This is a genomic window from Georgenia sunbinii (assembly GCF_036421875.1).
In the GTDB taxonomy this organism is placed as follows: domain Bacteria; phylum Actinomycetota; class Actinomycetes; order Actinomycetales; family Actinomycetaceae; genus Georgenia_B; species Georgenia_B sunbinii.
Window position 1 is genome coordinate 168,079 of the sequence record NZ_JAZGOL010000001.1, and the last position, 115,343, is coordinate 283,421.

A 115,343-nucleotide genomic window follows, 5' to 3' on the forward strand; every position below is an offset into this window, starting at 1 on the left:
CGAAGGAGCGGTCGGAGCACATCATGCTCGTGGACCTGTCGCGCAACGACCTCACCAAGGTGTGCGTGCCGCAGACCGTCGAGGTCGTCGAGCTCATGGAGATCAAGCGCTTCAGCCACATCATGCACATCTCCTCGACGGTCACCGGGCAGCTGCGTGAGGGGGTCGGGCCGCTCGACTGCCTCGTCGCGACGTTCCCCGCCGGCACGCTCTCCGGCGCGCCCAAGCCGCGCGCTATCGAGCTCATCGACGACCTCGAGCCGGCCCGCCGGGGCATCTACGGCGGCACCATCGGCTACTTCGACTTCGCCGGCAACCTCGACATGGCGATCGCGATCCGCACCGCCTACATCCGTGACGGCGTCGCCAGCGTCCAGGCCGGCGGCGGGATCGTCGCCGACTCGGTGCCGGCCCTGGAGTACGAGGAATCCAGGAACAAAGCAGCGGCCGCGGTCCGCGCGATCCAGCTCGCCTCGACGCTGCGACCGCTGCCGGTGACGCCGTGACCCGCGGGCGCGCCGTCCTCGCGCTGCTCGTCCTCGGCGTCGTCGGCTTCGGGCTGGCGGCGCTGCCCTGGCTCGAGCTCACCGTGCCCACCGTCATCGCCCGGCAAGAGGTGGGCGTCAGCGGCAGCACCGCGGTGCCGGTCATCGGGGCCGCCAGCCTCGCGGTGCTCGCCGCTGCCCTCGCGGTCGCCATCGGCGGCACCTGGGTGCGGCGCATCGCCGGGGTGGCGCTGGTCGTCCTCGGCCTGCTCGTCGCGGCGACGACGGTCCGGCTGCTCATCGACCCCGAGCCGGTCGCCCGGGCAGCGGCCAGCGCGGTCAGCGGGGTGGCGCAGATCGAGGGTGACATCACCGTGACGCCGTGGCCCTACCTCACCGTGGTCCTCGGCGTCATCGTCGCAGCGGGCGGTGTGCTCGTGCTCGCCGCTCGCTCGTGGGCGTCCCCGGTGCGCCGCTACGAGCGGGGCTCGGCGGCCGGTACCCCGGCCCCGGCCGGGACGGCCGCTGCGCCGACGCCGGCCGCCGAGCCGCGGGTCCAGGCGATGGACGACTGGGACGCGCTCGGTCGTGGCGAGGACCCCACGGCGCCCGACCAGGGCTAGGCTTGCACCAGAACCCATCGCCGAAAGGATCGACGACCCATGGCCCAGCCCGGCCCCGAGCGTGACTACGAGCTGCCGCACGCTGCCCCCTTCCACAACGAGGGCAAGACCTTCGCCGGCTGGCTGCTCTTCTGGGTGGTCTGCATCGGCGCCGCTGTCACCGCCGCCGGATTCATCGTGTGGCAGCTGTGGCTCGTCATCGTCGGTGCGGTGATCGCGGTCGGTGGTGTCGCCGTCAGCAAGATCCTCAGCGCGATGGGCATGGGGCAGCCGGGCGGCGGCAACCACGCGCGGCAGTCCGGCGAGCCCGACTGGTACGCCTGAGAGACCCGCTCCCGCCTGCCGGACGGCGGTCCTCGACGTGAGAGATCGCACCTACCATGGTGGTAGTTCCGCTGAAGGGGAGACGCAGTGACCGTTCTGGAAGAGATCATCGCCGGGGTCCGGGAAGACCTCGCCGTCCGTGAGGCCGCGGTCCCGCTGGACGCCGTGAAGGAGAAGGCGCAGCGGGTGCCCGGGGCGCTCGACGCCGTCGCTTCGCTGCGCGGCGGACCGGACGCGGTGACGATCATCGCCGAGGTCAAGCGCTCCAGCCCGTCCAAGGGCGCCCTCGCCGCGATCGCCGACCCGGCGGGCCTGGCGGCCGAGTACGAGGCCGGCGGGGCGAGCGCGATCAGCGTGCTCACCGAGCAGCGCCGGTTCGGCGGCTCGCTGGCCGACTTCGACGATGTCCGCGCCAAGGTCGACATCCCGCTGCTGCGCAAGGACTTCATCGTCACGCCCTACCAGGTGTGGGAGTCCCGCGCGCACGGCGCGGACCTCGTGCTCCTCATCGTCGCCGCGCTCGAGCAGACGGTGCTCACCTCGCTCGTCGAGCGCGTCCACTCCCTCGGCATGACGGCCCTGGTGGAGGCGCACGACCGCGAGGAGGCCAAGCGCGCGGTCGACGCCGGCGCCCAGGTCGTGGGCATCAACGCCCGCAACCTGCACGACCTCTCGGTGGACCGCTCGACCTTCGCCAAGGTGGTCGACGTCGTCCCGAGCTCGCTGGTCAAGGTCGCCGAGTCCGGTGTCCGCGGCCCGCACGACGTCCTCGACTACGCCCGCGCGGGCGCCGACGTCGTGCTCGTCGGCGAGGCGCTGGTGACCCAGGGCGCGCCGCGCCAGGCGCTGGCCGACATGGTCGCCGCCGGCAGTCACCCGGCGCTGCGGGCGGTGCGCCCGTGAGTGACTCCCTCGCCGCGGCGGAAGGACCGTACTTCGGGCAGTTCGGCGGACGGTTCGTCGCCGAGGCGCTCGTCGCCGCGATCGACGAGCTCGACGAGGCCTGGCAGCAGCTGCGCGTCGACCCGGCGTTCCAGGCCGAGCTCGGTGAGCTGCACCGCACCTACACCGGCCGGCCGAGCATCATCACCGAGGCGCCGCGGTTCGCCGCGCACGCCGGCGGGGCCCGGGTCATCCTCAAGCGCGAGGACCTCAACCACACCGGCTCCCACAAGATCAACAACGTGCTCGGGCAGGCGCTGCTCACCCGCACGCTGGGCAAGAAGCGGGTCATCGCCGAGACCGGGGCAGGCCAGCACGGGGTGGCGACAGCGACCGCCGCGGCGCTGCTCGGGCTCGAGTGCACCGTGTACATGGGCGCCGAGGACGTGCGGCGCCAGGCGCTGAACGTCGCCCGGATGGAGCTGCTCGGTGCGGAGGTCGTCTCCGTCACGGCCGGCTCGCAGACCCTCAAGGACGCCATCAACGAGGCGTTCCGCGACTGGGTGACCAACGTCGAGACCACGAACTACCTCTTCGGCACCGCCGCCGGCCCCCACCCGTTCCCCGGGCTGGTCCGCGACCTGCAGAAGATCATCGGCGAGGAGGCCCGCGCGCAGGTCCTCGAGCTCACCGGTGCGCTGCCCGACGTCGTCGCCGCCTGCGTCGGTGGCGGCTCGAACGCCATCGGCATCTTCAACGCGTTCCTCGACGACGACGGCGTGCGGCTGATCGGCTTCGAGGCCGCCGGTGACGGCGTCGATACCGACCGGCACGCCGCGGCAATCACCGCCGGGTCGCTCGGCGTGCTCCACGGCACGCGGACCATGCTGCTGCAGGACGAGGACGGCCAGACCGTCGAGTCCCACTCGATCTCCGCGGGGCTGGACTACCCGGCCGTCGGGCCGGAGCACGCCTGGCTCGGCAGCATCGGCCGCGCCGAGTACCTGCCGATCACCGACACCGAGGCGATGGACGCGTTCCGCCTCCTCAGCCGTACCGAGGGCATCATCCCGGCGATCGAGAGCGCGCACGCGCTGGCCGGCGCGATCAAGGTGGGCACCGCCGCGGCCGAGGCCGGCGACCCGCCGCCGACGATCCTCGTCAGCCTCTCCGGTCGCGGGGACAAGGACGTGGCCACGGCCGCGGCCTGGTTCGGGCTGGCGTCGGTCGCCGGTGGCGTCCCGGACGCCGCAGCACCCGAGGACGAGACCAAGACCGGCGCGGTCGACGACGCCGGCTACGAGGCGACGGGCAGTGTCGAGCTGTGAGCGGAGCGAGTGACCAGGTGACGACAGGACTGCGCACCGGGGCGGCCATCGACGCCGCCCGGGCGGACGGAAGGTCGGCGCTCATCGCCTACCTGCCGGTGGGCTTCCCCACCGTGGTGGGGTCGGTCAAGGCCGCCCGCACGGTGATCGACGCCGGCGCGGACGTCGTCGAGCTCGGCCTGCCCTACTCGGACCCCGGCATGGACGGCGAGGTCATCCAGCGGGCCACCACCCAGGCGCTGGCCCAGGGCACCCGGATCACCGACGTCATGCACGCCGTCGAGCAGGCGGCCGGGCGGGGCGCGGCGATCGTCGTCATGACCTACTACAACCCGGTGCTGCGCTACGGCGTCGAGCGGTTCGCCCGTGACCTCGCCAACGCCGGCGGCGGCGGGCTCATCACGCCCGACCTCATTCCCGACGAGGCCGCGGAGTGGTCCGCCGCGGCCGACGCCCACGACCTGGACAAGATCTTCCTCGTGGCCCCGAGCTCGACCGACGCCCGGCTGGCGATGACCGCCGAGGCGTCGCGCGGCTTCGTCTATGCCGCCTCCACCATGGGGGTCACCGGGGTACGTGCCTCGGTCGACAACCACGCCCAGGAGCTCGTCGCCCGGACACGTGCCGCCGGCGCGGAGCGGGTGTGCGTGGGACTGGGCGTGTCGACCGCGGCCCAGGCCGCCGAGGTGGCGCAGTACGCCGACGGCGTCATCGTGGGCTCCGCGCTGGTGCGCACGCTCATGCAGGACGACGCGACCCAGGCCCTCACGGACCTACGCACCTTGACCACCGCCCTAGCGGACGGCGTCCGCCGCTAACCCGCCATTCCGCCGAGATCGGGTATCTCGGCGGAGGAGGCCGGCCAGACGTACGACCTCGGTAGCAGATGCCCGGTCTCGCCGAGGGGTGGGGTGGCGGGGCGGCGCGACACGGGGCGTGCCGGTTTCAGGTTGGGGGCGGTTACGCTGGCGGGGTGCTGACCATCGCTGCGTCCCTGCCCAGCCCCGCCCAGGGCACGTGGTACCTCGGCCCGCTGCCGATCCGTGCCTACGCCATCGCGATCGGCATCGGGATCGTCGCCGCCTGGTGGATCCTCGACCGGCGCTACCGCAAGAAGGGCGGCCCCGAAGAGACCTCGATCGATGTCGCGCTGTGGATGGTGCTGTTCGGCATCGTCGGAGCACGGCTCTACCACGTCGTCTCCTCGCCCGCGGCGTACTTCGGGGAGAACGGCGACCCGGCCCGGATCATCGAGATCTGGAACGGCGGCCTGGGGATCTGGGGCGCCATCCCCGCCGGCGCGCTCGGGGCGTGGATCGCGCTGCGCCGCCGCGGCCTGCGGCTGGCACCGTTCGCCGACGCCCTCGCGCCCGGGCTGCTCGTCGCCCAGGCCATCGGGCGGTTCGGCAACTACTTCAACCAGGAGCTCTACGGCGCCCCGACGACGCTGCCGTGGGGCCTGGAGATCGACGCCGCGCACCGGGTGCCCGGCTACGCCGACGCCGAGCTGCTGTTCCACCCGACGTTCCTCTACGAGGCGCTGTGGGCCGGCGCGATGGTGCTCGTGCTGCTGTGGGCCGAGCGGCGCTTCGCGCTGCGTCACGGCCGGGTGATGTGGCTCTACGTCATGCTCTACACGGCCGGCCGGGTATGGATCGAGTACCTGCGCATCGACGACGCCGAAACCATCCTCGGCGTGCGGCTCAACGTGTGGACGTCGATCGTCGTCTTCCTGCTGGCGCTCTACTTCTTCATCAAGATCGGGCGCCGCACCCGCGGAGACGCCGAGTCGATCTGGCTGCCGGGCCAGGAGCCGGCGGCCGACGACGCGGCCCTGGCCGCGGGCGGCACCACGGTCGACGACGCGTCCCCCGCCGCGGGCGAGGATGCCCCTCGCGCTGCCGACGATGACGGAACCGACGACGACGAGGTCGACGACGACCGGGCGGCCGCCGGCAACGGGGAGCGCCCCGCCGACGGCTGAGCCGGCGACGTACCACCCCGGCCGGGCTGCGGCCGTCCGGCCGCTGCGACACACCGCGGCCCCGTGTGAGTCGCGCCACACCTGATCTCGCATCGCTGCGGCGAATCGGCAGCAGGCCGGGCGGGATCGCCCCGCCCGGCTCGCTTTGTCGACTCCCCGCAGTGCGGCGGGGAAATTTCTGCGGTCCTCGATGTTCACCGCGGGACCTGCGGTGTGTAAAGTTTCCCGCGCACCGAGCCAACGGCGTCTCAAGTTCAGATAAAGGATTGCGCCGGCTCGGCCCAGGCCCGTCGGCAGTGAGGACGGAAAATGGGACCGATCCACGGGTCACCGCCACAGTCCGGAGCGCCCCCGAGGGGTGGCCTCTACGACCCGGCCTTCGAGCACGACGCCTGCGGTGTCGCCCTCGTCGCCACCCTCCGCGGCACCCCGGGCCGCGACATCGTCGACGCGGGCCTGACCGCGCTGGCGAACCTCGATCACCGCGGTGCGGTCGGGGCCGAGGAGAACACCGGCGACGGCGCCGGCATGCTCCTCCAGGTCCCCGACCCGTTCCTCCGGGACGTCCTCCCGTTCGACCTGCCGCCCGCCGGCCGCTACGCCGTCGGCCTGGCCTTCCTGCCCGGCCCGCAGAGCGCGCCGCGCGACCTCACGCTCGCGGTCGAGGGCGTCGAGCGCCTCGCCGCCGAGGAGGGGCTGCGCGTCCTCGGCTGGCGCGACGTCCCCGTCGTCCCCGACGACATCGGCCCCTCCGCGCTGGCGACGCTGCCGACGATGCGTCACCTCGTCGTCACCGCCGTGGACGGCCGCCGCGGCGGCACCGACCTCGACCGGCTCGCCTACCGGCTGCGCAAGCGCGCCGAGCACGAGCACGGCGTCTACTTCGCGTCGCTGTCCTCCCGGACCCTGGTGTACAAGGGCATGCTGACGACGACGCAGCTGGCCGGCTTCTTCCCCGACCTCACCGACGAGCGGCTGACGAGCAGCATCGTCCTGGTGCACTCGCGCTTCTCCACCAACACCTTCCCGTCGTGGCCGCTGGCCCAGCCGCTGCGGCTGGTCGCCCACAACGGCGAGATCAACACGGTGCGCGGCAACCGCAACTGGATGGGCGCCCGCGAAGGTGTGGCACGCAGCGCGCTGCTCGGTGACCTCGAGCCGCTGCTGCCGATCTGTCCGCCCGGGGCGAGCGACTCGGCGTCGTTCGACGAGGCGCTCGAGCTGCTCCACCTCGCCGGCCGCAGCCTGCCGCACGCGGTCCTCATGATGGTCCCCGAGGCGTGGCAGCACCACGACACGATGGACCCCGCCCGCCGCGCGTTCTACGAGTACAACGCCACGATCATGGAGCCGTGGGACGGCCCGGCGGCGATGACCTTCACCGACGGGACCCTCGCCGGTGCGGTGCTCGACCGCAACGGGCTGCGCCCCGCGCGCTACTGGGTGACCGACGACGGCCTCGTCGTCCTCGCCTCGGAGTCCGGCGTGCTCGACCTCGACCCGGCGAGCGTCGTGCGCAAGGGCCGGCTGGAGCCCGGGCGGATGTTCCTCGTGGACACCGTCGCCGGGCGGATCGTCGGCGACGACGAGATCAAGGCCGAGCTCGCCGCCGCGCACCCGTACGCGCAGTGGCTGGCGGAGCACACGCTGCGGGTCGAGGACCTGCCGCCGCGCGAGCACGTCCTGCACTCCCGGTCCTCGGTGGTGCGCCGGCAGCAGGTGTTCGGCTACTCCGAGGAGGAGCTGCGCATCTTGCTCGCGCCGATGGCGGCGACCGGCGCCGAGGCCCTCGGCTCGATGGGCACCGACACCCCGGTCGCGGTGCTGTCCGAACGGCCACGGCTGCTGTTCGACTACTTCAGCCAGCAGTTCGCGCAGGTGACCAACCCGCCGCTGGACTCCATCCGCGAGGAGCTCGTCACCTCCCTCGGTAGTGCGATCGGCCCCGAGCCGAACCTGCTCGAGGACCTGCCCGAGCACGCCCGCAAGCTGCACCTCGACCTGCCCACCATCGACAACGACCAGCTCGCCGCCATCGCGCACGTCGGCACCGCCCGTGCCGGCCACGGGCTGAGCGCCGTCGTGGTCTCCGGCCTTTACCCGGTGGCCGGGGGCGGGGCCGGCCTCGAGGCGCGCCTCACCGAGATCTGCGCCGAGGTCGACGCCGCGATCGACGACGGCGCGAGCTTCATCGTGCTTTCCGACCGCCACGCGACCGCCGCGCTGGCCCCCATCCCGTCGCTGCTGCTCACCGGCGCGGTCCACCACCACACGCTGCGCCGACGTACCCGGACCCGGGTGAGCCTGCTCGTCGAGGCCGGCGATGTCCGCGAGGTCCACCACGTCGCGCTGCTCATCGGCTACGGCGCCGCGGCGGTCAACCCCTACCTCGCGATGGAGAGCGCCGAGGAGCTCGTGCACCGCGCGGCCGTCACCGGCGTGAGCCCGGAGCAGGCAGTGGCCAACGTCATCACCGCACTGGGCAAGGGCGTCCTCAAGGTGATGAGCAAGATGGGGATCTCCACGGTGCACTCCTACCGGGGTGCGCAGGTCTTCGAGTCCCTCGGTCTCTCCCGGGAGCTGGTCGACACCTACTTCACCGCCACCCCCGCTCCGCTCAGCGGCGTCGGTCTCGACGTCGTCGCCGCGGAGGTCGCGGCGCGTCACGCCACCGCCTACCCGCCGTCGGGCATCTCCCCGGCCCACCGTGAGCTGCGGATCGGCGGGGAGTACCAGTGGCGCCGCGAGGGCGAGCCCCACCTGTTCGACCCGGAGACGATCTTCCGGCTGCAGCACGCCACCCGCAGCCGCCGGATGGACATCTTCCGCGACTACACCCGCCGGGTCGACGAGCAGTCCACCCGGCTGATGACGCTGCGCGGGCTGTTCCGGCTGCGTGACCGCGAGCCGGTCCCGATCGACGAGGTCGAGCCGGTGAGCGAGATCGTCCGCCGGTTCTCCACCGGTGCGATGTCCTACGGCTCCATCTCGATGGAGGCCCACGAGACGCTCGCCGTCGCGATGAACATCCTCGGCGGCAAGTCCAACACCGGCGAGGGCGGGGAGGACGCCGACCGGCTGCACGACCCCCGGCGCCGCTCGGCGGTCAAGCAGGTCGCCTCCGGGCGCTTCGGCGTCACCGCGGACTACCTCACCAACGCCGACGACATCCAGATCAAGATCGCCCAGGGCGCCAAGCCGGGGGAGGGTGGGCAGCTACCCGGCACCAAGGTCTACCCGTGGATCGCCGGCACCCGGCACGCCACGCCCGGCGTCGGACTCATCTCGCCTCCGCCGCACCACGACATCTACTCCATCGAGGACCTCGCTCAGCTCGTCCACGACCTGAAGAACGCCAACCCCAGCGCGCGGATCCACGTGAAGCTGGTGAGCGAGGTCGGTATCGGGACGGTCGCCGCCGGGGTGGTCAAGGCCCACGCCGACGTGGTCCTCGTGTCGGGGCACGACGGCGGGACCGGGGCCAGCCCGTTGACCTCGCTCAAGCACGCCGGGGCGCCGTGGGAGCTCGGCCTGGCCGAGACCCAGCAGACCCTGGTGAGCGGCGGGCTGCGTGACCGGGTCGTGGTGCAGGCCGACGGGCAGCTGAAGACCGGCCGCGACGTCATCGTCGCGGCGCTGCTCGGTGCCGAGGAGTTCGGCTTCGCGACGGCGCCGCTCGTCGTCGAGGGCTGCGTCATGATGCGGGTCTGCCACCTGGACACCTGCCCGGTCGGCATCGCCACGCAGAACCCCGAGCTGCGCGCCCGGTACACCGGCAAGGCGGAGCACGTCGTCACCTTCTTCGAGTTCCTCGCTCAGGAGGTGCGCGAGCTGCTCGCCTCGCTCGGGCTGCGGTCCATCGACGAGGCCGTGGGGCGCGCCGACCTGCTCGACTCCCGCGAGGCGGTCGACCACTGGAAGACTGCCGGCCTCGACCTGCGGCCGGTGCTCGACGCGGTGGAGCCGCCGACCGGCACCTTCACCCGTCATATGCGGGCTCAGGACCACGGCCTCGCGAAGGGGCTGGACGTCACCCTCATCGAGCGGTGCCGCCCGGCGCTGGACGACGGCGAGCCGGTGAGCTTCGAGCTGCCGGTGCGCAACGTCCACCGCACGGTCGGGACCCGGCTCGGTCACGAGATCACCCGCCGCCACGGCGCGCGGGGCCTGCCGGACGGCACCATCGACATCACGCTGCACGGCTCGGCGGGCCAGTCCTTCGGCTCGGTGCTGCCCCCCGGGGTGACGCTGCGGCTGCTCGGCGACGCCAACGACTACGTCGGCAAGTCGCTCTGCGGCGGGCGCATCATCGTCACCCCGCCACCGGGCTCCGCGCTCGTCGCTGCCGAGAACACCATCGCCGGCAACGTCATCGGCTACGGCGCGACCTCGGGGGAGCTGTTCCTCTCCGGTCGCGTCGGCGAGCGCTTCGCGGTCCGCAACTCCGGGGCGACGGCGGTCGTCGAGGGGGTGGGGGACCACGGCTTGGAGTACATGACCGGCGGCACCGTGCTCATCCTCGGCGCCACCGGCCGCAACCTCGCCGCCGGCATGTCCGGCGGCACGGCCTACGTCCTCGACCTCGACACCCGGCAGCTCAACCGCCGGGCGGTGGCCGACGGCGAGCTCATCCTCGTGCCGCTCGACGCCGAGGACAGCAACATCGTCCTCGACCTGCTCCACCGGCATCACGCGCACACCGGCTCCGCCCGGGCTGCCGAGCTGCTGGCCAACCCCGATGCCGCCACCGAGCGGCTGACCAAGCTCCTGCCCCGCACCTACGCCGCGGTCTCGGCCGCGCTGGCGACCGCTGCCGCCGAGGGTCGTGACCCCGGCTCGGCCGAGGTGTGGACAACCATCCTGGAGGCCTCCCATGGCTGACCCGCGCGGATTTCTCACCTACCGGGAGCGCGAGCTGCCCGCCCGCCGTCCCGTCCCGGTGCGCATCCTCGACTTCGAGGAGGTGTACCAGCGCCGCCGGGAGGACGCGGCCGCCCTCACCCGGCAGGCCGCCCGGTGCATGGACTGCGGCGTGCCGTTCTGCCACGCCGGCTGCCCGCTCGGCAACCTCGTCCCGGAGTGGAACGACCTCACCCGGCGCGAGGACTGGGACGCCGCCAGCGAGCGGCTCCACGCGACGAACAACTTCCCGGAGTGGACCGGGCGGCTGTGCCCAGCGCCGTGCGAGAGCGCGTGCGTGCTGGCGATCAACCAGCCGGCAGTGACGATCAAGAACATCGAGCAGTCGATCGCCGACACCGCGTGGGACCTGGGCATCGTCACCCCGCAGGTGCCCGACCAGCACACCGGGCGCACCGTCGCCGTCATCGGCTCCGGGCCGGCCGGTCTCGCCGCCGCCCAGCAGCTCACCCGCGCCGGCCACACCGTCGCGGTGCTCGAGCGCGACGACCGCGTCGGCGGGCTGCTCACCTACGGCATCCCGGACTTCAAGATGGCCAAGCGTCAGGTCGACCGGCGGATCGCGCAGATGACCGAGGAAGGCACGGTGTTCCGCCCTGGCACCGACGTCGGCCGCGACGTCACCGGCGCGGACCTGCGAGAGCGGTACGACGCCGTCGTCCTCGCCCTCGGCGCCACCGTGCCCCGGGAGCTGCCCGTCCCGGGCCACGACCTCGGCGGCGTCCACTACGCGATGGACTACCTCGTGCAGTCCAACCGGGCGGTGGCGGGCGACGTCGTACCCGACCAGATCCTCGCCACCGACCTGGACGTCGTCATCATCGGCGGTGGCGACACCGGCTCGGACTGCTTCGGCACCGCCCGGCGGCACGGTGCACGGTCGGTCACCCAGATCGACATCAACCCGCTGCGCGGCGCCGAGCGCACCGCCGACGAGCCGTGGCCCGTCGACCCGCGGGTCTTCATGGTCTCTGCCTCGCACGAAGAGGGGGGCGAGCGGGTCTTCGGCAGCGCCACCCTCGAGCTGCTCAGCGACGGCTCCGCCGGGGAGGGGCAGGTGAGCCACCTGCGGCTGGTCGAGGTCGTCCGTCACGAGGACCGGTCGACGACGCCGATCGAGGGCACCGAGCGGATCATCCCGGCCCAGCTCGTCCTCATCGCGCTCGGGTTCTCCGGTGCGCCGGCCGGCGGGCTGCTCGACCAGCTCGGAGTGCCCGTCGACGAGCGCGGCCGGATCGCGCATGACGAGAGTTTTGCCACACCTGTCCCCGGCGTGTTCGTCGCCGGCGACGCTGGGCGAGGGCAGTCGCTCATCGTTTGGGCGATCGCGGAAGGCCGTTCCTGCGCGGCCACGGTGGATCGTTACCTCGGTGGTGCCGCGGATCTGCCGGCGCCGGTGCGAGCTAGCGACATGCCGTTCTCGGTCCCGCGCGTGCCGGTCGGGCGGTCGCAGCCCTCGACCAGCAGCACCACTCCTGCTGGGCGATAGGCTGACCTCATGCGCAGAGCGAAAATCGTATGCACCCTTGGGCCGGCGACAGAGACGGCCGACCAGATCCAGGCACTTGTCGATGCGGGGATGGATGTGGCGCGGATCAACCGCAGCCACGGCACCGCCGCCGAGCACGAGGTCGTCTACGGGCACGTGCGGGAGGCGGCCAAGGCCTCCGGCCGCGCCGTCTCCGTGCTCGTCGACCTCCAGGGCCCCAAGATCCGGCTCGGCCGGTTCGCCGCCGGGCCGGTCCACCTCACGGAGGGCCAGACCTTCACCATCACTACCGAGGACGTCGAGGGCACCGCGGAGCTCGCCTCGACCACGTATCAGGGACTGCCGGGGGACTGCCGCCCCGGTGACAGCATCCTCATCGACGACGGCAAGGTCGCGGTGCGGATCGTCGAGGTGACCGACACCCGGGTCGTCACCCGCGTCGAGGTTCCCGGCCCGGTCTCCAACCACAAGGGCCTCAACCTGCCCGGCGTGGCGGTCAGCGTCCCGGCGCTGTCGGAGAAGGACAAGGACGACCTGCGGTGGGCGATCCGCCTCGGCGCGGACGTCATCGCGCTGTCCTTCGTGCGCAACGCCGCCGACATCGACGACGTCCACGCGATCATGGACGAGGAAGGGCGCCGACTCCCCGTCATCGCCAAGATCGAGAAGCCGCAGGCGGTGGACAACCTCCTCGAGATCGTCCGCGCCTTCGACGGGATCATGGTCGCCCGCGGCGACCTCGGCGTCGAGCTGCCGCTGGAGGAGGTGCCGATCGTCCAGAAGCGCGCCGTCGAGCTCGCTCGTCGCAACGCCAAGCCGGTCATCGTCGCCACCCAGGTGCTCGAGTCGATGATCACCAGCCCGCGCCCGACGCGCGCGGAGGTCTCGGACTGCGCCAACGCCATCCTCGACGGGGCGGACGCCGTCATGCTCTCCGGGGAGACCTCGGTGGGCGAGTTCCCGATCGAGACGGTCCGGACCATGGCACGCATCGTCGAGACGACCGAGGAGCAGGGCAGCGACCGGATCGCCCCGCTCGGCACCACCCCTCACACCCGCGGCGGCGCCATCACCCGCGCCGCGGCGGACATCGGGGAGGTCCTCGACGTCAAGTACCTCGTGACCTTCACGCAGTCCGGCGACTCCGCCCGTCGGATGTCCCGGCTGCGTCCGGGCATCCCGCTGCTCGCCTTCACCCCGCTGGAGTCGACCCGCAACGAGCTCGCGCTCAGCTGGGGCGTGCAGACCTACCAGGTCGAGGAGGTCGCGCACACCGACGACATGGTTGCCCAGGTCGACCAGGTTCTCGGCGCCTCCGGGCTGGCCGACGAGGGCGACACCATTGTGCTCGTCGCCGGCATGCCGCCCGGCCAGGTCGGTTCGACCAACTCGATCCGGGTGCACCGGATGGGTGAGCTGCCCAGCGCCTGAGCTGTCGCGCCCAGCGCATGACCTGCACCAGCCCCGTCGGCCCCGGCCGGCGGGGCTGCTGCGGTTCCTGGAGCGGCCGCCACGGCCGGCGGACGCTGGCCGGGGCAGCCGGCCAGCAGGGAACGACGACACGCGCCCGCGGCGTCACCGGAGCGACGCGCGGGCGCGCAAGTGCCAGAGGCGGTGCGACGCTGCACCTCCCCGTCACGGCATCGTCACGCCGTCGTGACCCCGACGGCGATCAGCCGGTCGCCCCCGTGCGGCGACCCTGCCAACCCACCGCCGGGTTGATCAGAGGATCAGCGGCACCAGAACCACCACGGCACCACCTGGCACGGTGACGCGGTGGGCGCGGCCGTACCGGGCGCGGTGACGCCGGCGTCGGGGGTGCCGGGCAGCTGGTGCGAGGGCACCGCGGCGGCGGGGGCGGCGAACATGGCGCCGAGGGCGAGGGTCAGGGCGGCAACGCGAACCGATGTGCGCTTCATGTGAATGACCTTTGTCCGAAGTGTGGGTGGAGGAACCCCTATCGTCGCGACAACTTCCGTTCGGCGCCACTGGCCGAAGGGACCACCCGCATCCTCCGTTAGGAGGAGAGCCGTTGTGGCGTGGTCATCGCACCAGCCGGTTCTCGTAGGCGAAGACCACGATCTCGAGGCGTGAGGCGACATCCATCTTGCGCATGATTGACGAGACATGTGTCTTGACCGTCGTCTCCGCCACGTACAGCTGCTCGGCGATCGCGAGGTTGGACTTGCCCCGGCAGAGCAGCTCGAGCACCTCCTGCTCCCGCCCCGAGAGCCCCAGGTCTGCCGGGTCGGTGGCGACCCGGTCGCGGCGGACATAGTTGTCGATGAGGCGGTCGTTCGGGCCGGGGGAGACCACCTTGTTCCCCGCATGGGCACGGCGGATCGCGGTCACCAGCTCCTGCGGGCTGGTGTTCTTCAGCAGGAAGCCCGCGGCGCCGGCGTCGAGGGCGTCCAGCAGGAACTCGTCCTCGTCGAAGGTGGTCAGCAGCACGACCCGCAGCTCCGGGAACTCCTCGCGGAGCCGGCGGGTGGCCTCGATGCCGTCCATCACCGGCATCTGGACGTCCATGATCACCAGGTCAGGCCGGTGGTGGGCGACCGCCTCACGGCTGACGGAGCCGTCGTGAGCGGTCGCGACGACGTCGATGTCCTCAGCGGTGGCGATGTAGGTCTGCAGGGTGGCGAGCACCATCGGGTCGTCGTCGACGAGCAGCACGCGGATCGGTCCGCTGCCCAGCGGGGGTGTCGGAGCGGTGGGCGAGACCGGGTGGTCACTGCTGGAGGGCACGGTTCGGTTGTCCTTCGGTCGTCGAGGCGATGGTCGGGATGGCAACCTGCACCATCCAGCGCTGATCGTCACTATTGATGCTGAGAGTGCCACCGACGACAGCGACTCGCTCCCGGATCCCGATCAGTCCCAGACCCGAGCTCAGTGCGGTGTCCTTAACACGGTGACCGTCGTACTCGTTGATGAACAGCGCGAGGGTCGCCGTCGCCGTGCGTTCCACCATGAGCGCGCAGGACGTGCCGGGCTTGGCGTACTTGACCATGTTGACGGTGCACTCCTGGATGACCCGGATGAGCGCAAGCTGCACCGAGGACGGCATGGCGGCCTCGATACCGTCCTCGACGTGGACCTGGGGGGAGTGGCCGGCCCGGGCGAGGGCGTGCTCGGCGTTCCTCAGCGCCTGGCTCACGGTGGCGACCGACCGGTCCGTCGCCGCCTGCCGCTCGACGGCGTGCGGGTCCCCCAGGCGTGCGGTCCCGTCGCCCTCCTCGCGGAGGATGTTGAGCACACCGCGCATGCTCACCACCGACTGCCGCGCCATCGCCGCGGCATGGTCGATCTCGGCGAGCAGCTCGGGGTCCTCGATGCCTCGGAGCTTGGCGCGTTCCAGCGCCATGATCAGGGACGTGATGTCGTGGATGGAGGTGTCGTGGAGCTCGCGCGCCACGATCCGCCGCTGGTGGCGCAGCTGCGCCGCCGTCACGTGCCGGATCCGCTCGATGGACGCGAGCCCGTACCGCGCACCCTCGCCGACGATGCACGGGATGAGGAAGACCGCCGACCAGCTGAGGACGTCGGCCACCGGTTGCTCGCTCGCGTAGACGGCCGTGAACAGCCCGACGGAGGCGATGGCGTAGAGGTAGCCGCGGTACCGCGGCAGCGTCGCGATGAGATACGCGGTGATGACCATCGGTGCCACGAGCGTGGTCGACAGGTGGTGGAAGCCGGCGAAGTACTCGCCGACCAGAACCGGCAAGGACAGCAGCGCGACGGCCTGCGGCCACCTCGGCAGGCCGTACAGCAGCAGGACCATGGCGAGGCGGAACGCGGTCGACCACACCGGCAGGTCGGCGAGCGGGGTGATCCGGATCTCCCAGAGGAGCAGCAGGGTGGTGCCGACGAAGCCGGCCTGCCGGGCCCGCTTGCCCCAGGGGGTCGCCGAACCCAGCACCGCGCCGAGCCTCGCCGGGAGGCGGGCGGTGCCGTCACGGCCACCGGTCATGCTGCTCATGTCGGCCATATGGTCCCACAGTGCAGCGCTCTGCGACCGCGTCTCCGCCGTGGCAGATCAACGGAACTGCCGCGGCGAATCGCCCCGGACTGGTGGGTTACCTCACCGGGTCAACTACTTGGCGAGCGACGCCGCCGGCATCTGTCGAGCGGCGGCCGCGGACGTGAGCACCGCGGCAGGGATGCGGTCGCGAGCTCGCAATCCGCGCCAGGACCGCGTTTGGTGCGGTTGCGGCGTGGTCGTCGCGGTGCCCCGAGTGGGATTCGAACCCACACTGGATCGGGTTTGAGCCGATTGCCTCTGCCGGTTGGGCTATCGGGGCGTCGTGCGAGCGATCACGCACAACCAGTAGGCTAGCGCCGTGAGCGAGAACAACGAACTTGAGCCCGTAGAGGCTGCGACCGCAGACGACATCGTGCTGCCCACCCGTGACGAGGCCGTTCCGGCGGCCGATGGCGAAGCCCGCCGCGTCGTCGTCGCGGAGGACGAGACGCTCATCCGTCTCGACATCGTCGAGACGCTGCAGGAGGCCGGGTACGACGTCGTCGGCGAGGCTGCGGACGGCGAGGCAGCGGTTCGCCTCGTCGCCGAGCTCGAGCCCGACGTCGTCGTGATGGACGTGAAGATGCCCGTCATGGACGGCATCACCGCCGCCGAGAAGCTGATGGACGAGCGCAGCTGCGCCGTCGTCATGCTCACCGCGTTCTCGCAGACCGAGCTCGTGCAGCGGGCCCGGGACGCCGGCGCGATGGCGTACGTCGTCAAGCCGTTCACCCAGGCGGACCTCCTGCCGGCGCTGGAGATCGCGATCTCCCGCTTCCAGGAGATCAACTCCCTCGAGGCCGAGGTCGCCGACCTCACCGAGCGCTTCGAGACCCGCAAGCGCGTCGACCGCGCCAAGGGGCTGCTCCAGACGAAGATGGGGCTGACCGAGCCCGAGGCCTTCCGGTGGATCCAGAAGACCTCGATGGACCGCCGCCTCACCATGCGTGAGGTTGCCGACGCGGTCATCGACCAGGTCGGTAAGTAGTCAGCCCTCGCGGCTCACCAGCATGCAGGTGAGCCGCGAGGTGCACACCCGGCGACCGTCGTCGTCGGTGACGGCGATCTCGTAGGTCGCCAGCCGGCCGCCGCGATGAAGCGGAGTGGCCACCGCGGTGACGAAGCCTGCCCGCACCGCGCGGTGATGAGTGGCGCTCAGCTCCACCCCGACCGCGGCCCGCCCCGGACCGGCGTGCAGGGTCGCCGCCACCGAGCCGACCGTCTCGGCCAGCGCCGCGGAAGCACCGCCGTGCAGCAGACCGATGACCTGGGTGTTGCCCGCCACCGGCATCCGCGCCGTGACGTTCTCCGGGTCGGCCCGCAGGAACTCGATGCCGAGCCGTGCGGTGAGGGTCTCGGGCGCGGCCACGGACCGTTGCAGCTCGGCCAGCAGGTCGTCGTCGGTGCTCGTCATCTGCCCAGCGTGCCACGCCGTGCCGGCCCGACGGGATCGTCCGGGCTGCGGCCGCGACGCAGCCGTGATTGTGTCGAGGCCCGACGACGAGGAGCGTGAAGTGCCGAAGAACGTCTATGTGCTGGGCCTGACGGATCTGCAGCGCAAGGAGCTCGCCACCGTGCGAGCTGCGCAGGACTACTCGTTCCGCGGGCTGCTCGACTACGAGCGGCTCGTCGAGGACACCGACTACGACCTCGAGTCGCTGCTGGAGCAGGCTCGGGCGGAGCTCGCGCAGCACGGGGACAGCGTGGACGCCATCGTGTGCCACTGGGACTTCCCGAGCTCGGTGATCGGCCCGATCCTTGCGGCGGAGCACGGCATCCCGGCGCCATCGTTGCGCAGCGTGCTCGCCAGCGAGCACAAGTACTGGAGCCGCCTCAGCCAGCGCGCCTCGGTCCCGGAGGTGGTGCCGCGCTTCGTCTCCTTCGACCCGTTCGCGGACGACGTCGGGGCGCAGATCGACCTCGACTTCCCGTTCTGGGTGAAGCCGGTGAAGGCGCACTCCTCCAACCTCGGCTTCGCGATCCACGACGAGGCCGAGCTGGCTGCGGCCGTCGAGGAGATCCGCGCGCAGATCACCGACATCGGTGACGCCTTCAACCAGGCGCTGGCACGGGTCGAGCTGCCGGCCGAGCTGCACGACGCCGACGGCAACACCTGCCTCGCCGAGCAGATCGTCACCGGTATCCAGGCCGCCCCCGAAGGAACGGTTCACCGCGGGCAGTACCGCGTCCACGGGGTGTTCGACATGCTCAAGGACGACGCGCAGCAGAGCATCGCCCGGCTGGACTACCCCGCCGGCACGGTGCCGCACGAGGCGCAGCAGCAGATGATCGACGTCGCCGGCCGCTACCTCGCGCACATCGGGTACGACAACGGCGCCTTCAACGCCGAGTTCATGTGGGACGAGGCGGCGGACCAGCTCTGGCTCATCGAGATCAACACCCGGATCTCCCAGTCGCACAGCGAGCTGTTCATCCTCGTCGACGGCGGGTCGAACCACGAGGTCGCCATCGACCTCGCGCTCGGGCAGGCGCCGTCGATGCCTCAGCGGCAGGGCAGGTACGCGGTGGCAGCCAAGTGCGAGGTCTTCCACGACAGCGACGGCACCGTGCGACGAGTGCCGTCCGACGAGGAGATCGCCGCGTTGGTCGACCGGTTCCCGCAGACGAAGGTCTCGCTGCACGTCGAGCTGGGAGACGTGCTCTCCCAGGTGCCGCACCAGGACAGCTACCGCTACATCCTCGCCAGCATCTACCTCGGCGGGGACGACCACGCCGACCTGGGCCGGCGCCACGCGGCAGCGGCCGCCATGCTGAACTTCGAGATCGAGCCGATCGAAGGGGCCTGAACGTGAGGACCGTGACCGACTTCCCGCACGACGTCGAGATCATCGAGAACACCTTCATCCCGCTGCGCGACGGTCAGCAGGTCGCGGCCCGCATCTGGCTGCCGGTCGATGCGGCCACGACGCCGGTGCCCGCGGTGCTGGAGTACATCCCCTACCGCAAGCGGGACATGACGCGCGGGCGTGACGCGAACAACCATCCCTACATCGCCGGGCACGGCTACGCCTGCGTCCGGGTGGACCTGCGCGGCAGCGGCGACTCCGACGGCGTCATGACCGACGAGTACCGCCCGCAGGAGCACGAGGACGCCGAGGACGTCATCGGCTGGCTCGCCGAGCAGCCGTGGTGCGACGGGAACGTCGGTATGATGGGCATCTCCTGGGGCGGGTTCAACTCGCTCCAGCTCGCCGCTCGACGTCCCGCCGCGCTCAAGGCGATCATCAGCGCCTCGGCCACCGAGGACCTGTACGTCGACAACATGCACTACATGGGCGGTGCGCTGCTCGCGGACAACCTCTCCGAGGCGACCGTCATGCTCGCCTTCAACAGCCTGCCGCCGGACCCGGCGATCGTCGGCGACCGCTGGCGGGAGATGTGGCACGAGCGGCTGCGCGGCAGCGGCCTGTGGTTGGAGACGTGGCTGCGCCACCAGCGACGTGACGAGTACTGGAAGCCGGCCTCGGTGTGCGAGGACTACTCGGCGGTGACGGTGCCGGTGATGGCGGTCGGCGGCTGGGCGGACGGGTACACCAACGCCATCTTCCGCCTCATGGAGCACCTCGACGTGCCGCGCCGGGCGCTGATCGGGCCGTGGGGCCACAAGTACCCGCACCTGGGCGTGCCCGGCCCGGCGATCGGGTTCCTCCAGGAGGTGGTGCGCTGGTGGGACCACTGGCTCAAGGGCATCGACACCGGGCTGGACGGTGAGCCGATGGTGCGGGCATGGATGCAGGACAGCGTGCCGCCGAGCGCCTCCTACGAGGACCGCCCCGGCCGCTGGGTGGCCGAGGAGTCCTGGCCCTCGCCCCGGATCGAGGAGCGCTCCTTCACCCTCACCCGCCACGGTCTGCTCGCCCGTCCCCACGACGACGTCGAGCAGCACCTGCTCGAGCTGCAGTCGCCCCTCAGCGTGGGCATGTTCGCGGGCAAGTGGGCGTCCTACGCGGCCGTGCCCGACCTGCCCTACGACCAGCGTGAGGAGGACGGCGGCGCGCTGGTCTTCGAGAGTGAGCCGCTGGGCGAGCAGCTCGAGCTGTTCGGGCTGCCCGCGGTCTGCGTCGACGTGGCAGCCGACCAGCCGGTGGCCCAGCTGGCGGTGCGGCTGTCGGACGTCGCGGCCAACGGCGAGGCCACCCGCGTCACCTACGGCGTCCTCAACCTCACCCACCGCGACAGCTCCGCGCAGCCACAGCCGCTCAAGCCCGGGCACCGGTACAGCGTCGAGGTTCCGCTCAACGCGATGGCCCACTCCTTCCCGGCCGGGCACCGGCTGCGGCTGTCGGTCTCGACGTCGTACTGGCCCCTCATCTGGCCCGCGCCGCAGCCGGCGACGGTGACCATCCGCACCGGGATCAGCTCGTTGCGGCTGCCGGTGCGCCCACCGCGCGCCGAGGACACCGAGCTGCGCGCCTTCGGTGAGCCGGAGGTGGCGCCCGAGCTCGAGACGACGCCGCTGCAAACCGGCGAGCACCACTGGCGCGTCGTCCGAGACCTGGCCACCGATGTCTCGACGCTCGAGATCGCCAACGACCAGGGGAGCTTCCGCATCGACGAGACCGACACTGTTGTCCGCCGGGCGACGAACGAGTGGTACAGCTTCCGCTGGAACGACGTGAACTCGGTCCGCGGTGAGACCCGGACCGTGCGCCGCATCGAGCGCGGTGCGGACTGGCGGGTGGAGATCAACACCCGCACGGTGCTGACGTCCACGCCGTCCCACTTCCACGTCAACGCCCAGCTCGACGCCTACGAGCTCGACCCCGACCGCGGCGATCCGCGGGTGTACTCCGAGAGCTGGCAGCACGAGATCCCGCGGGACCTCGTCTAGGCAGGTCCACGCACGACCGTGGTAGAGGCCTCCTGGGACCCTGGGGCGCGGTGTCGGCGGGCCCGTCTAGGGTGAGACGGTGACCAGCAGCCAGCGCCCCCGCCTCCTGATCGTCGACGGCCACTCGATGGCCTACCGCGCCTTCTACGCCCTGCCGGTGGAGAACTTCTCGACGACGACCGGCCAGCCGACCAACGCGGTGTTCGGCTTCACCTCGATGCTCATCAACCTGCTGGCAGGGGAGTCGCCCACGCACGTGGCCGTGGCGTTCGACGCCGGGCGCACCACCTTCCGTACCGAGCAGTACCCGGAGTACAAGGCCACCCGGGACAAGACGCCCGAGCCGTTCAACGGCCAGGTGGCGCTCATCACCGAGGTGCTCACCGCGATGGGGATCCCGTCGATGACCAAGGAGAACTACGAGGCGGACGACATCCTCGCCACGCTCGCCGAGCAGGGGGCGGCCGACGGCATGGAGGTGCTGGTCTGCTCCGGCGACCGGGACTCCTTCCAGCTGGTCAACGAGCACGTCACCGTGCTCTACCCGGTCAAGGGCGTGTCGACGCTCGCCCGGATGACCCCGGAGACCATCACCGAGAAGTACGGGGTGTCGCCGCAGCGGTACTCCGACCTCGCCGCGCTCGTCGGCGAGTCCAGCGACAACCTGCCGGGCGTGCCGGGGGTGGGGCCGAAGACCGCCGCCAAGTGGATCGCGGCCTACGACGGCCTCGAGGGCGTCCTCGCCCGGGCGGCGGAGATCAAGGGCAAGGCCGGTGAGTCGCTGCGTGCCAACCTCGAGCAGGTCGCCCTCAACCGCCAGCTCAACCGGCTGCTCACCGACCTCGAGCTGCCGGTGACGCTCGACGACCTCCACCGGGGCCAGATCGACCGGGAAGAGGTCCACCGGGTGTTCGACGCGCTGGAGTTCAGCGTGCTGCGTGACCGGCTGTTCGCCTCGCTGCCCGCCGAGGCAGGGGAGGTCGAGGACGGCTTCGACCTCGACGTGACCGTCCTCGAGCCCGGCGGGCTCGCTGGCTGGTTGGAGCAACGCCGCGGCACGCTGCTGGCCGTTGACGTCACCGGCAGCTCCGCGCAGGGCACCGGGGACGCCTGGGCGATGGCCATCGCCGATGGCCGCGGCGCGGCGATGAGTATCGACCTCACCGATATCCGACCCGAGGACGATGAGGTGCTCGCCGCGTGGCTGGCCGACGAGGACGCCGCCAAGACGCTCCACGGGGCGAAGGACGATATCCACGCCCTCGGCGGCCGTGGCCTGGCCCTCGCCGGCGTCACGTTCGACACCTCGCTCGCCGCCTACCTGTGCCGCCCCGACCAGCGTCGCTACGACCTCGCCGACCTCTCGCTGCGCTACCTGCACCGCGAGCTGCGGCAGGACGAGGAGGCCGGTGGCCAGGGGCTGCTGATCTTCGAGGAGGCCGACGCCGCGAAGCAGGCCGGCGTGCGGGCTGCCGCCGTCCATGACCTCACTGACGCGCTGCAGGAGGACCTCACCGACCGGGGCGCCCAGCACCTGCTCACCGACATCGAGCTGCCGGTGCTCGCCGCGCTCGCGCGGATGGAGCGCGTCGGCATCACCGCGGACACCGACTACCTGCGCGACCTCGAGAAGCGGTTCGGCGCCGCCGTGGACGAGGCGGCCGCCAGCGCGTACGAGGTCATCGGGCACGAGGTCAACCTGTCCTCGCCCAAGCAGCTGCAGGAGGTGCTGTTCACCGAGCTGGAGATGCCCAAGACCAAGCGCACCAAGACCGGCTGGACCACCGACGCCGACGCGCTGGCCGACCTCCTCGTCAAGACCGACCACCCGTTCCTCGTGCACCTGCTCGCCCACCGGGACGCCATCCGGCTGCGGCAGACCGTCGAGGGGCTGCTGCGCTCCGTCTCCGACGACGGCCGGATCCACACCACCTTCCAGCAGACCATTGCCGCCACCGGGCGGCTGAGCTCCACCGACCCGAACCTGCAGAACATCCCGGTGCGCAGCGACGAGGGACAGCTCATCCGGCGCGGCTTCGTCGTCGGCGAGGGCTACGACATGCTCATGACGGTCGACTACTCGCAGATCGAGATGCGCATCATGGCGCACCTGTCGGGCGACGCGGGGCTGATCGAGGCCTTCCGCAGCGGGGAGGACCTCCACTCGTTCGTCGGCTCGCGAGTCTTCGAGGTCGCCACCGACGAGGTCACCCCGGCGATGCGGTCGAAGATCAAGGCGATGAGCTACGGGCTGGCCTACGGCCTGTCCGCGTTCGGGCTGTCGCGGCAGCTGAAGATCGACGTCGGCGAGGCCCGCGGCCTCATGGACGACTACTTCGAGCGGTTCGGCGGGGTGCGCGACTACCTCGCCGGCGTCGTCGACGAGGCCCGGCGCACCGGGTACACCGAGACCATCATGGGCCGGCGTCGCTACCTGCCCGACCTCACCAGCGACAACCGGCAGCGCCGCGACATGGCCGAGCGGATGGCGCTCAACGCCCCGATCCAGGGCAGCGCCGCGGACATCATCAAGGTCGCGATGATCAACGTGGAGCGGGCGCTGACCGCCGCCGGGCTGAGCTCGCGGATCCTGCTGCAGGTGCACGACGAGCTCGTGCTCGAGGTCACCGCGGCCGAGGAGGAGCAGGTCGAGGTGATCGTGCGCGAGCAGATGGCCGCCGCCGCGGAGCTGTCCGTCCCGCTCGACGTCTCGGTGGGCACCGGCCGGTCCTGGCACGACGCCGCCCACTGAGGCCCGGCGCCGCGCTCCGGTGGAGCTGCGGACAATCCCGCTGTCGGCAAGAAGTCTGCTGTGGGGGACAAGTCTGCTGTGGGTGACAAGTCTGCTGTGGGTGACAATCCCGCTGTCGGGGACAAGTCTGCTGTGGGGGACAAGTCTGCTGTGGGTGACAATCCCGCTGTGGGCGACAAGTCTGCTGTGGGTGACAATCCCGCTGTCGGCGGTGGGGTGGGGTGGTCAGGTGGGGAGGTGGGCGCGGATGATGGCGGTGCCGGGGAGGTAGCGGCCGCGGACCGGGCCCCAGCCGCCCCAGGTCTGCTCGTTGCCCTCGGACCACTCCGGCTCGACGACCTCGTCGATGACCAGCCCGGCGGCGGTCACCTCGCGCACGTGGTCGCCGAAGGTGCGGTGGTACTCCGCGTACACCGGGGTGCCGCCGTCGTCGCTCTCGACGTAGGGGCGGCGGTCGAAGTACGAGCGGGTGATGGTCATGCCGTGCTCCGTCGGGTCGTCCGGGAACGCCCACCGCACCGGATGGACGACGGCGAACACCCACCGGCCGCCGGGGCGCAGCACCCGGGCGACCTCGGCGTGCACCCGGTCGGCGTCCGGCACGAACGCGATCGCGCCGAACGACGTGAACGCCACGTCCACCGAGGCAGCCGGCAACGGCAGCGCGCGGGCGTCGGCCACCACCGCGGGCACCCGTGAGCCGGTCCGCCGGTCGAGCTCGGCCGACCGCGCCACCATGCCCTCGGCGATGTCCGTGGCGAGGACGCGCGCGCCACGGCGGCTGAGCCAGCGCGAGCACTGGCCCGCGCCCGCGCCGACCTCGAGCACCCGTAGCCCGGCGACGTCACCGAGCAGCCCGGCGTCGGCCTCCCGCAGGCCCTCGGGGCACCAGCGGAAGTCGGCGTCGCCGAGGAAGTCGCCGTGCTCCTCGATGTACTCGGCGGCGTTGTCGTGCCACCACTCGCGGTTGGCGCGCGCCGCCGCGGCGCCGTCGACGTCGGAGAACCCCACCTGTGCCATCCCCCCATCCTGCCCGGTGCGGCGCCATCCCGCGGACCCGGTCCGCAGGTCCCAGGGCGCCGGCGATAGGCTGGGCAGCGCGCGGCCTCACCGGCGGCGACACCCCACTTCGACGACACCCTGGAGACAGCTGTGCGGATCGGTCTGCTCACCGGCGGCGGGGACTGCCCCGGCCTCAACGCGGCCATCCGCGCCGTCGTCAAGCACGGCATCGGGGAGTACGGCGACACCATCACCGGCTTCCGCAACGGTTGGAAGGGCGTCGCCGAGGGCGACGTCATGGCGCTCACCCGCGACGACATCCGCGGCGTGCTCGACTCCGGCGGCACCCTGCTGGGCACCGCCCGCTTCCACCCGCACCGCAGCGAGCACGGACTCGACGCGGTGCGCGACACCCTCGAGGCGGAGCGGATCGACGCCCTCATCTGCATCGGCGGCGACGGCACCCTCCACGCCGCGAGCAAGGTTGCCGAGACCGGGGTCTCGATCATCGCCATCCCCAAGACCATCGACAACGACGTCGCGGGCACCGACCGCTCGATCGGCTACGACACCGCGGTCCACATCGCGACCGAGGCCATCGACCGGATCCACACCACCGCGGAGAGCCACAACCGGGTGATGGTCATCGAGCTCATGGGACGCGACGCAGGCTGGATCGCGGTCAACGCCGGCATCGCCGGCGGGGCGGAGATCGTCCTCACCCCGGAGGACCCGTTCGACATAGACAAGGTGGTCCGGTACCTCAAGCACCGTCACCGGTCCCACGCCAGCTTCTCGATCGTTGTCGTGGCCGAGGGCGCGATGCCGGTCGACGGCGGCTCGATGGCCTGGGAGCAGCAGGTCGGCCAGTACGGCGAGATCGTCGGCGGCGCGATCAGCGAGCGGGTGGCCCGCGAGATCGAGTCCCGCACCGGGTTCGACACCCGGGTGACGGTGCTCGGTCACGTCCAGCGCGGCGGCACCCCGCTGCCCTCGGACCGGATCCTCGGCTCCCGGTTCGGCGTGGCGGCCGTCGACGCCATCCACGCCGGGCAGACTGACGTCATGACAGCCCTCATCGGCGAGACGGTCAGGCTCGTCCCCCTCCGGGAGGTCGCCGGCAAGCCCAACCCGGTACCGGCGGACCTCATCCGGGTCGCCAACGCGCTGGCATAGCCGGCGGCACGTCCATGGCACGCCGACGCGGGTCCACCTCCCGGCAGACTGCTGCCGTGGCGCTCGCTCTCGCGATGCTCGTCGCGTCCTGCGCCGGCCCCGACGGGTCGGACGCTGCCCCGCCGTCGCACGCGGGCCAGTCCGGCGGGACGCCACCCGTGGCCGAGACGACGACGCCGACCGAGACGGTCGCCCAGCAGCGGGGCCCGGACGCCCGAGGCGTCATCGCGCCGCATCCGACCGCACCGCAGGTCGACTGGATGCTGGCGGCGACCGACCTCGACCTGGCGGTCGATCAGGTCACCTTCCACGACCCGCGCTACCCCCCGATGCTCGACGGCTGGCCGATGGTGGGCATGATCGCGGTGGGCGAGGTGTGGGTGGTCGGCGCCGCGGACGTCGCCAGCGACCGGCGCTGGCTCGTCGCGCTCGATCCCACCTCCGGGGAGCAGGTCGCCACCATGGGCGTCACCCGCGGCGACGGCCCGCCGTCGTCGTGCACCGGCGCGCTGGCCGGAGGTGCCGTCGCCTGCCTGTACGGCGACACCCTCGAGGTCCTCGACCCGGCCGCCGGCAGCGCCACCGGCCGGGTGGTGCTGGCCGCGCCTGCCCACAGCGTCCACGTCGTCGACGGCGACGTCCTCGTGCTCGGCGTCGCGGACGACGGCACCGCCGTCGAGCTCACCCGGGTCACCCCGGCGGGGGAGCAGGTGTGGTCGGTGGCCGCCCCGCTCGACGCCGAGGAGTCGCTGGCGATGACCGGCAACTACGTGCCCGTCGTGCAGGAGGCGCCGGGACTGGTGCTCGTGGGCGTCGGGGCCCTGCAGCTGGCCGTCGACGCGGCCACCGGTGCGATCGCCTGGCAGGGCATCGCCGACGTCCTCGCCGTCGGCCCGGACGGCGGTCTCGTCGCCAGCGCCGTGGGTGACCAGGCCTGGGGGACGCCGTCGCGGCTCGAGCGGCTCGACGCGACCGCCACCGTCAGCCTCGGCACCGACGAGCTCGGCTGGCGCCCCGCCGCCGCGAACTCCGGGCTCGTGCCCGGACCGATCGTCACCGACGACGGGGACGGCGTCGTCGGGGTACGGCCCGACGGCGGCCACGCCTGGCGCCTCGAGGCCGACCCCGACGAGCTGCGCTTGCCGATGGTGCGTGCCGACGGCGTCGTCGTGCTGCAGGACACCGCGGGCGTGATGACCGCGATCGAGCCGGAGAACGGCGACATCCGGTGGCGCAACGACGCCGGGTCCAGCGGCTGGACCACCCGGGGATGGGACGCGCTCTCCGACGGGGAACGGATGGTGGTCAGGTCCCCGGAGGGAATCATCGCCGTCGACCTCACCGACGGCTCGCTGGTGTGGGAGGTTCGTGTGCCGGGCGGCGACGGCCAGGTGTGGGAGCTGGTTGACCTCGGCCGCGGGGTGGTCGCGGCCGGCGAGCGGACCCTTCGCGCCTACCTCGGTACGGCTGGCTGAACCCGACGAAAGGCGTGTTGTCCTCGCCGGTCGGCAGCAGGTAGGATCACCTGCGGTGACGTATGCTCACGGCTCGTGACGGCTTCTCGGGAACGGCTTGTTCCCGCCGAGTGGACCCGGTCCGCGGTGCTGCGACATCATCCCTGACCTTACTACCCCTGTCCACATCGGAGTCCGTAACTCAATGACCATTACTACGCCCACCCCGTCGAGCCCCCCGCAGGTCGCGATCAACGACATCGGTTCGGCAGAGGATCTCCTCGCCGCGATCGACGCGACCATCAAGTACTTCAACGACGGGGACATCGTCGAGGGCACTGTCGTCAAGGTCGACCGGGACGAGGTCCTCCTCGACATCGGTTACAAGACCGAGGGCGTCATCCTGTCGCGGGAGCTGTCCATCAAGCACGACGTCGACCCGGACGAGGTCGTGTCCGTCGGCGACCATATCGAGGCCCTCGTTCTCCAGAAGGAGGACAAGGAAGGCCGTCTCCTGCTGTCGAAGAAGCGCGCGCAGTACGAGCGCGCCTGGGGCACCATCGAGAAGATCAAGGAAGAGGACGGCGTCGTCACCGGCACCGTCATCGAGGTCGTCAAGGGCGGCCTCATCCTCGACGTCGGCCTGCGCGGCTTCCTGCCCGCCTCGCTCGTGGAGATGCGCCGCGTGCGCGACCTGCAGCCCTACGTGGGCAAGGAGCTCGAGGCGAAGATCATCGAGCTCGACAAGAACCGCAACAACGTGGTGCTGTCGCGTCGCGCGTGGCTCGAGCAGACCCAGTCCGAGGTCCGCTCCACCTTCCTGCAGACGCTGCAGAAGGGCCAGGTGCGCCCCGGTGTCGTCTCCTCGATCGTCAACTTCGGTGCGTTCGTGGACCTCGGCGGCGTCGACGGTCTCGTCCACGTCTCGGAGCTGTCCTGGAAGCACATCGACCACCCGAACGAGATCGTCGAGGTCGGCCAGGAGGTCACCGTCGAGGTTCTCGACGTCGACATGGAGCGCGAGCGCGTGTCGCTGTCGCTCAAGGCGACGCAGGAGGACCCGTGGCAGGCCTTCGCCCGCACCCACGCCATCGGGCAGGTCGTGCCGGGTAAGGTCACCAAGCTGGTTCCGTTCGGTGCGTTCGTGCGCGTCGAGGACGGCATCGAGGGTCTCGTGCACATCTCCGAGCTGGCGGTGCGCCACGTCGAGGTGCCCGAGCAGGTCGCCAAGGTCGGTGACGAGGTCTTCGTCAAGGTCATCGACATCGACCTCGAGCGTCGTCGGATCTCGCTGTCCCTCAAGCAGGCCAACGAGGGCGTCGACCCCGCGAGCGACGACTTCGACCCGTCGCTGTACGGCATGGCCACCGAGTACGACGACCAGGGGAACTACAAGTACCCCGAGGGCTTCGACCCGGAGACCAACGAGTGGCTCGAGGGCTTCGAGACCCAGCGCGAGGCATGGGAGGCGCAGTACGCCAAGGCCCAGGCTCGCTGGGAGGCCCACAAGAAGCAGGTCGCGGCGGCTCAGGAGGCCGACCTCGACATCGGCAACGAGTCCGTCGGCGCGTCCGGCGGCGGCAGCAGCAGCGGCGGCGGTGGCGGTGGCGGTGGCGCGGCCACCTACACCTCGGCCCCGGTCGAGGTCGCAGGCACGCTGGCCTCGGACGAGGCGCTCGCCGCGCTTCGCGAGAAGCTGACGGGCAACTGACCCAGCAGCAGTAGGCAGACGACGGCCCGTCACCCGCACCACGCGGGTGGCGGGCCGTCGTGATGCACGGCACGTCAGCGGCGGCCGAGCGCGGGTTAGGCTCGATTGATGACTGCCTCTGCTTCCTATGTCCGGCGCGAGCGGGTTCGTCACCAGCTCGGAGTGCGCACGATGACTGTCACCGAGGTGCGTGACCTCGGGCCACAGATGCGCCGCATCTCCTTCACCGGTCCGATGGACGACTTCGTCAGCGAGGGCCCCGGGGACCACCTGAAGGCGTTCTTCCCGGACCCTGGCACCGGGGTCCTCAACGCCCCGCGCATCGTCGACGGCACCCTCGAGCGGCCGGCCGGGCCGGTCATCAGCCGCGACTACACCCCGCTCGTGCGAGAGGACGGCGTCCTCGAGCTCGACTTCGTCATCCACGGCGACGACGGTCCCGCGAGCCGGTGGGCCAGCAGCGCCGCCGCCGGCGACACGCTCGTGCTCGCCGGGCCTCGTGGCTCCCACCTCGTGCCCACCGAGGTCGACCGGTACGTCATCGGTGGTGACGAGACCGCGCTGCCCGCGATCTCCCGCTGGCTGCGGGCGCTGGCGCCCGACGTCCCGGTCACCGTGCTCATCGAGGTCAACGACGCCGCCGACGAGTCCTACCCGCTGGCCCTCGAAGGGGCCGGCCGCACCGTGCAGTGGTTGCACCGGGCGACCGCCGCTCCCGGCTCCACCACGCTGCTCGACGAGGCGGTCCGCGCGCTCGACGCGCAGGACGGCACGGTGTTCTGGTGGTTCGGCGGCGAGTCCGCCTCGCTCATCCCGGTGCGCCGCTACCTGCGCCGCGAGCTCGGCCTGGACAAGACCGCGGTGGACATCAGCGGCTACTGGAAGCGTGGCGCCGCCGAGCACGACCACCACGCGCCGGTCGACCCGGGGGACCCGGACGAGTGACCCGCATCCTCCTCACCGGCTTCGGGCCCTTCGGTCACCACCTGACCAACCCGTCGCAGGAGGCTGTCGAGCTGGTCGCCGAGCAGTGGTCGCCACCCGACGGCACCGCGCTCGTCACCGCGACGCTGCCGGTCTCGTTCGCCCGGGCGACGGCGCTGGTCGGTGAGCTCATCGTGACGCACCGGCCCGACGTCGTCGTCAGCGTCGGGCTCGCCGCTGGCCGCCATGCGATCAGCCTGGAGCGGGTCGGCGTCAACCTCGTCGACGCCCGCATCCCCGACGTCGACGGCGCGCAGCCGGTCGCTGTTCCCGTGGTGCCCGGCGGTCCGCCCGCGGTGCTCACCACGCTGCCGGTCAAGGCCGGCGTGGCGGCGCTGCGCGACGCCGGGCTGCCGGCCGAGCTGTCCCTGTCCGCGGGCAGCTACGTCTGCAACGCGGTGATGTACGCCGCCGGGGTGGCGGCGGCGGACGGGGGCGACGGCGTCCGCGCCGGCTTCGTCCACGTCCCGGCCGCCAACGACCTTCCGGTGGCGGACGTCGCACGGGGGCTGGGGATCGTGCTCGACACCATCCTGGCGACCACGACCGACCTCGCGGTGCCCGGCGGGCGGGAGGACTGGCGCCGGCCCCGCTAGGCTCGGCGGTGTGCTGAGCATCGGGCTGACCGGCGGGATCGGGTCGGGCAAGTCGACGGTCGCGCGCGAGCTCGAGAGGCTCGGTGCCGTCGTCGTCGACGCGGACGCCATCGCCCGCGAGGTCGTCGCACCGGGGACACCGGGGCTGGCCGCCGTCGTCGCGGCGTTCGGGGCGAAGGTGATAGACGCCGACGGCGCGCTCGACCGGCCCGCGCTGGGGGCCGTCGTCTTCGCCGACCCGGACGCCCGCAGCCGGCTCGAGGAGATCACCCACCCGCTCATCGCCGCGGAGGCGTCGCGCCGGCAGGCCGTGGTCCCGCCCGGCGGCGTCGTCGTGCACGACGTGCCGCTCATCGTCGAGAAGAACCTGGCCTCGCGCTACGACCTCGTCGTCGTCGTCGGGGCGGACGACGAGACGCGGGTCCGCCGGCTCGTCGACGACCGGGGGATGAGCGAGGACGACGCCCGCGCCCGGCTCGCGGCGCAGGCCAGCGACCGTGAGCGGCGGGAGGTCGCCGACGTCTGGCTCGATAACTCCGGCACCCGGGAGGAGCTGCTCGCGCGGGTGCACGCGCTGTGGCCGCAGCTGGAGAGCCGGGCGGGCGCCGACGGCCGCGACCGCGGCTGACGGCACGGCGCGCGGTGTCGTACCCACGACGTACCGTTGACCCATGCGTCCTGTCACCGACCTGCAGCGGACCGTCGCGCCGTTCGAGGTCATCTCGGAGTACACCCCCTCCGGCGACCAGCCCACCGCCATCGCCGACCTCGCCGAGCGCCTCAAGGCGGGGGAGAAGGACATCGTGCTGCTCGGGGCCACCGGCACCGGCAAGTCCGCCACGACGGCGTGGCTCGTCGAGCAGGTGCAGCGGCCCACGCTGGTGATGGCGCCGAACAAGACGCTCGCCGCGCAGCTTGCCACCGAGTTCCGTGAGCTGCTGCCGAACAACGCCGTCGAGTACTTCGTCTCGTACTACGACTACTACCAGCCCGAGGCGTACATCCCCAACACCGACACCTTCATCGAGAAGGACTCGTCCATCAACGACGAGGTCGAGCGGCTGCGGCACTCGGCGACCAACAACCTGCTGACCCGGCGCGACACCATCGTCGTCGCCTCGGTGTCGTGCATCTACGGCCTGGGCACGCCGCAGGAGTACGTCGACCGGATGGTGCAGCTCGCCGTCGGCGACCAGATCGACCGCGATGAGCTGCTGCGCCAGTTCGTGACGATGCAGTACACCCGCAACGACCTCGCCTTCACCCGCGGCACCTTCCGGGTGCGCGGCGACACCATCGAGATCATCCCGGTGTACGAGGAGCTGGCGATCCGGATCGAGATGTTCGGCGACGAGATCGAGGCGCTGCACACGCTGCACCCGCTCACCGGCGAAATCATCCGCACCGAGCCCGCCATCCACCTGTTCCCCGCCACGCACTACGTCGCCGGCCCGGACCGGATGAAGCGGGCGATCGGCACCATCGAGGCCGAGCTCGCCGAGCAGCTCGAGCGGTTCGAGGCGCAGGGCAAGCTGCTCGAGGCGCAGCGGCTACGGATGCGCACCACGTACGACGTCGAGATGATGCGGCAGATCGGCAGCTGCTCGGGGATTGAGAACTACTCGCGGCACATCGACGGCCGTGGTCCCGGCACCGCCCCGCACACGCTGCTCGACTACTTCCCCGAGGACTTCCTGCTCGTGATCGACGAGTCGCACGTGACCGTGCCGCAGATCGGCGCGATGTACGAGGGCGACATGTCCCGCAAGCGGACCCTCGTCGACCACGGCTTCCGGCTGCCCAGCGCGATGGACAACCGGCCGCTGCGGTGGGAGGAGTTCCTCGAGCGGATCGGGCAGACCGTCTACCTCTCGGCCACCCCGGGCCCGTACGAGCTGTCGCAGTCCGACGGCGTCGTCGAGCAGATCATCCGGCCCACCGGGCTGGTCGACCCGCAGGTGATCGTCAAGCCCACCGAGGGGCAGATCGACGACCTGCTCGGCGAGATCCGCGCGCGCACCGCACGCAACGAGCGGGTGCTGGTGACCACGCTGACCAAGAAGATGTCCGAGGACCTCACTGACTATCTCCTCGAGCGCGGCGTCAAGGTGCAGTACCTGCACTCCGAGGTCGACACGCTGCGGCGGGTGGAGCTGCTCCGGGAGCTGCGGATGGGCGTCGTCGACGTCCTCGTGGGGATCAACCTGCTGCGCGAGGGGCTCGACCTGCCCGAGGTGTCGCTGGTGGCGATCCTCGACGCCGACAAGCAAGGTTTCCTGCGCTCGGGCACCGCGCTCATCCAGACCATCGGGCGCGCCGCGCGGAACGTCGCAGGTGAGGTCCACATGTACGGCGACGTCATCACCGCCGCGATGGAGAAGGCGATCGACGAGACCAACCGGCGCCGCGACAAGCAGGTCGCCTACAACCTCGAGCACGACATCGACCCCACCCCGCTGCGCAAACGGATCGGCGACATCACCGACATGCTCGCCCGGGAGGACGTCGACACCGCCGAGCTGCTCGAGGGCGGCTACCGTGGCGCCGGCGGCGGCGCCAGCGCGCGTGACAAGCAGGTGACCGGCTCGGCGCTGCGCAGTCGGCTCGGCACCGCCGCCGCGACCGACCTCGCCGACCTCATCCAGCAGCTGAGCGACCAGATGCACGGTGCCGCCGAGGAGCTGCAGTTCGAGCTGGCGGGCCGGCTGCGCGACGAGATCTCCGACCTCAAGAAGGAGCTGCGCCAGATGAACGCGGCGCAGTAGGGGATCAAGGGGGCGGCGCGGGTGGCAAAGGCCACGGCACCAGAGGCTGGCGACGTGGGCGATATGTCGTAGGGTGATGCCCGCGGAGGGGAGTATTCCCCAACGGTGGTGTCGTCATCACAGCAGGTCAGTACCTGCTCGGTGCCACCGGCGCACAGCATCGCGAACCAGCGGGTGCTCGGCGCGGAAGAGACCTCCGGTACCAATTCCTACGTACCGGAGGCACAGTGGACGTCCACGCGCTCGGTTGGATCCTGCTCATCGGGATCATCGTCGTGATGATCACCGTCGACATCGTCGGCCACGTGCGCACCCCGCACGCGCCGAGCATGAGGGAAGCGGCCTGGTGGTCGATCGCCTACGTCGCGATGGCGCTGGTGTTCGGCGTCATCGTGTGGCTGGTGTGGGGCCCGACCTTCGGCGGTGAGTACTTCGCCGGGTACGTCACCGAGAAGTCGTTGTCGGTCGACAACCTGTTCGTGTTCGTCATCATCATCGCGGCGTTCCGGGTGCCCAGGAACTACCAGCAGGAGGTCCTGCTCGCCGGGATCATCATCGCGATCGTGCTCCGCGGCGTGTTCATCGCGCTGGGCGCGGCGGCGATCGAGAACTTCTCCTGGGTCTTCTACATCTTCGGCGCGTTCCTCGTCTACACCGCCATCTCCCAGGCCCGGCAGGGCTTGGAGACCGGCGAGCAGGACGAGGAGTACCACGAGAACGGCTTCGTCCGGCTGGTGCGCCGCTTCTTCCCGGTGACCGACGACTACGTCGGCGGCAAGCTCGTCGCGAAGCAGAGCGGCAAGTGGATGATCACGCCGATGCTGCTGGCGATCGTCGCCATCGGCAGCGCGGACATCATCTTCGCGGTCGACTCCATCCCGGCGATCTTCGGCCTCACCCAGGAGACGTACCTCGTCTTCGCGGCCAACGCGTTCTCGCTGCTCGGTCTGCGTCAGCTGTACTTCCTCATCGACGGCCTGCTGGAGAAGCTGGTCTACCTCCACTACGGGCTGGCCGCCATCCTCGGCTTCATCGGACTCAAGCTCGTCATCCACGCGCTGCACCAGAACGAGGTCGGCTTCATCAACGGCGGCGAGCCGGCGCTGCTGGGGATCCCCGAGCCGGGGATCGTCGCCTCGCTGGTGTGGATCATCGGGGTGCTCGTCATCACGATCGTGGCGAGCATCGCGAAGAACAAGAAGGACGCCCGCGAGGCCGACGAGAGCGCCGGCCGCGGCTGACCGGCGGCCGGGCTACCAGCCCCGGGCGCGCCACTCGGCCAGCTGACTGCGCTCGTCACCGAGCGTGGTCGGCTTGCCGTGCCCCGGCCACACCACGGTGTCGTCGGGGTAGCAGGCGAACAGCCGCTCCTCGACGTCGTCGATCAGCGAGGCGAAGGCCGCGGCGTCGGGGGTCTTGCCGACGCCGCCGGGGAACAGCGAGTCCCCGGTGAACAGGTGCACCCGTCCCGGCCGGGCGGAGTCCGGGGCCTCGGTGAGGGCCAGCGCCACCGAGCCGAGGGTGTGCCCGCGCAGGGCGATGACATCGAGCACCGTCGCGCCGTGGGCATCCACCGGCAGGCGGTCGCCGTGCACCAACCGCTCCGCGACGGGTACTGGCAGCGCCGCCGCATCCTCGGCGCCGGCCGCCGTCCGCGCACCGGTGGCAGCGACCACCTCCGCGAGGGCTCGGTGGTGGTCCCAGTGCTGGTGGGTGGTGACGACCGTGCGCAACGGCCCGGCACCGGCCTCGGCGACCAGGGCGAGCAGCCGGGGCGCGTCGTCGGCGGCATCGATGAGCAGCTGGTCGCCTGCGGCGGCGGTGAGGAAGTAGGCGTTGTTGTCCATCTCCGAGACGGCGACCCGGCGAAGGGTCACCGCACCGAGGTGCAGGGTCTGGTCGGCGGTCATCACGCTCTCCTCGACAAGTCAGGGACTGGTGGCAGGACCTCGGGGGCGGTGGCTGGTCGGTACACGGCCGCTCTGGGAGGGAGGGTCTGCAGCGGGGGCGTCACGCGACGGCGCCNCCACGAGGTCTACCTGCACCGTACCGGCCCGGGAGAGCAGCCTGTGACTGCGGACACGCTGAGTCGAACAGATGTACAGCGCCGGCGGTCGGCCGTATCATCTTGGGGTGAGTGATCAGCTTCTGGTACGCGGCGCGCGTGAGCACAACCTCCGCAACGTCGACCTCGATCTCCCGCGGGACTCCCTCATCGTGTTCACCGGCTTGTCCGGCTCGGGGAAGTCCTCGCTGGCGTTCGACACCATCTTCGCCGAGGGGCAGCGGCGCTACGTCGAGTCGTTGTCCTCCTACGCCCGGCAGTTCCTCGGCCAGATGGACAAGCCCGACGTCGACTTCATCGAGGGCCTGAGCCCCGCGGTCTCCATCGACCAGAAGTCGACCAGCCGCAACCCGCGGTCGACGGTCGGCACCATCACCGAGGTCTACGACTACCTGCGGCTGCTCTACGCCCGCGCCGGCACCCAGTACTGCCCGGTGTGCGGCGAGAAGGTCATCGCCCAGACGCCGCAGCAGATCGTCGATCAGCTGCGCGAGCTGCCCGAGGGTACCCGCTTCCAGCTGCTCGCCCCGGTCGTCCGTGGCCGCAAGGGCGAGTACTCCGAGATGTTCCGCGAGCTGCAGGCCACCGGGTTCTCCCGGGCGCGCGTCGACGGCCAGGTCGTCTCGCTGGCCGAGCCGCCGGAGCTGGAGAAGAAGCTCAAGCACACCATCGAGGTCGTCGTCGACCGCCTGGTCGCGCGCGACACGATGCGCCAGCGGCTCACCGACTCCGTCGAGACCGCGTTGCGGCTCGCCGACGGTCTGGTCATCGCCGAGTTCGTCGACCTTCCCGAGGACGCCCCCGACCGGGAGCGCCGGTTCTCCGAGCACCGCGCCTGCCCCAACGAGCACCCGCTGCACCTCGAGGAGATCGAGCCGCGCACGTTCTCCTTCAACGCCCCGTACGGCGCCTGCCCGGAGTGCTCGGGGATCGGCACCAAGCTCGAGGTCGACCCCGAGCTCGTCGTCCCCGACGACGAGCTGTCCCTCGCGGACGGCGCCGTCCAGCCGTGGGCGAAGGCCTCCTCGGAGTACTTCCTGCGACTGCTTCGCGCGCTCGGCGAGGACCTCGAGTTCTCGGTCGACGTGCCGTGGCGGGCGTTGCCCAAGCGTGCCCGGGAGGCCATCCTTCACGGCAAGGACCACGAGGTCCACGTGCGCTACCGCAACCGTTGGGGTCGCGAGCGGGCGTACTCCACCGGCTTCGAGGGTGCGATCACGTTCATCCAGCGCAAGCACGAGGAGACCGAGTCCGATCAGTCCCGGGAGCGGTACGAGGGCTACATGCGCGAGGTCGCCTGCTCGGTGTGCCACGGCGCCCGTCTCAAGCCCGAGGTGCTTGCGGTCAAGATCGGCGACCTCTCGATCGCCGAGCTGTGCGCGCTGCCGATCGACGAGGCCAAGCCGTTCCTCGACGCGCTCGTGCTCGGCACCCGGGAGACCGCAATCGCCGGCCAGGTACTCAAGGAGATCAACGCCCGGCTCGGCTTCCTCGTCGACGTCGGCCTCACCTACCTCACGCTGTCCCGCTCCGCCGGCAGCCTGTCCGGCGGCGAGGCGCAGCGGATCCGGCTGGCCACCCAGATCGGTTCCGGCCTGGTCGGCGTGCTGTACGTGCTGGACGAGCCGAGCATCGGCCTGCACCAGCGCGACAACCGCCGACTGATCGAGACCCTCACCCGGCTGCGGGACCTCGGCAACACGCTCATCGTCGTCGAGCACGACGAAGACACCATCCGGTCCGCGGACTGGATCGTCGACATCGGCCCGGGGGCGGGGGAGCTGGGCGGGGTGATCGTCCACTCCGGCGATCTCGAGGGACTGCTCGCCAACGCCGGCTCCGCGACCGGTGCCTACCTCGCCGGCACCCGGCAGATCCCGATGCCCGCCACTCGCCGCGTCATCGACAAGGACAAGATGGTGCGCGTCGTCGGCGCACGGGAGAACAACCTCGACGGCGTCTCGGTGGACTTCCCGCTCGGCTGCTTCGTAGCGGTCACCGGGGTGTCCGGCTCCGGCAAGTCCACGCTGGTCAACTCCATCCTCTACAACGTCATGGCGAACGAGCTCAACGGCGCCCGCCGGGTGCCCGGCCGCCACCGCCGGGTCACCGGGCTCGACCACCTCGACAAGGTCGTCCACGTCGACCAGAGCCCCATCGGGCGCACCCCGCGCTCCAACCCCGCCACCTACACCGGGGTGTGGGACCACGTCCGCAGCCTGTTCGCCGAGACGCAGGAGGCCAAGGTCCGCGGCTACACCGCGGGCCGGTTCTCCTTCAACGTCAAGGGCGGGCGCTGCGAGTCGTGCAAGGGCGACGGCACGCTGAAGATCGAGATGAACTTCCTGCCCGACGTCTACGTGCCGTGCGAGGTGTGCCACGGTGCGCGGTACAACCGCGAGACCCTCGAGGTCCACTTCAAGGGCAAGTCGGTCGCCGAGGTGCTCGACATGCCGATCGCCGAGGCCGCCGACTTCTTCGCCGCCACGCCACGGATCGCCCGCTACCTGCGCACGCTCGTCGACGTCGGCCTCGGCTACGTGCGCCTCGGGCAGTCCGCACCCACCCTCTCCGGTGGCGAGGCGCAGCGCGTCAAGCTCGCCTCGGAGCTGCAGCGCCGCTCCAGCGGGCGCTCCGCGTACGTCCTCGACGAGCCGACCACCGGCCTGCACTTCGAGGACATCCGCAAGCTCCTCAAGGTGCTCCAGGGACTGGTGAACAAGGGCAACACCGTGATCGTCATCGAGCACAACCTTGACGTGATCAAGAACGCCGACTGGATCATCGACATGGGCCCCGAGGGTGGTTCGGGCGGCGGCACGGTCGTGGCCGAGGGCACCCCGGAGCGGGTCGCGAAGGTCGCCGCGTCGCACACCGGGCGGTTCCTTGCCGAGGTGCTCGAGCGGCCCGAGGTGGCCGACGAGGTCCTCGAGCTCGAGCTCGACGCCGTCAGTAGCTGACGACGACGACGGCGGGCCGGCCCCGTCGTCGTCGTCCGCCCGGCGCGCGCGCGCCGGGCGGACGACGACGACGGGGCTGGCCCGTTGTCGTTGTCGTCAGCTACTGACGGCGTCGAGCTCGAGCTCGACGCCGTCAGTAGCTGACGACGACGACGGCGGGCCGGCCCCGTCGTCGTCGTCCGCCCGGCGCGAGCGCGCCGCGCCCCTTCGCCACGCCGAGGCCGCCCGGGGTGTGGCGCGGATCACTAGGGTGGGGTCATGGGACCGCTGAACACGTACACCGTGACCGTCGACTGGACCGGGGCCGACGCGACCGGCACCGCCAGCTACACCTCCTACTCGCGTGACCACGAGGTCCGTGTCGAGGGCAAGCCGGTGCTGCTGGCGACCTCCGACCGACGGGTCGCCGCCGATGTCTCGCGGTACCGGGCCGAGGAGCTGTTCATCGGCTCCGTCTCGCAGGCGCAGATGCTGTGGTTCCTGCGCAGCGCCGCCCGGGAGGGCATCGTCGTCGTCGGCTACACGGACGTCGCAACCGCCACCGAGCGCGTCGAGGCCGGTGGCGCCGGCCCGTTCTCCGACGTCGTGCTCCGCCCACGGGTGACCTACGCCCACCCCACCGGCGAAGAGACGGCCGCCCGGCTGCACCGTGACGCGGCCGCCGCCAACCACATCGCCCGCACCCTCAACTGCCAGGTGCGGGTCCAGCCGTTCGCGCCGGTGACCGCCGAGGCGGTCGACGTAGGCTGAGAGGCATGGCCGACCCCACCACCTACCGCCCCAGGCCGGGGGAGATCCCGACGTCCCCGGGGGTCTACCGGTTCCGCGACGCCCACGGCCGGGTCATCTACGTCGGCAAAGCGAAGAACCTGCGTTCCCGGCTGTCGAGCTACTTCCAGGACGTCGCCGGCTTGCACCCGCGCACCCGCCAGATGGTCACGACCGCGGCGTCGGTCGAGTGGACGGTGGTGGAGACCGAGGTCGCCTCGCTCGCGCTGGAGTACTCCTGGATCAAGGAGTACGACCCACGGTTCAACGTCAAGTATCGCGATGACAAGTCCTACCCGTACCTCGCCGTCACATTGTCGGAGGAGGTGCCGCGCGCGACGGTGATGCGTGGTGCCAAGCGCAAGGGCAACCGGTACTTCGGGCCCTACGGCCACGCCTGGGCGATCCGCGAGACGGTCGACCTCATGCTGCGGGTGTTCCCGGTGCGCACCTGCTCCGCGGGGGTCTACCGGCGGGCCGAGCGCTCGGGGCGGCCCTGCCTCCTGGGGTACATCGACAAGTGCTCCGCGCCGTGCGTCGGCCGGATCTCGGTCGAGGACCACCGTGACCTCGCGCAGGACTTCTGCACCTTCATGGCCGGCAACACCCGACCGTTCGTCAAGCGGCTGCAGGCCGAGATGCGGGCCGCTGCGGCGGAGCTGGACTTCGAGCGGGCGGCGCGGCTGCGCGACGACCTCGGCGCCCTCGAGCGGGTGGTGGAGAAGAACGAGGTGGTGCTCGCCGACGGCACCGACGCGGACGTGTTCGCGATGGCCGCCGACGAGCTCGAGGCCTCCGTGCAGGTCTTCCACGTCCGCGACGGCCGGGTCCGGGGCCAGCGCGGCTGGGTGGTGGAGAAGGTCGAGGACATCACCGACGCCGAGCTCGTCGAGCGGCTCCTCCAGCAGGTCTACGGTGACGTCGCGGTCACTGGCGAGGACGCGCCCGCCAGCAGCGACGGTGACCAGGTCCGGGCGAGCGCAGTGCCGCGGGAGGTGCTCGTCCCGGTGCTGCCGGCCGACCTGCCGCAGCTCGACGAGTGGCTGCGGCAGCTGCGGGGGAGCGCGGTCTCGATCCGGGTGCCGCAGCGCGGCGACAAGCGGGCGCTGGCCCAGACCGTGCACCGCAACGCGGAGCACGCGCTCATGCTCCACAAGTCCCGGCGGGCCGGCGACCTCACCACCCGGTCGCAGGCGCTGGCCGACCTCACCGAGTCGCTCGCCCTCGACGACGCGCCGCTGCGCATCGAGTGCTACGACATCTCCCACACGCAGGGCACCCACCAGGTGGGCTCGATGGTGGTCTTCGAGGACGGCCTGCCGCGCAAGAGCGAGTACCGCAAGTTCATCGTGCGGGGCGCCGACGGCAGCGGTGCCCGTGACGACACCGAGGCCATCGCGGAGGTGCTGCGCCGCCGGTTCAAGCACTACCGCGCCGCCCGCGAGCAGCAGCCGGGCGGGCAGCAGCCGGGCGGGCAGCCGGCCGCGTCCGGCGGGCAGGTCGCCGCACCCGGTGGACCGGCGGCCGCGCCGCAGCCGGCGGCCGGCGAGTACGACGACGACGGCGTGCCCATCGCCGCCGGGCCGGTCGACCCGGACACCGGCCGGCCGAACAGGTTCGCGTACCCGCCCAACCTCGTCGTCGTCGACGGCGGGCAGCCGCAGGTGGCGGCGGCGCAACGGGTGTTCGACGAGCTCGGCGTCGAGGACGTCGCGCTCATCGGCCTCGCCAAGCGGCTCGAGGAGATCTGGCTGCCGGACGACGAGTTCCCGCTGGTGCTGCCCCGCACCAGCCCCGGGCTCTACATGCTGCAGCGGCTGCGCGACGAGGCCCACCGGTTCGCGATCGCCGCGCACCGAGGCCGGCGCAGCAAGGCGATGACCCGCTCGGTGCTCGACGACATCCCGGGCCTCGGCCCCACCCGGGCGGCCTCGCTGCTCAAGCACTTCGGCTCGGTCGCCGCGATGCGGCAGGCCACGGTCGAGGACGTCGCCTCGGTCAAGGGGGTCGGACCGCGTACCGCGCAAGCCGTCGTCGATGCGCTGCGCGGGCCGACCGCCGCCACTGCCCCGGACGCAGCCACCGCGACCACCGCCCCGGACGCGGCCACCGCGCCGACGGCGGAGGACGCGACGGCGGCGCCACCGCCTGCGCCGGCACCTGGCATCCTGGGGACATGATGAGCGAAGGGACCGACATGGAGCCTGGCCAGGACGCCACACCCCCCGCAGACGGCGACGCCGCCCGCCACCCGGGCACGGTGCCCGAGGGGATCCCGCTGCTCGACCGGCAGACGCCGGCGCAGCCGGACGACCGGCCCGAGCTGCTCGTCATCACCGGGATGTCCGGCGCGGGGCGCTCCCGGGTGGCGACCACCCTGGAGGACATGGACTGGTTCGTCGTCGACAACCTGCCGCCGCGGATGCTCGACCCGCTCGCCCGGATGCTCACCGCCTCCGGAGGCGGGGTCAAGCGGCTGGCCGCCGTCGTCGACGTGCGCAGCGGGGAGTTCTTCGCCGAGCTGCTCACCGTGCTCGACGAGCTCCAGGCGCAGGGCGTCAACTACCGGATGATCTACCTCGAGGCCGACGACGCCGAGCTGGTGCGACGGTACGAGCAGGTGCGCCGCGCCCACCCGCTGCAGGGCGAGGGCCGGATCCTCGACGGGATCGCCGCGGAGCGCGAGCTGCTGCTCGACCTGCGCCAGCGCGCCGACACCATCATCGACACCACGAGCTTCAACATCTACGACCTCGCGCGCTTCATCCGGCAGCGGATGGGTGCCGAGGGCGGCCAGCCGGTGCAGCTGACGATCGTGTCCTTCGGCTTCAAGCACGGCCTGCCGCTGGACGCCGACCACGTCGTCGACGTCCGCTTCCTCTCCAACCCGTACTGGGTGACCGAGCTGCGTCACCTGTCGGGCCGCGACGAGGCCGTGAGCCGGTACGTGCTCGGGCAGCAGGGGGCGCAGGAGTTCGTCAACCGCTACGTCGAGCTGCTGCTGCCGGCGCTGGAGGGGTACGAGCGGGAGCTCAAGCACTACGTGACCATCGCCATCGGTTGCACGGGCGGCCGGCACCGCTCGGTCGCGGTCGCCGAGCAGATGTCGGAGCGGTTCCGTGACCAGGGGCGGCAGGTGCGCACCCTCCACCGTGACGTGGGTCGAGAATGAGCACCGCGCCGACGCCGTGGCCCAGCCAGCTCGACCGCGGGCTGCGAGTGGTCGCGCTCGGTGGGGGCCATGGCCTCTCGGCGACCCTCCAGGCGTTGCGCCACGTGTCGAGCGAGCTCACCGCCGTGGTCACGGTCGCCGACGACGGCGGGTCTTCCGGCCGGCTGCGCCACGAGCTCGGCCGGTTGCCCCCCGGAGACCTGCGGATGGCGCTCGCCGCGCTGTGCGGGGACTCGGAGTGGGGGTTGACCTGGCGCGACGTGCTGCAGCACCGGTTCACGTCGGAGGGACCGCTCCACGGGCACGCGCTGGGCAACCTGCTGATCGTCGCGCTGTGGGACATCCTCGGCGACGAGGTCGCCGGACTCGACTGGGTGGCCCGGCTGCTCGGCGCCCGGGGGCGGGTGCTGCCAATGGCGTCGGTGCCGCTCGATATCGAGGCACAGGTTCAGCTGCCCGCCTCCACGGGGTTGTACACGGTGCGCGGCCAGTCCCGGGTAGCGGTCACCAGCGGGACCATCACGTCGGTGCGGCTGATCCCGGAGGACCCGCCGGCATGTGAGGAGACCCTCACCGCAGTCCGTGAGGCCGACTGGGTGGTCCTCGGGCCCGGGTCTTGGTATACCTCGGTCATCCCGCACATGCTCGTCCCGGAGCTGGCGACCGCGCTCCAGGAGACCAGGGCCCGCCGTGCCCTGACGCTCAACCTGTCAGCGCAGGTCGGGGAGACGGACGGGATGACGGCGGCCGACCACCTGCGCACGCTGCGCGAGCACGCGCCTGACCTGCGCCTCGACGTCGTCATCGCCGATCCGGCCGCCGTCGACCAGATCGACGAGCTCATCGCGGTGGCGCGGACGCTGGGCGCGCGGGTACTGCTGCGCCAGGTCGGGCTCGGGGACGGCAGTGCCCGGCACGACCCGCTGCGCCTCGGGGCGGCGTACCGTGACGCCTTCGACGGTGTGCTCGCCGACGTCGACGAGCACACCGGCCCCGCGACCGGGTAGGTCTGGCGTCGTGAGAGGCTTCCAGCTGGCAGACGACCGGGTGTAACCGACCGAGAGGGCACGAGCAGAGTGAGTGCAAGGATGTCGGCGACCTCGCTGACCGCGTCCGTGAAGGACGAGCTGGCGCGGCTGGAGATCGACAAGGTGTCGGCCCGCAAGGCCGAGGTGGCGGCGACGCTACGGTTCGCCGGGGGGCTGCACATCATCTCCGGAAGGATCGTCATCGAGGCCGAGCTCGACCTCGGCATCGCGGCGCGCAGGCTCCGGCAGGCGATGAAGGAGCTGTTCGGGCACGGCAGCGAGGTGATCGTCGTCTCCGGCGGTGGCCTCAAGCGCGGCAACCGGTACGTCGTCCGCGTCGTGCACGACGGCGAGTCACTCGCCCGTCAGACCGGGCTGCTCGACAACCGCGGCCGCCCGGTGCGCGGCCTGCCGCCCGCCGTCGTCTCGGCCAGCGTGACCGAGTCGGTGGCGGCGTGGCGTGGCGCCTTCATCGCCCGCGGCTCGCTCACCGAGCCCGGCCGCTCCAGCGCGCTGGAGATCACCTGTCCCGGCCCGGAGGCCGCACTGGCGCTCGTCGGTGCCGCCCGCCGGATGCAGATCTCCGCCAAGGCCCGCGAGGTGCGCGGCATCGACCGCGTCGTCATCCGCGACGGCGACGACATCAGCGCGATCCTCACCCGGATGGGCGCCCACGACGCCGTGCTCGTCTGGGAGGAGCGCCGCACCCGGCGCGAGGTGCGCGGCACCGCCAACCGGCTGGCGAACTTCGACGACGCCAACCTGCGCCGCTCGGCACGGGCCGCCGTCGCCGCCGGTGCCCGGGTGGAGCGCGCCTTCGAGATCCTCGGGGAGGACATCCCCGAGCACCTCGTCGAGGCCGGCAAGCTGCGGCTGGCGAACAAGGAGGCCAGCCTCGAGGAGCTCGGTGCGCTCTCGGTCCCGCCGCTCACCAAGGACGCGGTCGCCGGGCGGATCCGACGCCTGCTGGCGATGGCCGACAAGCGCGCCCACGAGCTGGGGATCGGCGACACCGAGGCCGTCCTCACGCCGGACATGCTCGACCTCTGAACCGGTTATCGCGACCGGCGAACACGCCCGGGCCTGAGACGTGAGACACACTCGGAATGCCGGAATCTTGCGGTTTTAGAGACCGCGGTCACCGAACCCCTCAGGAACGTGCGTTGCCGTCGCCGCTGGCGGGGTTCGGGGGAGACCTACGTCCTCTCGCCGGCCGAACCGGCGGTGTAACCTTGGGGCCGTGGGAAGGCGGCTGGGAGCCGCCTGACCAGCGCGTACTGAGCGCTTCCACACCCGACAGACGATATGCGTGCGCCGAGCGGCGCACTACAGGAGGACATAGTGACCATCCGCGTCGGCATCAACGGTTTCGGCCGCATCGGCCGTAACTTCTTCCGCGCCGTGCTCAGCACGGGGGCGGACATCGAGATCGTCGGGGTCAACGACCTCACCGACAACAAGACCCTGGCCCACCTGCTCAAGTACGACTCCATCGCGGGCGTGCTCGACCAGGACGTGAGCTACGACGACGACTCCATCACGGTGGGGGGCAAGGTCGTCAAGGCCTTCGCCGAGAAGGACCCGGCCCAGCTGCCCTGGGGCGAGATCGGTGCCGACATCGTCATCGAGTCCACCGGCCGCTTCGTCAGCGGTGGCGCCGCCAAGGCGCACCTGGACGCCGGCGCCAAGAAGGTCATCATCTCCGCGCCCGGCAAGGACGTGGACGCCACCTTCGTCATGGGTGTCAACCACACCGACTACGACGCCGCGCAGCACAACATCTTCTCCAACGCGTCCTGCACCACGAACTGCCTGGCGCCCATCGCCAAGGTTCTCAACGACGCCTTCGGCATCGAGCGTGGCCTGATGACCACGATCCACGCCTACACCGCGGACCAGAACCTGCAGGACGGCCCGCACAGCGACCTGCGCCGCGCCCGCGCCGCCGCGCTGAACATGGTCCCCACCACCACCGGTGCCGCCAAGGCCGTCTCCCTCGTGCTGCCCGAGCTCAAGGGCAAGCTGGACGGTTACGCCATGCGCGTGCCGGTCCCGACCGGCTCGGCCACCGACCTCACCTTCACCGCCACCAAGCCGGTGACGGTCGAGGAGGTCAACGCCGCGGTCAAGGCTGCCGCCGAGCTGCCGCAGTGGAAGGGCATCCTCAAGTACACCGAGGACGAGATCGTCTCGCAGGACATCGTCGGCGACTCGCACACCTCGATCTTCGACGCCGGCCTCACCAAGGTGATCGGCGACCAGGTCAAGGTCCTCTCCTGGTACGACAACGAGTTCGGCTACGCCAGCTCGCTGGTCAAGCTCTCCGAGTACGTGGGCGAGCGTCTCTGAGCTAGCCCCGCTCCACTCGTGACGGACGTCCGCGCACCGATCGTTCGGGGCGCGGACGTCCTCATGTCTGCCACCTCCCGGTACCCGACCCCAAGGAGTACGTCATGTTGACCATCGACAGCCTGGGTGACCTGCGCGGCAAGCGCGTCCTGGTCCGCTCCGACTTCAACGTCCCGCTGGACGGCACCACCATCACCGACGACGGCCGCATCCAGGCCGCCCTGCCGACCCTCACCGCGCTGCTCGACGCCGGTGCCAAGGTCATCGTCACCGCCCACCTCGGTCGCCCCAAGGGCGCCCCGGACCCGGCGTTCTCGCTGGCGCCGGTCGCGACCCGCCTCGATGAGGTCCTCGGCCGCCCGGTGACCCTCGCCGCCGACACCGTCGGCGAGGACGCCAAGGCCAAGGCTGCCGCGCTCGCCGACGGTGAGGTGCTGCTGCTGGAGAACATCCGCTTCGACGCCCGCGAGACCTCCAAGGACGACGCCGAGCGCGGCGCCCTGGCCGACGAGCTCGCCGCGCTGGCCGACGCCTTCGTCTCCGACGGCTTCGGCGTCGTCCACCGCAAGCAGGCGTCGGTGTACGACGTCGCGCTGCGCCTGCCGCACGCCGCCGGCACGCTGGTCTTCAAGGAGATCGCGTCGCTGAGCAAGGCCACCGGCAACCCCGACCGGCCCTACGCCGTCGTCCTCGGTGGCTCGAAGGTCTCGGACAAGCTCGGTGTCATCGGCAACCTGCTGACCAAGGCCGACCGTCTCCTCATCGGTGGCGGCATGGTGTTCACCTTCCTCGCTGCCAAGGGGTACTCGGTGGGCAGCTCGCTGCTCGAGGAGGACCAGGTCGAGACGGTCAAGGGCTACCTGCGCGACGCTGAGACGAACGGCGTGGAGATCGTGCTGCCCACCGACATCGTCGTGGCGCCGGCGTTCGCCGCCGACGCCCCGGCCACCGTCGTGGCCGCCGACGCCATCCCGGACGACCAGATGGGCCTGGACATCGGCCCGGAGTCCGCCGCGCTGTTCGCCTCGAAGATCGCCGACGCGAAGACCATCGTGTGGAACGGCCCGATGGGCGTGTTCGAGTTCGACGCGTTCGCGGCCGGCACCAAGGCCGTCGCGCAGGCGATGCAGGACGCCGCCGGGTTCACCATCGTCGGTGGTGGCGACTCCGCCGCCGCAGTTCGGGTTCTCGGTTTCGACGAGGACAAGTTCGACCACATCTCCACCGGTGGCGGCGCCAGCCTCGAGTTCCTCGAGGGCAAGGTTCTGCCCGGCGTCGCGGTTCTGGAAGACTGAGGCCATGACGAACCGCACCCCGCTCATGGCGGGCAACTGGAAGATGAACCTCGACCACAACGAGGCGATCCACCTCGTGCAGAAGCTCGCGTGGGCGCTGAAGGACAAGGAGCACGACTACGACGACGTCGAGGTCGTGGTCGTCCCGCCGTTCACCGACATCCGCTCCGTGCAGACGCTGATCGACGGCGAGAAGCTCGGTGTGCGCTACGGCGCGCAGGACGTCTCCGCGCAGGAGAGCGGCGCCTACACCGGCGAGATCTCCGCGACGATGCTCGCCCGGCTCGGCGTGAGCTACGCCGTCGTCGGGCACTCGGAGCGGCGCCAGCTCCACGACGAGGACGACGCCCTCGTCGGCGCCAAGGCCAAGGCCGCGCTCGGCCAGGGAATCACCCCGATCATCTGCGTCGGGGAGGGGCTGGACGTCCGGCAGGCCGGCAACCAGGTCGCCTACACCCTGGCGCAGATCGACGGCGCGTATGCCGGGCTGGACGCCGAGGCCGCCGCCAAGACGGTCATCGCCTACGAGCCGGTGTGGGCCATCGGCACCGGTGAGGTCGCCACCCCGGAGGACGCGCAGGAGGTCTGCGGCGCGATCCGTGGCCGGCTGGCCGAGCTGTACGACCAGACCGTCGCCGACACCGTCCGCGTGCTCTACGGCGGCTCGGTGAAGTCCGGGAACGTCGCTTCCATCATGGTCAAGGAGGACGTCGACGGCGCGCTCGTCGGCGGCGCGAGCCTGCAGGCCGAGGAGTTCGCAGCCATCGTGCGCTTCCAGGAGCACGCGACGGCCTGACCCCGCCACCACCACGACGCGCCGTGCTCCCCAAGGTCTTGGGGGACACGGCGCGTCGTGGTTTCCGTGACGGGCACCTCATCGCCTATCCTTGAGCAGTTGCGGCGTCTGCCGCTGCCCGAACCACACCGAACTCGAAGGAGCCACCGGCTCGATGGACATCTTGCGGATCGTGCTCCAGGTCCTGCTGGTCATCACCAGCGTCTTCCTTATCCTGTCGATCCTTATGCACAAGGGGCGCGGCGGCGGCATGTCCGACATGTTCGGCGGCGGCATCAGCTCCTCGATCGGATCCTCCGGGGTTGCCGAGCGCAACCTCAACCGGATCACCGTGGGAATCTCGGTGCTGTGGGCGACGACCATCGTCCTGCTCGGGATCATGGCGCGGATCAACTGAGAAGGGGACGACCGTGGCTGGTGGAAGTGCGATCCGTGGCTCGCGCGTAGGTGCCGGGCCCATGGGCGAGGCCGAACGGGGCGACGCTGCCCCGCGCGTGCGAGTGTCCTACTGGTGCGCCAACGGCCATGAGACCCGCCCGAGCTTCGCTGCGGAGCCGGAGATCGTCGTCCCGGAGACGTGGGACTGCCCGCGCTGCGGGATGCCCGCCGGCCAGGACCAGGCAGCGCCGCCGTCGGCTCCCAAGAACGAGCCGTACAAGACGCACCTGGCGTACGTGAAGGAGCGGCGCACCGACGCCGACGGCCAGGCCCTCCTCGACGAGGCCCTCAGCGCCCTGCGCACCCGCCGCGGCCAGTAACCCCCTTTCTCCTCGCCGAGAGCGGGATTATCCGCGAGAGCAGACTTGTCGCCGACAGCGGGATTATCCGCGACAGCAGACTTGTCGCCGACAGCGGGATTCTCCGCGACAGCAGACTTGTCGCCGAGAGCGGGATTGTCCGCGACAGCAGACTTGTCGCCGAGAGCGGGATTGTCCACACGGGTATGACTGCGGTCGGCTGCGTCGGCAGGGGTGTTCACCTGTGCAGGCCGGTGATAATCTCGCGCCTGCGCCACGAGGCGCCGGTCGCGGGGGACAGCCATGGCAGCACGGGAGCACACCCAGGTCCAGCAGTCGTTGCCGGCGCAGCAGCCCCAGCGCGATGGCGAGCGGTCGCGCCGTCGGATCAGCGTACTTTCTGCCGCGTCGGGGATGGTGCGGCTCGCACCGGGTGATATTGGGCGGCTCACACCGAACGACCTGCGGCACCTGCAGCGGTCCGCCGGGAACCAGGCGGTCGGTCGGACACTGGCGGAGGATCGCCCGGTGCAGCGGTGGCCCGACATCACCAGTGGCGACGGCACCTTCAATTACGTCCTCGGCGCGGAGTTCGTGAACAAGCACGTCGCCGACTCGTTGGCGGAAGCGCGGCGCAAGGCGCAGCACTGGTATGACCCGGAGGACCCGCACCGCACTGCGGTGACTGTTATTCTGCGGAGCTCGCTGACCGCGGTGACCCGGGCCGGCGACGCCACCCGCCGTCACCCCTATGACTGGTCGCTCATGATTGACGTCACCGGGGTGACGATGGGGCCGAGCGGCCGGGTCGGTTCCAACGGCGATCCCGGAACCCTCGAGGACATCGAATCAGTGGTCGTGAGCGGGTACAACCACGGAGCCGGTGGCAAGATCACCCACGTCGCGGCAGCGCAGTAGGCGCCGGGAGGAGAGCTGGCTTCCCGTCGAGAGCCGACGTGTCCGCGAGAGCAGACATCTCACGGAGAGCGGGATTGTCCGCGCAAGTAGGGCCCACTCACGGGCCGACAATCCCGCTCTCGCGGACAATCCTGCTGTCGGTGACACGTCTGCTGTCGGTGACAAGTCTGCTGTCGGTGACAATTCTGCTGTCGCGGACAAGTCTGCTGTGGGTGACAATCCCGCTGTCGGCGACAAGTCGGCTGTCGGTGACAAGTCGGCTGTCGGTGTCGTTGTGGCGGGGTGGTGAAGGGCTAGGCGGGGAGGGCGGTGGCGGCGGGGAGGTCGAGGAGCCAGAGGGTGCGTAGGCGGCCGCGTACCATGCCAGCGGGGACCTTCGGACCCTCGGTGCCATCCTCGTCGACCAGGCCGGAGCCGGTCAGTGCGGCGGCGACGGCCGGTGCCTTGGACTCACCGGACACCACCAGCCACACCTGGCGCGCGGAGCTCAACGCCGCGAGCGTGAGGCTGACGCGCTCGGGCGGCGGCTTGGGGGAGTCGGGCTCGGCGATGGCGCCGACCTCGGTGACGTCGAGGCTCGGGCGTCCGGGGAACAGTGACGCGACGTGCCCGTCGGGTCCCATCCCGAGCACCAGGGCCGCGAACTCCGGCACGGTCGCGCCGGCCGGGGCGTGCTCAGCGAGCTCGCGGGTGTAGTCGGCCGCAGCGGTCTGCACGTCCGGCGCCCGGTCCGGACCGGGCATGGTGTGGATGTTGGTGGCCGGCAGCGGCACGCGGGCGAGCAACGCGGCGCGTGCATCACGCTCGTTGCGCTCCTCGTGCCCCTCGGGCACGAAGCGCTCGTCGCCCCACCACACGTGCACGGCGCTCCAGTCGACGGCAGCGGCCAGCGGGTTCTGTGCCACCTGCTCGAGCAGGCTGACGACGATGCTGCCGCCGGTGAGCGCGATGTGCACCGGGCTGGCGACCGACTGCGCGTCGATCAGCGTGAGCAGCAGCCGCGAGGCGCCGCCGTGGGCGAGCAGCTCCGCGCTCGGATGGACGACGACGACGGGCGGCGCGCCTTCAGTGAGCTCGGATGCGGTGGTGTCGGTCATGCGTCCTGCCTTTCCGGTGCGGTGATGAGTGGTAGTCCCTGGGTGAGGACACGGCCATAGGTCTCGTCGGGGTCGAGCCGGCGCAGCTCCTCGGTGAGGCAGTCGGCCAGCGTGCGCTCGGCAAGGTTGATCCGCTGGTCCATCCGGCCGGGCCGGGTGAGGAAGGCGACGTTGGCGCCGGGCTTGCGGTGCAGCAGGATCGGGCCGCGGTCCCGGTCCAGGGCGACCTGGGTGACGGCGTTGGCGCCCTCTTCCTCGATCCGGACCTCGACGCCGAGCGTGTGCGCGAGCCAGCCGGCGAGCATGTAGACCGACGGGCGGCCCGGCGCACCTGTCACCCAGGCGGCGTCGACGCGGTCGTGCGGCGGCTCGTCGAGGGTGGCGGCGAGCAGTCCGCGCCACAGCGTCACCCGTGCCCACGCGAGGTCGGTGTCTCCGGGGGCGTAGCCGGGGGCGAGTGCACGCAGCGTGGCGAGCGGGTCCGCGGTGGCGGTGGCGTCGGTGATCCGGCGCTGCGCCATCGCGCCCAGCGGGTCCTTGCTCGGGACGGCGGGCGGCTGCCCGGTCCACCACACGACGATCGGAGCGTCGGGCAGCAGCAGCGGCACCACGAGGGTGTCGATCTCGTCGGCCGGTCCGCCGCGGGGCCGCAGCACGACGACCTCGCTGAGCCCGGCGTCACCGCCGACCCGGATCTGTGCGTCGATGCTCGCCGGGCCGTCCTCGCCGTCGTTGACGACGGCGATCACCCGGCAGGGGTGCTCACGAGAGGCGCCGTTGGCGGCCTCCAGCCCGCGCTCGGCGGCCTCGGTGGACTCGGCGACGACGATGAGCGTCAGCACCCGGCCCATCGCCTGGGCGCCGCTGGCGCGACGCAGCTCGGCGAGCTTGGCGGCGACCTCGCCAGAGGTGGTGTTGCGCATGGTGGTGATCATCGAAGCGTTCCCTTCACGGCATCCGCCACTTGCGGCCATCACGTTGCAGCATCTCGTCGGCGGTGGACGGACCCCACGAGCCGGGTCGGTACCCCTCGGGCTGTCCGGCCGTCGACCAATGCTCGGTGATCGGGTCGAGGATCTCCCAGGACAGCTCGACCTCCCGCTGGTGCGGGAACAGCGGCGGGTCACCGAGCAGCACGTCGAGGATGAGTCGCTCGTAGGCCTCGGGGGAGTCCTCGGTGAAGGCGTTGCCGTAGCCGAAGTCCATCGTCACGTCGCGCACCTCCATCGCGGTGCCGGGGACCTTCGCGCCGAACCGGATGGTCACGCCCTCGTCGGGCTGCACCCGGATGACGAGCGCGTTCTGGCCGAGCTCGGAGTCCTCGGCCAGGCCGAGGGGCAGGTGCGGCGCACGCTTGAAGACGACCGCGATCTCGGTGACGCGGCGTCCCAACCGCTTGCCGGCACGCAGGTAGAACGGCACGCCGGCCCAGCGACGGGTGCCGACCTCGAGCCGCATCGCGGCGTAGGTCTCGGTGATGGAGTCGGCGGTGATGCCGTCCTCGTCGAGGTAGCCCTGGACGTGCTCGCCGCCCTGCCAGCCGGCGGAGTACTGGCCACGCGCCGTCGTCTCGCCGAGGTCGTCGCCGAGGCGGACGGCGGAGAGGACCTTCTCCTTCTCGCGGCGCAGCGCGTTCGCGTCGAAGGAGAAGGGCTCCTCCATCGCGGTGAGCGCGAGGAGCTGCAGCAGGTGGTTCTGGATGACGTCGCGGGCGGCGCCGATGCCGTCGTAGTACCCGGCCCGGCTGCCGATGCCGATGTCCTCGGCCATCGTGATCTGCACGTGGTCGACGTAGTGCGCGTTCCACACCGGCTCGAACAGCTGGTTGGCGAAGCGCAGCGCGAGGATGTTCTGGACGGTCTCCTTGCCGAGGTAGTGGTCGATCCGGAAGACCGAGCTCTCGGGGAACACCTCCGACACGACGTCGTCCAGCTCCTTGGCGGACTCGAGGTTGTGCCCAAAGGGCTTCTCGATGACCACTCGGCGCCAGGTGTCCTCCGCGGGCTCGGACAGGCCGGAGCGCTGGAGCTGCTTGAGGACGAGCGGGAACGAGCGCGGTGGCACCGAGAGGTAGAAGGCGTGGTTGCCGCCGGTGCCGCGCTCGGCGTCGAGGTCGGCGACCGTCTTCGCGAGCGTGTCGAAGGCGTCGTCGTCGTCGAACTCGCCCTGGACGAACCGGAAGCCGCTCGACAGGTGCTCCCAGGTGCGCTCGGAGAACTCGGTGCGGGCGTGCTCGCGGACGGCGTCGTGCACGATCTTGGCGAAGTCCTCGCGAGACCAGTCGCGGCGGGCGAAGCCGGTGAGTGCGAACGACGGCGGCAGCAGGCCCCGGTTGGCGAGGTCGTAGATCGCCGGGAGCAGCTTGCGCTTGGCGAGGTCGCCGGTGACTCCGAAGATGACCAGGCCGGCCGGGCCGGCGATCCGCGGCAGGCGGCGGTCGTCGGGGTCGCGCAGCGGGTTGGTCCCGCCCCGCTCGAGGGGGTCAGCGTTACTCATGGTCTCCTCACGGCGGGGCGCGCCAGGTTCAGGAACGTTCAGCGGGCCAAGGGTACCGGCAACCGTTGGCCGCACGGGCGCCGCGTCACCAGGTGGACGCAGCGAAGGCCGCGACCCCGGCTGGGGTCGCGGCCCTCGCGGGTCGGCATCGATCAGGCCGACGGCGGTGCTTCCAGCCCGGAACGGACGCGCTCGGTGAGCTCGTCCCAGCTCTGCTGGAACTTCTCGACGCCCTCGGTCTCGAGGGTCGCCATGATGTCGTCGTAGGAGACACCGACGCGCTCGAGCGCGTCGAGCTGCGCGCGGGCCTCGTCGTAGGTACCGGTGACGGTGTCCCCGTGCAGCTCGGCGTGGTCCGCCGCGGCGCGCAGCGTCGACTCCGGCATGGTGTTGACGGTGCCGGCGACGACGAGGTCCTGGACGTAGAGCGTGTCCGGGTAGGCCTTGTCCTTGACACCGGTCGACGCCCACAGCAGCCGCTGCGCGCGGGCACCGGCCGACGCCAGCGACTGCCAGCGCTCGGAGGAGAAGATCTCCTCGTAGGCCTGGTAGGCGAGGCGTGCGTTGGCGATCGCGACCTTGCCGCGCAGCTCGGCGGCGGCCGGGTCGTCGAGCTTGTCCAGCTCGGCGTCGGCGGCGCTGTCGATCCGCGAGACGAAGAACGACGCCACCGAGTGGATGCTCGACAGGTCGATGCCGGCGTCGCGGGCCTTCTCCAGGCCGTCGATGTAGGCACCAGCGACCGCGCGGTAGCGGTCGAGGGAGAAGATCAGCGTGACGTTGACGTTGATGCCCTCGGCGATCGACTGGGTGATGGCCGGCAGCCCCGCCGGGGTGGCCGGGATCTTCACCAGCAGGTTCGGGCGGTCGACCAGCTTCCACAGCTGGCGGGCCTGGGCGATGGTGCCCTCGGTGTCGTTGGCGAGGTAGGGGTCGACCTCGATCGACACCCGACCGTCGACGAAGTCCGAGCCCCGGTAGATGTCGAGGAAGCGGTCGCAGGCGTTGGCGACGTCCGACGTCGTCAGTGCGGTGATGGTGCTGGCGACGTCGGCGCCCTGCTCGGCGAGCGCGCGGATGTCGGCGTCGTACCGGTCGCCCTGGGAGAGCGCCGCGGCGAAGATCGACGGGTTCGTCGTCACGCCGACGACGTGGTCCTCGGCGATGAGGGAGTCGAGGCTGCCGGGCCCCTCGCCCTCGAGGCGCTCGCGCGAGAGGTCGTCGAGCCAGATCGAGACGCCGAGCTCGCTGAGCTCGGAGAGGTGGTTGGTCATGGTGCTCCTTCGTGGTGTGCCCGGCGGCCGACCGTGGCCGGCCGCCGGGCAGTGCCGTCGTTGGTGCTACTTGGGCAGGTCACCGGTGCCGGAGGCGGTGCCGCCGGCCTGGTCGGTCGGCGCAGCGTCGCCTGCCGCGGCGGCGATGGACTCGCGCGCCTTGGCGACGGTCGCGGCCGGGGTGAGGCCGAACTCCTCGTAGAGGCGCTCGAAGGCGGCCGACGCGCCGTAGTGCTCGAGGCTCACGCTGCGGCCGGCGTCGCCGACGACCCCGTGCCAGCTGAGGGCGATCCCGGCCTCGATCGAGACGCGGGCGCGCACCGAGGGCGGCAGCACCGACTCGCGGTACGCGTCGTCCTGCACGGCGAACCACTCGAGGGACGGCATCGACACGACGCGGGTCGCGACGCCGTCGGCCTGGAGGGTCTCGCGCGCGGCGAGCGCGATCTGCACCTCGGAGCCGGTGGCGATGAGGATGACCTCGGGGGTGCCACCGGTCGCCTCGGCGAGCACGTAGCCGCCGCGGGCCGCGCCGTCGGCGGAGGCCAGGGTGTCACCCTCGGCCGCGCCGTCGCCGCGGGCGGGGTTGGGCACGTTCTGGCGGGTGAGGACGAGACCGGCGGGACGCTCGGTGTTCTCCAGGATCGTGCGCCAGGCGACGGCCGTCTCGGCGGCGTCGGCCGGGCGGACGACGTCGAGGCCCGGGATGGCCCGCAGCGCCGAGAGGTGCTCGACGGGCTGGTGGGTCGGGCCGTCCTCGCCGAGGCCGATCGAGTCGTGGGTCCACACGAAGGTGGACGGGATGCCCATGAGCGCTGCGAGCCGGACCGCGGGACGCATGTAGTCCGAGAACGTGAGGAAGGTACCGCCGTAGGGGCGGGTGAGGCCGTGCAGCGTGATCCCGTTGAGGATCGAGCCCATGCCGTGCTCACGGATGCCGAAGTGCAGCGTGCGGCCGTAGGGGTTGCCCGGGAACATCTTCGAGGAGCGCTCCACCGGCAGGAAGGACGGCTCGCCCTTCATCGTGGTGTTGTTCGAGCCGGCGAGGTCGGCGGAGCCGCCCCACAGCTCGGGCAGCGTGTCGGCCAGCGCAGAGAGCACGGAGCCCGACGCGGATCGGGTCGAGACGGCCTTGTCGGCCTCGAAGGTCGGCAGCGCGTCGGTCCAGCCCTCGGGCAGCTCGCCGGCCCGCAGCCGCTCGAGCAGCTTGGCGCCGTCGGGGTTGGCGGTCTGCCACGCCTGGAAGTGGGTCTCCCACTCCTTGCGCGCGGCGGCGCCGCGGTCGATGACCTTGCGGGCGTGACCGAGGACCTCGTCGCTCACCTCGAAGTTCTGCTCCGGGTCGAAGCCGAGGACCTGCTTGAGGCCGCTGACCTCTTCGCCGCCGAGCGCCGAGCCGTGGATCGCGCCGGTGTTCTGCTTGGTGGGCGCGGGCCAGCCGATGATGGTGCGCAGCGCGATGAACGTGGGCCGGTTGGTCTCGGCCTTGCCGGCCTCGATCGCGGCGAGGAGCGCGTCGGCGTTCTCGGTGTAGCCGGTGCCGCCGTCGGTCCAGTCGACCCGCTCGGTGTGCCAGCCGTAGGCGGCGTAGCGGGCGAGGACGTCCTCGGTGAACGCGATGTTCGTGTCGTCCTCGATGGAGATCCGGTTGTCGTCCCAGATGACGACGAGGTTGCCCAGCTCCTGGACGCCCGCGATGGCGCTCGCCTCGTGGGTGACGCCCTCCTGGAGGTCACCGTCGGAGGCGATCACGTAGATGTTGTGGTCGAACGGGCTGGTGCCCGCCGCGGCGTCGGGGTCGAGCAGGCCGCGCTCCCGGCGGGCCGCCATGGCCATGCCGACGGCGTTGGACAGGCCCTGGCCGAGCGGTCCGGTGGTGGCCTCGACGCCGTCGGTGTGGCGGAACTCGGGGTGGCCCGGGGTCTTGGAACCCCACGTGCGCAGCGCCTGGAGGTCCTCGAGCTCGAGGCCGTAGCCGGACAGGTAGAGCTGGATGTACTGGGTGAGCGCGCTGTGACCTGCCGAGAGGACGAACCGGTCACGCCCGAGCCAGTGCGGGTCGGTCGGGTCGTGCCGCATGACGTTCTGGTACAGCAGGTATGCGGCGGGGGCCAGGCTCATCGCGGTGCCGGGGTGGCCACTACCGACCTTCTGGACGGCGTCGGCGGCAAGCACTCGGGCCGTGTCGACGGCCCTCCGGTCGAGGTCGGTCCACCCGGTCGACTGGGTGCTGGTGGTCTCGGTCACGTGGGGACTCCCTTGAAGGTGTACGACGGGCGCGGTCGAGCTCGGGGCAGACGCCCGCGCGCGACCACGGATACGACTGATCCTATCGGGCGTCGGCAACCTGGGGCAGGTGGTCTCACCCAGTTGCCACCGCTCGTCGGAGCGGTGGGTGTGAGACGGGTCATCCGACCGACGCCAGGGCGCCGTTCCCGTGCGCCTGCTGATGGACGTTGCCCGGCTGAGCCGTAGTATGGGGAGGGAGACGGGGCCGGCTGCCCGGCCCGCCATGTGGTCCCCGCAGTGCGGGGCCGGGTCAGATGTGGAGCAAGCAACGCGTGCGAAGTGTCCAGCCAGCGCCTGAACGCCACGGTCAGCCTCCCGCTGGCCCCCTCGAGCGATCAGCCGACGCGGACCTGACGGCGCCCCGGGACGACGACCGGTCCTCGCTTCGCTCCCAGCCGGGTCCGCAGCGCGCGAGCACCGGACCGGTGAGTCGTGCCGACAAGGTCCGCGCCTACGTGGCGCTGACCAAGCCCCGCATCATCGAGCTGCTCCTCATCACGACGATCCCGACGATGTTCCTCGCGGCCGACGGCTGGCCGGGGCTGTGGCTCGTGGTGGCCACGCTCATCGGCGGGGCGGCGGCGGCCGGCTCGGCCAACACCTTCAACATGATCTTCGACCGGGACATCGACCGGTTGATGAACCGCACCAAGCAGCGGCCGCTGGTCACCGGGGTGCTCACGGTGCGGGCCGCGACGGTCTTCGCCTACGCCCTGGGCGCCATCGCGTTCGGCTGGTTCGCGCTGCTGGTCAACTGGCCCTCGGCGTGGCTCTCGCTCGCCGCGATCACGATGTACGTCGTCGGGTACACCCTGCTGCTCAAGCGCCGCACCTCGCAGAACATCGTGTGGGGCGGGGCGGCCGGCTGCATGCCGGTGCTCATCGGCTGGTCGGCCGTCACCGGGTCGCTGGCGTGGCCGGCGCTGGTGCTCTTCGGCATCATCTTCTTCTGGACCCCGCCGCACTACTGGCCGCTGTCGATGCGCTTCAAGAAGGACTACGCGCGTGCCGAGGTCCCGATGCTGCCGGTGGTGGCGTCCGACGTGAAGGTCGCCTGGCAGATCCTCGGCTACGGGGCGGCGATGGTGGCCACCTCGCTCGTCCTCGTCCCGGTCGCCTCGATGACCTGGGTGTACGCGGTCATCTCCGCCCTCGCCGGGGCGTGGTTCCTGTGGTCCTGCGTCACGCTGCTCACCCGGACCCGGCACCCGGAGCGCGGCAAGCCCGCTGCGATGAAGGTCTTCCACGCGTCGATCACCTACTTGACGGTCGTGTTCGTCGCCATCGCCGTCGACCCGTTCCTGCCGCTGTAGGAGCGATGACCACACCGAGCGGCCGCAGCGACGCGGCGCCCGGAGCGACGGACGGGGCGCCGGTGCCCGGGCGCGGGCTCACGGTCCCGCTCGAGGAGTACCTTGCCCACCTCACGGTGGAACGGGGGCTGAGCGAGCACACGCTGTCCGCCTACCGGCGCGACCTCACCCGCTACACCCACTACCTCGCTGCCCAGGGACGCGACGTGCTGGCGGACGTCACCGAGGCCGACGTGGGCACCTACATCGAGGTGCTGCGCTCAGGCTCCGACGGCGGCCGGGCGCTGGCGGCGTCCTCGGCCGGTCGCGCCGTGGTGGCCGTTCGAGGCTGGCACCGGTTCGCCGCGCTCGAGGGGCAGACCGGCGCCGACCCGAGCGCGGCCGTGCGAGCACCGGCGACCCAGCGGCGGCTGCCACGCACCCTGAGCACCACCGACGTCGAGCGTTTGCTCGAGGCGGCTTCGGTCGGCGACGGCCCGGTGCCGCTGCGCGACCGCGCGCTGCTCGAGCTGCTGTACAGCACAGGGGCGCGGATCAGCGAGGCGGTGTCGCTCGCGGTGGACGACATCTCGCTCGCCCCGGAGGGCGCGCTCGTGCGGCTGTTCGGCAAGGGCCGCCGGGAGCGGGTGGTGCCGGTCGGGCGGTTCGCCGTGGCAGCGGTGGAGGCCTACCTCGTGCGGGCGCGGCCACTGCTCGCGCAGCAGGGCCGCGGGAACTCGACGCTGTTCCTCAACCGTCGGGGCAACCCGTTGAGCCGGCAGAGCGCCTGGGCGGTGCTCAACGACGCGGGGGAGCGCGCCGGGCTCGACGGCCACGTCTCGCCGCACACCCTGCGGCACTCGTTCGCCACCCACCTGCTCGCCGGCGGGGCTGACGTCAGGGTGGTCCAGGAGCTGCTCGGCCACGCGTCGGTGACGACGACGCAGATCTACACCCAGGTGACGGTGCAGACGATGCGCGAGGTCTACGCCGCCGCGCACCCTCGCGCGCTCGGCTGAGCTCGTGCCCGCAGCCGCGAATCTGTAGATACTCCCGGTTCCGCGCGCCGCGTGGCGCAAACGGGCGTCGTCGAACTACCGTGGGCGGCGTGAGTGATCCCCAGCAGCCGACGTTGATCGACGGTGTGGCCCCCGGCGAGGCCGCCGACTTCCCCGTGCCGTCGCCGCTCGACGGGCACGGCCCGGCCCGGGTGATCGCCATGTGCAACCAGAAGGGTGGCGTCGGCAAGACGACCACCACGATCAACCTCGGCGCGGCGCTGGCCGAGTACGGCCGCCGGGTCCTCATCATCGACTTCGACCCGCAGGGTGCGGCGTCGGCCGGTCTGGGCGTCAACGCCCACGAGCTCGACCGCACCATCTACAACGTCCTCATGGAGACGCGCTCGGACGTGCGCGACGTCATCCACGAGACGAGCGTCCCCGGCCTGGACATCGTCCCGGCGAACATCGACCTCTCCGCCGCCGAGGTCACCCTCGTGACCGAGGTGGCCCGGGAGCAGGCGCTCACCCGGGTGCTGCGCCCGGTGATCGACGACTACGACATCATCCTCATCGACTGCCAGCCCTCGCTCGGGCTGCTCGCGGTCAACGCGCTCACCGCCGCGCACGGCGTGATCATCCCCCTCGAGGCGGAGTTCTTCGCGCTGCGCGGTGTCGCGCTGCTCATGGAGACCATCGACAAGGTCAGCGACCGGCTCAACCCCCGGCTGCAGCTCGACGGCATCCTCGTGACGATGTACGACGGGCGCACGCTCCACGCCCGTGAGGTGCTCGAGCGGGTGCAGGAGGGCTTCGGCGACAAGGTCTACGACACCCTCATCGCCCGGACCATCAAGTTCCCCGACGCCACCATCGCCACCGTGCCGATCACCAGCTACGCCCCCAACCACAACGGCGCCCACGCCTACCGCCGGCTGGCGCGAGAGCTCGTCGCCCGCGGTGACGTCGCCTGACCCGGCGGCACCCGCAGCCGGACGAACCGCGGGCGGTGCGACCGCCTTCGAGGTGACGCTGGAGAACTTCTCCGGCCCCTTCGACCTGCTGCTGTCGCTCATTGCCAAGCACCGCCTCGACATCACCGAGGTGGCGCTGGCGACCGTGACCGACGAGTTCATCTCCCACCTCGCCGGCCAGGCGGAGTGGGACCTGGGCCAGGCGAGCGAGTTCCTCGTCGTCGCCGCCACCCTGCTCGACCTCAAGGCCGCCCGGCTGCTGCCCCGCGGTGAGGTCGAGGACGACGACGACCTCGAGCTGCTCGAGGCCCGGGACATCCTCTTCGCACGACTGCTGCAGTACCGCGCGTACAAGCTGGTCGCGGCCGACCTCGAGCACCGCTGGTCGACCAACGCCCGCTCCTACCCCCGCTCGGTGCCGCTCGAGCCGCACTTCGCGGCGCTGCTGCCCGAGCTGGTGCTTCGGGTGGGGCCCGAGCGCCTTGCCGAGCTCGCCGCCGGCGCGTTCGCGCCCCGCCCGGGCCCGCCGCAGGTGGACCTCAGTCACCTGCACGCGCCGGTGGTTCCGGTGCGTGAGCAGGCGACGATCATCGTCGGCCGGCTGCGGCGGCTGCGCTCGGCCTCGTTCCGCACCCTCGTCGAGGACGCCGACTCCACCGCTGTCGTCGTCTCGAGGTTCCTCGCGCTGCTCGAGCTGTTCCGCGAGGGCGTGATCAACTTCGACCAGGCGGAGGCGCTGAGCGAGCTGCGGGTGACGTGGGCGGGCAGCGAGGACGGCGACGTGATGATCGTCGCCGACTATGACGATGAACTCCCTGCTTCGGTGGCCCCCGACGCCGCCGATGTCGGGGAGGATGGACCCGATGACTGAGCCCGACCCCACCGCGCCCGACGTCGCCGGACCCACCGACGACGACGCCGCCGCCGAGCCTCGCTACGAGGCGGTCCCGGACGACGCGCTCCCCGAGGAGCAGCTCGCGGCCATCGAGGCGATCCTCATGGTCGTCGACGAGCCGGTGCCCGCCGCACAGCTGGCCAGCGTGCTCGGGCTGCCCACCGGGCAGGTCGCGGAGCTGCTTGCCGAGCTGGCCGCGGACTACGCCGGGGAGCGCGCCGGCCGGCCCCGTGGCTTCGTGCTGCGTGAGCTGGCCGGCGGCTGGCGGATCTACTCGTCGCCGGTGCTGGCCGACGTCGTGGGACGGTTCGTCGTCGACGGCCAGACCGCCCGGCTCACCCAGGCGTCCCTCGAGACGCTCGCGGTGATCGCCTACCGCCAGCCGGTGTCCCGCGGCCGGATCGCCGCGATCCGCGGCGTCAACGTCGACGGCGTCGTGCGCACCCTGCACGCCCGCGGGCTCATCGAGGAGGCCGGCCACGACGACGACGGCGGCGCGGTCCTTTACCGCACGTCCGACTACTTCCTCGAGCGCATGGGACTCGGCTCACTGGCCGACCTGCCCGCGCTCGCCCCCTACCTGCCCGATCTTGACGGGCTCGACGACCTTGCCGAGGAGCTGCGATGAAGAACAACGACCGCGACGTGCACGACCCCGCTGGTACCCGACTGCAGAAGGTGCTGGCCGCCGCTGGCTACGGCTCCCGCCGGGCCTGCGAGGTGCTGATGACCAACGGCCGGGTGAAGGTCGACGCCCAGGTGGTGCGCGAGCTCGGCGTGCGCGTCGACCCGGCCAAGGCCGTCATCCACGTCGACGACGTGCGGCTGCAGCTCGACGACACGATGGTCACGCTGGCGCTGCACAAGCCGCTCGGCGTGGTCTCGACGATGTCCGACCCGGACGGGCGCCCGGACCTGTCGCAGTACGTCACCGACCGACGGCTGTTCCACGTCGGCCGGCTGGACGAGCAGTCCGAGGGGCTGCTGCTGCTGACCAACGACGGCGACCTCGCCCACCGGCTCACCCACCCGTCGTTCGAGATCGTCAAGACCTACATCGCGACCGTCGAGGGGCACGCCGAGCGCGGCCTGGCTCGCGTCATGCGCGACGGCATCATGCTCGAGGACGGGCTGGCCAAGGCCGACAAGTTCACCGTGATGGACACCAGCCCGCAGGCGTCGATCGTGCAGATCGAGCTGCACGAGGGCCGCAACCGGGTGGTGCGGCGGATGCTCGAGGAGGTCGGCCACCCGGTGACCCGGCTGGTGCGCACCCGGTTCGGCACCATCCGCCTCGGCGACCTCAAGCCCGGCAAGACCCGGGTGATCGCCGGCACCGAGCTCGGCACGCTGATGAGCGCCGCCGGACTGTGAGCGCCGCCCCCGGCGCTGACGGCGCCGGGGGTACCCTTGGCCGGTTGTTCTCGGCCCGGCCCGCCATGCCCGGGCCGATCCTGCGCGGCCAGCCGCGAGACGAGAGGTTCGACCGTGACGAGTGAGAACGGGCTGACGACGACGGGCCCGGTGCGCATCATCGGCACCGGCCTGCTCGGCACCAGCATCGGCCTTGCGCTGCACTCCGCCGGGGTGCCGGTGCAGCTGAGCGACGCCTCGCCGTCAGCGCTGGCGCTGGCCCGTGACCTGGGCGCCGGGGAGCCGATCGGCCCCGAGTCCGCCGAGCCGGCGATCGTCGTGGTGGCGACCCCGCCGGACGTCGCTGCCGAAGGGGTGGTCGCCGCGCTGCGCGCGCACCCTGGAGCGGTCGTCACCGACGTCGCCAGCGTCAAGGCGATCATCGCCGACGAGGTCGCGGAGCTCGCGACGGCGCAGGAGCAGTCCCGCTACGTCGGCTCCCACCCGATGGCCGGCCGGGAGCGCTCCGGCGCCGCGGCGGCCGACCCCGACCTGTTCGCCGGCCGCCCCTGGGTGATCGTGCCGACCGGGGCGACCGCACCGGCGACGACGGCCGCGGTGCGCGGCATCGCGGTCGACCTCGCCGCGATCCCGCTGCTGCTCGCCGGCACCGAGCACGACGACGCCGTCGCGCTCGTCTCGCACGTGCCCCAGCTCGCCGCGTCGCTCGTCGCCGCCCGGCTGGTCGACGCGCCCGAGGAGGCGCTGTCGCTGGCGGGGCAAGGACTGCGCGACGTCACCCGGATCGCGGCGTCGGACCCGCAGCTGTGGGCCTCGATCCTCGTGGGCAACGCCGGCCCGGTGGTCGCCGGGCTGCGGGCGCTGCGCGAGGATCTCGACGCGCTCGTCGCCGGTCTGGAGCGGGCGGCGGCCGAGGGGCCGCTGGCGCCGGGCGCGATGGCCGCGATGGCGGCCGTGGTGGCCGCCGGCAACACCGGCGTCGCCCGGATCCCGGGCAAGCACGGCGGCGCGCCGCGGCGGTACGCCACGGTCACCGTGCTGGTGCCCGACGCGCCCGGCGAGCTGGGCCGGCTGTTCAGCGAGGTCGGGCAGATCGGCGTGAACATCGAGGACCTCCAGCTGGAGCATGCGGCCGGCGCCAAGGTGGGCATGGCCCACGTGTCGGTGGTGCCGGCGGCCGCCGCCAGGCTGGAGGACGGACTGACGGAGCTGGGTTGGAGAGTGGTGGGGGAGTGAACGCCGTGGCACCGGTGGTGGTGGCGATCGACGGACCGTCCGGATCGGGCAAGTCGACGATCAGCAAGCGGCTGGCCGCCGAGCTCGGGCTGGCGTACCTGGACACCGGTGCGATGTACCGTGCCGCGACCTGGTGGTGCCGGCGCTGCGAGGTGGACCTCGACGACGCCCCCGCCGTCGCGCAAGCGGTGCGGCAGATGCCGTTGGTGATGGTCACCGACCCCGCCGGTCCGCGCGTGGTGTGCGACGACGTCGACATCACCGAGCTGATCCGCGGCTCGGACATCTCCGCCATCGTGTCGAAGGTGGCGACCAACCTCGAGGTCCGCGCCGAGCTGCAGCGCCGCCAGCGGGCGGAGATCGACGCCGAGCAGCGCTCTGGCGGGCGCAGCGAGGGCCGCGGCATCGTTGCCGAGGGACGCGACATCACCACCGTCGTCGCCCCGGACGCGACCGCGCGGATCCTGCTGACCGCCGACGAGGCCGCCCGGCTCGCCCGCCGCGCCCGCGAGCTGCACGGTGCCGTCGACGAGGCCGCGCTGGCCGCCACCCACGACGAGGTGGTCCGGCGCGACGCGGAGGACTCGACCGTGTCCACCTTCCTCACCGCCGCCGGCGGCGTCGTGACGATCGACTCGTCCGCCCTCACCCTCGACCAGACGCTGCAGGCGGTGCTCGACGTCGTCGTCGCGGCACGTGGGGCGGTGACGACGTGAGCGAGCCCACGGCGTCGAAGGCGGCCGCGAGCCGCGGGGCACGGGTCCGCGCGGAGGACATCTACCGCTGGGGACCGGTCTGGTCGCGGCGGGTGGGCTGGTTCCTCGACCACGTCTACTGGAACACCACGGTGCTCGGCGGGGAGCACGTGCCGCGCACCGGGCCGGTGATCATCGCCTCGAACCACACCGGCGTCATCGACGGGCCGCTGCTGCACGGCGCGATCCCGCGCAGCTCGCACTTCATCATCAAGCAGGAGTTCTTCGACTCCAAGCTCGGCTTCCTCATGACCGGCGCCGGCCAGATCCCGGTGGACCGCGGCAACGGCCGGGCGGCCCTGGTCGTCGCGCAGAAGCTGCTCGCCGAGGGGCGCGCCGTCGGGATCTTCCCCGAGGGCAACCGCGGCCGTGGCACGGTCAAGGAGACCCGGGCCGGGACGGCCTGGCTCGCGGTCCAGTCCGGAGCGCCCGTCGTGCCCGTGGCCTGCCTCGGCACCCGGCCCACCGGGACGAAGCTCGGCCACGTGCCGGCACCGCGGTCCAAGCTCCACGTCGTGTTCGGTGAGCCGATCCACGTGTCGACGGAGCGGGGGAGCGGCGGCAACCGCGCGCTCATCGCGAACGCCATGACCGCCCTGCAGGACGGCCTGGCCGCCCACGTCGAGCACGCCGTGCGCCTCACCGGCGTCGAGCTCCCCCACGACGGCCCCGACGGCCAAGCCGCCCCCCTCAGCTAACCCCAGTCGCCGACAGCGGGATTGTCCGCGACAGCGGGGTTGTCCCCGAGAGCAGACTTGTCCGCGAGAGCCGACTTGTCGCCGGCTAGGCACCGATCTGACCCTGACGTCGCGATCGGCTACGACCTTGCGATGGTCGAGAGCACCTACCTGCGGGTGCACGACACGTGGCCGGCGCTGAAGTTCATCCACCCGAAGGCCGGCAAGACCTACCGGAACAGCTATGGCACGCTGCCCGGGCAGGCGTGAGTGAGGGCAATCGCACCCGCCTTCGGTGACGATTTGCGGCTGCCGCACGGGGCACCGTTCGCTCTAGGGTCCCTCGGCAGTGGAGAATGGCAGACGTGACTGACGCCCAGACCCCCGAGACCACCCCCGCCGAGGAAGAGCAGCGCGCCGAAGCGCTGCGCGCCGGCCTTGCCGACTACGTGCTGGACGAGGACGACGCCGCGCTCCTCGCGGAGGCCGCCGGCGCCGCGGCGAAGGCGGAGGAGGCCGGCCCGCTGCCGGTGCTCGCCGTCGTCGGGCGGCCGAACGTCGGCAAGTCGACCTTCGTCAACCGGGTGCTGGGGCGGCGCGAGGCCGTGGTTCAGGACGTCCCAGGCGTCACCCGGGACCGGGTGAGCTACCCGGCCGAGTGGGGCGGGCGGCGGTTCATGCTCGTGGACACCGGTGGCTGGGAGCAGGACGCCGCCGGCATGCACCAGCGGGTTGCCGAGCAGGCGGAGATCGCCGTCGCGATGGCCGACGCCGTCATGTTCATCGTCGACGCGACGGTGGGTCCGACGGACACCGACCAGCAGGTCGTGCGGCTGCTGCGCAAGTCCGGCAAGCCGGTCATCCTCGTCGCGAACAAGGTCGACTCGCGCGCCCAGGAGTCCGACGCCGCGCTGCTGTGGTCGCTCGGGCTGGGGGAGCCCTACCAGGTCTCCGCGCTGCACGGCCGCGGCTCGGGCGACGTGCTCGACGCCGCGATCGCGGTGCTGCCCGAGGTCTCCGGCGTGGCCTCGCCGCTGCCCGAGGGAGGCCCACGCCGGGTGGCGCTCGTCGGCCGACCGAACGTCGGCAAGTCCAGCCTGCTCAACTCGCTCGCCGGCAGCCAGCGCGTCGTCGTCGACGACGTGCCCGGCACCACCCGAGACCCGGTGGACGAGCTGCTCATGTTCGGCGGCAAGCCGTGGTGGTTCGTCGACACCGCCGGGATCCGGCGCCGCGTCCACCAGACGAAGGGCGCGGACTTCTACGCCTCGCTGCGCACCCAGACCGCGCTGGAGAAGGCGGAGGTCGCCGTCGTGCTCGTCGACGCGTCGGTGCCGATGACCGAGCAGGACATCCGGGTGATCCAGCAGGTGGTGGACGCCGGACGCGCGCTGGTCATCGCGTACAACAAGTGGGACCTCATGGACGACGACAAGCGCCAGCAGCTCGAGCGCGCCATCGACCGCGACCTCGTGCAGATCACGTGGGCGCCGCGGGTGAACTTCTCGGCCAAGACCAAGTGGCACGTCGACCGGCTCGCCAAGGCGCTGGAGACGTCGCTGGAGGGCTGGGACACCCGGATCTCCACCGGCAAGCTCAACTCCTTCCTCGGTGAGCTGACCGCCGCCAACCCACACCCGGTGCGGGGCGGCAAGCAGCCCCGCATCTTGTTCGCGACGCAGGCCGACAGCCGCCCGCCGCGGTTCGTCATCTTCGCCACCGGCTTCATCGAGGCCGGCTACCGCCGGTTCATCGAGCGCAAGCTGCGCGAGACCTTCGGCTTCGAGGGCACGCCGATCGAGATCAGCGTGCGGGTGCGGGAGAAGCGCCGCCGGTGAGCAACGAGCAGCAGACCCGCGGCGCCGTCGAGCGTCGTGGTCTGCTGCTGCGCTGGGGGCTGCCCCGGGAGACGCGGGCGACCGAGCTGGTGCTCGCCTTCGTGCTGGTCACGGTGGCGACCGTCGTCGTCATCCGGGCGTTCCTGCAGCTGACCGGGTTTCCCCAGGTGGGCGGCGACTCGCTGCACGTCGCGCACGTGCTGTGGGGCGGGCTGGCGATGGCGCTGGCCGTGGTGCTCGCCGTGTCCTTCGCGGGGCCGGCGGTGCGGCCGCTGGTGGCGGTGCTCGGCGGGATCGGCTTCGGGCTGTTCATCGACGAGGTCGGCAAGTTCCTTACCAACGACAACGACTACTTCTTCCAGCCGGCGCCGATGCTCATCTACGTCACGCTGGTGCTCATCGCGCTGGGCGCGGACGTGCTGCACGGGCGCCGCGAGCTCCGCCGGGGCGAGTACCTGGCAGCAGCGGTGGACTACGGGGTCGCCGGCGTGGCCGGTGGGCTCAGTCCGCACCGCCGCGCGGTGGCCGAGCGGCTGGTCGAGAAGGCCGGCGACACCGCCGGTCGTGACGAGGTGGCCGCGCTGCTAGCGGTGGTGGCCGACGACGACGACGAGGCGCCCGACCCGGTCGCGGCGGTCCGGCGGTGGCTGCGGGGCGTGTTCTCGGTGGTGGTCCGGCGGCGATGGACCGTTCCGGTGATGGTCGTGCTGCTCGCCGAGCTGGTGCTGGGGTCTGCGACGGCGGTGGTGCTGGCGGTCGTGTGGGGGAGCGGACCCACGTGGGCGGTGGTCACCGCGGCCGTGTCGCTCGTGCTCGTGGTCGCGGCGTTCGTCCGCGGCTGGTGGGTGTGGTCCTCCCAGCCGGCCGACGGCGCGGGCTGGCTGCGCCGCGGCGTCGAGCTCAACCTGCTCGTCACCCAGGTGGCGCTGTTCCGGCTGGACGGCTGGATCGCGACGGCCGGGCTCGTCTCGGCGCTGCTGGCGCTGGGTGTCATCTCGGCGGAGAAGCTGCGCGGGGAGACTGCCGCCATCGAGTGACGCGACGGCGGTGGGTGCGACGGGGTCGGGGGGGGGGGGGCGGGGGGNTCGGCGGCGGGGCCTCGGGGGGGGACGGGCCCCGCCGCCGAGTCTCAGAGCGGCAGCCCGGCGAGCTCGCCGCCGTCGGCGACGAACTCCGCGCCGGTGGAGAAGGCGGACTCGTCGCTGGCGAGGAAGACGACGAGGTTGCCGATGTCTGCTGGCTGGCCGACACGTTTCATCGCGACGTGGGTCTGCGGGGTGTCGAGACCCGTGGTCATCGGGGTGGCGATGACGCCCGGGTGGATCGAGTTCACCCGGATGTTCTCCGGGCCGAGCTCGACGGCGGCCGCCTTGGTCAGGCCGCGCACGCCCCACTTGGAGGCGGCGTAGCCGGACAGCGCGGGGTAGCCCTGCAGGCCGGCGGTGGAGGAGATGTTGATGACCGCGGGGTTCTCGGTGGACTGGCGCATGAGCGGCAGCGCGGCCTTCATGCCGTTGAAGACGCCGGTGAGGTTGATGGCGACGATGCGGTCCCACTGCTCGTGGGTGAAGTCGCCGATGCCGCCGAAGTCCGCGATCCCGGCGTTGTTCACGAGGACGTCGAGGCCACCGAAGGTCTCCTGGGCGACGGCGACGACCTGCTCCCAGGCGTCGCGGTCGGTGACGTCGTGGTGACGGTAGACGACGGCGTTGCCAAGCTCGGCAGCCAGGGCCTCGCCCTCGGTGTCGAGGATGTCGGTGATGACCACCTTGGCGCCCTCGGCGACGAGGAGGCGGACGGCGCTCTCGCCGATGCCCCGTGCGCCGCCGGTAACCAGTGCGACCTTGCCAGCTACCCGTGCCATGGTGTGGCTCCTTCGGATCGTTCGATGCGCCTGGTTGGCGCGTACTTCGACCGTAGGGCGCGCGGTGGTGCGGAAGGCGGGACGTTGGTCCGTCGTGAGGTGGCCCCTTGTCAGGTGCTGTGACTCGCGGCACAGGGCGGGTGGCGGGTTTCAGTGCGGGGTCTCGGCTGGGGTATCCTCATCGAGGCCCGTTCGCGGGCTGACGGGCTGTGGCGCAGCTTGGTAGCGCACCTGACTGGGGGTCAAGTGCGGTAGCGGCTGGTTCAGCCTGAAAAGTGAACAACGGGATGTGGCGCAGCTTGGTAGCGCACCTGACTGGGGGTCAGGGGGTCGCAGGTTCAAATCCTGTCATCCCGACAGAAAAGCCCAGGTGAGAGCATGTTTCTCGCCTGGGCTTCGTCGTTTCCGTGGTCCTCTCCAGAGGGGTTTATGGAAGCATCCACGGGCCCCCGTCGGTGCCGTGTTCGATGCTTTGACTGTGGCTGTTGTGACGAGCCGGGACCTGGCCGGGACCTGGAGCCCGTTTTCGCCTCGATCCGCGACCGTTTCATCGCCTGGGTGCGGCTGTCCGGCGGGTCTTGGCAGGAGCCTGGTGGGTGAGGTCTTCTTGTCCGTCGAGGAACGCGTTGGCGCGGGCGGCAGCGTCGGTGAGGTGCCTGGTGTCGGGGTGTAGGTAGCCGCGTGTGGTCTCGATGGATTTGTGGCCGAGGATGCCTTGGAGGACGTGGAGGGGGATGCCGGCATCGGCGAGCCAGGTCGCTCCGGTGTGACGGAGCCCGTGCCGGGTGAGGCTGGGTAGTTCGAGGTCGGTGACGAGCTGATCCCATTTCGTCGCGTCCCGCACCGACGCGGTGGTGAGCACGCCGCCGCGAGGTCCGGTCAGTAGCCGGTCCTCGGGCTCACGGTTTGCGGTGAGGCGCTCCAGTACGGGGGTGAGGGCGTGCAGGATGGGGACGTGGCGGATGTCTCGTCCCTTGGTTTGTTTGGTGACGAGCCCGCCTGCGCCTGGGTAGGTTTGGCGGCGGATCGTGACGATCCGTTGATCCCAGTCGATGTCGCCGACTTGAAGGCCTGAGATCTCGGAGCCGCGGGCGGCGAGGAGTGCGCAGAGCATCACGAAGTCGGAATAGCTCTGATGCACCTCCCTACACCGATCCGCCAGCGCCGTGAGCGTCGCGAGGTCTTTGAGTGCGTGGACGCGCGGTGACAGGTCGTCCTCTTTCAGGTTGAGGGCTGATTTCCCGAGGGACCGTCGGGACCGGTTGCGGGCGGGGTTGCTGGGGAGGAGGTCGTCGCGGACGGCTTCGTCGAGGACACGGACGAGGGGCGCGATGGTGTTCTTGATGGTCGACGCGGAATGCTGCGTTTCCCACTGGTCGATGGTGCGATCGATCATCCCGGCCGTGATCTGCGACAACGGCAGGTGTCCCAGCGCCGGGAGTACCCGGAGGCGGAGTCCGAGCTTGTAGCCGTCGACGGTGGACGTCGGGTCCAGGCCCCGCTGCCACCGGTCACCGATCATCTCGACGTAGTCGGAGAACAGGATGCGTTTGTCGATCCCGAGCTCGGCGGAGGCCTGCAAGTACTGGAAGAACTCTTCGGCGGCGTCCTCGTCGGGGACGACGAGCGCACGGGTGACCCGTTTGCGGGTGTGTGGGTCGATCCAGCGGGCGCGAGCACGGATCCCCGAGGCACGGTGTTCGAGATCGGTGGTGACCTTCACTCCGATCGGTGGCACCGGCGGTGGTGCGGTCGGTTCAGTCGTGCTCATCGGTGCCGAGGGACGCGAGCCACTGCTCGACCTGCTCGATGCGGTACCGGGTCACACCACCAATCCGGATGAACGGGGGTCCTTTCTGTTCGGCCCGCCACCTCGACAGCGTCGATTCCGAGACTCGCAGGAACGCGGCAACCTCATGGCTGTTCCGCAGCGGCGAGACGAGAACATCGCCCGGCTGTTCGGTCATGACTGTACGCTCCAGTCAATGTTCACGATCTCCCGGATCGTCGCGTCCTGCTCCGCAATCCGGGCCTTGACCTGCTCCTCGACGAACGCCAGGAAGTCCTTCGTACGCTCAGTGACGGGCGTTTCCGTAGCGTCGGGCTCGGTCCATCTCTCTGGCTCTCCGCCGGGCCAAGCGGTGACGCGGGTGGGGCGGTCGCGGTCAAGGCGGGTGCCAGAGATCGTGACCCAGTCCCGCAAACGCTCGCGGGCTACGCTGAAGTCGTGGGGTCTGGACGCGCCCTGGCTAGAGACCCTCAGCGATCTCGCCCCGGAAGCGCAAGCCGGAGCCGTGCGTGCGGTCGTCGCGTATCGCGACCGGTGGGGCATCACCTCCACCAGCCCTCTTGGACCCGTGCCCAGTGATGACGCGCAGAGGATCGACTACGAACGCACCCGCGGACTCCTCACGAGCGACCAGTCTGACCCGCTCGATACAGCACCCGGGGCACAGCAACGGCGCAGCGGCCGAACGTTGTGAGCGTCACCGATCGCGTGAGTGGGGTTGCTCTTCCTTAGCTTCGTGGTCGCCGGTATCCTGATGGTGGCAGGAGCAACCACACGCCAAGCCCCCAGTATCTACAAGGGGCGACGCAGACCGTTCGAGAAGCATCTCGGGCACTCAACCACTCAGGACCAGCCAGACCGCGATAGTCCTGCGTGCGAAAGTGAGGCCCACATCATGCTCCTGAGTCGGCTCTGGAACGCCAGCATCCACACCCGCGTCTTCCTGCGTCGCTGGATGCCCACCAACATCCTCCTCGACCGCCTCCGCTCACGCCGAGGCCTGCGGTGGGGTGTACCTGCGATGCTCCTCGGCGTCGTCTACTTCCTTATCGCCGCCACCTGCACCGGCCTCATCGAACAGGGATGGAGCGAGTGGCTCTACCTGGCCTTCTTCTGGGCGCTGTGGAACGGGCTGAAGTTCCTCCTCTTCGGGCCGTGGAGCGTGGTGCTGTTGGTACGTGCGCGACTTCGCGAACGCCGGGCGCACGGATCAGCCAGACCTGCCCGAGCCTGAACAGGGCTGTGCTCACAGGTTTTCGGATGGTTGATCAGTCGTTTGCCCAGACGCGGGGCAATTCGTCGGTCAGCTCGTGCACCGCGGCAACAGACAAGCAGCACACGATCGCGCGCGGCGACCGAAACACCACAGCCAGCGCATCCGGATACGAAGCCGGCGGTGCTTCGCCGTGCCAGAAGACACTGCGGAGAGCTCCATGATCTGCTCGACATCCCGCCACGCGTACAGATCCCGCGGGTGCGCGCCGTGCGCCCTCGCCGTCTCTGTCGTGAACGTCGACGGCAACGAAACCCTGATCTCTCTCATGGATGCAATCCATGCGCAGTAGTACGTCGAGTGCGTGGGTTTATCCATCTGCTCGGCCCGGTGTTGGCGAGACTTAAGGGATGCCGTCTTTGCATCGTCCTCATTCACACGCACCGACACCGCCGCGAATCGCGACCGGCTCTCCCAGCACGCCGGGGGAGTGGATCGCTCGTGGTTAGGCCTCGCACGCCGATCGGGACCTACGGCACGATTGCCGTCCGTCGGCAGCCCAGCGGCCGGTATGCGGCGCGCACGCGCTACCGCGACTGGGACGGCAAGAGCCGCCACGTCCAAACCACGGCCACCACACGTCCTGCCGCGGAACGGGTGTTGAAGAAGAAGCTCGCCGAGCGTTCGCTGTTCCACCCTGGGTTCACCGGGATGAGAGCCGACAGCGCGTTCACTGCCCTGGTGGACTATTGGCTGGAGGACATGGAACTCGAAGACCGCCTCTCCCGCACGACCCGGCAACTGTATGAGCGGAACATGCGCACCCTCGTGATGCCCTTCTTCCAGGACGTCACGCTCCGCGAGATCGGCGTGGCCCGTTGCGACTACTTCCTCAAGCAACTCGCGAAGCAGAGCTACAACCGTGCCCGCCAAGCCCGCGTCGTTCTCCGCCTCGCCCTCGGACTTGCCGTCCGGCACGAGATCCTGCCGCGCAATCCCATGGACCACGTCTCACGCCTGCGCAGACCCGCCCGCAGCCCCGATGTGTTCACCTGGGACGAGATCACGGCTATCCGTGCCGCGATCCGCGATTGGGAGAAGCGGCCGATCCACGCCGGTCCCCGCCCGGACGGGCAGCTCGGCCAGATCGTCGAGGTCATGCTCGGCACATCCGCCCGCATCGGCGAAGTCCTCGCGATTCGCCTCACCGACCTCGACCTCGACGCGCCCGTACCGATGGTTCGCATTGCCGGGACGATCGTCAGCCGCAAGGGCGAACCTACACATCGACAGGACCATCCGAAGACCGCGCGCTCGGTTCGTCGCGTCGCGCTCCCCGGGTTCGCGTTACGCGCGGTCCGTTCCCGGGTCCGCGCGCTGCGTTTCGCCGGCCCGGAGACGCTCTTGTTCGCCGCCCGTGTCGGGACACCGCACACGACGAACAACGTCCGTCGTCAGCTCCGCGACGTCACGGACCAAGCCGGCATCGAAGGCGTCACCCCGCACCGCTTCCGTCGCACCGCCGCAACCGCGATCAACGACATCGGAGGACTCCAGCTCGCCTCCGAACTCCTCGGCCACAGCGACCCTGCCATCACTCGCGAGCACTACATCCGCCGCAACGAAACCGTGAACCCCGCCACCGCCGACTTCCTCGAGCAGGCCTTCGGGAGGGCGAGCTGAGCTGGCGCGCTGTCAGGAGGGCAACGAACCACCCGACGGCGCGATCGGTCGTGTTATCTCTGTGCTCAGGAGTCCCTGTGTGAAGCGCCGGAACTGAGTCGTCCACGCGACCGCATTCTCGGTCGGTGACGGTCGGTCGGGCACTGCGGAGCATGAAGATTCCGGTGTCGAGCGGCAGCGTGCGCAGCGCGGCGGGCGGGAGGATGGGTACCCGGCGGATGGAGCGCTGGCTGGAGTGCGCGCCGTGGGCTTCAGTCGTGACCGAGTCAGCGGTTCACCGATCAACGTGGACAGGTCCTGCAGGTGGCTGCTGGTGGACAGCCTCGCTCTCCGAGCATGCGTCAGGATACAGGTCTCCTAACTGCCACGTCGGCGACCGTCCTCCGATACACGAGCGCCCCCAGGCGGGGAAACCAGGTGGCTTCGTCGGTCAGTAGGTCTCGGGCGATCGACCAAGGGGTTGCGAAAAGGCTCGTCGGTGCCAGCATCGCCGGGTCGGATCCCAGCGCGATCGCGGCCGCCCGATGCCTGACCCCTCGCGCCATCAGATCGCGCGCCGGCGGGGTCGAGGCACCGAAGCGGAGGTAGTCCGGGAATGCTGAGACCACCGGGGAAAGCGACTCGCCGGTCTCGGTGGCGTGCTCCTGGATCAGGGCTACGGCCTGCTCGACGAGGGTCACGAAGTCAAACAGGATCACCTTGGCGTGGATGCGAAGCAGCACATCGACGCTGACTCCCGCGCGTACGGCTATCTCCTCGAAGGTTTGTCCTTCGAGCCAGGCCAGCAGCAGCCGCGTCAACGACCCGCCGAAATCCGTCACTTCGGTGCTCCGGTAGGCGATCTCGGCCTCGCGTTGGAATCCCGGCTGCTCCAGGGCCCACGTCACGAATACACCGATCAGTTCGGGATCAAGGGGCGACTCCGCCGTACCCCAGGCCGGGTAGCGAGGGATCAGGACGTCGAGCACCCGGTCCACAAGTCGCGGGCGTGCCGACGTCGTGCGGGCTAGCGCGAGGCGCCCTGTCTCCCGCATCTCCACAAGCCGTCGTGCCCGCAGCTCGAAGACGCTCAGCAGCAGCGCCCGCTCCTGCTCGGTCGCTTTCGCCGCGGCGAAGGTCTCAGCGGCGAACCGCTCCGCGACTCGTGCGAACTCGTCCGCTCCCAGCTCGTCGCGGATCAGCTCGATCAAGGCCGCATCAACGCCATCGACTAGCGAGAACAGGGGGGAGTTCGCCTCGAGCACCTCGTTGGTGAGCTGCCGCTGAGCGCGCGCCAGCGCTCCCTCGAGCTGGCGGATCAGGTCGATGAGTGCGCCGTCCACAGGCTCGCCGGGCTGGCCTTCGGCGACCGGGCTGACTGCGTCCCAGTCGTCCGGGTTTGCACAGATCACTAGGGCGTGTCTCCCAATCGCGGGGGGGGTGACCCGCGATTCTGGCCGGCAAACTGTTCAGCGAACCCACGATCGAGAAGTTGGACGTCCTGGCCTCTAAGCTCCCCGCCTGAGACTACGATCTCGTCGAGTGTGTCGCTGTGCGATGTTCAGATCGCACAGCGACACACTCGTCACGATGGGGTCACGTTGGTGGCTGCGTGCAGTGCGGCGGTGAGGTAGCCCGGGGAAGCACCGACACCTTTGTCCGCGACGTGCTCGGGCCCAGCGATGTGAGCAGCTTCGCTCGGTGTCGTCCTTCTCGCTTCGCTCGGTGTCGTCAGGCGGCGGGTGGGTTCGCTCCGCCGCGCTGGATCGCTCGGTACACGGTTGAGCGGGCGACACCGAAGAGCTCGGCGATTTCGCTCGTGGTGTGCGTGCCGGCACGGTGCAGCGCGACCAGGTGCTTCTCCTGTGAGACGGAGAGCTTGGGCTTCTTTCCGCGGAGCTTGCCCGCGGCCTTAGCGATCGCCATCCCCTCGCGCGTGCGGGCACGGATGAGGTCGGCTTCGAACTCCGCGACCATCCCGAGGACGTTGAACAGCAGTCGCCCAACGGGATCGGTTGGGTCGTAGACGGAACCTCCGAGGTTCAACGTCACGCCCTTGCGCGTCAGCTCGTCGGCGATATCACGAGCGTCGGGGAGTGATCTTGCGAGGCGATCGAGCTTGGTGACGACCAGGACGTCACCTTTGCGGACCGCGGCAAGCGCTTCGCGGAGCCCCGGGCGTTCACGGTTCGTTCCGGTCATGCCGTGGTCGACGTGCACGTTCTCGGGATCGACGCCGAGCGAGTGGAGGCCGTCCCGCTGCGCGGCGAGGTCCTGCCCAGAGGTTGAGACGCGGGCGTATCCGACAAGCATGCGGCGACTGTAGCGTTTAGGGCACCTTCACCGGGCATTTTTGCGGGACAGTCTTACGGGAATCGAAGGCTTAGGTAGTTGCTGGGTTCTGGTCGTTCACCCGGATGGTCCGCACCTGTACCGGTGGACGACCCCTCAGCGGGCCGCCGGTTCACTGTCATCGTGCAGTCGCGATCCTGTAGGTTCTGGCTCAGGGAGTTCTCATGCGTCGCGCACGGATACCCCGGTCACGGCTCTGCGGCATCTGCCCGAAGTGAGGCCCGGGGTCGAGGATCGGGCGCGACGAGCTCGTCAGGCGGTCCCGCAGGGCGTCGTCGATGCTGCCGACGTACAGCCAGCCCATCAGCAGTTCGTGATCGGCCAGCCCGTGCGCGGCCCGTACTTCGGGCGAGTTGGCCAGGTGTCCCGTGCGCCATTTGACGCCCCAGCCGGCCTGCCAGAGGGCCAGTTGGAGCAGGTGGCCGACGCCGGCGGCGGTGGCGTGCTGTTCCCATTCGGGCACGTCGGGGTGTTCTCGAGGGCTGGCGACCAGGGCGATGAGCAGCTCCGCGCGGAAGGGCTTGGGGTTGCGCTCCCCAGGTTCGCGGTCGACGCTGCCGGCGGCGTCCAGTGCCTCGCCGAGTCGGGTGCGGTCCTCGCCACGGAGTGTGATGAGCCGCCACGGGCGAAGGGACTTGTGGTCGGCTACCGGGGTCGCTGCGGCGAGCAGGTGCATGAGCTCCGCATCGGTCGGCGTCTCCGGTCCCACTTTGCCCAGTGAGCGCCGAGTCGCCATGGCTTCGAGCAGGGGATCAGAGAAGTGGACCATGTATCCATTGTCAGCGCCTGGAGACATCCGGTAGTCGTCGAGAGGCGACCACCCCCACCGCGCCCATCGCGGCCAGGAACAGCAGCGCCCACTGCAGGGCGAGGGTCGCCAGCAGCGCGCTGATCGCGCCGACGATGAGCAGGACGAACCCCATGGCGGTGTTCGACACCGCCACGTAGGTGGTGCGCTGGTCGCCCTCGGCCATGTCGATCACATAGGTCTTGCGACCGACGCGCACGCCCGTGTGTGTCAGCGTCAGCAGGAAGTAGGCGGCGACGAAGACCAGATTGCCTGCCAGCGATGCTCCTGCGAAGACGGGGAGCGCGACGAGCACCACGAGCGCCACGATGATCGCGGATGCCGCGGCAGCGCCGAACGTCATCACGTTCCTGCTGGAGCGGTCGGCCCATCGGCCGAAGATCCTGCCGCCGATCAGGGCGGCGACCCCGGAGGCCAGGATGAACCCGCCGAGCCCCGACAGTCCGCCCGCTCCGGAGGCGATGGACAGGGCCACCACGAACGGCGGGGCGAGTGAGGAGACGAGCAGGAGACTGCGCACCCCGACGAAGCGGCGGAAGTCGCGGTCGCCGCGCAAGAGTGCGATGGTCTCTGCGAACCAGTTCGGCCCGGGGCCAACATCTTTCTCGACGCGGCCGGCGCCGACAGGTTCTTCGGATGGTTCGCGAATGCCGACGTACACTGCCGCCACCAGCACCCAGAGTGCGGCACCTGCCGCCAGCAGCCACGCGAGCTGTTCGGCCGCCAAGTCCTCGCCGCCGAGAATCCGGATGCCCAGGCCCAGGGTGATGGCCACCACTCCGGACGCCGTGGTCGCCAGCCCGTTGATCTGCCCGCGTTCGCCCTTGGGTATGGTCCTCCCTTGGACGTCCTTGGAGGCGATCGAGCACAGGCACCGCCCCAGCGCGAACGCCGCCAGCCCGACCAGGATCACGACCCCGGCGACCAGGCCCTGCCCGAGCGCGGCGGTTCCGGCGATCACTCCCGCCGAAGCGGCCTGCACCAGAGCGCCGGAGATGAACACCCACTTGCGGAACCGCACACGGACGATGAGTGGCGTGAGGAACGCCTGCGGGAGCATCGAGAGCGACTCGCGGATCGGCACCAGTAGGCCCGTCAGCGCCACGGGAACGCCGAGGGCGTTGAACAGCCACGGCAGCACGGTCGAGGCGTTGACGATCTGATCGCCCGAGGACTGGAGCGCGTTGGCGGCCACCAGTCGAAGTCCATTGGGCGCGAGATTGCGTCGCACCTCAGGATCGAGCTCCTGCTCGGCCCGCTTGTCCCGGTGCAACACCGCCGAGTAGATCCGCTCCCCAGCGCTCATACCCGGGAATCTAGACCGCGCCCGCGACATCCGCGAGACCTCTGTTCGACGCTCGCGTCTGCGCGCGGAACTCCATCCGTTATACCCGTGTGTGCATAGTCCCACGACACGTCGGGCGGGCTGGTAGCGTGTAGCGCATGGCCGCCGCGCACCGCATGCCTCTGACGCCGTTCGTCGACGTTCTGCCGTTGCCCGAGCGCCTGCTCGCGCGCGATCACAACGGCCGTCTGACGGTGCGGATCCGTACCGGCTCGCACAGCTTCCATCGCGATCTGCCCCGGTCGCGTGTGTGGGGCTACGACGGCACGCTCCCAGGCCCGACGATCGAGGCTGAGCGCGGCCACCCGGTCCGCGTCGAGTGGCGCAACGAGCTTGACGGCGGGCTGCCCGTCATCGTAACGATGGCCGGCGACGAGGTCGACGCCGACGGTGTGCCTGTGCAGTGCAGTCCCGGTCTGAGCGGCGGCACGCCGGACCCGCACGCCGCGGCGCTGACGGGACACTCGGTCGTGCACCTGCACGGTGGCCTGACACCGGCCGTGTACGACGGCTGGACCGAGAACCTCTTCGCACCCGGCCAGCTCGCCGTATTTGACTACCCGATGGACCAACGCGCGACGCTGCTCTGGTACCACGACCACGTGATGGGCGTCACTCGGTTCGACGTATACGCCGGGCTGGCGGGACTGTGGATCATCCGCGACCAGCGCGAACGTGACCTCGGGCTGCCCGAGGGACCACCGTACGAGGTGCCGCTGCTGCTGCAGGACCGTAACTTCGGACTCGACGAGGGCGGTCGGCTGACCGGCCAGCTGGTGCACAAGACCGACCCTGGGGTGATGGAGGCCTTCGCGCCGTTCACGGTCGTCAACGGCAAAGTCTGGCCTATCCTCGACGTCCAGCCCGCCACGTACCGCTTCCGCGTGCTCAACGGCTCCAACGCCCGCACCTTCCGGCTCGTGCTGCTGCGAGACGGCGTGCCCGAATTCGATCGCATCACTCAGATCGGCACCGACTCGGGCCTACTCCGCGAGCCCGTCGCGCTGCCACCCGACGGGCTGGTCCTCGCCTCAGCCGAGCGCGCCGACCTGCTCGTCGACTTCTCGGACCTTCAACCGGGCACCGAGCTCACGCTCTACAACACCGCCGGCGCTCCGTTCGATGGCGCGCCCTTTCCCGCCGCTGATGCCGCCGATGCCGCGGATCTCGACGCGCTGCTGCCGTACCCCCAGGTCATGCGTTTCCGTGTCGTCCCGGGCCCGGTCGCGCACCGTCCGGTGCCCCGCGAACTGGCGACCGACTTCGCCCTGCCAAAACCCGAGGAGCTGGACGCGGCGCCGCGGCGTGCCATCGCGCTTGTCGAGCGCGAGTTCGAGGACGTACCCAACATGCTGACCATGCGTGAGCTCGCCGTTGTCGACGACGAGGACGAGACGACCGGTCCGCTGATCACCCTCACCGACGGCGACCACACGACGCGCTACCGCGCGGTTGCCGCCCACTTCGAGGACACCGCCACGTTCTTCCCGATGCTCGGCCAGTACGAGATCTGGCAGCTCATCAACCTCACCGATGACACGCACCCCATCCACATCCACCTCGATCCCTTCCAGGTCCTCGCGCGCCGGCCCATCGGCTGGGAGATCCCCGACGACGGCATCGGCGATCTCGACCTCAGCGCGCGGATCACTCTCGGTCGCGACCCCGACGACGAGCTCGACCACGTCATCGACGCCAACGAGCGCGGGCTCAAAGACACAGTCCGCGTCAACCCCCACGAAATCGTCGAGATCGCCGTCCGGTTCCACGCCTACAGCGGCCGCTACATGTACCACTGCCACATCCTCGAGCACGAGGATCGCGATATGATGCGGCCCTTTGTGACCATGCCTCCCGAACTCATGCCGTTCATGGCGTGACCCTGGCACGTCAGGAGCGCCAGGGAATACAAATCGATTCGCCATGTTGAAGTGGGAGACGGGCAGCCACTTCTGCTGGCCCTGCACTGTACGACGCGCCAGGCCCGCGAACATCGAATCTGCTGGGCGCCCGTTCGCGTTTGAGAAGGAGTACGAGAATGGCTATTCAGGATAAGGTCGCATTGGTCACCGGAGCCGGGCAGGGGATCGGGCGCGGCATCGCGCTTCGTCTCGCCGCCGACGGTTTTGACATCGCCGTCGCGGACATCGAGCCGCAGCGCGAGAAGGGTGATTCGGTCGTCGCCGAGATCGAGCAGCTGGGCCGAAAAGCGGTCTTCGTCGCTGCGGACGTGTCGAAGCGCGACCAGGTCGTTGCCGCTGTCGACGCAGCCGCCGAACAGCTCGGCGGGTTCGATGTGATCGTCAACAACGCCGGCATCGCCCAGATCAAGCCCGTACTCGAGATCACCGCCGAAGAGCTCGATCAGATCTTCCGGATCAACGTCGACAGCGTGGTCTGGGGCATCCAGGCGGCCGCAGCGAAGTTCGAACAGCTCGGTCACGGTGGAAAGATCATCTCCGCGGCATCCATCGCGTCGATCCAGGGGTTCCCCATCCTCAGCGCGTATTCGGCCTCGAAGTTCGCCGTTCGCGGCTTCACCCAGGCGGCCGCGCAGGAGCTCGCTCCGAAGGGCATCACGGTGAACGCTTACGCGCCCGGCATCGTCGGCACCGGCATGTGGGAACTCATCGACGCCGAGCTCAGCAAGATCAACGGCAAGCCACTCGGCCAGAACCTCAAGGAAAACGTGGAGGGCATCGCGCTCGGCCGCATCGAGACCCCCGAGGACGTCGCGAAGGTCGTGTCGTTCTTCGCCGGCCCCGACTCGGACTACGTCACCGGCCAGGTGCTTCTCGTCGACGGCGGCATGCTTTACAACTGAGTCATCACTGACCGTCTCACCACCCGCCGCGCGTCGGCGTGTGACCCTCCCGGGCGCCCTCCGGTATCGGCAGCTCAGCCCGCAGACCGAGCAGTCGGAAAGGCCTCGTGAAGATCAGACGAAGTCACGACCGGATCGTACTCACCTGCCCCTCGACGCGACCTGCGTCGGGGGGCTTTTTCGCGCCCACAAATCGGCGCCCAGTGGTGCAGCCACCTCGATACGCCTGTACTGAATTACGTATCGAACGCGTCAGCCGCAACCTCCGCGAGCTCGAGGTCAGGGCGCGCACGCACGTCCGGCGGGTTCTGCCTGCCGGGACGCTCACCGCGCGTCGAGGGCTCCCGGCGAATGTGGTGTTCGCAGCCGCCTTGTCCATGGCGTTCTTCACCGCAGACCTGTTCATTCCGCTCGCCCTTACCAGCGTGCGAGGGATCAGCGCTACACTCGCCGGGATCGTCCTGACCGCAGGCATCATCGGGTGGACCGCCGGCGCCTATGCCCCCGCCCGGCTCCTGAAGTGGGGCATGACCAAGGGGGGCATCGCGCGCCTCGGAGCGATTCTCGTCATCGCGGGTTTGACGGTGATCGGTGCCGTGATCCTCACCACCGTCCCCGTCCCCGTCGCCGCCGTGGGCTGGATCATCGCCGGGCTCGGCGCCGGTCTCGGTTTCACGATCAACTCCATCGCCGTCCTCGATGATGCCGCTGGCACGGTCGGGCGCGCCTCATCGCAGATGGAGCTCGGCAACCAGGCCGGCATCGCCATCGGCACCGGGCTCGCCGGTGCCCTGGTCGCCACCATGGGCGCCACTGCAGCCGGACTAAGCGGCGTCCTCGTCGTCGCTGGGGCCGGCGTCGTACTCGCTCTCCTCGCCTCCACGAGGTTCGCCGAAACCCACCCACCCTTGACTCCCCCCGAAAGATGATGCTGACTTGGACTCGAAGTCCGAGCACAAAAGGAGAACACAATGACCATCAACGACATCGGGCCCCGCCCGAACGCGTTCGACATCGAAGAGGCCACCCGGCGGAACGAGAACTACCGCAGCGTGGCGTGGACCGGGAAGTATTTGCAGGTCACGCTGATGTCTATCCCGGTCGGGGAGTCCATCGGCCTGGAGGTCCACCAGAACACCGATCAGTTCCTGCGCCTCGATGCCGGACAGGGCAGGGCCGTCATGGGCCCGGCCAAGGACCGGCTCGACTTCGAGCAAAACGTCTCGGATGGGTGGTCTGTCCAGGTCCCCGCCGGCACCTGGCATGACGTGATCAACACTGGCGACGAACCGCTGCGCCTCTACGCGATTTATGCCCCGGTGCACCACGCACCTGGCATCACCCAGGGAACCAGCGACAAGGCAGAACAAGACGAAGCGACCGGTAAGGACGAGCCTCCCGCATGGACCGTCCAGCCCGAGGACAGCGCGCCGGACGAGCACGCCAACTGACGTCTACTTGTGTCACCGCTCCGTAAGGATGTTGCGGACGAGGATCGTCTTGGTCCACCCCGGGCAGCGCGCCCCGCCGCCGCGTGAAGACATCGGCCGGTCTCGACCGGCCGATGTCTTCACGCTCCCGCCCCTCACGCTGGTAGGTCTGACGATCACGGATGTCGAGGACCTCGACTGGGCCTCGTGTCAGAGTGTCGGCAAGGCCGCATGGTTCCTCGGGCAGGCCAACACTGTGCCCTGTCTGCGACACCGTGCGATCACAGAACGCCGCCACAAAGCGTCAAACTCCACACGCATGGGAACGATGCATCTGGCGGCGGAGAAAGCGGGTGCCCAGAAGCCGCTGGCAAAAATTTCACCGAGCTAAGAGGACGCCCGCCGAAAACGATCGCTTACGGCGCGCAGGACTCAGGGGCGTCTGCCCCTACCTTCAGCCAGTAATCGCGTGCTGGTTAGGCATGGGTGTCGCCGGAGGCAAACTGAATTGGCCTGGTTCTTGTTCCGACCGGTTTGTCTGTCAGCCGGTCGGTGACAGAAGCGTCTCGGTTTCAGCGTAGTACGCCTGTTCGACCTCGATCGGAGTACGCATATCGAGTTCCCCGTGGAGACGCTCATGGTTCCACCACCACACGTATTCGAGGGTCGCAAGCTCGACCTGCTCGACCGTCCGCCAGGGCCTTGCTGACGGATCAGTTCGGTCTTGTAGACCTTCATGGCGCCCAGCAGATCAACCAAGAAGCGACTCACGGCACCCAAGTAGCTGGTGAGCCACAGAGAGGAGCTCCTAGCACGACTTGATCTAGGTCAAGGCTGAGGCTCTGTCAACACAATAGTCTGGGTCGTAAAGGCCAGGAACCTCCTGGTCGATCCCCGTTTCGGGGTGAAGCGAAAGGACTCATCATGGCGAACGCTACTGACACCACCCACACTCTGCTGCGCGCCGAGGGTTTCTCGTGCCCGTCGTGCGTGACCAAGATCGAGAAGCAGGTCGGCAAGCTCGATGGCGTCGAGAACGTGACGGTGCACTTCGCCTCGGGTCGCGTTGAGATCGACCACGATGAGACAAGAAGTTCCGTCGACGATCTCATTGCTGCTGTCGATAAGGCCGGCTATAAGTCGAAGGCCTCCGCGTTCTAGCCCAACGGCTCCTCACGCACTGAGTTCTCCAATTCGAAAGGCGGCACATTCGTGAACGCGTTCCGTAAGTGGCGGTATGGCAACTGGTTCATTCCCGTTGTCTCGGGCCTCCTCATTCTCGTGTCGTTCGGCGTCGAAAAGCTCTTCGGCGGCAGCTGGAACGTCACGGTCGGTCCGCAATGGTGGATCGACGCTGGCGAACACGCCCACGGTTCTGGTCATGTGTTTACCCTTGCGAACGCGTTCATGCTCGCCGCAGCAATTGTCGCGGGGTACGGAATCGTCGTGAAGGCCGTCCGGGCACTGCTCGTAAAGTTCATCAGTATCGACCTGCTCGTATCGATTGCAGCGATCGGCGCGACACTTATCGGCAACTTCTGGGAAGCTGCCGCCGTGACGTTCCTCTTCGCGATCGGTCACGCACTCGAAGCCGGCACGATGAACAAGACCCGTGCAGCGCTCGCTGAGTTGGTCGCGGTGGCCCCCGACGTTGCAGTCGTGATGCGCGACGGTGAGCAGGTCGAGATCGCCGCACATCAGGTGCGCATGGGCGAGATCGTGCTCGTAAAGAACGGAGCGAAAGTTCCCGTCGACGGGCAGGTCGTGTCAGGCACCGGAGCGATCGACGAGGCATCGATCACGGGTGAGTCGATCCCTGTCGAAAAGACGAAGTCAGATCACGTGTTTGCGGGCACGATCTCGCGGGGCGGATTCCTACAGGTCATGGCGACCGGCATCGGAGCCGACACGACGCTCGCGCGCATCATTCACCGTGTCGAAGAAGCGCAGGATGCGAAAGCGAAAACGCAGGCATTCATCGACCGATTCTCGAAGTGGTACACGCCCGCGGTGATGGTACTCGCGCTTGCGGCGGGCCTCATCTCTGGTGACGTAGTGCTCGGCCTCACGTTGCTCGTGATCGGTTGCCCGGGCGCGCTCGTCATCTCGATTCCCGTGGCGATCGTAGCGGGAATCGGCCGCTCGGCCCGCAACGGGATTCTCATCAAGGGCGGCGAGTACCTCGAAACCTCGGCCAAGATCTCGGCCGTCGCAGTCGATAAGACGGGGACTCTCACCGAGGGCCGCCCGGTACTCACCGACATCGTTGTGCTCAATCCTGAAGCGGATCGGCGCGAGGTGCTTCGCTGGGCCGCCGCAGCAGAAGCAGGGTCCGAGCACCCACTTGCCCGCCCGATCCTCGACACCGCACGAGAAGAAGGAGTGGCCCCCGAGGGCCTTCCGGGATCGGTCACACCGGTCGTGGGCAAGGGGATCGTGGCCGACGCTCACGGCAAGCGGGTACTCATCGGTAACGTGCCGCTGCTCGAACAGTACGAGATCGTGAACGACGCGGGGGCGGCTGTGGCTGCGAACAAACTGGCAGCGGCAGGCAAGACCCCCATGATTGTCGCGGTCGATGAGAGCGTGCTTGGCGTAATCGGTGTCGCAGATACGATCCGCGAAGATGCCCCCGAGATGATCAGGCGCTTGCACGCTAGCGGGGCGCAGAAGGTGGTGATGCTCACCGGAGATACGCGCCTTGTCGCCGAAGCCATCGGTGAGGCGGTCGGTATCGATGAGATCCATGCTTCGTTGCTACCCGAGGACAAGCTCGACGCTGTCGCGCGGTTGCAGCGCGAGGGGCACACGGTCGCGATGGTGGGCGACGGCGTGAACGACGCCCCGGCCCTCGCGACCGCCGACATTGGTGTTGCCATGGGTGCAGCGGGCTCAGCGGTGGCCGTGGAGACGGCAGACATTGCCCTGATGGGCGACAACCTCTTGAAACTGCCCGAAGCAATCAGCCTCGCCAAACGCACCGTGAACGTCATGCGCCAGAACATCTGGATCGCGCTCATCACCGTTGTCGTGCTGCTCGTCGGGGTCTTCGCAGGGGGTGTCACGATGGCTATCGGCATGCTCGTGCACGAGGGATCGGTGCTCATCGTAATCCTCAACGCGATGCGCCTGCTGCGCAACACCCAAGGAGCCACTGCGTTGTCGAGGAGTGAACGCGCCCGAGCCGCACATAAAACAGGCCGCCCGGTCGAACCAGCCACGGCCCAGAGTTCATCCGAACTTCCATCTTAAGAAAGGACCACACACATGAGTGAGAACCAGTTCAGCGTCCGCGAGAAGGCGACGCACTTCATCATCGACGAGGTCGCGAAAGCAAACACGAATTTTCGTCAGGTGCTCTGGACGGGAAAGCATTCCCAACTCGTTGCGATGACGATTCCGGTGGGCGGGGAGATCGGCGACGAGGTGCATGACACCACCGACCAGTTGCTGAGTTTTGTGTCGGGCAGCGGAGAGGCCGACCTTGACGGCGAGACGCACACCGTTGATGCTGGCGACCTGTGCGCTGTCCCGGCCGGTGCTCGCCACAACTTCCGCAACACTGGCGATGAGCCTTTGGTGCTCTACACCGTCTATTCACCTCCGGAGCACGCAATTGACGCGGAGTATGCCACGAAGGAACTCGCTGATGCGGCAGAGGCTTCGGATGAAGACGCTCCGCCACAGGCAACCACGTAAGTGTCACTCACCTGGAGAATGAGGAGAAGTCAATAATGTCGAAAGCGCTGGTCTTCGCCGCCTATGGCGGCCCCGAGACGCAGGAACTCGTTGAACGCCCCGCTCCGGCGCCTGGGCCTGGAGAGCTCGCGATCGAAGTGAAAGCGGCCGGGGTGAACCCTGCTGACTGGAAGATCCGTGCGGGGCAGATGGGCTCCCACTGGCCGCTTCCCGCACCGATGGGCCGAGAGGCCTCCGGTGTCGTCACCGCCGTAGGCGCAGAGGTCGAGAACTTCGCTGTCGGTGACATGGTGCTCGGCCTCGCGGCCAAAGGACAGGGAACGTTCGCGAAGCACACGGTGTTCGATGCGGCACAAACCGTCCAGAAGCCCGAAGAGCTTTCCTTTGCTGACGCTGCAGCACTGCCTGTCGCAGGGGCGACTGCGTATGACGTGACGCATCAGATCGAGCTGGAACCTGGTCAGACGATGCTGATTCTTGGCGCCGGAGGTGGGGTCGGGCTGATGGCGGCGCAGATCGGCAATGTGCACAAGTTCACGGTCATCGGTGTGGCCAGTGCAGCGAAGCAGGAACTGGTGGAGTCGACCGGCGCGACGTTCGTTGCCTCCGGGGAGGGTGCGGCTGGCCGGGTGCGTGCCATCGCGCCGGAGGGTGTTGATGTGCTCATCGACCTGGTCGGTGGGCAGGCGCTTCGTGATCTCGCGGTCGTCGCCAAAGACCCGAGCGTCATCATCAGTACCGCAGACCCGACCACCGTGCAGCAACTCGGTGGCGTAGCGGTGGTGCGCACGCGTGAAGGGCTCGAGAAGGTCACCGGCGTCGCCCAGTACGGTCTCGTCGACCCGCAGGTGACGGACCGGTACAGTCTCGATCGGGCTGCGGAAGCCGTCGCCATGGTGGAGGCCGGGCACACTGCCGGCAAAGTGATCATCGAACCATGACCCAGCGGCCTGAGGCACCGACGGACGCCGTATTCACAGCAGTACGGACGTCTGATCCTGTGGCCTCAATAAACCGGGTGGCCGATGCATACGGGTCGCCTGAGGTTGATATCGAGGGCATTCTCGGCGCCGAGATCTCACCGGATGACCCTGACCGTGCGGTCATCGAGCCGTGGGCCGCGGCAGTCGATGGCCCCATTCTCGATGGCGGATCGCTGCTGATGTCCTTTTTCGTGGGGCCGCGGCTGGAGGCATTCGACCATCCGATCGCCGCCGCATACCGGTGGCCGATGAACAAAATGGTCGAAGCCCTCACCCACGCCGGGTTCGAGGTGATCGGGCAGCGCTCGAACCCGCGGACGCCACACGCGTACATCACTGCACGCGCCACCCCTGGCTTCAGCTGAAGCGCGTGTGTTGTGCCACGAGTCGCCATACTAGAAGGGAAGGGAAGGATGCCGTTGGCTGTTTCGACCGATGTGGATGCTGATCCAGCAAATGATCTCTGCGTGGCCCGTGTACCACTGTTTCAAGGGCTCACGCATGGGCAGCAAGTGGAAGTTGCGGGATTTGCACGTACCGTCCGATTAGACGCTGTCGAGCGGGCGTATACAGCAGGCTCGGATATGTCCCAGTTGATGGTGGTGCACATCGGTCAGGTGAAGATCGCTCGCACAAGTGCGGCTGGGCACGAGCAGGTGATCCGGGTCCTCGGTCCGGGTGACTTCATCGGAGAGTCCGCGTTTCTCACCGGTGCCAGACCTGATCACGCGGCAGAAGCGCTCGTGCATACCGAACTGTGCGTGTTCCGTCATGCCGATCTCGGGCGTCTCGTCGAGAAGCATCCGAGCATCGGGCTGCGCATGCTGCAAGGAGTGAGTCAGCGCTTGGATGATATTGAGGCGCGGCTGGCTTCTGTCATCTCGGGAAACGTGAGCTCTCGTCTCGCCGATTACCTGCTCTCGCTCCCTGCGACGCCAGGGCCGCGAGGAGCTATCTACGTGACGCTGCCGCTCGCAAAGAAGGACATCGCTTCGCTCCTGTCCACGACACCAGAGTCCCTCAGTCGGCAACTTCGCAAACTCACCGACACCGGGGTGATCTCACAACAGGAACAGGGGCGGATCACGATCACTGATGTGACCGCGCTCACCGCACTCTCAACCCTCACGAAGAGAGACTGAGAACAGCACCGTGCCAGCCCAGACCATCGCCCCACGTACCTCGGAAGCGTCACACGCAATGTCATCGACGGTGGAATTTCTTCGCAACCGCAAGCTCATGATGTTCGTGCTCGTCGGTTTGGCGACCGGGGTTATGCTCTGGTTGACCGGCGCAGAGATGGCTCTCGGGGTCACCGCATACTTGGTGCTCGGTATCGTGATCGTGATCACCGCGATCGACATGTTCAAAGATCTGATGCGTGGGCATTGGGGGCTCGACATTCTTGCGGTCATCGCCATGATCGCGACACTCGCCGTACAGGAATATGTCGCGGGGCTCATCATTGCGTTGATGCTCACCGGAGGGGAAGCGCTCGAAGACCTCGCCGCTCGCCGCGCGAGCCGAGAACTCGACCAACTGTTGAACCGAGCCCCAGCATTCGCGGGTCGAATTCACCCGGTAACAGGTGAGGTCGAACGCATCGCGATCGAAGAGGTGAAAGTCGGCGACGAACTGCTGGTGCGCTCCTCAGAGATCCTCCCCGTCGACGGGGTGCTCCTATCGGATCACGCGACGATTGATGAATCATCCGTGACCGGTGAACCGATCCCGGTGAACTACCGCGCGGGCGACCCACTGCTTTCTGGAACGGTCAACAGCACGACGAGCTTCACGATGCGCGCGCAGAAGGTGGCAGCCGATTCGAACTACGCCTCGATCGTACGGTTGGTCGAGGAGGCCGTGGACTCCCGGGCACCGATGGTGCGACTCGCCGACCGTTATGCGGTGCCGTTCACCATTGTGTCATTGCTGATTGCGGGCTTCGCGTGGTTTCTCAGCGGGGACCCGGTGCGGTTTGCCGAGGTGCTCGTCGTGGCGACGCCGTGCCCGCTGCTCATCGCCACCCCGGTCGCGTTCATGGGCGGGATGAGTTCCGCGGCAAAGCTCAACGTCATCATCAAAGACGGTGGCGTGTTAGAGGTGCTCGCCCGGGTCCGTGCAGTCGCATTCGACAAGACCGGCACCTTGACCGAAGGTAAAGCCGACGTCGTCGAGATTCACCCTGCTGCCCGCACCGTAGACGAGACGCTGCAGCTCGCGGCCGCCGCCGAGCAGTACTCCGTGCACGTGTTCGCCGATCCGATCGTGGCATCGGCACGCACACAGCAACTTGAGCTTCCCGAAGTGGTGACGGCCGACGAGGTGGCAACAAACGGTGTCCTCGCCTCCCTGGCAGACGGCACCTCGGTGCGAGTGGGCAAACCCTCATTTATCGAAGAGGTGACCGGGCCGATCGATCGACCCGTACTCTCAGCTGGGGAGACGGCCGTCTACGTATCGGTCGGTGACGAGCTCGCCGGAGTGATCATCTTGTCCGACCCGATTCGTGAGCAGTCTGCAGACACGGTGTCCCGTCTTCGCCGAGCAGGCGTAGCCGAGATCGCGATGGTGACCGGTGATATCACGTCGACCGCGGAGTCTGTCGCACACGCGGTCGACATTCAGACGGTGCACGCTGAGACCACTCCCCAGACCAAGGTGCGGATTGTGCAGGCGATGCGGCCGAGACCCGTACTCATGGTCGGCGATGGGATCAATGATGCCCCGGTGCTGGCGGCCGCCGACGTCGGTGTTGCGATGGCGGGCAGGGGTGCAACGGTCGCGAGCGAGTCAGCAGCGGCGGTGATCACCTCGAACGACATCGCGCGAGTGGCAGATGTGGCCTATGTCTCGCGGCGCACGGTGCAGATCGCCCTGCAGTCGATCTGGATGGGCATCATCATCTCAGTCGGTTTGATGCTCGTCGCCGCATTCGGCTATTTGCCGGCGGTGGTGGGAGCGCTGCTGCAAGAGATTGTTGACCTTGTGGCCATTCTGTCGGCGCTCCGCGCGCTCCGAGCGCACCGGGGTGCGCGGCGCGAGGGCCCTGCTCGGCGGGAAATGCCGGTAGGCTAACCCGCGAGACCGACTCACACAGTCACGATCGGATCAGCCGGTTGACCGCGGCAATGGACTCCTGAATCTTCTCGTGGGCGGCCTCGTCGCTAAGCTTGGCGGCATCGAGCACACAGTGCTTCAGGTGGTCATCGAGCAGCCCCGTCGCCACCCCCTGCAGCGAGCGGGTGAGCGCACTGACCTGGGTCAGAATGTGGATACAGTACTGCTCTTCGTCGATCATGTTCGCGATGCCCCGGGCCAAACCTTCGATTCGTTTCATGCGCTGCAGGTAGCGCTTCATATCGCCGATACACCCGTGGTGCGACGCATGCGATTCAGCGGTTGATGACATGTGCTGATCCTGGGCTGCGTGAGTTCAGTTCGTGCGTTCGAGCACGGCGCGAGTGCTGGCTTCTGAGCTGAGATCGATGCGGCGCAAGAGCTGGGCATTCAGCGACACGACGATCGTCGACAGCGACATCAGAATCGCTCCGACCGACATCGGCAGCCCGAACCCGACGCGGGCGAGCACACCGGCGGCAAGCGGCACCGAAATCAGGTTGTACCCCGCCGCCCACCACAGGTTCTGTTTCATCTTGCGGTAGGCAGCACGTGAGAGTTCGATCACTGAGAGCACCGAACGCGGGTCAGAGCTGGCGAGGATCAGCCCTGCCGACGCGATTGAATTGGCCTGGTTTCAGTTCCGACCGGTTTTCCTGTCAGCCGGTCAGTGACAGAAGCGTCTCGGTTCCAGCGTAGTACGCCTGCTCGACCTCGGTTGGTGTGCGCATGTCGAGTTCTCCGTGGAGGCGTTCGTGGTTCCACCACCACACATATTCGAGCGTCGCGAGCTCGACCTGCTCAACCGTCCGCCACGGCCCCTGCTGACGAATGAGCTCGGTCTTGTAGAGGTTGTTGACCGCCTCAGCCATCGCGTTATCGAAACTGTCGCCGACAGTTCCGGTCGAGGGCACCGCTCCGAGTTCCGCGATGCGATCCGTGTAGACCATGGCGGTGTAGTTCGACCCGTGATCGGCGTGATGGATGAGCCCATCGAGCCGGCCGCCTGACTGCCAGGCCGCCATATCGAGCGCCTGCATCGGCAGGACCTCAGACTTCAGCGTCGCAGCAACGTTCCAGCCCACGATCCTGCGCGAGTACACGTCGGTGACGAACGCGACATACGCGAACCCAGACCAGGTAGCGACGTAGGTCACGTCGCACACCCAGAGCTTGCGCGGCCCATCCGCGACGAATCTCCGGTTGACTAGGGCGTGTCTCCCATATGGAGAGTGAGGCTCGCGGCAGTCTGGTCGGGTGAGGTCGACGGGTTCGCGGTATCGGGTATTCACGGATGAGCAGTGGGAGCGGATCGAGCCGTTGCTGCCGTCGAACGAGGGGCGTCGCGGTCACCCGTTCGGCGACAACCGTCGGGTCGTGGAGGGCATCGCGTACCGGTTTCGCACGGGGATCCCGTGGCGTGATCTGCCTCGCGATGAGTTCGGGCCGTGGCAGACGGTGTGGAAGCGGCACCGCCGTTATGCGGGGGACGGCACCTGGGACCGTGTGCTGACGCGGATTCTCGCGGAGGCGGACGCGGCGGGGAAGATCGACTGGGCGGTGTCGGTGGACGCGACGATCGCGCGTGCGCATCAGCACGCGACGGACACCACCCGCCCGGAGCAGGACACAGGGGGCGGGATCGAATCACAAGAATCTGCCCTGGCACGAGATTGAGCCGCCCGGTCACGGCATCGGCCGCTCCCGCGGCGGGCTGACGACGAAGATCCATCAGGCCGTCGACGGGCACGGCCGACCGTTGGCGATGATCGTCACCGGCGGGCAGCGTAACGACGGCGCCATGCTCGCCGAGGTGCTCGCTCAGATCCACGTCCCCCGGCACGGGAGAGGCAGGCCGCGCACCCGGCCCGAGGCGGTGATCGCGGACCGCGCCTACGCGACCGGCGTGATCCGCACCGAACTGCGCCGCCGCGGGATCAAGGCCGTCATCCCCGACAAGCGCGACCAGGCCGCCGCCCGGAAACGGCGCGGCAGCAAGGGTGGCAGGCCACCCGGGCTCGACGCCGCCGCCTACAAGGGCCGCAACGTCGTCGAGCGGTTCTTCGCCCTCGCCAAGCAGTGGCGCGGCATCGCGACACGCTACGACAAGCTCGCGATCACCTACCGTGCCGGCGTCACCCTCTGCGCGATCCTCACCTGGCAACGCCTATTGGGAGACACGCCCTAGTCCGCGGGTGGAGCTGCCCGCTCGCCCAGCACGCCCCACCAAGTTCTTGATGTCACGGGCCAGCATTGGCACGGGGGCGGCCCTGTCCGCGCTGCGCTTCACCGAGTACAACACCATCGTGCGCAACGGGAGGTTGACACCCTCCGCCAAGGTGCTGGTGCACATCACCATCCCGATGTGTCGGTCGGCGACAAGTTCCTCGAGGACCTCGCGGGTCTCCTGCGGCACGTCCCCGTGGTGCACGATCGCGCCTGCCCGTAGCGATCTCGTGCCCACCCAGTCGTTCCCGAACTCCGCGCTCAGGTACGCCACCGCCGACTCAACCATTGTGTCATCGCCGACGTGGTCCAGTGGCGAGGGAAGGTCCAGCCCCGCCTCGAGCTGCTTGAGGAGCTCGTTTGCCAGCCCCACGGCGCCACGATTGCCGCCCTTCTCCGCAGCGAAGATCGCTACAGATCCCAGCGTCAGCCCCTTCCGTGCGGCGGCCACGGCCTGCGTCTTCGTTGAGGAGTACGAGTAAGTGTTGCGGCGGCCCGTGGACGGGTTCGTGAAGTGAAAGTCCTGCGGGCGTAGGAAGTCTGGGAGCGTGTACGACGGCACCGAAGTCGACGGTTCGTGAAGCTCCAACCCGATCCTCGTCTGCCCGCCTGTGCCGATAGGGCGCAACACCGCGAACTCGGCGGTCGAGGGCCTGTAATCGCTCCTGACCACCGTCGCGTCGGACCCTCCTAGCCAGGTGTTGATCTCTTCCACGTTCGGCACGATTGCCGAGACGAACACGATCCGCGGGCTCGGAGTAGGTGCCTTCAGGCGCGCCAACAGCAGCTCCAGACCCACCCCGCGTGCACCGCCGTCGAGCAGGTGCCCCTCGTCGCAGACGACGAGCGAGATCGTCGTCTGCAGCTCAGGATGCGCACCGACCAGACCGGTGAGGGCTTCCGGTGTGGCGATGATGACCCGTACCTCGTCGAGGTCCTCGCTCTCCTCGATGCCCGGTACCGTCCCCCCGTACACCGTGCGGGTGCGCAAGCCCATTGCGCTCAAATGTAGGCCGAGGCTTCCGCGCAGCTCTCGGGCCAGCGCTCGGTACGGGACGAGTAGGACAGCCTTGCTCTCCGGCGAACGGGTGAGATGGTCGAAGATCAGCGTTTCAGTGAGTGCGGTCTTTCCCGCGCCCGTCGGCATCTGCAGTGAGTACGACTGCCCGCTGGTCAGCAGTCCCGCATCGATCGCCTCGATCTGCGACGGGAAGAAGTCCCATACCGGCTGCCGGCGATCGAGGAACGACCCGACGAGCGGATCCCACCTGCCCGCCGTCCCATCCGGAAGCACCGCGCGCAGGTTCGTCTCTTGGAACCGCTGGAGCAGCGCAAGGTAGAGGCGGTTCGCGACCCACTCTTCTGGGCCGACCTCAAGCGCTTGCGCTGCGTCCGTCTGCGCTGCAGTGACGGCCGCGTCGACGACGATGATGTCCCCGCTGCGCACCGAGTCCACCAGCGCGCGCGTGGATGCCGCGGCCGGGTTCGCCGGTCGCGTCAGCAGCTCGTGCGCCGCCCGCTGGACCTCGGTCTCCCAATACCGCGGGTCCGAGCGGCGCATGATCATTACAGCCGACGCCGGGTACCCACCCAGGTAGAACGCAACTGCAGCGAAGAACAATGCATCTGCGCGCGCACCGTTCTCCAGCTCGCGGCTCACCGAATCCAATGCGCGGCCTAGCGATGCCCAGTCCAGTGGATCACCCGCCCCGGCCCGCACCATGTCGAACAACTCTCCGACGAGGGAGAAGTACAGATCGGTCGTGCGGTCCTCGAGATAGTCGAGCTGGCTTAGCGGCGCTCCCAGCCGGAAGTCCTCGATCGCGTAGTGGGTCTCCGCGTCCGCGATCCATCGCGCCAGCGTGTCTCTCACGCGACCGCCTCCGACTCGTCAGCACTCACCAGCGCCGCGTCGTAGACCAACTCGTAGTTCGCCTTGAGATCGGGCACCGAGATCACGATCAGAGCTCGCTCGCTCGTTGGCGGAGCCACCGCACCCACCAACTCAGCCGCAACCAGGCTGGCGGCGATGACCGCCACGGCGCGGAACTCACGTCGCGCCGTCGGATGGTCAACGGGGTGTATGAAGCGGTCCAGCTGCGCCACTGTGACCGTCGACAGCCCCGTGTCCAAGGCACGCTCTTTGAGCCAGTTCAGCGTCTTCACGAACCGCCGGGAGCTGTCCTTCTCCGAGTCCGTGATCGCCTCCTCGATTGGCTTCGATCTGCCGCGAGTCGACTTCGTCTTCACCTCCGAGCAAATGATGCGATCCTCATCCGACGCCGCCGGCCAGTGCGGGAGGACCATCTGCACGACATCGGACCCCGAAGCAGGCTTCGTACGATCGTGCTTCAGCCGCCACTTCTTCGGGTCCAGGACCTCGCCCGGATGCTCGCTGGCCGCCTGGAACAGAGCCGTCAGGATCTCCCCGAAGTCGCCGGCCATCGTCGAGCCCCGATCCGGGAGCTTCGTGGCGATGATCTCCTGGGCCGACACCGAGGTCTTCGCGATGCGATCCTGGAGCGTCTCGTCCGAGATGTAGCAACGACGAACCGGGACGCCGAGCTGCTCCGCAATGGCCGACGCCGACGCCACGTCGATCTCAACAACCGTGAAAGGCGTGCTCTGAATCGTGGAAAAGATGTTCCCGAACGCTTCGAGGTCTACCTCCAGTTCCTTCATTTCACTCACCAATCTCCGCGCCAGCGCTGCTGGCCCGGCCATTCTCGGTCGAGCCAAAGGGCCACCGATTCGGAGATCGCCCCGATCGAGTATCCGGAGTACAGGGTTCCGGCCTCGGATCGATGTGCCATATGTCCCAAGGGTATCGAGCGGTCGCTTGCGCACCGCGTTCACGGGGCGAGAGACGCCGTGTCGTCGTTCCTTTTGCTGTGTGCGTCGAGAGCCTCACGCTCAGTCACCAGTGACCGCCACTCAGACGCAGTACGACGACGGATCTGGCCCAGCTCCGCACCTCCGGTTCTGATTGCGTTTGCGCAAACGGAGGACGCGGTAACTTGCCATGTCTACGACGCAGACACGACCTCGAGCACTGAGCCATGCCAGGTGACATCACCAACTCGTCGACTGCCCAACGCGTCGTTAACTCTCCAGTCGTCTGACCCGACTACCCTTTGAAGCGACGACATCGGCGCTGATGGAGGGGGACTAGATGAGTGCACATGGGGAGGAGTCTGCGCATGGCTGATCCCTCCTACGACTGGGCGGCTCTGTATCAGAAGCATCGCGACGCGATGTACGGGGTCGCCTACGAAGTGCTGCGCGGGAGTGGGCGGTGGAATCTAGCCGCCGACGCAGTCCAGGAGGCGATGGTCTCGCTTATGAAGGCACCTCCGGCGGAACCACCCCGTAGCTGGGAGGCGTTGCTGGTGGCAACGTCGAAGCGGAGGGCGCTCGACATCGTTCGATCCGCTGCAGTCGTGCGGGGTGTGGAGTACTCGGAGGAGTACGTGCCAGGAGCCGCGGCGCCAGACGAAGACGACGCCATGGAGCGGCTCGAAAAGATGGCACGGGCACGGACTGCAATCGCGCGCCTGGATGCTCAGGAGCACTACGTCCTTGCGCAGTACATCGTGCTGGACCGCCCGCGCGGTGACGTCGCAGCAGAGCTTGGCGTTACGCCGGCTCGAATCAGCCAGATCAATACGAGAGTCTTGTCAAAGATCAACGCCGAAGCGGAAGGAGGAGGATGACCATGCAATCAGACAACCGCGACGAAGAAATCACAGCCATCCTCGATGCGCGTGCCGGCCAGTCGGCGCTTGCCGCGGCAGCGGATCAGTCCTCTGATCGACCCGAGGTTCGGGAACTGCTCAGCGCCGCTGATCTTGCCTGGGCTAGCCAGCAGAGCGCTCCACCGCTTGCCGATGACCCGGTTGCGGCGATGCTTGGGCTCATGCCCGACTCGGAGCTCGAACTGGATGGGAGGGCGCTGTCGAACGCTCGTAAGGGTGCGAGTCTGACGGTGAGCGCGTTGGTACAACGACTCGCCGCGCGTGGCTGGGAAGTAGCGAACAGGGACGTCTTCGCGTGGGAGAGCGGCAAGAACCTCACTCATGTCCCGGCACTGATCAACGCGCTCGCTGAGGAGACCGGCGTCGACGCGGATCGGCTGCGCCATAAGTCTGCGACGGATCCCGAGCGTTCTCAGCTTGCCGCCATTGTTGGATCGGAGGCATTCAAAGTGCTGGCCCAGCGCTGGGCACGCATCCAGGGCACAACAGTTGCGCTGGCGGCCTCTGCGCTTGAGTCGCGGATGTTGGTGGCGGTGCACCGAGGTGGCGCCCCCGAGAACGACGTTTTGCTCGATTCGCTCGAGGCGTTGGTTGACTCCGTCGAAGGCGTCGAGGGGCGATGAAGCTCGGGCCGTGGATCGAGCGTGCCGTGAAAATCCTCGATCCCGTGCTGCAGGAGCAGTTTGTCCTCGACCCGTTCGACGCCCTCACCACAGGTATGCAGCTGACGGTCCGTACGATGGATTCCTTGTCGAGTAGTCGAGGGGACGGCGGCTTCTGTGATGGGATGTCGTTCCTCGAAGACGGGGTGATTCTGTACGCCCCGACGCCGAACAGCCGCCGTGAGAACTTCACCCTCGCACATGAACTTGGCCACTGGATCGTGGAGCAAGATGACGGTCTGTTCGACTGGATCGCCGATCAGTCGGATCCGCCCGCGCTGCTCGAGACAGTGTGCGACCACATCGCGCAGCGGCTCCTGCTTCCCGAGGCCCTCATCGCCGAGGTGGTCGGCGATGACCTCGTGCGTGCGCACCATGTCCAGGACCTCTTCGACAACAGCCAGGCCAGCTATCAAGCCTGCGCAATCGCGATCTCACGACGCATTCGCGGACTGGGCGCCGTTGTACTCATCGACCGCTTCGACGGCCAAGTCGCCCACTCGAGCATCCAGCCTGAGCCCGACGATGGGTGGCCAGTTGTCTACCCCTGGCGCGGCCAGGTGCTTCCGGATGCCCACGCCCTCCGACAGATCACTCCGGGAGCGGCGTTCACCCGAAGGATCATCTGGCATGACTCGTGGGGCAGAGCCGCCGACTTCTATGCCGATGCCATTGCCGATGACAGGCGAATCATCGCAGTGCTGGCCGGGCACGACATTTGGAAGGTCGACCCCGGCTACATGATCCAGCCGCGCGAGTTCGATACGCGCCCGCTCCTGACCATTTACTGCTGCGGGCAAAGTCGCACGTTCCGTGGCTACCCCTGCCCCACCTGCGGCAAAGGCTTCTGCCCCGTCTGCAAGAACTGTCAGTGCGACCGCGCCGCCAAAACCGAAGAGACCTGTACGGGCTGCTTCATGATCTTCCAGCGACACCTGCTTGTCGACGGACTCTGCGAAGACTGCCGTTAACTCGATCACGTCCTGCTCCGACTACTTAGTGAGGGGCTGACGGTCAGCCCCGGAGATGGAGCCAGAAATGGCGAAAAACACGGGACGCAGTCACCGCGTCGGTGCGGTCAAGGGGCGCAGCGAGTTCCAGGTCGGCAAAACCTGGTTCAAGCGCGACACCTCGACGGGCCGCATCATGAACGGCAGCCCCAACCAGCACAAGGGCGTCCGCAACGAGAAGTGACCGACGCGGAGCCGGCCCGGCGCTGGCTCCGCTCGTCACCACCGCTTCATCTCACCCTCACCAAGAGAGCAAGGAATCATGGCAGATCGACGAGTAACCCATTCCCGCAAGAATCGTGACGGTGACATCACCGCCATCGGCACGCCCGGCCAGTACTGGTCGCCGCGTGCGAAGGCCGACGCCATCAGCGACATCGAGCTTCGCATCCACACGTACTACGTCCAGTGGCCGGAGAAGCGCACGGAGATCCGTGTCGTCAACGGCGCCACCGGCAAGTACCTCCGCACCGATCGCGACAACACGACCCGCAACAACCTGGACGACCTCTCCGGCCTTTGAACGACGGCCGATATGAGAGCGGACGCCATCCAGCGCCCGCTCTCATATCGACGTTGCCGATTCCCGCCCGATACCGTGCTGACACGGAGGAACCCTATGACAACCGAGAGTTTCCGCCGGCTGACAAGCGCCGTGATCGCTGCGTCCGTCGCGAGTGAGTGGACCGCCGCCGTCTTGGAGTGGGACGTCACCGAACTCGAAGAGGACCCCACCGGGCGCGGAGAATGTGTCTGCGGTCAGCAGGAGCTGGTGCTGTTGTTCACGATCACGAACAAGCACAACGGTGCCAAGCTGTACCCGATCGGTAGCACCTGTGTACAGAAGTTCGGTCGCACCGACCTCAACCGCCAGGTAACCCTCTACAGCGATCTATTCCGCTTGCGTGCCGCCATTCTCAACAACACGCGGATCACTCTCACCAGCGACTATTTCTCACGGGCGATGCTCGAGTACCTCAACGACGAAGGTGCCTTTGCCCCCGACCGGTGGGACGCTGATGGAGGGTATGCGTTCATGCTCGACATGTTCAACAAGCGTAAGAAGGACGAGATCACCCGGCCGCAACTTGCCAAGATCACTGTGCTCCTCAACAGGAAGGTGATCCCGTTCGTTCTCGCAGATGAGAGTCTGGGCTAGGTAGGCTCAACGTACCTTGCAAGTGTCCGCGAGTGCTTCTCTCCCGCATGATTCGTCGCCGGCGTTCCGTGTGAGAGCGAGATGACACCGAACCCTCAGCAGCCCCCAAGCCCCCATCTTCGGTTCGCGACGCTTCCGGGCTCCGAGGCACCGAGCAGCGGCTCGGCTAGACTCGGTAAGCGGCTCAACCGCGGAGATCGACGGTCGGCAAGGGGTGAGACAATGAGCGCGAGCAAGGACGAACTCGCTGCGTTCACCCGCATGTTTTCGTCCGCGGTCGTGCGTGAGCTCGGCAAGCAGGGTAAGTCGGGACTCCTCGCCCGACTGCTGTACCAGTCTGGCTCGGCTCAAACGCTGAGGCCTGAGGCGACCGTCGGTGATGCCTTCGACCACGCTTTTCACGTTCTGCGCTCGCTCGGGAACCGCGACGAGTATGTGTACCGCTCCGCGATCACCCAGAAGATCTTGCTTGGCCAGCACAGCCTCCGCACGGCGTCGATGCTAGGTGAAGCGCGAGTCGGAACATCGAAGGCAGACGTAGTTGTCTTCAACGGCACATCGACTGCTTACGAGATCAAGTCTGAGCGCGATTCGTTGGCCCGCTTGCGGAGTCAGGTACTGGCCTACTCTCAGGTGTTCGCCGCAGTCAACGTGGTCACGAGTCCATCGCATGTAGAGCACGTGCTTCGACAAGTCCCCGAAGAAGTCGGCGTTCTCATCCTCACCGACCGATTCACTCTGAGGGTGGAGAGGCGTGCAACATGTGACTCCTCTCGCACTGAACCACTCGCGATCCTCGACTTCGTCCGCCTCGACGAAGCGTTCGCCATTCTGCAAGAGATCGGCATCGAGCCTCCGAATGTTCCCAACACACAGATGCGTGGCGCGCTGAATGAACTGTTCGCTGACCTTGACCCAACACGCGTGCACGACCTCATGGTGACTACTTTGAGGTCGTCCCGCTCCCGAAGCTCGGCCGAGAACTACATCAAATCCATACCAATGTCCCTGCGTGCTGCCATGCTTACGCTAAAGATGAATGACGCGTCCAAGCAGAGGCTCCGCGACGCGACACGCTCGCCCATAGGTGCCGCACTCGCTTGGAGATAGCTCATGTACTACCCGTACTTCCGAGGAAAGCAGTTCGAACTCCTCGCACTCCGTGAGAGTGCAGAAGTGCTAGCCGAAGCATCTTTCATTCCCATCATCGAACCGGTGCGGGAATCGCTCAACGGCCTCGAGCGAGCTCTGGCAGCAATCAGCGACGCGGGCGGTCAGGCTATCGTGATCGTGAACCCGCGACACGGCGACCACAAAGCTGACGGAGCGAACATCAGTGCGTTCCTGAGCGAGAACTACAGGGGCAACGATGCCATCTCCGCTGGAGTCCTACTCCTTAGCAGTACGAGCGTCGAAGAAGCCGAGGCACTCATCTTGAACCATGCTCACCATAACCCGGCCATCGTCCACTCAGGCTTCACAGCGGCGCGCGACATCGCAGAGTTTCTCCGCGACCGTGGAATTGATGCGACCAATGTCTTCAGCGAAGATCACGCGAGCATGCTCTATCGCAAACACTTCGCGAGCGGAAACCGCGTATTGGTTCGGGACGGCTTCGAGCAGAAGAAGAACGCGGACTACGACCCGTTCGAGTTTTTCTCCGACCTTCACGTCACATTCCAGGAACTCAACATGGACGGGTACGGCGACTTCCTCACGGTGGGGGACCGATACACCGAAGGTGGCGGTCCGGCATACGCCGTTGCGATTCATCTCACGTACATCGACCCCACGAAGGACGACGCGATGTACGTGTATCACTTCAAGTCCGATTCGAACGATACGCCCACGGACCCGGCGAACAAGTTCGCTGAGGCCCTCGCGAAACTCATCGCGAAGCTCGATAGCCCGGACTCCAACCTCGTAGAAACATCGGCAGTGGAAGAGTTCCGCCGACTTCACGCCGCAGGTCACTTCCCGGGCCTCGGCTACATAAAGAAGCTCTCGATCCGGCATCACATCGAGACGCTCGCGGACTATCACCGCAACGCGGATGCCTGAACGCTTATGCTGCGCAGAATGCTTCAGCGACGACTTCCTGCGAGACTTCATCTCCGACAAGCTCAGCCCGAGCGCGGGGCAGTGCGGCTACTGCCACGTCGCTACCGTCACGCTGGTGAAGCCATCTCTCCTCCGTGAGTCGTTCGAGAATCTCCTCGCGATCTACGGGCCAGACTCGGACGGACTACCGCTACCCACACTGCTCCGGCGCGACTGGGGACTATTCGCCGGTCCAGTGATGCGGGAAGATCCAGCAGCCAAGGAGCTTCTCGCGGATATCTTCAACGATGGCGAGATCGGGAGAAAGCTCTACTCGGCATCGGACAAGTACAGGGCGACCAGCTTGGCTCACTGGGACGATCTGCGCATTGAGATGATGCACGGAAATCGGTGGTTCCTGGAGCGGAAAATCGACTATGACCGTCTTCAGGAGCTCCTCGACTACCTAATCGTCGACCCGACAACGCTGAGCTCCAGCTGGCATCGGGCTCGTATCGTCAGCGATGATCCGTTTCCACTCGACAGGATGGGCGCTCCGCCCTCCAAGAAGGCGGGACATGGTCGAGCGAATCCCGCCGGCATCCCATACCTGTACCTTGGGTCGACCCCGACCACAGCGGTATCGGAAGTGCGGCCACACACGGGTGAACTCGCGTGCGTCGCCGAGTTCGAGATCCCCAGCATGAAGGCGGTCGACCTCAGGGCTCCACGCGCGCGCATCTCACCATTCGAACTCAACGACGACGAAGTCGGACAGATGCACGCGGATCTGCCGCTCCTTGAACGCCTCGGGGACGAGCTCACACGACCAGTACTACCCCAAGGTGCGCCATTCGAGTATGTCCCGAGCCAACACCTGTGCGAGTTCATCAAGAGCTGCGGATTCGATGGCGTGGTCTATCGAAGCTCGGTCAGTGACGGTATCAACCTGGCGCTCTTCCATCCGGATCAAGCGACTGGGGTCAGCGTAAACCAGTACGACGTCGCCAAGGTCGAGGTGCACGTCTCCGCGAAGGCATGATGCGTCGACAGCTCAGGGCGCTGAGAACCTCGTCCTAGAGGTGCGAAGCAGTGGTGCGTTCAGTCGGGCTCAATCTCGCAGGCGGATCCCGCCGGAGTAATACCCTCCTAACTGTCTACAGGTCATCGTCGTGTGTGCCCAGTTAGGAGTCGGCGCGATCGCTTCTCTGGACTGTTGCGGTCCTGAATTCCTGCAGAGCTGGGCGTTACACGCCTTGTCTTGATGTCACGTTCCCGGTAAGCTTTCGTGACATGAGCGTGGTGTCCCCGTCGGCAGTGATTCGGAGTGCGCCTGAGCGGTCCTTCGTTCACGTCAACCGGCTGCCCGGGACCGCTGCCGCTGCACGGCAGGCCGCGTCACGGGCGGCGCGGAGCGGCGAGCTCCTTTCCGTCCGTCGGGGCCTGTACTACCGGGGTGCGAAGACGCGGTACGGCATGACGCGTCCTCGTGTGGAAGAGATCGCCCGGGAAGTGCTCGGGGAAACAGGCAGTGGCCCAGCCGGATATTCTGCTGCGCGCGAGTGGGGTGTGACGACTCAAGTGCCCTCGTCCTTCCATGTTGCGACGCTCTGGCCAGCAGATCCGATCGCGGGGGTGACCCAGCACGCGCGGCGGAACAAGGAGCGGGCGAAGCTCAACGCGAAGGAGATCGCCCTCCTTGAGCTTCTGCGCGCCCCTGACGTGTACGTCGAAGCGGGTTGGGATGCGCTAGTCGAGCGGGTTCGGAACGCGCTCGCCAATAGGGAGGTGCGCGAGGAGGTCCTTAGCGTTGCAGTCTCGGGGGAGCGGAACACCGTCGTGCGGGAGAGCTTCGACAGGCTCGTCGCTGATCTGGCGGACGAGTGAGCGAGCGGCTTCGGGTTCGACTGGCATAGCCTGGCGCAGTCCAGGGTATGATTGCGTATGCGCAAACGAGAAGGGGTGGGGCTGTGGACGCGGCAACGATGGTGAAGCGTGTGCGCGCGCTCAGCGGCGTCACCCGCAAGGAGCTCGCCCAGCTCGCTGGCCTTTCGCCTTCAACGATTGGTCGGATCGAACAGGGCGCACTGGACCCGACGTGGGGGACGCTCTCGCGCATCCTTGAGTCGACCGGATATCGGATCAACGGAGACACCGTGGTCTCGGCCGGTGACCAGACGGCGATCACCGCCGCCCGCCCCGTGCTGGAATCGTTGCTCACTCCTGCTACTACGGCGATGGCGGACGCTCTTGCTCCCGCGAGAGCGATTTTGAACGCGGCTGCACGCGATATCAGTCGCTCGCTTGCGGACGAGATGGCAGCAGCCACCAGGGTCGCGCTCGCACCCACGATGGAGATGTTCCAGCAGGCTGCCAGCTCGGTCGTCGACCAGTGGCTTGGCCGGTGGGCTCGCGCAGGGTGGCTATCGGATCGAACGGACGCCGACGACGCGGTGAGTGTCGCGGTTGCTGCGGGCAACGCTGGCAAGATCGCCCGCCGTAACGTCGCCCGCCGTAACGTCGCCGCTCCCGACGGATGGCGCGCCCTCGCACAGCGGCTGGGGGAGGAGGGCATTGACTACGCCGTCTCCGGACTCATTGCCGCCCGCCCGGATCGGGCGACCGCGACAGCGGTAAGCCCGGTGATCTACGTCGACGACCCATTCCTGGCGGTCTCTAGGCTCGGCCTGGAGGAGACCGCGCCAGGGCGTGGTGTCCTGCTGATCGCTCCCGGGGCTGACGAGCTCACGCGCGTTGAAATCGATGGAGGCATCCGGTTCGTCTCACGCGCGCAGGGCGTGCTCGACGCATTCGCAGGCTCCGGCCGGGAGCCCGACAAGGCCGAAGACACGCTCCGCTCACTGCTGGCGGTCTCCGCATGACCGGCGACTTCGACGACCTCGAGATCGAGATCATCACTTCACGGCGAGCCCTCATCGACGTCATCACCGGTCTCGCCGACCAGCGTGAAGCACTCACCGTGCTCGGTGGCCACGCGGTCATCGAAGCCACCCACGGCATCGCGGAACTCCCACCGGACGATACAACCCGCGACGGCGACCTCGGCGTCACCCCGCAGCTGCTCAGCGACGTCCCGAACCTCAGCGCCCGGATGACCGAGCTCGGCTACGAAGCCGCGCGTCCTGAGCGCCCCGGCGTATGGTCACCGATCTCGCAGCGTGACCGCGACATCCACGACCGCGATAGCGTCGATCTCATCGCCCCGATGTCGCTCGCCCGCGGCGACCTCACCACGAACCGCAGCATCCGCGCCGCCCGCATCGGCGCCCACGGCAAGCACGCCGTCTCCGCGACCGGTGGCACCGAGCTCAGCATCCTCGACCGCCAGTGGCGCACGCTCCGCTCGTTCGACGGCGGGCCGACCGTCGACGCCTACGTCGCGGGCCCCTCCGCGCTGCTGTGTGCGAAGGCGTACAAGATCCACGACCGGCTCGATCCCACCGAGCTGCGCCGTAACGCGGACCGGTTGCGCCCGAAGGACTTCGCCGACCTATATCGAATTCTTCTCGTCATCACACCCGAGGATGCGGCGGGAGTCTTCGCCCAAGGGATCGCGGACCCGAAGATCGGCGACGCCGTCGCGCTCGGTAGTGACTATCTCGTCGAGATCCTCACCGACGCCTCGACTGTCGCCAGCATGGTCGCCGACGCTTGGGGGGACATCTCCCGCGAGGCCGAGTTCCATGCTCACGTCGACAACTGGCGCCGACGCTTCGCTGCTTGAGGGATCGTGCGGATCGCCTCCTCGTGGTCGGCCCCTGTGTCGTGTCGCGGGGCCACTGTTGGCTCCGGGAAGAGGGCTGGGTCGGCGGCCGCGCCGTAGCGGCCGGGTCGCCCTGGGCGCCGACGCTGCCGCGCACCTCACTTGGGAGAAGACGTCCTATTGGATGCTTCCATAAACCCCACGTAAACCCCCGACGAGATTGTCGACAGCTACCAAGAGCCGGGACCTGGCCGGGACCTGATGCATGCAAACCATGCAATCCATGACGTGAAATAGGGCCGTTTGAGGGGCAGAGAAGCCCGGAAAATCAAGGATTCGGCCTGAACCGTCTACCTGGGGGTCAGGGGGTCGTGGGTTCGAATCCCGCCAGCCCGACGCATGAGCCCTGGCGAGAACTTGTTCCTCACCAGGGTTTGGTCATCTCTGAGAGTCTGCGATCCCGCCGCTGGACCAAGCGATGTGCTGCTGGCTTCGAGCAGCACCGCTGTTTCCTGCGCTCCACTGATTGTCAGAGGTGAGCTATACGTTCCGGACATGACATGGGAGCGGACCTACACCGACGAGCAGTTGGTCAACGCCATCGCTGCTTCGACGTCTTGGCGTGGGGTGCTCCGTGCACTCGGCCTGGCTGCGACGTCGGCGGGCGCGATGAGGTCTGTGCGCTCGCACGCTGATCGGTTATGCGTCGACTACGGCCACTTTAGGGGCCAGCGTCTATGGACCGACGATGGGCTTCGGGCGGCGGTAGCTGCTGCTCAAACGTGGTCTGAGGTGGCTGGCACCCTCGGTCTTGACGGTGCCGCTGTCAGTGCCAGTGTGAAGGGTCACGCGACTCGACTCGGCCTCGATATTAGGCACCTACGAGGACCGCAGCTGGCTGGAGCGGTTGGCGGATCTCAGCCGAGAACCGCTCATCTCCATAGTGCCGGCTCCCTTCTGGCGGCCGCCTGGTTTGCGATGTGCGGTCACGATGTTTCCTGGCCGCTCGAACCCTGCCGCTACGACCTGCTCGTTTCCACCGACGCCGGGATCCGCCGCGTTTAGGTGAAAACGACCACGGCCCGCACGGGCGCCTCTTCCTGGAAGGTCTACCTCTCGACCTCTCATCATGGACGCAGAACGTACGACCCTGACGAGATCGATGACTTCTTCGTCATTGACGGAGACCTGAAATACTATTTGATCCCGATCGCCGTGGTTGGGGGCCTCCACGCGGTGCACCTTGGCCGCTACGAGCAGTACTGCCTGGCTCAGGTTCCGAAGTGACCTCTCGTCATTGGAGGCGATGGCCTGGCAGGTGTGCCTGTTCGCCGTCGTGATCGAGAATGGTGAGGATCTCGGCGGGGCCGTCGTGCGCCTCGAGCAGGTGCGGGGTCATCGTCGAGAACTCGACGGCCTGGCCTGGTTGCACGAGGATTCTTCTCGTACCGAGCTGCAGTTTGATGGTTCCGCTGAGCACGGTGAACCACTCGTAGCCGGGGTGCACCTGCGGGCCGCCGATGTCGCGGTCTTCGGTGATGCGCATCTTGCCGATCGTCACGCCACGTCGGTCGCGTTCTCGGGACAGCAACCAGAACGTCGCCCCACCGATCGACTCGGGCTCGGGGCGGATCACGACATCCTCATCACCCTCGGCTTCGACGAGCTGGTCGAGAGAGGTGCCGAGCGCCTTGGCGATCGCCACGAGCTGTTCGAGCGCGATCCTCTGATGGCCGGTCTCGATGCGACTGAGCGTCGATGGTGAGAGGTAGCAGCGCGCCGCCAGCGTGTCGAGCGTCCAGCCGCGCGCCAGCCGCAGACCACGGATGCGCTGTCTGACGATCGACTCCGTCTGTTCTTGCGTCATATGCAAGAGTGTATGCGTTCGGAGGGATTCCTGGTTAACGTTGCCGCCATGACACCCCACGAGCTCCACCCCAGCCAGGGGCCTTGGCACGACCTCCCCGCTGGCTTCGCCGACTACCTTGACCTGGAAGCGCGGCTGAGCGCGCCGGCGAGGAGCACCGCCCTCGGTCGAGCGGCCCTCGCACTGGACGCGGCCCCGTCGCACATCGTCGACCTCGGATCGGGCACCGGCGCAGACGCGGTCGCACTGGCCCGGCGATTTCCAGCCTCCCGCGTGCACGCCCTCGACGTCTCTCGGGAGCTCCTCGATCGCGTCGCGTCAGCGGCAGTGGCAGCGGGAGTTGCAGACCAGATCGAAGAGCACCGCGTCGACCTGAACGACGACTGGTCGTCGGAGATCCCGACCGGCGTCGACCTGGCGTGGGCGGCGCTGACGTTGCACCACGTCGGCGATCCCGTAGCCGTGCTGCAACAGGTGTTCGCGTCACTGCGGCCTGGCGGAGTGTTCGTCTTGACCGAACTGACGGGCGAAGCGCGACTCACGCCCGTCGAGCTCGGTACCGGCCGGGCTGGTCTGCAGGATCGCATCACGCGTGCGCTGTCGCACCGCCCCCACACGAACGCAAACTGGTCGAGGCTCCTCGCCGACGCCGGCTTCGATGTCGTGGAATCTCACGAGCACGATTTCGTCGCACGAGCCGACACGGCCGACGGTGCGCGATATCTGGAGATGCAGCTGCGCGCTCAGCGAGAACGACTCGTCCACGAAGTGACGGACGACGATCTCGCGGCCCTCGATGCCGTCATTGATGCACTCGAGACCGGGACATCGGAGATATCGTCCAGCTCCGGTCACACGGTATGGATCGCGGTCCGGCCGCAGGAGGCGCTTGCTGGGCAGACCCGGCAGACGATCGAGCACCCGGACAAGGCCGCCGACACGGGCGGCAGAGCTTTCGGAGTGCTCGGGAGCCTCGAGGTAGATGTGGTTGTGGTGGGTGGCGGATCGGCTGGCCTCGCCGCCTCGGTCGCCCTCGCCCGTTCGCGCCGTAAGGTCGTCGTGATCGACGCAGGACAGCCGCGCAACGCACCCGCCGAAGGCGCCCACAACGTACTGGGGAACGAAGGCATCGCGCCACAGGACCTGCTCGCCCGGGGGCGCGCGGAAGCAGAGTCCTACGGTGTCACGATCCTGCCGGGCCAGGTGACCCGACTGTCGGGCACGATCGATGACTTCACCGTGGAAGTGGGAGACGGGAGCCGCCGCGTCCATGCCCGCCGAGCCCTCCTCGCCACTGGCCTCGTCGACGATCTCCCTGACGTTCCCGGCGTTGAGGCAGGATGGGGACGCACGGTCCTGCACTGCCCGTTCTGCCACGGATGGGAAGTACGCGACCAGCGGATCGCGATCCTCACCCGCGACGAAGTGGCCATCCATCACGCGATGCTGTTCAGCCAGCTCAGCGACCAGGTCACCGTGTTTCTCCACGAAGCCCCCGACCCCACCGAGGAGCAGTGGGAACAGCTCGCTGCTCTGAACGTCTCCGTCGTTCGGCCACGTGTCGACCGTCTGGTGGTCGAGGGCGCGAAAGTGCGTGCGATCCAGATCGACGGCGGCCGCACCTTCGAGGCCGACGCCGTCGTCATCGCCCCGCGCTTCAACGCCAGGACCGGCCTGTACGAACAGCTCGGCGGCACCGCTGAGACGACTCCCTTCGGCAAGCAGATTCCCACCGACCCGCGCGGCATGACCCCAGTGCCAGGAGTCTGGGCCGCAGGCAACGCGAGCGAACCCATGGCGATGGTCGTCGCATCGACCGCATCAGGCGTCGCCACGGGCAGCGCCGTGCACGGCGACCTCGCCTTCGCAGACCTCAACCAAGCCGTACGAGCACGACGCGCCGAACACCACTGATCAGTGACGGATCGAAGAGACCCATAACCTTCCGCCTGAGGAGCCTGCGGAGAACAATCGCCGTCGAGGTGTCGATCGGCGACGACGTCGTTCGACGCACAGGTAGAAGCACCACCACCGGTGCTTCCTGACCGAGGGAGACGATCATGAAGTACATGCTGATCATGCGGGCGACCGACGAGGCCGTCGAGGCGTCGAAGCAGGTCCCGTTCGAGGAGATCCTCGCCCAGATGGGCGCGTACAACGAGTCGATGATGAAGGCCGGTGTGCTGGCGGCGGGCGAGGGCCTGACCGAGGCGTCGGAGGGCTTCGTGGTGGACTTCGACGCCGATCCTCCGCTGGTGACCGACGGCCCGTACGGCGAGACCAAGGAGCTGTTCGCCGGCTTCTGGATCCTCGACGTCTCCTCGCGCGAGGAGGCCGCCGAGTGGGCCAGCCGGTGCCCACTCGGCGCCGGGAACAAGCTGGAGGTGCGCCGGGTGCACGGGCCGGAGGACTTCCCGCAGGACAACGAGTGGGTGCAGAAAGAGGAAGGCTGGCGCGCCGAGCAGGCCGAACGCGCGGCGAAGGGCTGACATGACGGCGCCACCCGGCGGTCTGCGGCACTCCCGGCGCGCGGTCGAGGCCGTGTGGCGGGTGGAGTCGGCACGGATCACCGGGGCGCTCACCCGCCTCGTGGGCAGCCTGGACCGCGCCGAGGACCTCGCCCAGGAGGCGCTGGCCGAGGCCCTGGAGACCTGGCCCCGCGACGGCGTGCCGCGCAACCCGGGCGCCTGGTTGACGACGGTGGCCCGCCGTCGGGCGATCGACGCCTGGCGACGGGCCGAGCGTCTCGAGGTGCGCCAGGCGCAGCTCGCCCGGGAGCTGGAGGAGGTCCACGAGGACGACTGGGACCCCGACCGGATCGACGACGACGTGCTGCGGCTGGTGTTCGTCGCCTGCCACCCGGTGCTGTCCCGCGAGGCGCAGGTCGCGCTCACCCTGCGCGTGGTGGGCGGGCTGACCAGCGACGAGATCGCCGCCGCGTTCCTCGTGCCCGTCGCGACCGTGCAGCAACGGATCGTCCGGGCCAAGCGGACCCTGGCCGCCGCCGGCGTGCCATTCGCGGTGCCCGGACCCGAGGAGTACGGCCCGCGGCTGGCCGCCGTCCTCGCCGTCGTCTACCTCATCTTCAACGAGGGCTACGTCCCGACGTCGGGGGATCGGTGGGTACGACGCGAGGTTGCCGGTGAGGCGCTGCGCCTGGGGCGGATGGTCGCGGCGCTCGTGCCGCGCGAGCCGGAGGCACAGTCGCTGGTTGCGCTCATGGAGCTGCTGACTTCACGGTTCCCCGCCCGCACCGCGCCCGACGGCAGCGCGGTCCCGCTCGCCGAGCAGCACCGGAGCCTCTGGGACCGTGACGCGATTCGCCGCGGCAGCGAGGCACTCGCCCGTGCCGACTCGGTGGGGCGCGGGCGCGGGGCCTACGGCCTGCAGGCGGCGATCGCCCATTGCCACGCACATGCGCCGTCGGCAGCGCAGACTGACTGGGAGCGCATCGTGCTGCTGTACGAGGCGCTGGGCAGGTTGACGCGGTCGCCCGTCGTCGAGCTCAACCGGGCGGCTGCGGTGTCGATGGCGGAGGGACCGGCCGCCGCCCTGGCGATCGTCGAGCGTCTGGTGGCCGCCGGTGAGCTCCGCAACTACCACCTGCTACCGGTGGTCCGCGGTGACCTGCTCGTTCAGCTCGGGCGGTACGCCGAGGGACGGGCTGAGCTCGCGCGCGCGGTGGAGATGACTGGGAACGAGCGGGAGCGCGAGGTGCTCGAGGGCAAGATCGACGCGGCTCGACGGCGAGATCGGGAGTAGCCGTCCGCGCGGACCGTCCGCCCGGAAAGCTGCTCACTCCAGCGGGGTGTCGACCAAGCCGACGAACCGGCTGCCGATGCCCAGGATCTCTTCACGCTGGTGGCCGGGAAGTGGCCGCGGCAGGTCGGAAGGGCGGTGGTGGTCACAGCTGACGTGGGTGAACGTCGGCCACCATTTCTTCGGCCGTGCCTTCTCGGCAAAGCCGCAGACAGTGCACACGAGATCGACCCATACCGCCTTCTTGCCGGTCCGGTTGGCACGGGACTGGGCCAGCCACGGTGGCGGGTTGTCGTCGATCTCACGCAGCTGGGCTTCAGTGAGCTTCGAGGGCAGGCCGTGCCGGGTGGCCATCTCCACTGGGATGTCCAGGCGTTGGGCAGCGTCGCGGCGGGTGATCATCACACTCAATGTTAGTCAGTTGTTGTGCAGTGGGAGTCTGCGCCGTCGCTCGCAGCCAGCCCGACGCGGCCACGTGTAGATCAAGCCGTGGCGCGTCGGCGTCTCAGTGCCAGGGCGCCGGCACCGACCAAGGTCACGGCAACGAGTGCGGTGAACGTGACGCCGTCGGCTCCGGTGGCGGGCAGCTCACCGCTACCCGACGGCCCGGCGTTGTCGTCGTCGGGTGCGTTGGCGGGCGCGTCCGTCGTCGGCAAGTCCGTCGGCACGGGGCCAGTCGGCTCGGGAGCCGGGTCGGTCGGTTCCGTGGTCGGGTCGGTGGGCTCGGGCGTCGGCTCGCTGCCCGCCACGACGATCCGTCCCTCGAGCTCCATCGAGATGGTGCCGAGCTGGCGCGCATGGGCGGCGATCGCCTCGGCGTCGGCCGGAGCCTCCGCGGCGGGCACCAGGACCTCAGCCGCGTCGAAACCGGTGATGGCATCGCCCCCGCCGACGACGTAGTTCGTCACCGCGGTGGTGTACGTCGCCTCGTCGTCCAGCGGCTGGCCCGCGACGAGCACATCGCTCACGCGCGTCCCGACCGGCGCGGCCGGGTCGTAGGTGTAAGCCATTCCGGAGACCTGCGGGAAGCCACCGCCGAGGTCCTGCACACGGGCGACGCCCTCCTCCAGCGCCCTGCGCAGTCCGCTGCCCGTCACCTCGACGAGCATCACCTTGTTGTCGAACGGCGCGAGGGAGTAGGCGTCCCGCAGCGTGAAGTCGGGCCCCGGCGCCTCGGCACGGATGCCGCCGCCGTTGGCCCAGCCGACGTCCGCCGAGTGGTAGGCGCGGAACGCATCGGCGACGAAACTGCCCAGGAGCGTCTCGATCCGCCGCGTGGCGTGCTCGGGGTTCAGCAGCGGCGTCTCGACCGAGGCCAGCACCTCCGAGAGGTTCTCCTCCATCTCGGACTCGTACTGTTCCTCGAGGGCGCGCAGCTCCGGGTCGGGCTCGACCGTGTGGTCGACCTCGACGACGGACGTGGTGACCGCGACGTCGTCGCCATCGACCGTGATGTCGAGCTGGATGAGCGAGCCCATGTTGCCCTCGGGCGCCGCCAGGACCACGCCCTCGTACTCCTCGACGACCGAGTCGTACTCGGCCATCTCCTCCAGGAGGACGGCGTCGAGCTGGGGGATCGCGTCGACCAGATCGCGGCCGCGTTGGAGCGGGATCTGCGTGACGGCGATGATCACGTCCGGGTCCGCGGCGGCTTGCATGTCGGTGACGGCGGTGGTGGCTGCGGCGATGTGGTCCAGCTCGATGACCGTGCCACCGACGGATGTGGTGTCCATCCCGGCGGTGATGCCGATGTAGCCGACCGAGAGGTCCCCGACCTGGTCGACGTGCCATGTGGAGCCGGGCAGGAACGGCGTGCCGTCGGCCTCGGTGAGGTTGGAGGTGATCCACGGGAAGTCGGAGGCCGCGGTCAGGGCGCGGGTGTTGTCCACGCCGAAGTCGAAGTCGTGCTGGCCGAGGTTCGCCAGGTCGATCCCGATCCGGTTGAACGCGTCGACGATGGGGAAGCCCTTGTACAGCCCGCCGAAGAGGGTGCCGCCGGCGAGGTCGCCACCGAACACGACGGCGGTACCAGGGTCCTGAGTCCGCACGGTATCGATGGCGGTGGCGAGCCGCGCGACCCCGCCCCGGTCCTGGTCACCGGTGAGGGCCGGGCCGATCTCGTGGGCGTCGTTGAAGTAGAGGATCGTGCCAGTGTCAGGCTCCGGCGAGGTGACGCCCTGCGCGCCGGTGCCGAGCGCGACCAGGCCCAGGACCGAGAGCAGGACGAGCGGGGACCGTTGGTGCTTGAACATCACTGGCCTTTCGTCGATGACAACCCGCTCCTCACGGTACGCACGCCGCATGTACGACGGATGACGCACCGGTGAACTCGCCGCGGCGACCTCAGGCGGTGCGCAGCACCAGCAAGAACTGCCCACCGCCGGACTCGACCTGCGTGGTGACCGCCAGCTCGGGGGCGAACCGGGACAACCGGTCGATCAGCCAGGCGGCGGCCGCGTCGGCGTCCTCTCGGCTCGGGCAGCGGGCGACGACCTCCCGACCTCGCTTGCGCCCGAGGCGCTCGACGGTCTCCGCGATCGGGGCAGGGTCGACGACGAAGAGCTCCGGCGACCACGGCACCACTGGCTTCACCGCGCCTTTGCGCGTGTTGCAGGCGCGATGGGCGAGCCGCTCGGTGCCTGCCGCACCCTTCTTCGCCTTGGAGAGGCCGAGGTCGACGCTGGGGCCGAGGTCGGAGTTGACCGAGGCGTCGGGGTCCACCGGCTCGTCGCACAGCCAGCAGCGCCAGTTATCTCGGTCGCCCACGGCGCTCAGGTTGCTCATGCGTGCACGGTAGCGGGACAGGGCGTCTCGCCGCTGGTCTGCTCAGCGCGCGTGGCCCAGCCAGGCAAGGGTGACCAGCACCTCAGACGCACACCCGCAGCAGACGGCCTACCGTGGTGCCATGGCACAGGTCAATGCACTCCAGCTCGTCCTTCCCGCGCACGAGGTGCAGCTCGGCCTGGACACCTTCGGCGACATGACCGTCGACGAGAATGGCGCACCGCGTACCTTCGGCCAGGTGCTCCGGGAGGTCGTCGAGCAGGGCGTTCTCGCTGACGAGGTCGGCGTCGACGCCATCGGCCTCGGCGAGCACCACCGCGACGACTTCGCCATCTCCGCGCCGGAGATCGTGCTGGCCGCGATCGCCTCCCGCACCGAGCGGATCCTGCTGGGTACCGCCGTCACCGTGCTCAGCTCGGACGACCCGGTCCGGGTCTACGAGAAGATGGCCACGCTCGACGGCGTCTCGAACGGTCGCGCCGAGGTCACCCTCGGCCGGGGCTCGTTCACCGAGTCCTTCCCGCTGTTCGGCCTGGACCTGGCGGACTACGAGCGGCTGTTCGCCGAGAAGCTCGACCTCTTCTCGCTGCTGCGCGCCGAGGAGCCGGTCACCTGGAGCGGCAACGTCCGCGGCCCGCTCAACAACGCGCAGGTCTACCCGCGCACCGAGGCCGGAACGCTGCGCAGCTGGATCGGCGTCGGCGGCTCGCCGGAGTCGGTGATCCGGGCCGCGCGGTACGGCATCCCGATGATGCTCGCGATCATCGGCGGCGAGCCCGCCCGGTTCGTGCCGTTCGCCGACCTCTACCGCCGCGCGCTGACCGAGCTCGAGCAGCCCGAGCTGCCGGTCGGGGTGCACGCGCCCGGCTTCGTCGCGGCGACCGACGAGCAGGCGCGCGAGCTGATGTTCCCGCACTTCAAGGCCAACCGGGACCGCATCGGCGCGGAGCGCGGCTCCCCGACCTCTCGCGAGCAGTTCGACGCCGAGGTCGAGCACGGCGCGGTGTTCGCCGGCTCCCCGGAGACCGTCGCCCGCAAGATCGCCGACACTGTGCGCCAGCTCGGCCTCAGCCGGTTCGACCTCAAGTACAGCAACGGCCCGATGCCGCACAGGCACACCCTGGAGGCGATCCGTCTCTACGGGACCGAGGTCATCCCGCGGGTGCGCGAGCTGCTCGGCTGAGGACCCGCGGCAGGGGTCGCGGTCCGACGAGATCGGGGACGGCCTCGAGCGGCTGAAGAACAACGAGGTCGAGGGGCGGCTCGTCGCGCAGTTCGGCGACTGAGTCGGCCACGCCGTCGGTCTGGTGTAGTTGCGCGGTCGCGTACCCGACTCCGCCCACATCAGGCCGGCGGCGCCGTCAGCCGGACGACGCCGTCCGCGGGGCGGCCCGCTGCTCGCAATTGGCCGGTCCCGGCCGCCCACTCGGTCATGGCGACAACTGCCAACGCCGAGGTCGGCATCCGGGTCCAGACGCCGGTGAGCGTGTCGACCAGCGCCTCGACCGCCGGGTTGTGGCCGACGAGGGCGACGGTGCCGGCGTGCTCGGGAAGGTGCCGGACGACGTCGAGCAGCTGGTCGCCGGAGAAGGTGTACGCGCCGCGTGCCAGCCGCGTCGGTGGCGCCGCGGGCAGCTCGGCGGCGACCAGGTCCCAGGTCTGCCAGGCGCGGATGGCGACAGAGACCACCGCCAGGTCGAGCGGGTCGAGGTGCTCGGCTATCCAGCGCCCCGTCTCGGGTGCCTGGCGGCGGCCGGGCGGCGCCAGCGGCCGCTCCTCGTCGCCTACCGGTGCGTCCCAGTCCGACTTGGCGTGCCGGATCACGACGAGAGTGTGTGCCACGGCCGGCCCCCTTCCAGTGCCGGCAGCCTAGCCCGGGCGTTCGCCCACCGGGCATGTCGTGCGGCGGCAGTCGGCTGACGCGCGGGGAGACGCTCTGGGGCATCGCCCAGCAGCACTACGGCAACGGCAGCTTCTACCACCGGTTGGTCGCCGCCAACCCGGCCATCACCAACCCCAACGTCATCCACCCCGGTGACGTGGTGCGCGTGCCGCAGGGGTCGTAGGGCGCAGTGGCCGAGGCGGCGGGCGCCCGATCGGCGCTACCGCTGCGCGCCCACCGCCTCGGCCACGGGCGTGCCGCCGTCGCGGAACCCGATCGTGCGGCCCACGCTCGCCGGCTCGTCCAGCGCCGCGACGATCACCAGTGCGACGTTGGCGCGTGACGTCGGGTGCTTGCCTCCGGTGGGGGCCGAGATGATGTCGATCGTCCCGGTGGCGTCGTCCATGGTGAGGTTGCCCGGGGCGACGATCGTCCAGTCCAGGCCGGAGTCCCGCAGATGGGTGTCGGCGTCGGCCTTGGCCTGGGCGTACGGGTAGAAGGAGTCGTCCTCTGGCACGCCGTGGTCCTGGCCGGCGCCCAGGTAGGACACCATGATGAAGCGGCGCACCCCGGCCTGCGCGGCGGCGTCGATGGTCCGGATCGCGGCGTCGCGGTCGACGGCCCAGGTCCGCTCCGGGCTGCCGCCGCCCGCTCCGGCGCTCCACACGACGGCCTCTTGACCGCGGAGGAGCTCGGCGATCTCGGTGACGGACAGCGTCTCGACGTCCGCGACGACGGCGGTGGCGCCGGAT

The 115,343-nt window shown here is 69.2% G+C and carries 106 protein-coding genes, 2 tRNA genes and 3 pseudogenes (2 of these 111 only partly in view); 79 read left to right on the top strand and 32 right to left on the bottom strand.

Annotated elements, in window-relative coordinates; genetic code table 11:
- From V2J52_RS00825 to pyk, 10 genes are all read left to right on the top strand, one after another.
- On the top strand, window positions 1–506 hold the 3' portion of the coding sequence (locus tag V2J52_RS00825; protein WP_331225770.1) for an anthranilate synthase component I. The gene continues 1,057 nt to the left of window position 1, outside the view; 506 of the gene's 1,563 nt are visible here — the last part of the coding sequence; its start codon lies beyond the left edge, outside the window; the stop codon is at window positions 504–506.
- Window positions 503–1,108: a Trp biosynthesis-associated membrane protein gene (locus V2J52_RS00830; RefSeq protein ID WP_331225771.1), complete on the top strand. Its 606-nt coding sequence runs from the start codon at window positions 503–505 to the stop codon at window positions 1,106–1,108. Before V2J52_RS00825 ends, V2J52_RS00830 begins: the two co-directional genes overlap by 4 nt.
- A 39-nt stretch (window positions 1,109–1,147) precedes the next feature.
- A complete protein-coding gene (locus V2J52_RS00835; protein WP_331225772.1) occupies window positions 1,148–1,432 on the top strand; it encodes a hypothetical protein in 285 nt (94 codons plus the stop codon).
- A gap of 87 nt (window positions 1,433–1,519) precedes the next feature.
- Window positions 1,520–2,335: an indole-3-glycerol phosphate synthase TrpC gene (trpC, locus tag V2J52_RS00840; RefSeq protein WP_331225773.1), complete on the top strand. Its 816-nt coding sequence runs from the start codon at window positions 1,520–1,522 to the stop codon at window positions 2,333–2,335.
- On the top strand, window positions 2,332–3,642 hold the full coding sequence (trpB, locus tag V2J52_RS00845; RefSeq protein WP_331225774.1) for a tryptophan synthase subunit beta: 1,311 nt from the start codon (window positions 2,332–2,334) through the stop codon (window positions 3,640–3,642). The genes trpC and trpB overlap by 4 nt, the downstream gene beginning before the upstream one ends.
- On the top strand, window positions 3,639–4,460 hold the full coding sequence (trpA, locus tag V2J52_RS00850) for a tryptophan synthase subunit alpha (RefSeq protein ID WP_331225775.1): 822 nt from the start codon (window positions 3,639–3,641) through the stop codon (window positions 4,458–4,460). Before trpB ends, trpA begins: the two co-directional genes overlap by 4 nt.
- 155 nt (window positions 4,461–4,615) lie before the next feature.
- Window positions 4,616–5,626: a prolipoprotein diacylglyceryl transferase gene (lgt, locus tag V2J52_RS00855; RefSeq protein ID WP_434056359.1), complete on the top strand. Its 1,011-nt coding sequence runs from the start codon at window positions 4,616–4,618 to the stop codon at window positions 5,624–5,626.
- A 309-nt stretch (window positions 5,627–5,935) separates the two neighbouring features.
- On the top strand, window positions 5,936–10,507 hold the full coding sequence (gltB, locus tag V2J52_RS00860; protein ID WP_331225776.1) for a glutamate synthase large subunit: 4,572 nt from the start codon (window positions 5,936–5,938) through the stop codon (window positions 10,505–10,507).
- On the top strand, window positions 10,500–12,035 hold the full coding sequence (locus tag V2J52_RS00865) for a glutamate synthase subunit beta (protein WP_331225777.1): 1,536 nt from the start codon (window positions 10,500–10,502) through the stop codon (window positions 12,033–12,035). The genes gltB and V2J52_RS00865 overlap by 8 nt, the downstream gene beginning before the upstream one ends.
- A gap of 9 nt (window positions 12,036–12,044) precedes the next feature.
- The gene (pyk, locus tag V2J52_RS00870; protein WP_331225778.1) at window positions 12,045–13,466 is read left to right on the top strand and encodes a pyruvate kinase; all 1,422 of its coding nucleotides are present in this window, start codon (window positions 12,045–12,047) and stop codon (window positions 13,464–13,466) included.
- Window positions 13,467–13,765: 299 nt separating this feature from the next.
- Here pyk and V2J52_RS00875 read toward each other — a convergent pair whose 3' ends face one another.
- The 4 genes from V2J52_RS00875 to V2J52_RS00890 all read right to left on the bottom strand — a co-directional run bounded on the left by V2J52_RS00875 (window position 13,766) and on the right by V2J52_RS00890 (window position 16,336).
- Window positions 13,766–13,954: a hypothetical protein gene (locus V2J52_RS00875; protein WP_331225779.1), complete on the bottom strand. Its 189-nt coding sequence runs from the start codon at window positions 13,952–13,954 to the stop codon at window positions 13,766–13,768.
- 124 nt (window positions 13,955–14,078) lie between these two features.
- A complete protein-coding gene (locus V2J52_RS00880; protein WP_331225780.1) occupies window positions 14,079–14,783 on the bottom strand; it encodes a response regulator transcription factor in 705 nt (234 codons plus the stop codon).
- Window positions 14,767–16,014, bottom strand: a complete 1,248-nt coding sequence (locus tag V2J52_RS00885; protein ID WP_331225781.1) for a sensor histidine kinase — start codon at window positions 16,012–16,014, stop codon at window positions 14,767–14,769. The genes V2J52_RS00880 and V2J52_RS00885 overlap by 17 nt, the downstream gene beginning before the upstream one ends.
- A 248-nt stretch (window positions 16,015–16,262) precedes the next feature.
- Window positions 16,263–16,336, bottom strand: a tRNA-Leu gene (locus tag V2J52_RS00890).
- 90 nt (window positions 16,337–16,426) lie between these two features.
- On the opposite strand from V2J52_RS00890, the gene V2J52_RS00895 reads away from it, so the two are divergent.
- Entirely contained in the window at window positions 16,427–17,044 is a 618-nt protein-coding gene (locus V2J52_RS00895) for an ANTAR domain-containing response regulator (RefSeq protein ID WP_331226471.1), read from the top strand.
- On the opposite strand, the gene V2J52_RS00900 is transcribed toward V2J52_RS00895, so the two are convergent.
- On the bottom strand, window positions 17,045–17,470 hold the full coding sequence (locus tag V2J52_RS00900) for a PaaI family thioesterase (RefSeq protein WP_331225782.1): 426 nt from the start codon (window positions 17,468–17,470) through the stop codon (window positions 17,045–17,047).
- Between the two features lie 100 nt (window positions 17,471–17,570).
- Between V2J52_RS00900 and V2J52_RS00905 the strand changes: the two genes are divergently transcribed.
- From V2J52_RS00905 to V2J52_RS00920, 4 genes are all read left to right on the top strand, one after another.
- On the top strand, window positions 17,571–18,863 hold the full coding sequence (locus V2J52_RS00905) for an ATP-grasp domain-containing protein (RefSeq protein WP_331225783.1): 1,293 nt from the start codon (window positions 17,571–17,573) through the stop codon (window positions 18,861–18,863).
- A 2-nt stretch (window positions 18,864–18,865) separates the two neighbouring features.
- On the top strand, window positions 18,866–20,908 hold the full coding sequence (locus V2J52_RS00910) for a CocE/NonD family hydrolase (protein ID WP_331225784.1): 2,043 nt from the start codon (window positions 18,866–18,868) through the stop codon (window positions 20,906–20,908).
- Window positions 20,909–20,987: 79 nt separating this feature from the next.
- Window positions 20,988–23,660, top strand: a complete 2,673-nt coding sequence (gene polA, locus V2J52_RS00915) for a DNA polymerase I (RefSeq protein WP_331225785.1) — start codon at window positions 20,988–20,990, stop codon at window positions 23,658–23,660.
- A gap of 19 nt (window positions 23,661–23,679) precedes the next feature.
- A complete protein-coding gene (locus V2J52_RS00920) occupies window positions 23,680–23,931 on the top strand; it encodes a hypothetical protein (protein ID WP_331225786.1) in 252 nt (83 codons plus the stop codon).
- Here V2J52_RS00920 and V2J52_RS00925 read toward each other — a convergent pair.
- Complete coding sequence (locus V2J52_RS00925; RefSeq protein WP_331225787.1) at window positions 23,886–24,680, bottom strand: class I SAM-dependent methyltransferase; 795 nt, start codon at window positions 24,678–24,680, stop codon at window positions 23,886–23,888. The two genes, V2J52_RS00920 and V2J52_RS00925, sit on opposite strands and share 46 nt — an antisense overlap.
- Window positions 24,681–24,812: 132 nt before the next feature.
- Here V2J52_RS00925 and V2J52_RS00930 point away from each other — a divergent pair, with 132 nt between their 5' ends.
- From V2J52_RS00930 to V2J52_RS00965, 8 genes are all read left to right on the top strand, one after another.
- Complete coding sequence (locus V2J52_RS00930) at window positions 24,813–25,838, top strand: 6-phosphofructokinase (RefSeq protein WP_331225788.1); 1,026 nt, start codon at window positions 24,813–24,815, stop codon at window positions 25,836–25,838.
- A 56-nt stretch (window positions 25,839–25,894) separates the two neighbouring features.
- Window positions 25,895–27,313: an outer membrane protein assembly factor BamB family protein gene (locus V2J52_RS00935; protein WP_331225789.1), complete on the top strand. Its 1,419-nt coding sequence runs from the start codon at window positions 25,895–25,897 to the stop codon at window positions 27,311–27,313.
- A 184-nt stretch (window positions 27,314–27,497) separates the two neighbouring features.
- The gene (rpsA, locus tag V2J52_RS00940; RefSeq protein ID WP_331225790.1) at window positions 27,498–29,003 is read left to right on the top strand and encodes a 30S ribosomal protein S1; all 1,506 of its coding nucleotides are present in this window, start codon (window positions 27,498–27,500) and stop codon (window positions 29,001–29,003) included.
- Window positions 29,004–29,111: 108 nt separating this feature from the next.
- The gene (locus V2J52_RS00945) at window positions 29,112–29,948 is read left to right on the top strand and encodes a siderophore-interacting protein (RefSeq protein ID WP_331225791.1); all 837 of its coding nucleotides are present in this window, start codon (window positions 29,112–29,114) and stop codon (window positions 29,946–29,948) included.
- Window positions 29,945–30,583 carry a pyroglutamyl-peptidase I gene (locus tag V2J52_RS00950; protein ID WP_331225792.1) on the top strand — a complete coding sequence of 213 codons (639 nt, stop codon included), beginning with the start codon at window positions 29,945–29,947 and terminating at the stop codon, window positions 30,581–30,583. Before V2J52_RS00945 ends, V2J52_RS00950 begins: the two co-directional genes overlap by 4 nt.
- Window positions 30,584–30,593: 10 nt before the next feature.
- Window positions 30,594–31,211 carry a dephospho-CoA kinase gene (gene coaE / locus V2J52_RS00955; protein ID WP_331225793.1) on the top strand — a complete coding sequence of 206 codons (618 nt, stop codon included), beginning with the start codon at window positions 30,594–30,596 and terminating at the stop codon, window positions 31,209–31,211.
- Window positions 31,212–31,254: 43 nt separating this feature from the next.
- Window positions 31,255–33,348: an excinuclease ABC subunit UvrB gene (gene uvrB / locus V2J52_RS00960; RefSeq protein ID WP_331225794.1), complete on the top strand. Its 2,094-nt coding sequence runs from the start codon at window positions 31,255–31,257 to the stop codon at window positions 33,346–33,348.
- A 227-nt stretch (window positions 33,349–33,575) separates the two neighbouring features.
- The gene (locus tag V2J52_RS00965) at window positions 33,576–34,589 is read left to right on the top strand and encodes a TerC family protein (RefSeq protein ID WP_331225795.1); all 1,014 of its coding nucleotides are present in this window, start codon (window positions 33,576–33,578) and stop codon (window positions 34,587–34,589) included.
- 12 nt (window positions 34,590–34,601) lie between these two features.
- Here the strand turns inward: V2J52_RS00965 and V2J52_RS00970 are convergent, their stop codons facing one another.
- Window positions 34,602–35,258 (bottom strand): MBL fold metallo-hydrolase, encoded by a 657-nt coding sequence (locus tag V2J52_RS00970; RefSeq protein WP_331225796.1) that lies wholly within the window; start codon window positions 35,256–35,258, stop codon window positions 34,602–34,604.
- Between the two features lie 223 nt (window positions 35,259–35,481).
- On the opposite strand from V2J52_RS00970, the gene uvrA reads away from it, so the two are divergent.
- The 13 genes from uvrA to V2J52_RS01035 all read left to right on the top strand — a co-directional run bounded on the left by uvrA (window position 35,482) and on the right by V2J52_RS01035 (window position 49,783).
- Window positions 35,482–38,373 carry an excinuclease ABC subunit UvrA gene (uvrA, locus tag V2J52_RS00975; RefSeq protein WP_331225797.1) on the top strand — a complete coding sequence of 964 codons (2,892 nt, stop codon included), beginning with the start codon at window positions 35,482–35,484 and terminating at the stop codon, window positions 38,371–38,373.
- 258 nt (window positions 38,374–38,631) lie between these two features.
- Window positions 38,632–39,123 carry an OsmC family protein gene (locus tag V2J52_RS00980; protein ID WP_331225798.1) on the top strand — a complete coding sequence of 164 codons (492 nt, stop codon included), beginning with the start codon at window positions 38,632–38,634 and terminating at the stop codon, window positions 39,121–39,123.
- A gap of 5 nt (window positions 39,124–39,128) precedes the next feature.
- Window positions 39,129–41,321: an excinuclease ABC subunit UvrC gene (uvrC, locus tag V2J52_RS00985; protein ID WP_331225799.1), complete on the top strand. Its 2,193-nt coding sequence runs from the start codon at window positions 39,129–39,131 to the stop codon at window positions 41,319–41,321.
- A 17-nt stretch (window positions 41,322–41,338) separates the two neighbouring features.
- On the top strand, window positions 41,339–42,313 hold the full coding sequence (gene rapZ / locus V2J52_RS00990; RefSeq protein WP_491062100.1) for an RNase adapter RapZ: 975 nt from the start codon (window positions 41,339–41,341) through the stop codon (window positions 42,311–42,313).
- A complete protein-coding gene (locus tag V2J52_RS00995; RefSeq protein ID WP_331225801.1) occupies window positions 42,310–43,320 on the top strand; it encodes a gluconeogenesis factor YvcK family protein in 1,011 nt (336 codons plus the stop codon). Before rapZ ends, V2J52_RS00995 begins: the two co-directional genes overlap by 4 nt.
- A gap of 81 nt (window positions 43,321–43,401) precedes the next feature.
- The gene (gene whiA, locus V2J52_RS01000; RefSeq protein ID WP_331225802.1) at window positions 43,402–44,391 is read left to right on the top strand and encodes a DNA-binding protein WhiA; all 990 of its coding nucleotides are present in this window, start codon (window positions 43,402–43,404) and stop codon (window positions 44,389–44,391) included.
- 291 nt (window positions 44,392–44,682) lie between these two features.
- Window positions 44,683–45,690: a type I glyceraldehyde-3-phosphate dehydrogenase gene (gene gap / locus V2J52_RS01005; protein ID WP_331225803.1), complete on the top strand. Its 1,008-nt coding sequence runs from the start codon at window positions 44,683–44,685 to the stop codon at window positions 45,688–45,690.
- 104 nt (window positions 45,691–45,794) lie between these two features.
- Complete coding sequence (locus tag V2J52_RS01010; protein WP_331225804.1) at window positions 45,795–46,985, top strand: phosphoglycerate kinase; 1,191 nt, start codon at window positions 45,795–45,797, stop codon at window positions 46,983–46,985.
- 4 nt (window positions 46,986–46,989) lie between these two features.
- Window positions 46,990–47,781 (top strand): triose-phosphate isomerase, encoded by a 792-nt coding sequence (gene tpiA, locus V2J52_RS01015; protein ID WP_331225805.1) that lies wholly within the window; start codon window positions 46,990–46,992, stop codon window positions 47,779–47,781.
- A gap of 154 nt (window positions 47,782–47,935) precedes the next feature.
- On the top strand, window positions 47,936–48,178 hold the full coding sequence (gene secG / locus V2J52_RS01020; RefSeq protein WP_331225806.1) for a preprotein translocase subunit SecG: 243 nt from the start codon (window positions 47,936–47,938) through the stop codon (window positions 48,176–48,178).
- 13 nt (window positions 48,179–48,191) lie between these two features.
- A complete protein-coding gene (locus tag V2J52_RS01025; protein ID WP_331225807.1) occupies window positions 48,192–48,539 on the top strand; it encodes an RNA polymerase-binding protein RbpA in 348 nt (115 codons plus the stop codon).
- Between the two features lie 282 nt (window positions 48,540–48,821).
- Entirely contained in the window at window positions 48,822–49,436 is a 615-nt protein-coding gene (locus tag V2J52_RS01030) for a hypothetical protein (protein ID WP_331225808.1), read from the top strand.
- Window positions 49,437–49,576: 140 nt separating this feature from the next.
- Entirely contained in the window at window positions 49,577–49,783 is a 207-nt protein-coding gene (locus V2J52_RS01035) for a hypothetical protein (protein WP_331225809.1), read from the top strand.
- Here V2J52_RS01035 and pgl read toward each other — a convergent pair.
- The 5 genes from pgl to tkt form a co-directional block, all read right to left on the bottom strand.
- The gene (gene pgl, locus V2J52_RS01040; RefSeq protein ID WP_331225810.1) at window positions 49,730–50,533 is read right to left on the bottom strand and encodes a 6-phosphogluconolactonase; all 804 of its coding nucleotides are present in this window, start codon (window positions 50,531–50,533) and stop codon (window positions 49,730–49,732) included. The two genes, V2J52_RS01035 and pgl, sit on opposite strands and share 54 nt — an antisense overlap.
- Window positions 50,530–51,468: a glucose-6-phosphate dehydrogenase assembly protein OpcA gene (locus V2J52_RS01045; protein ID WP_331225811.1), complete on the bottom strand. Its 939-nt coding sequence runs from the start codon at window positions 51,466–51,468 to the stop codon at window positions 50,530–50,532. The genes pgl and V2J52_RS01045 overlap by 4 nt, the downstream gene beginning before the upstream one ends.
- Window positions 51,469–51,481: 13 nt before the next feature.
- Window positions 51,482–53,029: a glucose-6-phosphate dehydrogenase gene (gene zwf, locus V2J52_RS01050; protein WP_331225812.1), complete on the bottom strand. Its 1,548-nt coding sequence runs from the start codon at window positions 53,027–53,029 to the stop codon at window positions 51,482–51,484.
- Between the two features lie 152 nt (window positions 53,030–53,181).
- Window positions 53,182–54,303, bottom strand: coding sequence for a transaldolase (tal, locus tag V2J52_RS01055; protein WP_331225813.1), 1,122 nt, complete (start codon window positions 54,301–54,303; stop codon window positions 53,182–53,184).
- A 66-nt stretch (window positions 54,304–54,369) separates the two neighbouring features.
- A complete protein-coding gene (gene tkt, locus V2J52_RS01060) occupies window positions 54,370–56,550 on the bottom strand; it encodes a transketolase (RefSeq protein ID WP_331225814.1) in 2,181 nt (726 codons plus the stop codon).
- Between the two features lie 467 nt (window positions 56,551–57,017).
- On the opposite strand from tkt, the gene V2J52_RS01065 reads away from it, so the two are divergent.
- The 11 genes from V2J52_RS01065 to V2J52_RS01115 all read left to right on the top strand — a co-directional run bounded on the left by V2J52_RS01065 (window position 57,018) and on the right by V2J52_RS01115 (window position 67,671).
- Window positions 57,018–57,905 carry a heme o synthase gene (locus tag V2J52_RS01065; RefSeq protein WP_331225815.1) on the top strand — a complete coding sequence of 296 codons (888 nt, stop codon included), beginning with the start codon at window positions 57,018–57,020 and terminating at the stop codon, window positions 57,903–57,905.
- A 5-nt stretch (window positions 57,906–57,910) separates the two neighbouring features.
- Window positions 57,911–58,903 (top strand): site-specific tyrosine recombinase XerD, encoded by a 993-nt coding sequence (gene xerD, locus V2J52_RS01070; protein ID WP_331225816.1) that lies wholly within the window; start codon window positions 57,911–57,913, stop codon window positions 58,901–58,903.
- Window positions 58,904–58,992: 89 nt separating this feature from the next.
- Window positions 58,993–59,859 carry a ParA family protein gene (locus V2J52_RS01075; RefSeq protein ID WP_434056361.1) on the top strand — a complete coding sequence of 289 codons (867 nt, stop codon included), beginning with the start codon at window positions 58,993–58,995 and terminating at the stop codon, window positions 59,857–59,859.
- Window positions 59,846–60,730 carry a segregation and condensation protein A gene (locus V2J52_RS01080; protein WP_331225817.1) on the top strand — a complete coding sequence of 295 codons (885 nt, stop codon included), beginning with the start codon at window positions 59,846–59,848 and terminating at the stop codon, window positions 60,728–60,730. Before V2J52_RS01075 ends, V2J52_RS01080 begins: the two co-directional genes overlap by 14 nt.
- Window positions 60,723–61,382 carry an SMC-Scp complex subunit ScpB gene (gene scpB, locus V2J52_RS01085; RefSeq protein ID WP_331225818.1) on the top strand — a complete coding sequence of 220 codons (660 nt, stop codon included), beginning with the start codon at window positions 60,723–60,725 and terminating at the stop codon, window positions 61,380–61,382. Before V2J52_RS01080 ends, scpB begins: the two co-directional genes overlap by 8 nt.
- Window positions 61,379–62,128: a pseudouridine synthase gene (locus V2J52_RS01090; RefSeq protein ID WP_331225819.1), complete on the top strand. Its 750-nt coding sequence runs from the start codon at window positions 61,379–61,381 to the stop codon at window positions 62,126–62,128. The genes scpB and V2J52_RS01090 overlap by 4 nt, the downstream gene beginning before the upstream one ends.
- 114 nt (window positions 62,129–62,242) lie before the next feature.
- Complete coding sequence (locus V2J52_RS01095; protein ID WP_331225820.1) at window positions 62,243–63,364, top strand: prephenate dehydrogenase; 1,122 nt, start codon at window positions 62,243–62,245, stop codon at window positions 63,362–63,364.
- Between the two features lie 5 nt (window positions 63,365–63,369).
- Window positions 63,370–64,080, top strand: a complete 711-nt coding sequence (cmk, locus tag V2J52_RS01100) for a (d)CMP kinase (RefSeq protein ID WP_491062158.1) — start codon at window positions 63,370–63,372, stop codon at window positions 64,078–64,080.
- On the top strand, window positions 64,077–64,817 hold the full coding sequence (locus V2J52_RS01105) for a lysophospholipid acyltransferase family protein (RefSeq protein ID WP_331225822.1): 741 nt from the start codon (window positions 64,077–64,079) through the stop codon (window positions 64,815–64,817). Before cmk ends, V2J52_RS01105 begins: the two co-directional genes overlap by 4 nt.
- Before the next feature lie 344 nt (window positions 64,818–65,161).
- On the top strand, window positions 65,162–66,634 hold the full coding sequence (gene der / locus V2J52_RS01110; protein ID WP_331225823.1) for a ribosome biogenesis GTPase Der: 1,473 nt from the start codon (window positions 65,162–65,164) through the stop codon (window positions 66,632–66,634).
- Complete coding sequence (locus V2J52_RS01115) at window positions 66,631–67,671, top strand: hypothetical protein (protein ID WP_331225824.1); 1,041 nt, start codon at window positions 66,631–66,633, stop codon at window positions 67,669–67,671. Before der ends, V2J52_RS01115 begins: the two co-directional genes overlap by 4 nt.
- Window positions 67,672–67,763: 92 nt before the next feature.
- Here V2J52_RS01115 and V2J52_RS01120 read toward each other — a convergent pair whose 3' ends face one another.
- Window positions 67,764–68,498 carry a glucose 1-dehydrogenase gene (locus tag V2J52_RS01120; RefSeq protein WP_331225825.1) on the bottom strand — a complete coding sequence of 245 codons (735 nt, stop codon included), beginning with the start codon at window positions 68,496–68,498 and terminating at the stop codon, window positions 67,764–67,766.
- A 283-nt stretch (window positions 68,499–68,781) separates the two neighbouring features.
- Between V2J52_RS01120 and V2J52_RS01125 the strand changes: the two genes are divergently transcribed.
- Window positions 68,782–68,855 (top strand) — tRNA-Pro (locus V2J52_RS01125).
- Between the two features lie 190 nt (window positions 68,856–69,045).
- On the opposite strand, the gene V2J52_RS01130 is transcribed toward V2J52_RS01125, so the two are convergent.
- Both V2J52_RS01130 and V2J52_RS01135 read right to left on the bottom strand, forming a co-directional pair.
- Entirely contained in the window at window positions 69,046–70,221 is a 1,176-nt protein-coding gene (locus tag V2J52_RS01130) for a tyrosine-type recombinase/integrase (RefSeq protein ID WP_331225826.1), read from the bottom strand.
- 34 nt (window positions 70,222–70,255) lie between these two features.
- Window positions 70,256–70,465, bottom strand: coding sequence for a helix-turn-helix transcriptional regulator (locus V2J52_RS01135; protein ID WP_331225827.1), 210 nt, complete (start codon window positions 70,463–70,465; stop codon window positions 70,256–70,258).
- 717 nt (window positions 70,466–71,182) lie between these two features.
- On the opposite strand from V2J52_RS01135, the gene V2J52_RS01140 reads away from it, so the two are divergent.
- A complete protein-coding gene (locus V2J52_RS01140; RefSeq protein ID WP_331225828.1) occupies window positions 71,183–71,521 on the top strand; it encodes a hypothetical protein in 339 nt (112 codons plus the stop codon).
- Window positions 71,522–72,001: 480 nt separating this feature from the next.
- Window positions 72,002–73,183 (top strand): tyrosine-type recombinase/integrase, encoded by a 1,182-nt coding sequence (locus V2J52_RS01145; protein WP_331225829.1) that lies wholly within the window; start codon window positions 72,002–72,004, stop codon window positions 73,181–73,183.
- A gap of 121 nt (window positions 73,184–73,304) precedes the next feature.
- On the opposite strand, the pseudogene V2J52_RS01150 reads toward V2J52_RS01145, so the two are convergent.
- The 5 genes and pseudogenes from V2J52_RS01150 to V2J52_RS01170 form a co-directional block, all read right to left on the bottom strand.
- A pseudogene (locus tag V2J52_RS01150) lies at window positions 73,305–73,501 on the bottom strand (DEAD/DEAH box helicase family protein); the annotation flags it as partial.
- Between the two features lie 23 nt (window positions 73,502–73,524).
- Window positions 73,525–74,574, bottom strand: coding sequence for a hypothetical protein (locus V2J52_RS01155; RefSeq protein WP_331225830.1), 1,050 nt, complete (start codon window positions 74,572–74,574; stop codon window positions 73,525–73,527).
- 319 nt (window positions 74,575–74,893) lie between these two features.
- Window positions 74,894–75,475, bottom strand: coding sequence for a recombinase family protein (locus tag V2J52_RS01160; protein WP_036280117.1), 582 nt, complete (start codon window positions 75,473–75,475; stop codon window positions 74,894–74,896).
- A gap of 190 nt (window positions 75,476–75,665) precedes the next feature.
- Window positions 75,666–76,283 carry a nitroreductase family protein gene (locus V2J52_RS01165; protein ID WP_193762657.1) on the bottom strand — a complete coding sequence of 206 codons (618 nt, stop codon included), beginning with the start codon at window positions 76,281–76,283 and terminating at the stop codon, window positions 75,666–75,668.
- 10 nt (window positions 76,284–76,293) lie between these two features.
- Window positions 76,294–77,628, bottom strand: a complete 1,335-nt coding sequence (locus V2J52_RS01170; RefSeq protein WP_331225831.1) for an MFS transporter — start codon at window positions 77,626–77,628, stop codon at window positions 76,294–76,296.
- Between the two features lie 137 nt (window positions 77,629–77,765).
- Between V2J52_RS01170 and V2J52_RS01175 the strand changes: the two genes are divergently transcribed.
- The 4 genes from V2J52_RS01175 to V2J52_RS01190 all read left to right on the top strand — a co-directional run bounded on the left by V2J52_RS01175 (window position 77,766) and on the right by V2J52_RS01190 (window position 81,942).
- Window positions 77,766–79,547: a multicopper oxidase family protein gene (locus V2J52_RS01175; protein WP_025104940.1), complete on the top strand. Its 1,782-nt coding sequence runs from the start codon at window positions 77,766–77,768 to the stop codon at window positions 79,545–79,547.
- Between the two features lie 158 nt (window positions 79,548–79,705).
- Entirely contained in the window at window positions 79,706–80,491 is a 786-nt protein-coding gene (locus tag V2J52_RS01180; RefSeq protein WP_025104939.1) for an acetoin reductase, read from the top strand.
- A gap of 377 nt (window positions 80,492–80,868) precedes the next feature.
- Entirely contained in the window at window positions 80,869–81,420 is a 552-nt protein-coding gene (locus V2J52_RS01185; protein ID WP_156366483.1) for an MFS transporter, read from the top strand.
- 42 nt (window positions 81,421–81,462) lie between these two features.
- On the top strand, window positions 81,463–81,942 hold the full coding sequence (locus tag V2J52_RS01190) for a cupin domain-containing protein (RefSeq protein ID WP_079113303.1): 480 nt from the start codon (window positions 81,463–81,465) through the stop codon (window positions 81,940–81,942).
- A 520-nt stretch (window positions 81,943–82,462) separates the two neighbouring features.
- Here the strand turns inward: V2J52_RS01190 and V2J52_RS01195 are convergent.
- Window positions 82,463–82,606: pseudogene (locus tag V2J52_RS01195) on the bottom strand (IS3 family transposase); the annotation flags it as partial.
- 239 nt (window positions 82,607–82,845) lie between these two features.
- Here V2J52_RS01195 and V2J52_RS01200 point away from each other — a divergent pair.
- From V2J52_RS01200 to V2J52_RS01230, 7 genes are all read left to right on the top strand, one after another.
- Window positions 82,846–83,082 carry a heavy-metal-associated domain-containing protein gene (locus V2J52_RS01200; protein WP_017791819.1) on the top strand — a complete coding sequence of 79 codons (237 nt, stop codon included), beginning with the start codon at window positions 82,846–82,848 and terminating at the stop codon, window positions 83,080–83,082.
- A 51-nt stretch (window positions 83,083–83,133) separates the two neighbouring features.
- Window positions 83,134–85,173 carry a heavy metal translocating P-type ATPase gene (locus V2J52_RS01205; RefSeq protein WP_331225832.1) on the top strand — a complete coding sequence of 680 codons (2,040 nt, stop codon included), beginning with the start codon at window positions 83,134–83,136 and terminating at the stop codon, window positions 85,171–85,173.
- 15 nt (window positions 85,174–85,188) lie between these two features.
- Window positions 85,189–85,620, top strand: coding sequence for a cupin domain-containing protein (locus V2J52_RS01210; protein ID WP_271986251.1), 432 nt, complete (start codon window positions 85,189–85,191; stop codon window positions 85,618–85,620).
- A gap of 35 nt (window positions 85,621–85,655) precedes the next feature.
- On the top strand, window positions 85,656–86,561 hold the full coding sequence (locus V2J52_RS01215) for an NADP-dependent oxidoreductase (protein ID WP_331225833.1): 906 nt from the start codon (window positions 85,656–85,658) through the stop codon (window positions 86,559–86,561).
- A 77-nt stretch (window positions 86,562–86,638) separates the two neighbouring features.
- Window positions 86,639–86,968, top strand: a complete 330-nt coding sequence (locus tag V2J52_RS01220; RefSeq protein ID WP_331225834.1) for a hypothetical protein — start codon at window positions 86,639–86,641, stop codon at window positions 86,966–86,968.
- Window positions 86,969–87,016: 48 nt separating this feature from the next.
- Window positions 87,017–87,745, top strand: coding sequence for a Crp/Fnr family transcriptional regulator (locus tag V2J52_RS01225; RefSeq protein WP_331225835.1), 729 nt, complete (start codon window positions 87,017–87,019; stop codon window positions 87,743–87,745).
- 58 nt (window positions 87,746–87,803) lie between these two features.
- Window positions 87,804–89,681 (top strand): heavy metal translocating P-type ATPase, encoded by a 1,878-nt coding sequence (locus tag V2J52_RS01230; RefSeq protein ID WP_101624671.1) that lies wholly within the window; start codon window positions 87,804–87,806, stop codon window positions 89,679–89,681.
- A 22-nt stretch (window positions 89,682–89,703) separates the two neighbouring features.
- Here the strand turns inward: V2J52_RS01230 and V2J52_RS01235 are convergent, their stop codons facing one another.
- The 3 genes and pseudogenes from V2J52_RS01235 to V2J52_RS01245 form a co-directional block, all read right to left on the bottom strand.
- Window positions 89,704–90,015 carry a metal-sensitive transcriptional regulator gene (locus tag V2J52_RS01235; RefSeq protein ID WP_101624672.1) on the bottom strand — a complete coding sequence of 104 codons (312 nt, stop codon included), beginning with the start codon at window positions 90,013–90,015 and terminating at the stop codon, window positions 89,704–89,706.
- A gap of 24 nt (window positions 90,016–90,039) precedes the next feature.
- Window positions 90,040–90,348: pseudogene (locus tag V2J52_RS01240) on the bottom strand (hypothetical protein); the annotation flags it as partial.
- A 34-nt stretch (window positions 90,349–90,382) separates the two neighbouring features.
- Window positions 90,383–91,015 (bottom strand): IS3 family transposase, encoded by a 633-nt coding sequence (locus tag V2J52_RS01245; protein ID WP_271986256.1) that lies wholly within the window; start codon window positions 91,013–91,015, stop codon window positions 90,383–90,385.
- Here V2J52_RS01245 and V2J52_RS01250 point away from each other — a divergent pair.
- A protein-coding gene (locus V2J52_RS01250) for an IS5 family transposase (RefSeq protein WP_434056362.1) occupies window positions 90,981–91,911 on the top strand; the annotation gives its coding sequence in 2 pieces (ribosomal slippage) (window positions 90,981–91,355 and window positions 91,357–91,911; 930 coding nt in all). The two genes, V2J52_RS01245 and V2J52_RS01250, sit on opposite strands and share 35 nt — an antisense overlap.
- Here the strand turns inward: V2J52_RS01250 and V2J52_RS01255 are convergent.
- Together V2J52_RS01255 and V2J52_RS01260 are read right to left on the bottom strand one after the other, a co-directional pair.
- The gene (locus V2J52_RS01255; protein WP_331225838.1) at window positions 91,891–93,822 is read right to left on the bottom strand and encodes a DEAD/DEAH box helicase; all 1,932 of its coding nucleotides are present in this window, start codon (window positions 93,820–93,822) and stop codon (window positions 91,891–91,893) included. The genes V2J52_RS01250 and V2J52_RS01255 overlap by 21 nt on opposite strands.
- Window positions 93,819–94,631 carry a Hachiman antiphage defense system protein HamA gene (locus tag V2J52_RS01260; protein WP_331225839.1) on the bottom strand — a complete coding sequence of 271 codons (813 nt, stop codon included), beginning with the start codon at window positions 94,629–94,631 and terminating at the stop codon, window positions 93,819–93,821. Before V2J52_RS01260 ends, V2J52_RS01255 begins: the two co-directional genes overlap by 4 nt.
- Window positions 94,632–95,149: 518 nt before the next feature.
- Here V2J52_RS01260 and V2J52_RS01265 point away from each other — a divergent pair.
- The 12 genes from V2J52_RS01265 to V2J52_RS01320 all read left to right on the top strand — a co-directional run bounded on the left by V2J52_RS01265 (window position 95,150) and on the right by V2J52_RS01320 (window position 104,320).
- Window positions 95,150–95,662 carry a sigma-70 family RNA polymerase sigma factor gene (locus tag V2J52_RS01265; protein WP_331225840.1) on the top strand — a complete coding sequence of 171 codons (513 nt, stop codon included), beginning with the start codon at window positions 95,150–95,152 and terminating at the stop codon, window positions 95,660–95,662.
- The gene (locus V2J52_RS01270) at window positions 95,659–96,327 is read left to right on the top strand and encodes a hypothetical protein (protein WP_331225841.1); all 669 of its coding nucleotides are present in this window, start codon (window positions 95,659–95,661) and stop codon (window positions 96,325–96,327) included. The genes V2J52_RS01265 and V2J52_RS01270 overlap by 4 nt, the downstream gene beginning before the upstream one ends.
- Entirely contained in the window at window positions 96,324–97,337 is a 1,014-nt protein-coding gene (locus tag V2J52_RS01275; protein WP_331225842.1) for an ImmA/IrrE family metallo-endopeptidase, read from the top strand. The genes V2J52_RS01270 and V2J52_RS01275 overlap by 4 nt, the downstream gene beginning before the upstream one ends.
- A 67-nt stretch (window positions 97,338–97,404) precedes the next feature.
- Entirely contained in the window at window positions 97,405–97,560 is a 156-nt protein-coding gene (locus V2J52_RS01280) for a hypothetical protein (protein WP_331225843.1), read from the top strand.
- Window positions 97,561–97,638: 78 nt separating this feature from the next.
- Window positions 97,639–97,899: a DUF3892 domain-containing protein gene (locus V2J52_RS01285; RefSeq protein ID WP_331225844.1), complete on the top strand. Its 261-nt coding sequence runs from the start codon at window positions 97,639–97,641 to the stop codon at window positions 97,897–97,899.
- Window positions 97,900–97,995: 96 nt separating this feature from the next.
- Entirely contained in the window at window positions 97,996–98,535 is a 540-nt protein-coding gene (locus V2J52_RS01290) for a hypothetical protein (RefSeq protein WP_331225845.1), read from the top strand.
- A gap of 222 nt (window positions 98,536–98,757) precedes the next feature.
- Window positions 98,758–99,645 (top strand): sce7726 family protein, encoded by an 888-nt coding sequence (locus tag V2J52_RS01295; protein WP_331225846.1) that lies wholly within the window; start codon window positions 98,758–98,760, stop codon window positions 99,643–99,645.
- A 3-nt stretch (window positions 99,646–99,648) separates the two neighbouring features.
- On the top strand, window positions 99,649–100,596 hold the full coding sequence (locus tag V2J52_RS01300) for a sce7725 family protein (protein ID WP_331225847.1): 948 nt from the start codon (window positions 99,649–99,651) through the stop codon (window positions 100,594–100,596).
- A 115-nt stretch (window positions 100,597–100,711) separates the two neighbouring features.
- Window positions 100,712–101,617, top strand: coding sequence for an RES family NAD+ phosphorylase (locus V2J52_RS01305; RefSeq protein WP_331225848.1), 906 nt, complete (start codon window positions 100,712–100,714; stop codon window positions 101,615–101,617).
- Between the two features lie 593 nt (window positions 101,618–102,210).
- Window positions 102,211–102,462: a hypothetical protein gene (locus tag V2J52_RS01310; RefSeq protein WP_331225849.1), complete on the top strand. Its 252-nt coding sequence runs from the start codon at window positions 102,211–102,213 to the stop codon at window positions 102,460–102,462.
- A gap of 83 nt (window positions 102,463–102,545) precedes the next feature.
- Window positions 102,546–103,457, top strand: a complete 912-nt coding sequence (locus V2J52_RS01315; RefSeq protein WP_331225850.1) for a helix-turn-helix domain-containing protein — start codon at window positions 102,546–102,548, stop codon at window positions 103,455–103,457.
- Window positions 103,454–104,320, top strand: a complete 867-nt coding sequence (locus tag V2J52_RS01320) for a hypothetical protein (protein ID WP_331225851.1) — start codon at window positions 103,454–103,456, stop codon at window positions 104,318–104,320. Before V2J52_RS01315 ends, V2J52_RS01320 begins: the two co-directional genes overlap by 4 nt.
- A 1,273-nt stretch (window positions 104,321–105,593) precedes the next feature.
- On the opposite strand, the gene V2J52_RS01325 is transcribed toward V2J52_RS01320, so the two are convergent.
- Window positions 105,594–106,166: a helix-turn-helix domain-containing protein gene (locus V2J52_RS01325; protein ID WP_331225852.1), complete on the bottom strand. Its 573-nt coding sequence runs from the start codon at window positions 106,164–106,166 to the stop codon at window positions 105,594–105,596.
- Between the two features lie 48 nt (window positions 106,167–106,214).
- Here V2J52_RS01325 and V2J52_RS01330 point away from each other — a divergent pair, with 48 nt between their 5' ends.
- The 3 genes from V2J52_RS01330 (at window position 106,215) to V2J52_RS01340 (ending at window position 109,928) form a co-directional block, all read left to right on the top strand.
- A complete protein-coding gene (locus tag V2J52_RS01330; RefSeq protein ID WP_331225853.1) occupies window positions 106,215–108,080 on the top strand; it encodes an FAD-dependent oxidoreductase in 1,866 nt (621 codons plus the stop codon).
- A 146-nt stretch (window positions 108,081–108,226) separates the two neighbouring features.
- Window positions 108,227–108,655 (top strand): YciI family protein, encoded by a 429-nt coding sequence (locus V2J52_RS01335; RefSeq protein WP_331225854.1) that lies wholly within the window; start codon window positions 108,227–108,229, stop codon window positions 108,653–108,655.
- Window position 108,656: 1 nt separating this feature from the next.
- On the top strand, window positions 108,657–109,928 hold the full coding sequence (locus V2J52_RS01340; protein ID WP_331225855.1) for an RNA polymerase sigma factor: 1,272 nt from the start codon (window positions 108,657–108,659) through the stop codon (window positions 109,926–109,928).
- Between the two features lie 33 nt (window positions 109,929–109,961).
- Here V2J52_RS01340 and V2J52_RS01345 read toward each other — a convergent pair whose 3' ends face one another.
- From V2J52_RS01345 to V2J52_RS01355, 3 genes are all read right to left on the bottom strand, one after another.
- On the bottom strand, window positions 109,962–110,327 hold the full coding sequence (locus tag V2J52_RS01345) for a hypothetical protein (protein ID WP_331225856.1): 366 nt from the start codon (window positions 110,325–110,327) through the stop codon (window positions 109,962–109,964).
- 80 nt (window positions 110,328–110,407) lie between these two features.
- A complete protein-coding gene (locus V2J52_RS01350; protein WP_331225857.1) occupies window positions 110,408–112,228 on the bottom strand; it encodes a 5'-nucleotidase C-terminal domain-containing protein in 1,821 nt (606 codons plus the stop codon).
- Window positions 112,229–112,268: 40 nt separating this feature from the next.
- Complete coding sequence (locus V2J52_RS01355; protein ID WP_331225858.1) at window positions 112,269–112,709, bottom strand: hypothetical protein; 441 nt, start codon at window positions 112,707–112,709, stop codon at window positions 112,269–112,271.
- A gap of 121 nt (window positions 112,710–112,830) precedes the next feature.
- Between V2J52_RS01355 and V2J52_RS01360 the strand changes: the two genes are divergently transcribed.
- Window positions 112,831–113,892, top strand: coding sequence for an LLM class flavin-dependent oxidoreductase (locus tag V2J52_RS01360; protein ID WP_331225859.1), 1,062 nt, complete (start codon window positions 112,831–112,833; stop codon window positions 113,890–113,892).
- A gap of 161 nt (window positions 113,893–114,053) precedes the next feature.
- On the opposite strand, the gene V2J52_RS01365 is transcribed toward V2J52_RS01360, so the two are convergent.
- Window positions 114,054–114,533, bottom strand: coding sequence for a SixA phosphatase family protein (locus tag V2J52_RS01365; RefSeq protein WP_331225860.1), 480 nt, complete (start codon window positions 114,531–114,533; stop codon window positions 114,054–114,056).
- Between the two features lie 71 nt (window positions 114,534–114,604).
- Between V2J52_RS01365 and V2J52_RS01370 the strand changes: the two genes are divergently transcribed.
- Window positions 114,605–114,775 (top strand): LysM peptidoglycan-binding domain-containing protein, encoded by a 171-nt coding sequence (locus V2J52_RS01370; RefSeq protein ID WP_331225861.1) that lies wholly within the window; start codon window positions 114,605–114,607, stop codon window positions 114,773–114,775.
- Between the two features lie 36 nt (window positions 114,776–114,811).
- On the opposite strand, the gene V2J52_RS01375 is transcribed toward V2J52_RS01370, so the two are convergent.
- On the bottom strand, window positions 114,812–115,343 hold the 3' portion of the coding sequence (locus V2J52_RS01375; RefSeq protein ID WP_331225862.1) for an SDR family oxidoreductase. It continues 128 nt past the right edge of the window; 532 of the gene's 660 nt are visible here — the last part of the coding sequence; its start codon lies beyond the right edge, outside the window — the gene reads right to left on this strand; it ends in the stop codon at window positions 114,812–114,814.

Coding starts and splice junctions, on each gene's coding strand:
- V2J52_RS00835 (WP_331225772.1), top strand. CDS start 1,148: ATGGCCCAGCCCGGCCCCGAGCGTGACTACGAGCTGCCGCACGCTGCC.
- gltB (WP_331225776.1), top strand. CDS start 5,936: ATGGGACCGATCCACGGGTCACCGCCACAGTCCGGAGCGCCCCCGAGG.
- V2J52_RS00865 (WP_331225777.1), top strand. CDS start 10,500: ATGGCTGACCCGCGCGGATTTCTCACCTACCGGGAGCGCGAGCTGCCC.
- pyk (WP_331225778.1), top strand. CDS start 12,045: ATGCGCAGAGCGAAAATCGTATGCACCCTTGGGCCGGCGACAGAGACG.
- V2J52_RS00875 (WP_331225779.1), bottom strand. CDS start 13,954: ATGAAGCGCACATCGGTTCGCGTTGCCGCCCTGACCCTCGCCCTCGGC.
- V2J52_RS00885 (WP_331225781.1), bottom strand. CDS start 16,014: ATGAGCAGCATGACCGGTGGCCGTGACGGCACCGCCCGCCTCCCGGCG.
- V2J52_RS00900 (WP_331225782.1), bottom strand. CDS start 17,470: ATGACGAGCACCGACGACGACCTGCTGGCCGAGCTGCAACGGTCCGTG.
- V2J52_RS00925 (WP_331225787.1), bottom strand. CDS start 24,680: ATGGCACAGGTGGGGTTCTCCGACGTCGACGGCGCCGCGGCGGCGCGC.
- rpsA (WP_331225790.1), top strand. CDS start 27,498: ATGACCATTACTACGCCCACCCCGTCGAGCCCCCCGCAGGTCGCGATC.
- V2J52_RS00945 (WP_331225791.1), top strand. CDS start 29,112: ATGACTGCCTCTGCTTCCTATGTCCGGCGCGAGCGGGTTCGTCACCAG.
- uvrB (WP_331225794.1), top strand. CDS start 31,255: ATGCGTCCTGTCACCGACCTGCAGCGGACCGTCGCGCCGTTCGAGGTC.
- V2J52_RS00970 (WP_331225796.1), bottom strand. CDS start 35,258: ATGACCGCCGACCAGACCCTGCACCTCGGTGCGGTGACCCTTCGCCGG.
- V2J52_RS00980 (WP_331225798.1), top strand. CDS start 38,632: ATGGGACCGCTGAACACGTACACCGTGACCGTCGACTGGACCGGGGCC.
- uvrC (WP_331225799.1), top strand. CDS start 39,129: ATGGCCGACCCCACCACCTACCGCCCCAGGCCGGGGGAGATCCCGACG.
- rapZ (WP_491062100.1), top strand. CDS start 41,339: ATGGAGCCTGGCCAGGACGCCACACCCCCCGCAGACGGCGACGCCGCC.
- V2J52_RS00995 (WP_331225801.1), top strand. CDS start 42,310: ATGAGCACCGCGCCGACGCCGTGGCCCAGCCAGCTCGACCGCGGGCTG.
- whiA (WP_331225802.1), top strand. CDS start 43,402: ATGTCGGCGACCTCGCTGACCGCGTCCGTGAAGGACGAGCTGGCGCGG.
- V2J52_RS01010 (WP_331225804.1), top strand. CDS start 45,795: ATGTTGACCATCGACAGCCTGGGTGACCTGCGCGGCAAGCGCGTCCTG.
- tpiA (WP_331225805.1), top strand. CDS start 46,990: ATGACGAACCGCACCCCGCTCATGGCGGGCAACTGGAAGATGAACCTC.
- secG (WP_331225806.1), top strand. CDS start 47,936: ATGGACATCTTGCGGATCGTGCTCCAGGTCCTGCTGGTCATCACCAGC.
- V2J52_RS01030 (WP_331225808.1), top strand. CDS start 48,822: ATGGCAGCACGGGAGCACACCCAGGTCCAGCAGTCGTTGCCGGCGCAG.
- pgl (WP_331225810.1), bottom strand. CDS start 50,533: ATGACCGACACCACCGCATCCGAGCTCACTGAAGGCGCGCCGCCCGTC.
- V2J52_RS01045 (WP_331225811.1), bottom strand. CDS start 51,468: ATGATCACCACCATGCGCAACACCACCTCTGGCGAGGTCGCCGCCAAG.
- zwf (WP_331225812.1), bottom strand. CDS start 53,029: ATGAGTAACGCTGACCCCCTCGAGCGGGGCGGGACCAACCCGCTGCGC.
- tal (WP_331225813.1), bottom strand. CDS start 54,303: ATGACCAACCACCTCTCCGAGCTCAGCGAGCTCGGCGTCTCGATCTGG.
- xerD (WP_331225816.1), top strand. CDS start 57,911: ATGACCACACCGAGCGGCCGCAGCGACGCGGCGCCCGGAGCGACGGAC.
- scpB (WP_331225818.1), top strand. CDS start 60,723: ATGACTGAGCCCGACCCCACCGCGCCCGACGTCGCCGGACCCACCGAC.
- V2J52_RS01090 (WP_331225819.1), top strand. CDS start 61,379: ATGAAGAACAACGACCGCGACGTGCACGACCCCGCTGGTACCCGACTG.
- V2J52_RS01120 (WP_331225825.1), bottom strand. CDS start 68,498: ATGGCACGGGTAGCTGGCAAGGTCGCACTGGTTACCGGCGGCGCACGG.
- V2J52_RS01135 (WP_331225827.1), bottom strand. CDS start 70,465: ATGACCGAACAGCCGGGCGATGTTCTCGTCTCGCCGCTGCGGAACAGC.
- V2J52_RS01140 (WP_331225828.1), top strand. CDS start 71,183: ATGCTCCTGAGTCGGCTCTGGAACGCCAGCATCCACACCCGCGTCTTC.
- V2J52_RS01160 (WP_036280117.1), bottom strand. CDS start 75,475: ATGCTTGTCGGATACGCCCGCGTCTCAACCTCTGGGCAGGACCTCGCC.
- V2J52_RS01165 (WP_193762657.1), bottom strand. CDS start 76,283: ATGGTCCACTTCTCTGATCCCCTGCTCGAAGCCATGGCGACTCGGCGC.
- V2J52_RS01170 (WP_331225831.1), bottom strand. CDS start 77,628: ATGAGCGCTGGGGAGCGGATCTACTCGGCGGTGTTGCACCGGGACAAG.
- V2J52_RS01175 (WP_025104940.1), top strand. CDS start 77,766: ATGGCCGCCGCGCACCGCATGCCTCTGACGCCGTTCGTCGACGTTCTG.
- V2J52_RS01180 (WP_025104939.1), top strand. CDS start 79,706: ATGGCTATTCAGGATAAGGTCGCATTGGTCACCGGAGCCGGGCAGGGG.
- V2J52_RS01185 (WP_156366483.1), top strand. CDS start 80,869: ATGGCGTTCTTCACCGCAGACCTGTTCATTCCGCTCGCCCTTACCAGC.
- V2J52_RS01190 (WP_079113303.1), top strand. CDS start 81,463: ATGACCATCAACGACATCGGGCCCCGCCCGAACGCGTTCGACATCGAA.
- V2J52_RS01200 (WP_017791819.1), top strand. CDS start 82,846: ATGGCGAACGCTACTGACACCACCCACACTCTGCTGCGCGCCGAGGGT.
- V2J52_RS01210 (WP_271986251.1), top strand. CDS start 85,189: ATGAGTGAGAACCAGTTCAGCGTCCGCGAGAAGGCGACGCACTTCATC.
- V2J52_RS01215 (WP_331225833.1), top strand. CDS start 85,656: ATGTCGAAAGCGCTGGTCTTCGCCGCCTATGGCGGCCCCGAGACGCAG.
- V2J52_RS01225 (WP_331225835.1), top strand. CDS start 87,017: ATGCCGTTGGCTGTTTCGACCGATGTGGATGCTGATCCAGCAAATGAT.
- V2J52_RS01230 (WP_101624671.1), top strand. CDS start 87,804: ATGTCATCGACGGTGGAATTTCTTCGCAACCGCAAGCTCATGATGTTC.
- V2J52_RS01235 (WP_101624672.1), bottom strand. CDS start 90,015: ATGTCATCAACCGCTGAATCGCATGCGTCGCACCACGGGTGTATCGGC.
- V2J52_RS01260 (WP_331225839.1), bottom strand. CDS start 94,631: ATGAAGGAACTGGAGGTAGACCTCGAAGCGTTCGGGAACATCTTTTCC.
- V2J52_RS01265 (WP_331225840.1), top strand. CDS start 95,150: ATGGCTGATCCCTCCTACGACTGGGCGGCTCTGTATCAGAAGCATCGC.
- V2J52_RS01270 (WP_331225841.1), top strand. CDS start 95,659: ATGACCATGCAATCAGACAACCGCGACGAAGAAATCACAGCCATCCTC.
- V2J52_RS01275 (WP_331225842.1), top strand. CDS start 96,324: ATGAAGCTCGGGCCGTGGATCGAGCGTGCCGTGAAAATCCTCGATCCC.
- V2J52_RS01280 (WP_331225843.1), top strand. CDS start 97,405: ATGGCGAAAAACACGGGACGCAGTCACCGCGTCGGTGCGGTCAAGGGG.
- V2J52_RS01285 (WP_331225844.1), top strand. CDS start 97,639: ATGGCAGATCGACGAGTAACCCATTCCCGCAAGAATCGTGACGGTGAC.
- V2J52_RS01290 (WP_331225845.1), top strand. CDS start 97,996: ATGACAACCGAGAGTTTCCGCCGGCTGACAAGCGCCGTGATCGCTGCG.
- V2J52_RS01295 (WP_331225846.1), top strand. CDS start 98,758: ATGAGCGCGAGCAAGGACGAACTCGCTGCGTTCACCCGCATGTTTTCG.
- V2J52_RS01300 (WP_331225847.1), top strand. CDS start 99,649: ATGTACTACCCGTACTTCCGAGGAAAGCAGTTCGAACTCCTCGCACTC.
- V2J52_RS01320 (WP_331225851.1), top strand. CDS start 103,454: ATGACCGGCGACTTCGACGACCTCGAGATCGAGATCATCACTTCACGG.
- V2J52_RS01325 (WP_331225852.1), bottom strand. CDS start 106,166: ATGACGCAAGAACAGACGGAGTCGATCGTCAGACAGCGCATCCGTGGT.
- V2J52_RS01330 (WP_331225853.1), top strand. CDS start 106,215: ATGACACCCCACGAGCTCCACCCCAGCCAGGGGCCTTGGCACGACCTC.
- V2J52_RS01335 (WP_331225854.1), top strand. CDS start 108,227: ATGAAGTACATGCTGATCATGCGGGCGACCGACGAGGCCGTCGAGGCG.
- V2J52_RS01340 (WP_331225855.1), top strand. CDS start 108,657: ATGACGGCGCCACCCGGCGGTCTGCGGCACTCCCGGCGCGCGGTCGAG.
- V2J52_RS01345 (WP_331225856.1), bottom strand. CDS start 110,327: ATGATCACCCGCCGCGACGCTGCCCAACGCCTGGACATCCCAGTGGAG.
- V2J52_RS01350 (WP_331225857.1), bottom strand. CDS start 112,228: ATGCGGCGTGCGTACCGTGAGGAGCGGGTTGTCATCGACGAAAGGCCA.
- V2J52_RS01355 (WP_331225858.1), bottom strand. CDS start 112,709: ATGAGCAACCTGAGCGCCGTGGGCGACCGAGATAACTGGCGCTGCTGG.
- V2J52_RS01360 (WP_331225859.1), top strand. CDS start 112,831: ATGGCACAGGTCAATGCACTCCAGCTCGTCCTTCCCGCGCACGAGGTG.
- V2J52_RS01370 (WP_331225861.1), top strand. CDS start 114,605: ATGTCGTGCGGCGGCAGTCGGCTGACGCGCGGGGAGACGCTCTGGGGC.